Source organism: Kribbella sp. NPDC050281 (assembly GCF_040655855.1).
In the GTDB taxonomy this organism is placed as follows: Bacteria; Actinomycetota; Actinomycetes; order Propionibacteriales; family Kribbellaceae; genus Kribbella.
Genome location: NZ_JBFAKS010000017.1, coordinates 1 through 113,581, shown reverse-complemented (window position 1 = coordinate 113,581; position 113,581 = coordinate 1). Strand labels below are relative to the sequence as shown.

104 protein-coding genes, 2 tRNA genes and 1 riboswitch (1 of these 107 cut by a window edge) are annotated in these 113,581 nt (G+C 68.8%); of the genes, 34 read left to right on the top strand and 72 right to left on the bottom strand.

The window, feature by feature from the left end:
• The 3 genes in view from AB0I34_RS20200 to AB0I34_RS20190 are tightly spaced (at most 39 nt apart) and all read left to right on the top strand, a layout consistent with a single transcriptional unit that may run on beyond the window.
• Positions 1–576 carry the end of an MFS transporter gene (locus AB0I34_RS20200; RefSeq protein WP_360446984.1) on the top strand. 642 nt of this gene lie to the left of the window's left edge, so only the last 576 of its 1,218 coding nucleotides appear in the window; its start codon lies beyond the left edge, outside the window; its stop codon occupies positions 574–576.
• The gene (locus tag AB0I34_RS20195) at positions 536–1,309 is read left to right on the top strand and encodes a fructosamine kinase family protein (protein ID WP_360446982.1); all 774 of its coding nucleotides are present in this window, start codon (positions 536–538) and stop codon (positions 1,307–1,309) included. The genes AB0I34_RS20200 and AB0I34_RS20195 overlap by 41 nt, the downstream gene beginning before the upstream one ends.
• 39 nt (positions 1,310–1,348) lie before the next feature.
• Entirely contained in the window at positions 1,349–2,809 is a 1,461-nt protein-coding gene (locus AB0I34_RS20190) for a beta-N-acetylhexosaminidase (protein WP_360447070.1), read from the top strand.
• Between the two features lie 19 nt (positions 2,810–2,828).
• Here AB0I34_RS20190 and AB0I34_RS20185 read toward each other — a convergent pair whose 3' ends face one another.
• Entirely contained in the window at positions 2,829–3,104 is a 276-nt protein-coding gene (locus AB0I34_RS20185; protein WP_360446980.1) for a protealysin inhibitor emfourin, read from the bottom strand.
• 437 nt (positions 3,105–3,541) lie between these two features.
• Here AB0I34_RS20185 and AB0I34_RS20180 point away from each other — a divergent pair, with 437 nt between their 5' ends.
• Positions 3,542–3,745, top strand: coding sequence for a cold-shock protein (locus AB0I34_RS20180; protein ID WP_012921273.1), 204 nt, complete (start codon positions 3,542–3,544; stop codon positions 3,743–3,745).
• A gap of 80 nt (positions 3,746–3,825) precedes the next feature.
• On the opposite strand, the gene AB0I34_RS20175 is transcribed toward AB0I34_RS20180, so the two are convergent.
• The 8 genes from AB0I34_RS20175 to whiA form a co-directional block, all read right to left on the bottom strand.
• Entirely contained in the window at positions 3,826–4,680 is an 855-nt protein-coding gene (locus AB0I34_RS20175; RefSeq protein ID WP_360446978.1) for an LLM class flavin-dependent oxidoreductase, read from the bottom strand.
• Between the two features lie 66 nt (positions 4,681–4,746).
• Positions 4,747–5,727, bottom strand: coding sequence for an SMP-30/gluconolactonase/LRE family protein (locus AB0I34_RS20170; RefSeq protein WP_360446976.1), 981 nt, complete (start codon positions 5,725–5,727; stop codon positions 4,747–4,749).
• 102 nt (positions 5,728–5,829) lie between these two features.
• Positions 5,830–6,189, bottom strand: a complete 360-nt coding sequence (locus AB0I34_RS20165; protein WP_131356954.1) for an RNA polymerase-binding protein RbpA — start codon at positions 6,187–6,189, stop codon at positions 5,830–5,832.
• A gap of 16 nt (positions 6,190–6,205) precedes the next feature.
• Positions 6,206–6,439 (bottom strand): preprotein translocase subunit SecG, encoded by a 234-nt coding sequence (gene secG / locus AB0I34_RS20160; RefSeq protein ID WP_131356951.1) that lies wholly within the window; start codon positions 6,437–6,439, stop codon positions 6,206–6,208.
• The gene (gene tpiA / locus AB0I34_RS20155; protein WP_360446973.1) at positions 6,436–7,242 is read right to left on the bottom strand and encodes a triose-phosphate isomerase; all 807 of its coding nucleotides are present in this window, start codon (positions 7,240–7,242) and stop codon (positions 6,436–6,438) included. The genes secG and tpiA overlap by 4 nt, the downstream gene beginning before the upstream one ends.
• A 5-nt stretch (positions 7,243–7,247) precedes the next feature.
• The gene (locus tag AB0I34_RS20150) at positions 7,248–8,450 is read right to left on the bottom strand and encodes a phosphoglycerate kinase (protein ID WP_360446971.1); all 1,203 of its coding nucleotides are present in this window, start codon (positions 8,448–8,450) and stop codon (positions 7,248–7,250) included.
• An 87-nt stretch (positions 8,451–8,537) separates the two neighbouring features.
• Positions 8,538–9,545, bottom strand: a complete 1,008-nt coding sequence (gene gap, locus AB0I34_RS20145) for a type I glyceraldehyde-3-phosphate dehydrogenase (RefSeq protein ID WP_360446969.1) — start codon at positions 9,543–9,545, stop codon at positions 8,538–8,540.
• A 206-nt stretch (positions 9,546–9,751) separates the two neighbouring features.
• A complete protein-coding gene (gene whiA, locus AB0I34_RS20140; RefSeq protein ID WP_131515928.1) occupies positions 9,752–10,735 on the bottom strand; it encodes a DNA-binding protein WhiA in 984 nt (327 codons plus the stop codon).
• A gap of 134 nt (positions 10,736–10,869) precedes the next feature.
• On the opposite strand from whiA, the gene AB0I34_RS20135 reads away from it, so the two are divergent.
• Together AB0I34_RS20135 and AB0I34_RS20130 are read left to right on the top strand one after the other, a co-directional pair.
• Entirely contained in the window at positions 10,870–11,379 is a 510-nt protein-coding gene (locus AB0I34_RS20135; RefSeq protein WP_360446967.1) for a SigE family RNA polymerase sigma factor, read from the top strand.
• Positions 11,376–12,161, top strand: a complete 786-nt coding sequence (locus AB0I34_RS20130) for a hypothetical protein (RefSeq protein ID WP_360446965.1) — start codon at positions 11,376–11,378, stop codon at positions 12,159–12,161. Before AB0I34_RS20135 ends, AB0I34_RS20130 begins: the two co-directional genes overlap by 4 nt.
• Before the next feature lies 1 nt (position 12,162).
• On the opposite strand, the gene yvcK is transcribed toward AB0I34_RS20130, so the two are convergent.
• From yvcK to uvrC, 3 genes are read right to left on the bottom strand one after another with little or no spacing between them, the layout of a single operon-like run.
• Positions 12,163–13,131, bottom strand: a complete 969-nt coding sequence (gene yvcK / locus AB0I34_RS20125) for a uridine diphosphate-N-acetylglucosamine-binding protein YvcK (protein ID WP_360446963.1) — start codon at positions 13,129–13,131, stop codon at positions 12,163–12,165.
• A 56-nt stretch (positions 13,132–13,187) separates the two neighbouring features.
• A complete protein-coding gene (gene rapZ, locus AB0I34_RS20120; protein WP_131515931.1) occupies positions 13,188–14,054 on the bottom strand; it encodes an RNase adapter RapZ in 867 nt (288 codons plus the stop codon).
• On the bottom strand, positions 14,054–16,084 hold the full coding sequence (gene uvrC, locus AB0I34_RS20115; protein ID WP_360446961.1) for an excinuclease ABC subunit UvrC: 2,031 nt from the start codon (positions 16,082–16,084) through the stop codon (positions 14,054–14,056). The genes rapZ and uvrC overlap by 1 nt, the downstream gene beginning before the upstream one ends.
• Before the next feature lie 82 nt (positions 16,085–16,166).
• Here uvrC and AB0I34_RS20110 point away from each other — a divergent pair, with 82 nt between their 5' ends.
• The gene (locus AB0I34_RS20110) at positions 16,167–16,622 is read left to right on the top strand and encodes a DUF6194 family protein (protein WP_360446959.1); all 456 of its coding nucleotides are present in this window, start codon (positions 16,167–16,169) and stop codon (positions 16,620–16,622) included.
• 149 nt (positions 16,623–16,771) lie between these two features.
• Positions 16,772–17,992: a S8 family peptidase gene (locus AB0I34_RS20105; protein WP_360446957.1), complete on the top strand. Its 1,221-nt coding sequence runs from the start codon at positions 16,772–16,774 to the stop codon at positions 17,990–17,992.
• A 53-nt stretch (positions 17,993–18,045) separates the two neighbouring features.
• On the opposite strand, the gene AB0I34_RS20100 is transcribed toward AB0I34_RS20105, so the two are convergent.
• The 6 genes from AB0I34_RS20100 to eccCa all read right to left on the bottom strand — a co-directional run bounded on the left by AB0I34_RS20100 (position 18,046) and on the right by eccCa (position 26,913).
• A complete protein-coding gene (locus tag AB0I34_RS20100; protein ID WP_360446955.1) occupies positions 18,046–18,621 on the bottom strand; it encodes a Rieske (2Fe-2S) protein in 576 nt (191 codons plus the stop codon).
• A 164-nt stretch (positions 18,622–18,785) separates the two neighbouring features.
• Entirely contained in the window at positions 18,786–20,099 is a 1,314-nt protein-coding gene (locus AB0I34_RS20095) for a hypothetical protein (RefSeq protein WP_360446953.1), read from the bottom strand.
• A 12-nt stretch (positions 20,100–20,111) separates the two neighbouring features.
• Positions 20,112–21,434 carry an EsaB/YukD family protein gene (locus tag AB0I34_RS20090; protein WP_360446951.1) on the bottom strand — a complete coding sequence of 441 codons (1,323 nt, stop codon included), beginning with the start codon at positions 21,432–21,434 and terminating at the stop codon, positions 20,112–20,114.
• A gap of 28 nt (positions 21,435–21,462) precedes the next feature.
• Positions 21,463–22,512 (bottom strand): DUF6177 family protein, encoded by a 1,050-nt coding sequence (locus AB0I34_RS20085; protein ID WP_360446949.1) that lies wholly within the window; start codon positions 22,510–22,512, stop codon positions 21,463–21,465.
• Between the two features lies 1 nt (position 22,513).
• A complete protein-coding gene (locus AB0I34_RS20080; RefSeq protein ID WP_360446947.1) occupies positions 22,514–22,897 on the bottom strand; it encodes a hypothetical protein in 384 nt (127 codons plus the stop codon).
• Positions 22,894–26,913, bottom strand: a complete 4,020-nt coding sequence (gene eccCa / locus AB0I34_RS20075) for a type VII secretion protein EccCa (protein ID WP_360446945.1) — start codon at positions 26,911–26,913, stop codon at positions 22,894–22,896. The genes AB0I34_RS20080 and eccCa overlap by 4 nt, the downstream gene beginning before the upstream one ends.
• Positions 26,914–27,047: 134 nt before the next feature.
• Between eccCa and AB0I34_RS20070 the strand changes: the two genes are divergently transcribed.
• Positions 27,048–27,896, top strand: coding sequence for a hypothetical protein (locus AB0I34_RS20070; protein ID WP_360446943.1), 849 nt, complete (start codon positions 27,048–27,050; stop codon positions 27,894–27,896).
• A 6-nt stretch (positions 27,897–27,902) separates the two neighbouring features.
• On the opposite strand, the gene AB0I34_RS20065 is transcribed toward AB0I34_RS20070, so the two are convergent.
• The 8 genes from AB0I34_RS20065 to uvrA form a co-directional block, all read right to left on the bottom strand.
• A complete protein-coding gene (locus AB0I34_RS20065; RefSeq protein ID WP_131356895.1) occupies positions 27,903–28,184 on the bottom strand; it encodes a hypothetical protein in 282 nt (93 codons plus the stop codon).
• A 1-nt stretch (position 28,185) separates the two neighbouring features.
• Positions 28,186–28,710 carry a hypothetical protein gene (locus AB0I34_RS20060; RefSeq protein ID WP_360446941.1) on the bottom strand — a complete coding sequence of 175 codons (525 nt, stop codon included), beginning with the start codon at positions 28,708–28,710 and terminating at the stop codon, positions 28,186–28,188.
• Positions 28,707–35,477, bottom strand: coding sequence for a toxin glutamine deamidase domain-containing protein (locus AB0I34_RS20055; RefSeq protein ID WP_360446939.1), 6,771 nt, complete (start codon positions 35,475–35,477; stop codon positions 28,707–28,709). The genes AB0I34_RS20060 and AB0I34_RS20055 overlap by 4 nt, the downstream gene beginning before the upstream one ends.
• Before the next feature lie 79 nt (positions 35,478–35,556).
• Positions 35,557–35,838 (bottom strand): hypothetical protein, encoded by a 282-nt coding sequence (locus tag AB0I34_RS20050; protein ID WP_360446937.1) that lies wholly within the window; start codon positions 35,836–35,838, stop codon positions 35,557–35,559.
• Positions 35,835–36,203, bottom strand: a complete 369-nt coding sequence (locus AB0I34_RS20045; protein ID WP_360446935.1) for a DUF6507 family protein — start codon at positions 36,201–36,203, stop codon at positions 35,835–35,837. The genes AB0I34_RS20050 and AB0I34_RS20045 overlap by 4 nt, the downstream gene beginning before the upstream one ends.
• 104 nt (positions 36,204–36,307) lie before the next feature.
• Complete coding sequence (locus AB0I34_RS20040) at positions 36,308–36,610, bottom strand: hypothetical protein (RefSeq protein WP_131356880.1); 303 nt, start codon at positions 36,608–36,610, stop codon at positions 36,308–36,310.
• Between the two features lie 16 nt (positions 36,611–36,626).
• On the bottom strand, positions 36,627–36,965 hold the full coding sequence (locus AB0I34_RS20035; RefSeq protein WP_360446933.1) for a hypothetical protein: 339 nt from the start codon (positions 36,963–36,965) through the stop codon (positions 36,627–36,629).
• 211 nt (positions 36,966–37,176) lie between these two features.
• Positions 37,177–40,191 (bottom strand): excinuclease ABC subunit UvrA, encoded by a 3,015-nt coding sequence (gene uvrA, locus AB0I34_RS20030; RefSeq protein ID WP_360446931.1) that lies wholly within the window; start codon positions 40,189–40,191, stop codon positions 37,177–37,179.
• A gap of 249 nt (positions 40,192–40,440) precedes the next feature.
• On the opposite strand from uvrA, the gene AB0I34_RS20025 reads away from it, so the two are divergent.
• Positions 40,441–41,100 (top strand): MBL fold metallo-hydrolase, encoded by a 660-nt coding sequence (locus AB0I34_RS20025; RefSeq protein WP_360446929.1) that lies wholly within the window; start codon positions 40,441–40,443, stop codon positions 41,098–41,100.
• Between the two features lie 341 nt (positions 41,101–41,441).
• Positions 41,442–42,467 carry an FAD-binding oxidoreductase gene (locus AB0I34_RS20020; protein WP_360446927.1) on the top strand — a complete coding sequence of 342 codons (1,026 nt, stop codon included), beginning with the start codon at positions 41,442–41,444 and terminating at the stop codon, positions 42,465–42,467.
• A gap of 53 nt (positions 42,468–42,520) precedes the next feature.
• Here AB0I34_RS20020 and AB0I34_RS20015 read toward each other — a convergent pair whose 3' ends face one another.
• On the bottom strand, positions 42,521–43,156 hold the full coding sequence (locus AB0I34_RS20015) for a tetratricopeptide repeat protein (RefSeq protein WP_360446925.1): 636 nt from the start codon (positions 43,154–43,156) through the stop codon (positions 42,521–42,523).
• A gap of 22 nt (positions 43,157–43,178) precedes the next feature.
• Between AB0I34_RS20015 and AB0I34_RS20010 the strand changes: the two genes are divergently transcribed.
• Positions 43,179–43,724, top strand: a complete 546-nt coding sequence (locus tag AB0I34_RS20010; RefSeq protein WP_360446923.1) for a GNAT family N-acetyltransferase — start codon at positions 43,179–43,181, stop codon at positions 43,722–43,724.
• A gap of 77 nt (positions 43,725–43,801) precedes the next feature.
• On the opposite strand, the gene AB0I34_RS20005 is transcribed toward AB0I34_RS20010, so the two are convergent.
• Entirely contained in the window at positions 43,802–44,734 is a 933-nt protein-coding gene (locus tag AB0I34_RS20005; protein ID WP_360446921.1) for a trypsin-like peptidase domain-containing protein, read from the bottom strand.
• A gap of 118 nt (positions 44,735–44,852) precedes the next feature.
• Here AB0I34_RS20005 and AB0I34_RS20000 point away from each other — a divergent pair, with 118 nt between their 5' ends.
• Both AB0I34_RS20000 and AB0I34_RS19995 read left to right on the top strand, forming a co-directional pair.
• Positions 44,853–45,398, top strand: a complete 546-nt coding sequence (locus AB0I34_RS20000; RefSeq protein ID WP_360446919.1) for a helix-turn-helix domain-containing protein — start codon at positions 44,853–44,855, stop codon at positions 45,396–45,398.
• 82 nt (positions 45,399–45,480) lie between these two features.
• Positions 45,481–47,652, top strand: coding sequence for an MMPL family transporter (locus AB0I34_RS19995; RefSeq protein ID WP_360446917.1), 2,172 nt, complete (start codon positions 45,481–45,483; stop codon positions 47,650–47,652).
• A 35-nt stretch (positions 47,653–47,687) separates the two neighbouring features.
• Here AB0I34_RS19995 and AB0I34_RS19990 read toward each other — a convergent pair whose 3' ends face one another.
• The 8 genes from AB0I34_RS19990 to AB0I34_RS19955 form a co-directional block, all read right to left on the bottom strand.
• A complete protein-coding gene (locus tag AB0I34_RS19990; protein ID WP_360446915.1) occupies positions 47,688–48,038 on the bottom strand; it encodes a group I intron-associated PD-(D/E)XK endonuclease in 351 nt (116 codons plus the stop codon).
• Positions 48,039–48,516: 478 nt separating this feature from the next.
• A tRNA-Pro gene (locus AB0I34_RS19985) sits at positions 48,517–48,590 on the bottom strand.
• A 70-nt stretch (positions 48,591–48,660) separates the two neighbouring features.
• On the bottom strand, positions 48,661–50,040 hold the full coding sequence (der, locus tag AB0I34_RS19980) for a ribosome biogenesis GTPase Der (RefSeq protein WP_360446913.1): 1,380 nt from the start codon (positions 50,038–50,040) through the stop codon (positions 48,661–48,663).
• Positions 50,033–50,761, bottom strand: a complete 729-nt coding sequence (locus tag AB0I34_RS19975) for a lysophospholipid acyltransferase family protein (protein ID WP_360446911.1) — start codon at positions 50,759–50,761, stop codon at positions 50,033–50,035. The genes der and AB0I34_RS19975 overlap by 8 nt, the downstream gene beginning before the upstream one ends.
• Positions 50,758–51,438: a (d)CMP kinase gene (gene cmk, locus AB0I34_RS19970; RefSeq protein WP_360446909.1), complete on the bottom strand. Its 681-nt coding sequence runs from the start codon at positions 51,436–51,438 to the stop codon at positions 50,758–50,760. The genes AB0I34_RS19975 and cmk overlap by 4 nt, the downstream gene beginning before the upstream one ends.
• A 39-nt stretch (positions 51,439–51,477) precedes the next feature.
• On the bottom strand, positions 51,478–52,542 hold the full coding sequence (locus AB0I34_RS19965) for a prephenate dehydrogenase (RefSeq protein WP_360446907.1): 1,065 nt from the start codon (positions 52,540–52,542) through the stop codon (positions 51,478–51,480).
• A 3-nt stretch (positions 52,543–52,545) separates the two neighbouring features.
• Positions 52,546–52,914 (bottom strand): chorismate mutase, encoded by a 369-nt coding sequence (gene aroH / locus AB0I34_RS19960; protein WP_360446905.1) that lies wholly within the window; start codon positions 52,912–52,914, stop codon positions 52,546–52,548.
• 105 nt (positions 52,915–53,019) lie between these two features.
• Positions 53,020–53,925 (bottom strand): helix-turn-helix domain-containing protein, encoded by a 906-nt coding sequence (locus tag AB0I34_RS19955; RefSeq protein WP_360446903.1) that lies wholly within the window; start codon positions 53,923–53,925, stop codon positions 53,020–53,022.
• A 100-nt stretch (positions 53,926–54,025) separates the two neighbouring features.
• Here AB0I34_RS19955 and AB0I34_RS19950 point away from each other — a divergent pair, with 100 nt between their 5' ends.
• Positions 54,026–54,901 (top strand): phytanoyl-CoA dioxygenase family protein, encoded by an 876-nt coding sequence (locus tag AB0I34_RS19950; protein ID WP_360446901.1) that lies wholly within the window; start codon positions 54,026–54,028, stop codon positions 54,899–54,901.
• A gap of 22 nt (positions 54,902–54,923) precedes the next feature.
• Here AB0I34_RS19950 and AB0I34_RS19945 read toward each other — a convergent pair whose 3' ends face one another.
• From AB0I34_RS19945 to dop, 7 genes are all read right to left on the bottom strand, one after another.
• A complete protein-coding gene (locus AB0I34_RS19945; protein WP_360446899.1) occupies positions 54,924–55,766 on the bottom strand; it encodes a tetrahydrofolate dehydrogenase/cyclohydrolase catalytic domain-containing protein in 843 nt (280 codons plus the stop codon).
• Between the two features lie 30 nt (positions 55,767–55,796).
• Positions 55,797–55,885, bottom strand: a riboswitch (ZMP/ZTP riboswitch).
• On the bottom strand, positions 55,886–57,631 hold the full coding sequence (locus tag AB0I34_RS19940) for a beta-N-acetylglucosaminidase domain-containing protein (RefSeq protein ID WP_360446897.1): 1,746 nt from the start codon (positions 57,629–57,631) through the stop codon (positions 55,886–55,888).
• 7 nt (positions 57,632–57,638) lie between these two features.
• Entirely contained in the window at positions 57,639–58,253 is a 615-nt protein-coding gene (locus AB0I34_RS19935) for an NUDIX hydrolase (protein WP_360446895.1), read from the bottom strand.
• Positions 58,250–59,107: a proteasome subunit alpha gene (gene prcA, locus AB0I34_RS19930; protein ID WP_360446893.1), complete on the bottom strand. Its 858-nt coding sequence runs from the start codon at positions 59,105–59,107 to the stop codon at positions 58,250–58,252. The genes AB0I34_RS19935 and prcA overlap by 4 nt, the downstream gene beginning before the upstream one ends.
• 36 nt (positions 59,108–59,143) lie before the next feature.
• Positions 59,144–59,986 (bottom strand): proteasome subunit beta, encoded by an 843-nt coding sequence (gene prcB / locus AB0I34_RS19925; protein ID WP_360446891.1) that lies wholly within the window; start codon positions 59,984–59,986, stop codon positions 59,144–59,146.
• An 8-nt stretch (positions 59,987–59,994) separates the two neighbouring features.
• Positions 59,995–60,204: a ubiquitin-like protein Pup gene (locus tag AB0I34_RS19920; RefSeq protein ID WP_130448384.1), complete on the bottom strand. Its 210-nt coding sequence runs from the start codon at positions 60,202–60,204 to the stop codon at positions 59,995–59,997.
• Between the two features lie 76 nt (positions 60,205–60,280).
• Positions 60,281–61,801, bottom strand: coding sequence for a depupylase/deamidase Dop (gene dop, locus AB0I34_RS19915; protein WP_131515973.1), 1,521 nt, complete (start codon positions 61,799–61,801; stop codon positions 60,281–60,283).
• 82 nt (positions 61,802–61,883) lie between these two features.
• Between dop and AB0I34_RS19910 the strand changes: the two genes are divergently transcribed.
• Both AB0I34_RS19910 and AB0I34_RS19905 read left to right on the top strand, forming a co-directional pair.
• A complete protein-coding gene (locus AB0I34_RS19910; RefSeq protein WP_360447068.1) occupies positions 61,884–62,375 on the top strand; it encodes an NUDIX domain-containing protein in 492 nt (163 codons plus the stop codon).
• Positions 62,372–63,112 carry a phosphotransferase gene (locus AB0I34_RS19905; protein ID WP_360446889.1) on the top strand — a complete coding sequence of 247 codons (741 nt, stop codon included), beginning with the start codon at positions 62,372–62,374 and terminating at the stop codon, positions 63,110–63,112. The genes AB0I34_RS19910 and AB0I34_RS19905 overlap by 4 nt, the downstream gene beginning before the upstream one ends.
• A 7-nt stretch (positions 63,113–63,119) precedes the next feature.
• On the opposite strand, the gene AB0I34_RS19900 is transcribed toward AB0I34_RS19905, so the two are convergent.
• Together AB0I34_RS19900 and AB0I34_RS19895 are read right to left on the bottom strand one after the other, a co-directional pair.
• Positions 63,120–63,461, bottom strand: coding sequence for a hypothetical protein (locus tag AB0I34_RS19900; protein ID WP_360446887.1), 342 nt, complete (start codon positions 63,459–63,461; stop codon positions 63,120–63,122).
• On the bottom strand, positions 63,458–66,355 hold the full coding sequence (locus AB0I34_RS19895) for an AAA family ATPase (protein WP_360446885.1): 2,898 nt from the start codon (positions 66,353–66,355) through the stop codon (positions 63,458–63,460). Before AB0I34_RS19895 ends, AB0I34_RS19900 begins: the two co-directional genes overlap by 4 nt.
• 163 nt (positions 66,356–66,518) lie before the next feature.
• Between AB0I34_RS19895 and AB0I34_RS19890 the strand changes: the two genes are divergently transcribed.
• A complete protein-coding gene (locus AB0I34_RS19890) occupies positions 66,519–67,373 on the top strand; it encodes an alpha/beta hydrolase (RefSeq protein ID WP_360446883.1) in 855 nt (284 codons plus the stop codon).
• Positions 67,374–67,453: 80 nt separating this feature from the next.
• On the opposite strand, the gene arc is transcribed toward AB0I34_RS19890, so the two are convergent.
• From arc to AB0I34_RS19870, 4 genes are all read right to left on the bottom strand, one after another.
• Positions 67,454–69,199: a proteasome ATPase gene (arc, locus tag AB0I34_RS19885; RefSeq protein WP_360446881.1), complete on the bottom strand. Its 1,746-nt coding sequence runs from the start codon at positions 69,197–69,199 to the stop codon at positions 67,454–67,456.
• Positions 69,200–69,268: 69 nt separating this feature from the next.
• Positions 69,269–70,225, bottom strand: a complete 957-nt coding sequence (locus AB0I34_RS19880) for a tRNA (adenine-N1)-methyltransferase (protein ID WP_360446879.1) — start codon at positions 70,223–70,225, stop codon at positions 69,269–69,271.
• 439 nt (positions 70,226–70,664) lie between these two features.
• Entirely contained in the window at positions 70,665–71,819 is a 1,155-nt protein-coding gene (locus AB0I34_RS19875; RefSeq protein ID WP_360446877.1) for a site-2 protease family protein, read from the bottom strand.
• Positions 71,820–71,854: 35 nt separating this feature from the next.
• A complete protein-coding gene (locus AB0I34_RS19870) occupies positions 71,855–72,697 on the bottom strand; it encodes an intradiol ring-cleavage dioxygenase (protein WP_360446875.1) in 843 nt (280 codons plus the stop codon).
• A gap of 125 nt (positions 72,698–72,822) precedes the next feature.
• On the opposite strand from AB0I34_RS19870, the gene AB0I34_RS19865 reads away from it, so the two are divergent.
• The 3 genes from AB0I34_RS19865 (at position 72,823) to glpK (AB0I34_RS19855) (ending at position 76,124) form a co-directional block, all read left to right on the top strand.
• Complete coding sequence (locus tag AB0I34_RS19865) at positions 72,823–73,710, top strand: PD-(D/E)XK nuclease family protein (RefSeq protein WP_360446873.1); 888 nt, start codon at positions 72,823–72,825, stop codon at positions 73,708–73,710.
• A gap of 77 nt (positions 73,711–73,787) precedes the next feature.
• A complete protein-coding gene (locus tag AB0I34_RS19860; protein WP_360446871.1) occupies positions 73,788–74,546 on the top strand; it encodes an IclR family transcriptional regulator in 759 nt (252 codons plus the stop codon).
• A 60-nt stretch (positions 74,547–74,606) separates the two neighbouring features.
• On the top strand, positions 74,607–76,124 hold the full coding sequence (glpK, locus tag AB0I34_RS19855; RefSeq protein WP_360446869.1) for a glycerol kinase GlpK: 1,518 nt from the start codon (positions 74,607–74,609) through the stop codon (positions 76,122–76,124).
• A gap of 6 nt (positions 76,125–76,130) precedes the next feature.
• Here glpK (AB0I34_RS19855) and AB0I34_RS19850 read toward each other — a convergent pair whose 3' ends face one another.
• From AB0I34_RS19850 to AB0I34_RS19840, 3 genes are all read right to left on the bottom strand, one after another.
• Positions 76,131–77,792: a glycerol-3-phosphate dehydrogenase/oxidase gene (locus tag AB0I34_RS19850; RefSeq protein ID WP_360446867.1), complete on the bottom strand. Its 1,662-nt coding sequence runs from the start codon at positions 77,790–77,792 to the stop codon at positions 76,131–76,133.
• 99 nt (positions 77,793–77,891) lie between these two features.
• Entirely contained in the window at positions 77,892–79,409 is a 1,518-nt protein-coding gene (gene glpK / locus AB0I34_RS19845) for a glycerol kinase GlpK (RefSeq protein WP_360446865.1), read from the bottom strand.
• 39 nt (positions 79,410–79,448) lie between these two features.
• Positions 79,449–80,285, bottom strand: coding sequence for an MIP/aquaporin family protein (locus AB0I34_RS19840; protein ID WP_360446863.1), 837 nt, complete (start codon positions 80,283–80,285; stop codon positions 79,449–79,451).
• Between the two features lie 230 nt (positions 80,286–80,515).
• Here AB0I34_RS19840 and AB0I34_RS19835 point away from each other — a divergent pair, with 230 nt between their 5' ends.
• Complete coding sequence (locus tag AB0I34_RS19835; protein WP_360446861.1) at positions 80,516–82,918, top strand: tetratricopeptide repeat protein; 2,403 nt, start codon at positions 80,516–80,518, stop codon at positions 82,916–82,918.
• A 24-nt stretch (positions 82,919–82,942) separates the two neighbouring features.
• Here the strand turns inward: AB0I34_RS19835 and AB0I34_RS19830 are convergent, their stop codons facing one another.
• The 7 genes from AB0I34_RS19830 to AB0I34_RS19800 form a co-directional block, all read right to left on the bottom strand.
• Positions 82,943–83,962 carry a dipeptide ABC transporter ATP-binding protein gene (locus tag AB0I34_RS19830; RefSeq protein ID WP_360447066.1) on the bottom strand — a complete coding sequence of 340 codons (1,020 nt, stop codon included), beginning with the start codon at positions 83,960–83,962 and terminating at the stop codon, positions 82,943–82,945.
• Positions 83,963–84,030: 68 nt separating this feature from the next.
• Positions 84,031–85,059, bottom strand: a complete 1,029-nt coding sequence (locus AB0I34_RS19825; RefSeq protein WP_360447064.1) for an ABC transporter ATP-binding protein — start codon at positions 85,057–85,059, stop codon at positions 84,031–84,033.
• A 62-nt stretch (positions 85,060–85,121) separates the two neighbouring features.
• Positions 85,122–86,135, bottom strand: coding sequence for an ABC transporter permease (locus tag AB0I34_RS19820; RefSeq protein WP_360446859.1), 1,014 nt, complete (start codon positions 86,133–86,135; stop codon positions 85,122–85,124).
• A 102-nt stretch (positions 86,136–86,237) separates the two neighbouring features.
• Positions 86,238–88,010, bottom strand: coding sequence for an ABC transporter substrate-binding protein (locus AB0I34_RS19815; protein WP_360446857.1), 1,773 nt, complete (start codon positions 88,008–88,010; stop codon positions 86,238–86,240).
• A 66-nt stretch (positions 88,011–88,076) separates the two neighbouring features.
• Positions 88,077–89,069 carry an ABC transporter permease gene (locus AB0I34_RS19810; protein WP_360446855.1) on the bottom strand — a complete coding sequence of 331 codons (993 nt, stop codon included), beginning with the start codon at positions 89,067–89,069 and terminating at the stop codon, positions 88,077–88,079.
• 243 nt (positions 89,070–89,312) lie between these two features.
• The gene (locus AB0I34_RS19805) at positions 89,313–90,884 is read right to left on the bottom strand and encodes an ABC transporter substrate-binding protein (protein ID WP_360446853.1); all 1,572 of its coding nucleotides are present in this window, start codon (positions 90,882–90,884) and stop codon (positions 89,313–89,315) included.
• Between the two features lie 63 nt (positions 90,885–90,947).
• A complete protein-coding gene (locus AB0I34_RS19800) occupies positions 90,948–91,610 on the bottom strand; it encodes an HAD family phosphatase (RefSeq protein ID WP_360446851.1) in 663 nt (220 codons plus the stop codon).
• Positions 91,611–91,821: 211 nt separating this feature from the next.
• Here AB0I34_RS19800 and AB0I34_RS19795 point away from each other — a divergent pair, with 211 nt between their 5' ends.
• Positions 91,822–92,670: a PAC2 family protein gene (locus AB0I34_RS19795; protein ID WP_360446849.1), complete on the top strand. Its 849-nt coding sequence runs from the start codon at positions 91,822–91,824 to the stop codon at positions 92,668–92,670.
• Here AB0I34_RS19795 and AB0I34_RS19790 read toward each other — a convergent pair.
• A complete protein-coding gene (locus AB0I34_RS19790; RefSeq protein ID WP_360446847.1) occupies positions 92,667–93,029 on the bottom strand; it encodes a MerR family transcriptional regulator in 363 nt (120 codons plus the stop codon). The genes AB0I34_RS19795 and AB0I34_RS19790 overlap by 4 nt on opposite strands.
• Before the next feature lie 58 nt (positions 93,030–93,087).
• On the opposite strand from AB0I34_RS19790, the gene AB0I34_RS19785 reads away from it, so the two are divergent.
• Positions 93,088–93,933 carry a polysaccharide deacetylase family protein gene (locus AB0I34_RS19785; RefSeq protein ID WP_360446845.1) on the top strand — a complete coding sequence of 282 codons (846 nt, stop codon included), beginning with the start codon at positions 93,088–93,090 and terminating at the stop codon, positions 93,931–93,933.
• Positions 93,934–93,958: 25 nt separating this feature from the next.
• Here AB0I34_RS19785 and mshC read toward each other — a convergent pair whose 3' ends face one another.
• The gene (mshC, locus tag AB0I34_RS19780) at positions 93,959–95,179 is read right to left on the bottom strand and encodes a cysteine--1-D-myo-inosityl 2-amino-2-deoxy-alpha-D-glucopyranoside ligase (RefSeq protein WP_360446843.1); all 1,221 of its coding nucleotides are present in this window, start codon (positions 95,177–95,179) and stop codon (positions 93,959–93,961) included.
• 204 nt (positions 95,180–95,383) lie between these two features.
• Between mshC and AB0I34_RS19775 the strand changes: the two genes are divergently transcribed.
• Positions 95,384–95,872, top strand: coding sequence for a DUF1269 domain-containing protein (locus AB0I34_RS19775; protein WP_360446841.1), 489 nt, complete (start codon positions 95,384–95,386; stop codon positions 95,870–95,872).
• 8 nt (positions 95,873–95,880) lie between these two features.
• Here the strand turns inward: AB0I34_RS19775 and AB0I34_RS19770 are convergent, their stop codons facing one another.
• Genes AB0I34_RS19770 through AB0I34_RS19760 form a run of 3 tightly spaced genes read right to left on the bottom strand, consistent with a single transcriptional unit; the run spans position 95,881 to position 97,952 of the window.
• A complete protein-coding gene (locus tag AB0I34_RS19770; protein WP_360446839.1) occupies positions 95,881–96,672 on the bottom strand; it encodes an SCO1664 family protein in 792 nt (263 codons plus the stop codon).
• Entirely contained in the window at positions 96,669–97,244 is a 576-nt protein-coding gene (locus AB0I34_RS19765; protein WP_360446837.1) for a DUF3090 family protein, read from the bottom strand. The genes AB0I34_RS19770 and AB0I34_RS19765 overlap by 4 nt, the downstream gene beginning before the upstream one ends.
• Before the next feature lie 12 nt (positions 97,245–97,256).
• Complete coding sequence (locus AB0I34_RS19760; RefSeq protein ID WP_360446835.1) at positions 97,257–97,952, bottom strand: histidine phosphatase family protein; 696 nt, start codon at positions 97,950–97,952, stop codon at positions 97,257–97,259.
• A 49-nt stretch (positions 97,953–98,001) separates the two neighbouring features.
• Here AB0I34_RS19760 and AB0I34_RS19755 point away from each other — a divergent pair, with 49 nt between their 5' ends.
• Positions 98,002–98,973, top strand: coding sequence for a magnesium and cobalt transport protein CorA (locus AB0I34_RS19755; RefSeq protein WP_360446833.1), 972 nt, complete (start codon positions 98,002–98,004; stop codon positions 98,971–98,973).
• Here AB0I34_RS19755 and AB0I34_RS19750 read toward each other — a convergent pair.
• Together AB0I34_RS19750 and AB0I34_RS19745 are read right to left on the bottom strand one after the other, a co-directional pair.
• A complete protein-coding gene (locus AB0I34_RS19750) occupies positions 98,970–99,797 on the bottom strand; it encodes an undecaprenyl-diphosphate phosphatase (protein ID WP_360446831.1) in 828 nt (275 codons plus the stop codon). The genes AB0I34_RS19755 and AB0I34_RS19750 overlap by 4 nt on opposite strands.
• Positions 99,797–100,849 carry an LLM class F420-dependent oxidoreductase gene (locus AB0I34_RS19745; RefSeq protein ID WP_360446829.1) on the bottom strand — a complete coding sequence of 351 codons (1,053 nt, stop codon included), beginning with the start codon at positions 100,847–100,849 and terminating at the stop codon, positions 99,797–99,799. The genes AB0I34_RS19750 and AB0I34_RS19745 overlap by 1 nt, the downstream gene beginning before the upstream one ends.
• Positions 100,850–100,900: 51 nt before the next feature.
• Here AB0I34_RS19745 and AB0I34_RS19740 point away from each other — a divergent pair, with 51 nt between their 5' ends.
• From AB0I34_RS19740 to AB0I34_RS19720, 5 genes are all read left to right on the top strand, one after another.
• Positions 100,901–101,842: an aldo/keto reductase gene (locus tag AB0I34_RS19740; protein WP_360446827.1), complete on the top strand. Its 942-nt coding sequence runs from the start codon at positions 100,901–100,903 to the stop codon at positions 101,840–101,842.
• 31 nt (positions 101,843–101,873) lie between these two features.
• Complete coding sequence (locus AB0I34_RS19735; protein WP_131356698.1) at positions 101,874–102,059, top strand: DUF5703 family protein; 186 nt, start codon at positions 101,874–101,876, stop codon at positions 102,057–102,059.
• A gap of 196 nt (positions 102,060–102,255) precedes the next feature.
• Complete coding sequence (locus tag AB0I34_RS19730) at positions 102,256–102,726, top strand: MarR family transcriptional regulator (RefSeq protein WP_360446824.1); 471 nt, start codon at positions 102,256–102,258, stop codon at positions 102,724–102,726.
• Positions 102,723–103,550 carry an ATP-binding cassette domain-containing protein gene (locus AB0I34_RS19725; protein ID WP_360446822.1) on the top strand — a complete coding sequence of 276 codons (828 nt, stop codon included), beginning with the start codon at positions 102,723–102,725 and terminating at the stop codon, positions 103,548–103,550. Before AB0I34_RS19730 ends, AB0I34_RS19725 begins: the two co-directional genes overlap by 4 nt.
• Complete coding sequence (locus AB0I34_RS19720; protein ID WP_360446820.1) at positions 103,510–104,328, top strand: ABC transporter permease; 819 nt, start codon at positions 103,510–103,512, stop codon at positions 104,326–104,328. The genes AB0I34_RS19725 and AB0I34_RS19720 overlap by 41 nt, the downstream gene beginning before the upstream one ends.
• Before the next feature lie 3 nt (positions 104,329–104,331).
• Here AB0I34_RS19720 and AB0I34_RS19715 read toward each other — a convergent pair whose 3' ends face one another.
• Both AB0I34_RS19715 and AB0I34_RS19710 read right to left on the bottom strand, forming a co-directional pair.
• Positions 104,332–105,072, bottom strand: a complete 741-nt coding sequence (locus tag AB0I34_RS19715) for an N-acetyltransferase (RefSeq protein ID WP_360446818.1) — start codon at positions 105,070–105,072, stop codon at positions 104,332–104,334.
• Entirely contained in the window at positions 105,032–106,237 is a 1,206-nt protein-coding gene (locus tag AB0I34_RS19710) for an MFS transporter (RefSeq protein WP_360446816.1), read from the bottom strand. The genes AB0I34_RS19715 and AB0I34_RS19710 overlap by 41 nt, the downstream gene beginning before the upstream one ends.
• Before the next feature lie 73 nt (positions 106,238–106,310).
• On the opposite strand from AB0I34_RS19710, the gene AB0I34_RS19705 reads away from it, so the two are divergent.
• Entirely contained in the window at positions 106,311–107,171 is an 861-nt protein-coding gene (locus AB0I34_RS19705; RefSeq protein ID WP_360446814.1) for a LysR family transcriptional regulator, read from the top strand.
• Between the two features lie 42 nt (positions 107,172–107,213).
• The gene (locus AB0I34_RS19700; RefSeq protein WP_360446812.1) at positions 107,214–107,849 is read left to right on the top strand and encodes a lysoplasmalogenase family protein; all 636 of its coding nucleotides are present in this window, start codon (positions 107,214–107,216) and stop codon (positions 107,847–107,849) included.
• Here AB0I34_RS19700 and AB0I34_RS19695 read toward each other — a convergent pair.
• The 3 genes from AB0I34_RS19695 to AB0I34_RS19685 are packed head-to-tail and all read right to left on the bottom strand — an operon-like array spanning position 107,802 to position 110,469.
• A complete protein-coding gene (locus AB0I34_RS19695; protein WP_360446810.1) occupies positions 107,802–109,133 on the bottom strand; it encodes a M20/M25/M40 family metallo-hydrolase in 1,332 nt (443 codons plus the stop codon). The genes AB0I34_RS19700 and AB0I34_RS19695 overlap by 48 nt on opposite strands.
• A gap of 26 nt (positions 109,134–109,159) precedes the next feature.
• The gene (locus tag AB0I34_RS19690) at positions 109,160–109,648 is read right to left on the bottom strand and encodes a VOC family protein (protein WP_360446808.1); all 489 of its coding nucleotides are present in this window, start codon (positions 109,646–109,648) and stop codon (positions 109,160–109,162) included.
• An 11-nt stretch (positions 109,649–109,659) separates the two neighbouring features.
• On the bottom strand, positions 109,660–110,469 hold the full coding sequence (locus AB0I34_RS19685; RefSeq protein WP_360446806.1) for a maleylpyruvate isomerase family mycothiol-dependent enzyme: 810 nt from the start codon (positions 110,467–110,469) through the stop codon (positions 109,660–109,662).
• A 151-nt stretch (positions 110,470–110,620) separates the two neighbouring features.
• Between AB0I34_RS19685 and AB0I34_RS19680 the strand changes: the two genes are divergently transcribed.
• A tRNA-Leu gene (locus AB0I34_RS19680) sits at positions 110,621–110,706 on the top strand.
• Here the strand turns inward: AB0I34_RS19680 and AB0I34_RS19675 are convergent.
• On the bottom strand, positions 110,688–112,454 hold the full coding sequence (locus tag AB0I34_RS19675; protein ID WP_360446804.1) for a recombinase family protein: 1,767 nt from the start codon (positions 112,452–112,454) through the stop codon (positions 110,688–110,690). The genes AB0I34_RS19680 and AB0I34_RS19675 overlap by 19 nt on opposite strands.
• Positions 112,455–113,581: the final 1,127 nt, after the last annotated feature.

The following is a 113,581-nucleotide window of genomic DNA, read 5'->3' as shown; positions in this document are numbered from 1 at the left end:
ATCGGGGTGACCGGATTCCTGACGTTCAACACCTACGTCACGCCCTTCCTGCTGGACATCACCGGCCTGCCCCGGGATGCCCTTGGCCCGATGCTGCTCGCGAGTGGAGTGGGTGGCCTGGCCGGGACGCTGATCGTGGGCCGGATCCTCGACCGGTTTCCCTGGGGATCGGTGGTCGTCTCCTACGCCCTCCTCAGCGGTGCGCTCGCGGGCCTCTACGTCTTCGGCAGTCACCCGGTGGCCACAGTCGCCCTGATCGCTGTCACCGGCCTCGCCTTCATGGGGATGGCCGTCGCAGTGCAGAACCGCACACTGCAGGTCGCGCCTGGCAGCACCGACCTCGCCTCGGCCGGCACGAGCTCTGCGTTCAACGTGGGCATCGCTGCGGGTGCGTTCATCGGTGGTCGCCTGGTCGACGGTGTCGGAGTGCGCAGCGTGGCCCTGGTCGGCGCCCTGCTGGCCGCCGCAGCGGTTCTGACGCTGTTGGCCGAGCCGGTGCTGGCTCGGCGCCCGGTCCGGGTGGCAGAGTGCGAACATGACCGTCCTGAGCGACAGGTTTGTGAAGAGGCGGCATGACGCGCCCCACGGGTTCTTCGAGGTCGAGGCCGCCGGCCTGCACTGGCTCGCCGTACCGGGCGGCGTGCCGGTGGCCGAGCCGGTCGATGTCTCCAGCGACCACCTGAGCACGGTCCGGCTTGACCTCGTTCCGCCGACCGGAGCGGCCGCGGACGAGTTCGGCCGGCGGCTTGCGGTCACCCACGACGCCGGCGCGCGGCACTTCGGCGTACCGCCGGATGGGTGGGACGGCGACGGCTACATCGGCACGATCGGGTTGCCGCACGCGCTGGAGCCGCTGAAGTCGTGGGGTGAGTTCTTCGCCAACCTCCGGCTCCGGCCGTACCTGCGGTCGGCGTACGACCGCGGCACCATCGACGGGCATCAGTTGGGGGTGTTCGAGCTGGTGTGCAGGCGGCTGGCGGCCGGCAGATACGACGACCCGTCGGAGCCGCCGAGCCGGATCCACGGTGACCTCTGGTCGGGCAACGTCCTCTGGAGTGCGGACGGCGTACACCTGATCGACCCGGCCGCGCACGGCGGTCACCGCGAGACGGACCTGGCCATGCTCGGCCTCTTCGGCATGCCGCAGCTCGAGCGAGTCCTGCGCGCGTACGACGAGGTGCATCCGCTCGCGGAGGGCTGGCGTGACCGGATCGGACTGCACCGGCTGCACCCCTTGCTGACCCACGTGGTGATGTTCGGCGGGAGTTATGTCGCGCAGGCGATCGCCATGGCGCACCAATATGGATAAGACTCTTCCAAACAACCCACGCGATCACCGGAGCCCACCCTGATTCCGCAGCCTGTCACCCAGAACCCCCTGCCCGACCAGACCTTCACGCTGCAGTCCTCGGCGACTGTCGGCGTACTCAGCACCGACGAGGCGGCCACCTCGGTGGCTGACCAGCTCGTCGCTCAGCTCCGCCTGTCCACCGGCTTCGCCCTGCCCGTGGAGCCGGGCACCGGCACCATCACGCTCTCGACCGACGGACCGAGCTCGCTCGGCGCGGAGGGTTACGAGCTCCGCGTGGACAGCTCGGCGGTGACGCTCACCGCGGCCACGGCCGAGGGCCTCTTCCGCGCCGTGACCACGCTCCGCCAGCTGCTCCCGGCCACGGCGGATGCCGGCACTGAGCAGTCCGGCCCCTGGGAGATCGCCGGTACGACGATCGCCGACGCACCGCGCTACCCCTACCGCGGCGTCATGCTCGACGTGTCCCGGCACTTCCGCTCGGTCGCCGAGGTCAAGCGCTGCATCGACCTCGCCTCGCTCTACAAGCTCAACCGGCTCCACCTGCATCTGTCCGACGACCAGGGCTGGCGGATCCAGGTGGACTCCTGGCCGGAGCTGACCAAGCACGGAGCGAGCTCCGAGGTCGGTGGCGGACCAGGTGGCCACTACACCAAGGCCGACTTCGCCGAGATCGTCCTGTACGCCGCGGAGCGGTTCGTCACCGTCGTCCCGGAGATCGACACCCCGGGACACACCAACGCGGCGCTGACGTCGTACCCCGAGCTGAACGCCGACGGCGAGGCGACGGAGTACTTCACCGGCACCGAGGTCGGATTCAGCTCGCTCGCCGTGCACAAGGACGTCACCTACGACTTCCTGGACGATGTCTTCCGCGAGGTGGCCGAGCAGACGCGGGGCGACGTCATCCACCTCGGTGGGGACGAGGCGCACTCGACTCCGCACTCGGACTACCTCACGTTCGTGCCGAAGGCGGCCGAACTGGTCGTCAAGCACGGCAAGCGGGTTATGGGCTGGCACGAGATCGCCGATGCACCGCTGCCGGCCGGGAGCATCGTGCAGTACTGGGGTACCGACGACGACCGGTCGCGGGAGCTGACCCGCAACGCGGCGGCCAACGGCGCCGAGGTGGTGATGTCACCGGCCAACCGGGCGTACCTGGACATGAAGTACGACCAGGACACGCCGTACGGCCTCGACTGGGCCGGTCTGGTGAGTGTGGAGAAGGCCTATCGCTGGGACCCCGCGACGCTGATCCCGGACCTGCCGGAGAGCGCCGTGATCGGCGTGGAGGCGCCGCTGTGGTCGGAGACCTTCGACGACATGTCGAAGGTCGAGTACATGGCGTTCCCGCGACTGCCGGGCATCGCCGAGCTCGGGTGGTCGCCGGCGTCCGCGCTGGACTGGGAGTCGTACAGGGCACGGCTGGCCGGCCAGGCGGCGCGCTGGGACGTGCTGAACGTGAACTACTACCGCGCTCCTGAGGTCGACTGGAGCTAGGGCGTCGTCAGACACGCCCTTAGTGCCCCAGGACGCGGTCCAGCAGCCACGCGGTGGTCTGGTCCACGTCCTGTTCGGCGACGGTGAGGTGCGTGGCATCCGCTTCTGTGGTGTCACGCACCTCGAGCCGGTAGACGTACCGGTCCGGTTGCGGACGGCCGGTGCCGAGCTTGCCCTGGTCGAGCGCACGCACCGCGGCCTCCAGTTCGCCGGCGTCCGGTTCGGCGCTCGTGTCGAGTTCACCGTGTGCCATCAGGCCGGCGAAACCGCCACTGCGGGTCACTTTGACGATCAAGAGTGCCTCCTCGGGCACACCATTGCGTGCCGCGCAACGAATGTCCAGAGCCGCGCGACACGCCGGGAAACCCAGTCAGGTTCGCGCGACCATCACCCGGCGTACCGGCGAAATGTCCTTCGTTGCCATCGGTCAGAACCCGGCGCCGGCCGCGAATCAGCAGGTCGGCGCGGGATTCGGCGTACGCCGGGGCCTCGGAGAGGCTGGATCGGAGCGCACACACAGCGTCGCGGGTGGCGACTATTAGCGACACGTGTTCGTGGTCACCCCTTCCACGCGGCCCCAGATCGGCTACAGTTGTCGCGTTGCACTTTTGGACTCCCACTGACTTTCGCTGTGCTGCATGGCCGGTTCTGTCTTCTGGGGCCTTTCGGCGACACGTGGCTCATGAGGTGTGGGTCGCGGTTTGTTACAAGCCATCAAGGAGATAGACACAAATGGCTGTCGGTACTGTCAAGTGGTTCAACGCTGACAAGGGCTTCGGCTTCATCACCCCGGATGACGGTGGCGCGGACGTGTTCGCGCACTACTCGGCCATCCAGACCTCGGGCTTCCGCTCGCTGGACGAGAACCAGCGCGTCGAGTTCGAGATCACCCAGGGCCAGAAGGGCCTGCAGGCGGAGAACATCCGCCCGATCTGATCTCTGGATCACCCTTCTCGAAACTGAAATGAAAGGGCCGCACACCACCCGGTGTGCGGCTCTTTCGCCATCCCGGTGCCCTAGCGGTGGCGGGGAACGACCTCGGCGACAACCTGCTCCAGGACGTCCTCGCTGCCCGCGTAGACGCCTTCGGCGCGGGGCCAATGGGTGATGACGTCGGTGAAGCCCAGCTCCCCCGCACGGCCCACGACGTCCTCGAAGGCGGCCACGCTGGACAGTGAGTAGCGAGCCGAGTCCAAGGCCAGGTAGCGGTCGAACGACTTGCCCTGGAGTACGTCGTCCAGCCGGTGGCTGAGGTCGACGACGGACGCGAACCAGGTGTCGAAGTCCGGCGACTTCAGGCCCGTCGTCACCCAGCCGGTGCCGTACTTCGTGGCTAGCCGGAGCGACCGTGGTCCGTTCGCGGCCATGATGAACGGCACTCGCGGCTGCTGGACGCATCCCGGCAGCGTGCGGCCGTTGCGGGTCTCGAAGTACTCGCCGAGGTAGTCGACACCGTCGGTCGTCAGCAGCTTGTCCAGCAACTCGACGAACTCCGTCAACCGGTCCACCTTCTCCCGCGCGGTCAACTCCGGACCGCCCTGGATCGTCGCGTCGATGCCGCCGCCCGATCCGATGCCGCACAGGAAGCGCCCGCCGGACGCGTCGTCGAGGGCCAGGATGTCGCGGGTCAGCGCGAGTGGATGGCGGAAGTTCGGCGACGTCACGAACGTGCCCAGCCGAATCGTCGACGTCACCAGCGCCGCCGCGGTCAGCGTCGGCGTCGTGCCGTACCACGGCGAGTCCTGCAGGCCGCCCCAGGTCAGGTGGTCGTAGGCCCAGACATGGTCGAAGCCGAGCTCCTCCGCCCGCCGCCACCGCGGCGCCGCATCCTTCCACCGGTACTCCGGCAGGATCGTGATCCCGAATCGCATGCCCGCACCCTAGTACGCCGGCTGTTGCCCGAGTTTGCCAACGGCATCCAATGGCTGCGACTTCTGCTAGCGCGCCGGGGTCGGGAAGCTGGCCAGGGAGCTCGTGCCGATGCTGCCCAGCCAGACCTTCCCGTCCCGCTCGCGCACCCCGGTGGGCATGTGGAAGTCCGGGTGTTTGGCGCGGAGGTCGTGCACCAGCGTGCCGTTGTCGTCGTACGCCTGGATCTCGATGATGTCGGCGGCCTTCGGTTTGAGGGCTTCGGGCAACTGCCAGACGAGCTTGCGGAAGACGGGCTGCTTGGGCAGCAGCAGGTCGAGGAGCGCGTTGCGAGGCGAGCCGATCGCCACCCAGATCAGGCCGTCCGAGCCACGCGCGATGTTGTCCGGGAGCCCTGGGATCCCGGCCACCTGCACCGGATCGGCTTCGGGATCCGTGAGGTCGAGCTTGAACAGCCCGTACGTCGCGGTCTCGGCCCAGAAGAGCGTCCGGCGATCACCGCTGAGCGCCACGCCGTTGGGGAACGAACGGCCAGTGGCCAACTGGGTGACCTGACCGTCCGGGGTCAGCCGGTACACACTGCCCGTCGAGGAATGCTCGAGCAGGTCGGCCATCCACTCGTCGACGCCGAAGCGCGTGGACGAGTCGGTGAAGTAGATCGTGCCGTCCGGCATCACGTCCGCGTTGTTGCAGAATCGCATCGGGCGGCCGTCGATCTCGGCCAGCAGCGTCGCGATCCGGCCGTCCTTGTCCAGCGTCAGCAGACCGCGGTTCGCATCGCAGATCAGCACCTTGCCGTCCGGCAACCACTCGAGACCAAGTGGCCGCCCACCGGTGTCCGCCACCGTGGTGATCGTCTTCCCGTCCCCGCTGACCCGCAGAATCCGCCCGTCGAGCAGACCGGTCAGCACACTCCCGTCGTCATCGATCAGCGTGTCCTCCGGCCCCTTCCCCGGCATCGCCACCGTCTCCACAGCGACGTTCTTCGGGTGACGAGCCGCGGCAGCCGGCGGCGGAGTCCAACGCACCGGCGAGATCGAAGACTTCATGCCGCCGACCCTAACGCGTACGTCGCACTGCCTGTCAGTGGGTCAGCACGAAACGCGACAGCCCGGGCCGATCGGCGATCGGTCCGGGCTGGGCGTTGCAGATCAGAAGATGACCTCGCCGCGGGCGCGGCGGGCGCGGAGTTTCTCGAGGGCCTCTTCGAGGATCTCGGCGGCCTCCTGCTCGCTGCGCCGTTCCTTCACGTAGGCCAGGTGCGTCTTGTAGGGCTCGATCTTCGGCGGCGGGGGCGGGTTGTTCACGTCGGTGCTGGTCGGCAGACCGCACCGCGGACAATCCCACGCCTCCGGGATCGCTGCCTCGACGGCGAACACCGTCGCGGTCTCGTGCCCGTTCGCACAGAAGAACACGATGCGCTGCCGGGGCGCGGAGTCGCCGCGCTCCGCCTCACCCATCGGGCCCGCACCGACCCGGCTGCCACGAATCGCACTACCACCACCAGCCACGGGAACCTACTCCCCCTCAGCCGAGCTTGTAGAGCAGGCCGAGCGCCACGATGGCAGCGAACCAGACCAGACCGATGCCGATCGTGATCCGGTCCAGGTTCCGCTCCGCGACCGATGAGCCGCCCAGGCTGGACGACACACCGCCACCGAACAGGTCGGACAGACCGCCACCGCGGCCTTTGTGCAGCAGCACGAGCAGCGTGAGGATCAGGCTGCAGATGATCACGACGATCGAGAAAGCGAGAATCACGAGGAGTAGCCTAACTGAAGGTCCAGGTAACGGCAGATTCCGGCGAACTCGTCGACCTGCAGGCTGGCACCGCCCACCAGGCAACCGTCCACGTCCGGTTGGGCCATGATGCCACCTGCGCTGGCCATCTTCACCGATCCACCGTAAAGAATCCGTACCGAGTCGGCCACCGAGGGTGAGAACGTCTCCTCCAGCCGGCCCCGGATCCCCGCGATGACCTCCTGCGCGTCCTCCGGGGTGGCCACCTCGCCGGTGCCGATCGCCCAGACCGGCTCGTAGGCGATGACGAGCTTGCGAACGTCGTCCGCCTTCAGCCCGGCGAGCGCGCCGTCGATCTGGTTGACGCAGTGCTCGACGTGACCGTCGGCCTGCCGGACCTCGAGGCCCTCGCCGACACAGACGATCGGGATCAGTCCGGCCTCGAGCACCTTGGCTGCCTTGGCGTTCACCACCGCATCGGTCTCGTGGTGGTACTGCCTGCGCTCGGAGTGCCCGGCCAGCACATACGTGCAGCCGAGCTTGGACAGCATCGCCGCCGAGATCTCACCGGTGTAGGCGCCCGCGTCATGCAGCGACACGTCCTGGGCGCCGTACTTGATCTTCATCCGGTCACCGTCGACCAGCGTCTGCACACTGCGGATATCGGTGAACGGCGGCAGCACCGCGACCTCGACCCGCTCGAAGTCGTGCTTCTTGTCCTGCAGCGTCCACGACAGCTTCTGTAGCAGGTGCACGGCCTCAACATGGTTGAGGTTCATCTTCCAGTTGCCCGCCATGAGTGGCGTACGGGCAGCATCTGCCATCGTGCTCAGTCCTCTTCCAGTACTGCGAGACCCGGGAGCTCCTTGCCCTCCAGATATTCGAGCGACGCCCCACCACCGGTGGAGATGTGCCCGAACGCGTCGTCCGCGAAGCCTAGCTGGCGCACGGCCGCGGCGGAGTCACCGCCACCCACCACGCTCAGCCCGTCCACCTCGGTCAACGCCTGCGCGACGGCCTTCGTTCCGCCCGCGAACGCCTCCATCTCGAAGACGCCCATCGGACCGTTCCAGAACACCGTCCTCGCCCCGGCGATCTCGGCGGCGAACGCCTTGCCGGACTCGGGGCCGATGTCGAGGCCGAGCTGGTCGGCCGGGATCGCGTCCGCGGCCACGACAGTCGCCGGCGAATCGGCCTTGAACTCGGGCGCGACCACGATGTCGGTCGGCAGCACGATCTCGACGCCCTTGGCCTTCGCGGTCTCCAGGTAGCCCTTGACCGTGTCCAGCTGGTCGTCCTCGAGCAGGCTCTTGCCGACCTCGTGCCCCTGCGCCTTCAGGAAGGTGAAGACCATGCCGCCACCGATCAGCAGCTTGTCGGCCTTGGCCAGCAGGTTGTCGATCACCGCGAGCTTGTCCGACACCTTCGCGCCGCCGAGCACGACGACGTACGGGCGCTGCGGGCTCTCGGTCAGCTTCTTCAGTACGTCGACCTCCGCCAGCACCAGGCCGCCCGCGGCGTGCGGCAGCTGGCGTGCGACGTCGTACACACTGGCCTGCTTGCGGTGCACCACACCGAAGCCGTCGCTGACGAACACATCGGCCAGCGCGGCCAGCTCTTCGGCCAGCGCACCCCGCTGCGTCTCGTCCTTGCTCTCCTCGCGCGGGTCGTACCGCACGTTCTCGAGCAGCAGCACCTCGCCCTCGTCCAGCTCCTGGACGGCCTCCTGCGCGCTGTCACCGGTGACGTCGGCCGCGAAGTGCACGGTGATGCCCTCGGGCTGCAGCAGCTCGCCGAGCCGCTTGGCCACCGGGGCCAGGGTGAACTTCGGGTCCGGCGTGCCCTTCGGGCGGCCGAGGTGCGCGGTGACGATCACCTTGGCTCCGGCCTTGGCCAGCTGGACCAGCGTCGGCAGCGACGCGCGGATCCGGCCGTCGTCGCCGATCGTGTCGCCGTCGATCGGCACGTTCAGGTCGGAGCGGACCAGCACCCGCAGGCCGGCCACGTCGCCCAGTTCTTCAATCGTCTTCACTGTCAGCTTCCTTCGAAGAAACGGCTAACGTCCGGAGACCTGTGGCACGAAGCCACAGTTCTCCGGACGCAACGTGAACGGGACGCGTCAGAGCGAGGCGCCGACGTGGTTGACCAGGTCGACGAGGCGGTTCGAGTAGCCCCACTCGTTGTCGTACCAGCCGACGACCTTGACCTGGTTGCCGATCACCTTGGTCAGGCCCGCGTCGAAGATGCAGGACGCCGGGTCGGTGACGATGTCGGTGGAGACGATCTCGTCCTCGGTGTAGGTCAGGTAGCCCTTCAGGCTGCCCTCGGTGGCGGCGGCCTTGTAGGCCTCCTTGACCTCGTCGGCGGTGACCTCGCGGCCGACGGTGACGGTGAGGTCGGTGGCCGAGCCGGTCGGGACCGGGACGCGCAGCGCGTAGCCGTCCAGCTTGCCCTTGAGCTCCGGCAGCACCAGGCCGATCGCCTTCGCGGCGCCGGTGGAGGTCGGCACGATGTTCAGCGCGGCGGCGCGGGCGCGGCGCAGGTCCTTGTGCGGGCCGTCCTGCAGGTTCTGGTCCTGCGTGTACGCGTGGATCGTGGTCATCAGACCCTTCTCGATCGTGAACGCGTCGTGCAGGACCTTGGCCAGCGGGGCGATGCAGTTGGTGGTGCAGGACGCGTTCGAGATCACGGTGTGCTTCTCGGCGTCGTACAGGTCGTGGTTCACGCCCATCACCACGGTCAGGTCCTCGTTCTTCGCCGGGGCGGAGATGATGACCTTCTTGGCGCCGTTGTCGGCGTGCGTCTTGGCCTTGGTGGCATCGGTGAAGAAGCCGGTCGACTCGATCACGACGTCGGCGCCGACGTCGGCCCACTTCAGGTTCGAGGGGTCGCGCTCGGCGAACGCCTTGAAGCTGTGACCGGAGACGGTGATGTCGTCGTCGGTCGCGGAGACCTCACCAGGGAAGCGGCCCAGGATCGAGTCGTACTTCAGCAGGTGAGCGAGGGTCTGGTTGTCGGTCAGGTCGTTGACGGCGACGACCTCGATGTCGGCACCGGACGCCTGCGCGGCGCGGAAGAAGTTACGGCCGATCCGGCCGAAGCCGTTGATACCTACGCGTACGGTCACGGGACTGCGTCTCCTCAGAACTAGCTTTCGAGCACTGCCGCTTCACCCCGAACACTAGCCCAAGAGCCCACTCGGCCAACTGGTAGCGCCCACAGCAGACCACCGCCGCTCGCGACGGCCCGGCGGGCGGACCAGCGACACGCACAACGGCCCCGGAAACCTTCCGGGGCCGCCATGTGAATACCAGTTGACTGGCTGGTACTGGATCAGGCCGGGTCGAGCATCTCCGGCGTCAGGTTCGCCTCGGTGTTCGGGATGCCGAGGTCGGCGGCGCGCTTGTCCGCCATCGCCAGCAGGCGGCGGATGCGGCCGGCGACCGCGTCCTTGGTCAGGGCCGGCTCGTGCAGCTGGCCGAGCTCCTCCAGACTCGCCTGCTTGTGCTCGAGCCGCAGCTTGCCCGCCACCTGCAGATGGTCGGGTACGTCGTCGCCCAGGATCTCCAGCGCACGCTCGACACGTGCACCGGCCGCGACCGCGGCACGCGCGGAGCGGCGCAGGTTCGCGTCGTCGAAGTTGGCCAGCCGGTTCGCTGTCGCGCGGACCTCACGGCGCATCCGCCGCTCCTCCCACGCCAGCACGGACTCGTGCGCACCGAGGCGGGTCAGCAGTGCACCGATCGCGTCGCCGTCGCGGATCACCACGCGGTCGACGTTGCGTACTTCGCGGGCCTTCGAACCGATGCCGAGTCGCCGGGCAGCGCCGACCAACGCCAGCGCAGCCTCGGGACCGGGGCAGGTCACCTCGAGCGAGGACGACCGGCCGGGCTCGGTCAGCGAGCCGTGCGCGAGGAAGGCGCCACGCCACGCGGCCACCGCATCGCACGAGGCGCCTGACACGACTGCCGGCGGAAGGCCGCGGACGGGACGGCCGCGGTTGTCGACCAGCCCGGTCTGGCGGGCCAGCGCGTCGCCGTCGCGAACCACGCGGACGACGTACTTCGTCTGCTTCCGGATTCCGGATGGGGAGATCACGACGACGTCCGACGGGTGGCCGAAGATCTCGGCGATGTCCTTGCGCAGCCGGCGAGCGGCGGCGCCACTGTCCAGTTCGGCTTCGATGACGATCCGCCCGGACACCAGGTGCAGACCGCCCGCGAAGCGTAGGACGGAGGACACCTCGGCCTTGCGGCAACAGGGTTTCGTGACCTGAATACTGGTCAACTCGGACTTCACCTGTGCTGTCATCGCCATGAACGCCATCCTCCCACCGCTGTCAAAGACCCTCGGGGCTGCAACTCCAACGGCCACCCGGCCGATCTGTTACGGGCGGTGCAACCTTCCGAACAACTCGCCGCATTCCCTCATCGACACTGTGAGGAGGCTGGATGAGACGACGCGACGAGGACGAGTTCACCGAGTTCGCCGCGGTGACCATGCCCAGGCTGCGCCGGACGGCGTACCTGATGTGCGGCGACTGGCATCGCGCCGAGGACGCCGCCCAGGACGCACTCGTGAGTGTGTACCGGCGCTGGAACCGGATCGAGCGCGGGGACGGTCTGCTGGCGTACGCCCACCGCTGTGTGGTGAACGCCGTACTGACGCAGGCCCGCCGTCCCTGGCGCCGCGAACGCCTCGACGACATCACCGACGAGAGCGCCGCACCGATGCCGGATGCCGCCGGTGCCGTTGACGACCGTCTGCTCGTGGTGCTGGCACTCGCCGCACTGCCACCAAGTCAACGAGCCTGCGTCGTCCTGCGGCACTACGCGGACCTGAGCCTCGAACAGACCGCCGAAGTCCTCGGCGTCGGCATCGGCGGAGTGAAGAGCCAGACCTCTCGCGGCCTGGCCCGCCTTCGCGAACTACTCGACCAAACCGTGAGGAGCGCACCGTGAGCACCGACCTCGAACACCTGATGATCCAGGCCGCCGACGACACCGATCACCCACTGCAGACGTCCGTCGACGACCTCGTCCGCCGTGGCCGCCGGACGACGCGGATCACTCGGGCCGCGACCGCCGCCACCACGCTTGTCACCACCGCCGCGGTGGTCGCAGGCATCACCGCCTGGACCGGACACCGCCCCGACGGCGTCCAGCCGGCCGGCGTCCCGGGTGCCGGGCCGACGCTCCAGCCGGCAGCCAGCCAGCTCACCGACGCGCAGATCGTCAGTCGCTGCAGACCTCTCGACGACCAATGGCAGCTCGGCCACCACAAGGCCGGTGGCGGCACAGGATCGATCGCCGGCTGGAAGGTCGCCATCAGCCAGGCGGCCGGCAACTGGATCCGGGCGATCCTGGTGTCCCCCGACAAGAAGAAGTGGGCAATCTGCCAGCAGAACTCCAGCGCCGGCGCCCCCACCGACTACTACCTGCGCGAGGACCTCAAGTTCCAGCAGGCCTTCGTGAACTGGACCGACAACAACGGCACGGAAGGACCCGTGCCCAAGAACGTCGCCTCGGTCGAGATCCAGCTCGACGGCGTCACCAGCGAGGCGGCGGTGAAGAACGGCTTCATGCTCTGGTACGCCGATCTCACCCCCCTCAAGGTGCGGGACAAGCCGATCTGGGCGATCTACTACGACAAGAACGGCCGGGAGCTCGCGCGGTTCGACATGAACATCTACAACCCGTGGGAGGGGGAAAGCTCGCACCGCAAACCGGTCTACCCGCGGTGAGTCACTCGAAGAGTTCGCGGTAGATCTTGGCCAGTTTGCCTGGGTCGTGGTGGAGCTGGCGGTCCTCGGCGGCGATGTCGGCGATCACCAGGTCGGCGCCGAGCGCTTGCGCAGTACGGCGTAGCGACTCCGGGTCGGGGACATGTTGCTCGTCGGCGAGGACGACGTCGATGCGCAGATCCGGCGCATGAGCGGCCAGTACTTCGAGGTGCGTCTCCGGCGAGAATCCGTCGGTCTCGCCCTTCTGTTCACCGAGATTGAGGGTGAGCAACCGGCGAGCGCTCGTTTCCTGGAGGCCGCGGGACAGTTCGGGAACCAGCAAGTTCGGGATCACGGACGTGAACCACGAGCCCGGGCCGACCACGACCCAGTCGGCCTCCGCGATGGCCACCAGAGCCTCGGGACAGGCCGGCGGGTCGGCCGGGTCGAGTGTGACATCGACGACGTGACCCTCGGTCGTCGCCACCTCGGCCTGGCCGCGGATCTCGGCGATGGCCTCCGGATGCTCAGGATCCAGCCCGAGCACGCGCGCGGTGATGTCCAGCGGTACGGCGGACATCGGTAGGACGCGGCCTTGTGCGCCGAGTAGCCGGGCCACCCAGTCGAGTCCGTCGACTGCTTCGCCGAGCAACTCCCACAACGCGACGATCAGCAGGTTGCCGACCGCGTGATCGTGCAGCTCACCGTTGCTGCGGAACCTGTGCTGCAGTACGTCGGCCCACGTCCGGCCCCACTCGTCGTCGCGGCACAGCGCGGCCAGCGCCATCCGCAGATCACCAGGCGGCAGCACACCGAGCTCGCGACGCAACCGTCCGGACGAGCCACCGTTGTCGGCGACGGTGACGACGGCGGTCAGTTGGTCGGTGACATGACGGAGCGCGGACAGAGAGGCAGCCAAGCCATGCCCGCCACCCAGAGCGACGACCCGGGGGGCCGAGCGGGGGTCTGCGGGTCGCCCCCCAGCCGGCACGTCAGAGCGCCCCGGCCCGCGCTCTCCGCGGGCAGAGTCGTCCCAGACGCCCTGGCTCACTCCCGCCCCAGATCCCGGTGCACGACCAACGTCGGTGACCCTCTCTCGCGCAGCCTGCGGGCGATCTCCTCGGCCATCGCGACACTGCGGTGCTTACCCCCGGTGCATCCGATCGCAACGGTGACGAAGCGCTTGCCCTCGTTCAGGTAGCCGGTCCGCAGGGTGTCCAGCACGTCCACGTAGTTCTGCAGGAACTGCTGGGCCAGCGGATGGCCGAGGACGAAGTCTGACACAGGCTTGTCCTGCCCGGTCATCGGGCGCAGATCCGGCTGCCAGTACGGGTTCGGGATGAACCGCATGTCCGCCACCACGTCGGCGTCCACCGGGATGCCGTACTTGAATCCGAACGACACCACGGTCGCCCGCAGCTCGGCGTTCTCCTCGTCGCCGAAGGCGTTCACGATCTTCGCGGCGAGTTGGTGGATGTTCATGTTCGAGGTGTCGATGACCAGGTCCGCGCCGGCCCGGATGTCGCCGAGCAGTTCACGCTCGCGCTGGATACCGGTCAGCAGCCGGCCCTCGCCCTGCAGCGGGTGCGGCCGGCGGACGCTCTCCTGCCGGCGCACGATCACGTCGTCGGAGGCCTCGAGGAACAGCGTCAGCGGCCGGTACCCCTTCAGCCGCAGGTCGTGGATCGCCGAGCTCAGCTCGTCGAAGAACAGCCCGGTCCGTACGTCGACGACGATCGCGAGCCGCGGCGCCGCGCCGGTGCCGACGACCTGCTCGACGAGGGTGGTCAGGAACATCGGTGGCAGGTTGTCGACCACGAACCAGCCGAGGTCCTCCAGTACGTCCGCGACCGAGCTCCGTCCCGCGCCGGACATGCCGGACACGATGATGAGATTGCCGCCCGAGTCGTCCATCAGCTCTCAGTTCTCCCTGGGTCCCCGTCGGGCGCCCCGGCCGGCGCCGGGACGTCGTCGTCCAGTATCTCGCCTGTGGCGGTGTTCACCGACGGCGCCCGGCCGGTGTCGGCGTTCGTTGCCGCAGCGTTCACCGCGAGTACGACGGACTCCGCCGTACGACGACCGAACCCGGGCAGGTCGGCGACCTCGTCCACGGTCGCCTGGCGCAGCTTCTTCAACGACCCGAAATGCCGCAGCAGCGTCTTGCGCCGCACCTCGCCCAGGCCGGAGACCTCGTCGAGGACGCTCTCCACCATCGACTTCGACCGCCGGCTGCGGTGATGGGTGATGGCGAACCGGTGCGCCTCGTCGCGCAGTCGCTGCAGGAGATACAGCCCTTCGGACGTGCGGGAGAAGATGACCGGGTCCTCCTCGTCCGGGACCCAGACCTCCTCGAGCCGCTTGGCGAGGCCGACGACCGGGATGTCGCCGAGGCCCAGCTCGTCCATCGCCTGCCGCGCGGCCGCGACCTGCGGCGGACCGCCGTCGACCACGACCAGCCCGGGCGCGTAGGAGAACTTCCGTGCGCGACCGGTCTCCGGATCGATCAGGCCGGCAACCGGGTCGTCGTCCTCCTGCAACGTCGCCCGCTCGTCCAGCAGCCGCTTGAACCTCCGGGTCAGCACCTCGGCGATCGAGGCGACGTCGTTCTGCCCGTCGACGCCCTTGATGACGAACCGCCGGTACTCGCTCTTGCGGGGCAGGCCGTCCTCGAAGACGACCATCGAGGCGACCACCTCGGTGCCCTGCAGGTTCGAGACGTCGTAGCACTCCAGCCGCAGCGGCGCCTCCGGCAGATCCAGCGCGGCCTGGATCTCCTCCAGCGCCAGGTTGCGGGTGGTCAGATCGCTGGCCCGCTTGGTCTTGTGCATGGTCAGCGTCTGCAGCGCGTTCCGCCCGACCGTCTCCATCAGCGCCTTCTTGTCACCGCGCTGCGGGACGCGGATGAACACCTTCGAGCCGCGCAGCTCGGACAGCCACTCGGTCAGCGCCTCGGCGTCGTCCGGCTCGGTCGGGACCAGGATCTCGCGCGGGATCACGTCGCCCGAGTCACCGGCGTACGTCTGCTGGATGAACCGCGAGACCAGGTCGCCGGTGGTCGCCGTACCGTCGGCCTTGTCGGCGATCCAGCCGCGCTCACCGCGGATCCGGCCGCCGCGCACGTAGAAGATCTGCACCGCGACCTCAAGCGGGTCCTCGCTGAGGGCGATGACGTCGGTGTCGGTGCCGTCGCCGAGGACCACCGCGTTCTTGGCCAGCGCCTTCTCCAGCGCGGCCAGGTCGTCGCGGATCTTCGCGGCCCGCTCGTACTCCAGCTCGGCCGCCGCGGCCTTCATCTCCTTCTCCAGCCGGCGCACGTACGTCGCGGTCTGGCCGGAAAGGAAGGCGGCGAAGTCGTCGACGATCTTGCGGTGCTCCTCCTGGCTCACCTGACCGGTGCAGGGCGCGGCGCACTTGCCGATGTAGCCGAGCAGGCACGGACGGCCGATCTGGCGGTGCCGGTTGAAGACACCCTTGCTGCACGAGCGCATCGGGAACACCCGCAGCAGCAGGTCGACGGTCTCGCGGATCGCCCAGGCGTGGCTGTACGGACCGAAGTACCGGACGCCCTTCTTCTTCTGGCCCCGGCCGACCATCACCCGCGGGTAGTCCTCGTTGAGGGTGATGGCGAGCCACGGGTACGACTTGTCGTCGCGGTATTTCACGTTGAAACGCGGGTCGTACTCCTTGATCCAGGAGTATTCGAGCTGCAGCGACTCGACCTCGCTGCCGACCACCGTCCACTCGACCTTCGAGGCCGTCGTGACCATCGCCTGGGTGCGCGGGTGCAGGTTGATCAGGTCCTGGAAGTACGACGACAACCGGGCCCGCAGGTTCTTCGCCTTGCCGACGTAGATCACCCGTCCGGCGGCATCACTGAAGCGGTAGACACCGGGTGAGTCGGGGATCGACCCTGGAGCGGGACGGTACGAGGACGGATCAGCCACCCAACCACCCTAGTTCGGTTCGCCGACAAATCCGGAATTCCGCAAAAGTCTCTACTGCAGCTTCAATGACACACTTGAAGGCATGAACTTCGACGAACTGGATCGGCTGATCCGCGCGGACGACGGCCTGCGGGTACTCGAGGCCCAGGACGACCTGTTCTACCTGTACGACCCGGCCGCGGACCTGCCGCCGGAGCGGCAGCAACCCTTCGCCACGATCGTCACCGGCGACCACTACGAGAAGGTCTCCCGGCTGGACGAGCCCGGCGCGTGGCGACTCAACATCGGCCTGACCAAAGCGACGTACACCTCGCTGTTCGGACCCGTGCCGACCGAGCGGGATGCCGACTGGGTGCTCGACTCGGGCCACGACTACACCCAACGCGACAAGCTGATGCCGCATCCCTTCTACGCCTCGCAGTACTGGGTCTGCATCGTCTCCCCCACCGAACTCGACCCGTTGAAGCCGCTGCTCACCGAGGCCTACGAGTTCGCGGTCCGCAAGTACGACCGGCATCGGGCCCGGCAAACCAAGTGAACATTGCGGTCGTGTTGCGGGTTGTCCCATAAGGCCGGTTTGACCCCCGGTTGGGATGAGCGGGCTCTCTAGCGTGTGACTCAGGGTAGACAGGCAGGTCCTTTGCGTGAGGCAACAAGGCCTTGCGCTGACTCGAGGGAGTTCCGCCCATGTCCCTATCCGTACGCAGGCCACGTGCCGTTCTCGGCGCCGTGGCAGCCGCCGCGCTCGCCGCCACCGCGATCGTCGCCACCGCTGCCGGCAGTGATGCCGCACAGCAGGCCGACGTGACGATCCGCGGCGCCGGCACCGCAGACGCGATCCCAGGCAGCTACATCGTCGTACTCGCGGGCCAGCGCTCGCAGGCCCAGACCCGGGCCACCAACCAGAGCCTGGCGAGCAGCTACGACGTGAAGGTCCGCGACCAATACGACGCGTCGATCAAGGGCTTCTCGGCGAGCATGAGTGAGGAGCAGGCGAAGAAGCTGGCCGGCGACGAACGAGTCGCCTACGTCCAGCAGAACCAGAAGATCACGGTCAGCCAGGACGACCCGCCGTGGGGCCTGGACCGGGCCGACCAGCGCGATCTGCCGCTGGACAAGAAGTACGAGGCAGCCACCACCGCCGACAACGTGAACGTCTACGTGATCGACACCGGGATCTACGCCGAGCACAAGGACTTCGGCGGCCGCGCGTCGGTCGGTACCGACACCGTCGGCGACGGCCAGAACGGCGTCGACTGCATGGGTCACGGCAGCCACGTGGCCGGCACCATCGCCGGTACGACGTACGGTCTCGCCAAGGGCGCCAAGGTGTTCGGCGTCCGGGTGCTCGACTGCAGCGGCTCCGGTTCGACCGAGTCCGTGGTGGCCGGGATCGACTGGGTGACCAAGAACGCGAAGAAGCCCGCGGTGGCGAACATGAGCCTGGGCGGCGGCGCGGACGACGCGCTCGACGCGGCGGTGAAGGCGTCGGTCGACTCCGGCGTCACGTACGCCGTTGCCGCGGGCAACGAGGGTTCGGACGCGTGCGGCGGCTCGCCGGCCAAGGAGCCGTCCGCGATCACGGTCGGCGCGACCGACGACCAGGACCAGAAGGCGACGTTCTCGAACTGGGGCACGTGCGTCGACCTGTTCGCGCCTGGTGTCGACATCACGTCGGTCGGCATCACCGACCCGGACGCGACCGCCAAGATGAGCGGTACGTCGATGGCCACGCCGCACGTGGCCGGTGGGGTCGCGCTCTACCTGGCCGACCACCCGGACGCGACGCCGGCTGACGTCGCCACCGCCCTGGTCGGCGCCTCGACGCCGGACAAGGTGGGCGACCCGGGCACCGGTTCGCCGAACAAGCTCCTGTTCGTCGGCAAGGCCGACCCGGCACAGGGCTGACCAATGTGAAAGGCCCGGCCGCTCTCTGGGAGTGGCCGGGCCGTTCGCTGTTGTCAGGCGGACTGCACGATGTTGCTGCCCTCGACGGCGACGTTGACCGCCGGGAGCGGGCGCTGCGCCGGACCACTGGTCGGGCTGCCGTCGCTGATGCTGAAGTGGCTGCCGTGGAACGGGCAGACGATCTGTCCGCTCTCGATCGAGCCCACCGGGTTGCCCTGGTGGGTGCAGACCGCGGAGAAGCCCTTGAACTGGCCTGCGGCCGGCTGCGTCACGACCACCTTCGCGTCGGTGAAGATCTTGCCGCCACCGACCGGTACGTCGGACACCGGGCCGAGGACTGTGCCCCCGCTCGCACTGGACGGCGGCGCGGAGCTGGTCCCGCTGGTCGGTGCCGAACTGGTGCCCGTTGTCGGTGCTGAGCTGGTGCCGGTCGTCGGCGCGGAGCTGCTGGTGCCGCCTCCTGCCGTGTCGTTGCCACCACCACAGGCCGCGAGAATCGGGGCGCTGGCACCTACGAGTGCAGCCATCGCCGCACAGCGCAACACCGTCCTCCGGTCGCGCACGTCCTCGGGCGCAGGGGTCGCCTCGGTCGACTGCGGGGTGGGTGGTGCCATGGTGTCATCGCTCATGAATCTGGACCTCCAGGAGCTTGCTGGTCGAAGTAATTGAACGCTCTGCTTCTTTGCTGTCTACCCGACCCCTCCAAACGGGCGGATACCGAGTCAAACGACCAGCTGAGGCGAACGGTTCAACCGCTACGGGATTCAACCGCGATTTGAAAGTTTGCTGAGAATCAGCTGGCAGTGCGGGTGACCGTGTCGACCACCCGGGCGGCCAGGTCCAGCACAGCGCGCCGCGTCTCGGCCTGGAGCTCCTCGGTATGCATCGGCCAGGCCTGCGCGATGTGGACGTCGTACGGCAGCACGATCGGCTCCAGACCGCGTTGCCGGAAGGCCCCGACCAGCCAGTTGATCGAACCCGGGTGGACGTTCTCGACCATGGTGATGACGACGACGCCGCGGCTCAGCAGCACGTCCTGTCCGTCCGGCGTCAGCTGATCGAGCTGCGTCAGGCAGTAGTTCGCCACCTGCTGCGCGGACGGCACCACGAGAACCGCGCAGTGCCCTGAGGACGCCATCACGGTGGCGATCTCGCCAAACATGGTCCCCGGGCAGTCCACCACGGCCAGACCGACGTCCCGCGCGCCTTGGCCCTGCACCTCGGCGAGCGTCGTACGGACCGCGTCGGCGCTGGCGTCGCTTCGGACCAGACTGACGCCCTCGATCGGACCGGCGCCCAACGACAGCTCGAGCCGCCGCGACAACTCCGCACCGGCCGGGTCGACGTCCACCGCGACCACGCGGTCGCTGCGTTGCGCCGCAAGCATGGTGGCGAGCAACGCGGTGACTGTCGACGTACCGCCGTCGGTCACCGGACTCAGCACGCCGACGCGACGCATGATCGCGATCGGACGGCGGATGGTCGCGATGTGGTCGACGTCGCGCTGCATCCGTCCGGACGCGCCGATCAGGTACGCCGCCTCGGATGCGATCCGGCGGAAGTGCCGGAACACCGAGTCGCCCTCGTCCCCCTCCTGCTGCGGCTGCGGCGCTCCCCACCCGTCCTGCTGAGGTTGAGGCCGCGGCTGCGGCGGGTACTGCTGGTGCGGCGGCGCCTCCTGGTACGGCGGAGGAGGTGGCGGCGGCACGTACTGATACGGATCCGGTTGCGGGTACTGGCCCTGGCCGTACTGCTGCGGCGGGTACGGCTGTTGCGGGTACTGCTCCTGCGGGTACTGCTGTGGTGGGTACTGCTCCTGCGGATACGGCTGCTGTGGGTACTGCTGTGGTGGGTACTGCTCGTACGGCTGCTGTGGCGGGTAGTACTGCTGTGGCGGGTACGGCTGCTGGTCGTACGGCGGCGGCGCGTACGGCTCCTGGGGGTAGGGCTGGGGCGGGGACTGCTGTTGCGGTGGCGCCGGGGCAGGCGGTGCTTCCGGACCCGGTTCCGCGGGAGCCGGCGGGTTGTCGGTGCGGGCCTGTTCTTCGGCCGGTGGCTGCTCCGCCATCTGGCGCAGCATGTCACCCTGCCAGTTCGATTCAGTCATTCCATCCGGTCGTCAGAACGCGTGCAGCAGTTTGGAGTAGACGCCGAACACACCCAGCGCCAGGGGGACCGTCACGATGATCGCCCCGACCTCAAGATAGTCGAGCAGTTGCGTGAGCCGCGCGCGGACATGCTCCGCCGGTGCGAAACCGAGACCGAAGGCGCAGAACATCGCCACCAGCACCAGCAACCCGAGCGCGATGAACGCACCGCCCTGACCGTTCAGCGCCGCGATCAGCACGCACCCCGTCACGATCGTGAACGCGGCCGCGAACAGAACGGCCACCTCACTGACCAGCGGGTACAACCGCGACCGCGAAGCCAGCAGGAACGCCAGCACCAGCGCAAGTGCGACCGCCCACGCACCGCCCTGCCGCAGCAGCATGATCCCGGCGACCGCCGACGACACTGCGATCGGCACGGTCGCCAACGCGAGACCCAGGTGCGCCGCGTTCAGCGCACTCTGCACGTCGCCGCGCATGATCTCCTGGCCGGACGCGCGACGGTCGTCCAGGTTGGACAGTCCGGACAGCGCCAACGCCATCCGCGGCAGCAGTCCGAGCAGCAGTACGGCGAGCAGTGCTGCGAGCGCACCGACCCGCTCGGTGGCCAGTCCGGTGCCGACACCGATCATCCAGACCGCGACGAACAGGATCGACGTCGCGGAAGCGACCGCGCCACCACCGGCCACGCCCGCGGCGGCGTACAGCAACGGTCCGAAGGCAAGGCAGAGTGCGCCGAGCGTGATGACGAGCCCGAGATCCCATCCCGCGTCGAGCGCCCAGAAGCCCACCGACAGCGCCAGCAGCACCGTCGCGACTGTGACCAGCGGGATCGCGACCACCTTGCTGCCGCCGCGACCGAGGGCGATGCCGATGAAGGCACAGATCGCGGCCAGCACCACCAGGATCGCCGCGGTCAGCGCGTTCGGCGCGGCCACCAGCAGCGAGATCGCGCCGGCGATGATCGAGAACACCAGCCCGGCTCCGGCCAGGATCCGCCGGTGCGCGGGCTTGAACGTCGTACCGCGGCGCTTGAGGTCCTCGACCGCTTCCTCGGTGACGTCGTACACGGTCGGGGGCGGAGGCAGCTCACCCTCGGCCGCGAGCCGCAGCACCGTGCCGTCGATGATCTGCGCGGACGCGAGCGTGCCCTCCGGCGGAACCAACGCACCGGCCGCGGTGGTGAGGAAGCGCCGTTGAGGTGTCTGCTGCAGCGGCTCGTCCAGCATCCGCAGCAGGTCCGGCAGCAGTACGCCGAGCGGTTCGTCGGCGGGCAGCACCGCATCCAGCCGACGGCGCTGACCGATCACCGTCACCCGGCTGTACACGCTCATCCTTGTCTACTCCCGTCGTACTCGTTCGTCACTTCCGGCCGGCCAGAGCCTCGGCCGGGATGAGCTTCTTCATCAGCGCCGCGTACTTCTCCCAGTCGCGCGGATCCCGGCCGTTCCCGATCGGGTACCAGATCGCGGGCGCGTGCGCCGGGCCGATGGCCAGCGCCTTGCTGATCCCCTCGACCTTCACCATCTCCGCCACGCTGGAACCCTCGACCGCCTCGTGGCCGGCCGCGATCCCGATCGGGCTCGCCATCGCGACGAACCGCGGCTGGTAGGTCCCGTCGGCGGCGCCGTACGACCCCATCACCATCGCCGAGATCAGCTCGAAATTGTCGGCGATCTCGTCGATCCAGTCGCCGACCTTGTTCACGTCGGGAAAGTCCATCCCGGGCTGGGCGACCGCCAGCGTCACCGTCTCGTCCAGGCCGGACTGGGTCCGGCGAGCCTCCAAGGTGCCGACCGCGGGCCGGAACTCCGCGCCGGGCTGCCCCGCGAGGATCAACCAGGTCGGATCCGGCGCCCGGCCACGGCAGTACTCGGTCAGCGCCTCCGGGCTCCAGGGCTGGGTGACCGGCTCGGACGTCGACCAGCCGGCCGGTCCGGCGCCGGTGGTCGCGGTGAACAGCCGTTCGGCGACGCGGCCCAGCACCAGGCTCGCAACCGGCTTGTGCCGGACCCGCACGGTGAACTGCAACTGGCCGAACAAGTCCTCCTGGACGGCGAAGTCAGGATGCAGGTCCGACGTCTGCTCCCCTGGCTCGGCCGTCGACCGGGCCAGGAACTGCTCGCCGTTCCACTTCAGCCGGACCCCGTTCAGGCCGTCGAAGTACTCCCCGTCGTCGGCGGTGACGACCCACTTCGCGTTTAAGCCGCCGAACAGCGTCGAGCGGACCGGCCAGGTCAGCCGGGATGTCTTCGGCGTGATCAGCTGGACGTCACGCCCGGCCGCCTTGGCCGACGTCAGCGCGTCGCTGAGCCAGGCCGACATGCCGATCACCGGGCGGTCCTGCATGACGACGGCGACCTTGTCCGTGATCAGGTCGACGCCTGGGCTGAAGGTCAGGTCGTTCGGCATCTCAGTTCGTCCCTTCGGTCTCGGGTGCCCCGACGCCCGCGGACGTCCAGACCTTGCCGCCGAGCCGGTCGATCAGCGAGTTCGCGTACTTCTCCGCCACTTCGCGGCCACCCTTGGTCGCCGTCGCGCGGATCTCCACCCACCACGCCGGCGTCTGCACCGGACCGACGCCGGGACCGAGCATCCGCTCGACCTCACCCGGCACCTGGATCAGCAACGGCAGCTCGACCGACACCAGCGGCAGGTCGTCGGCGTCGCAGAGCTGGACGACGGCCCCGTCGCTGACCGCGCGGACACCGAGCTCCTCCCCCGCGGCCTGCAGGCCCGCCAGGATGTCGTCGCTCGACGGGCGCCCGTCCACGAGCGCCACCAGGTCGTAGGTCATGTCGTTCCTCCGCTGCTCTGGGCGCCGGCCGGCGCCGGGTCCGCCATCGCCGTCTGGACCAGCTCCGGCCCGTCGCCCCGTCGTACGAACAAACCGCGGCCGGGCGGGTAGTCGCCCGGGTAGGCCCCGGTGAAGAGCTGTCCCTCGCTGCGGTCGCCGGACAGGACCAGACCGGCCGCTCCGGACTCGAGCACCGCGGACATGAACGGCTCGTACATCTGCCGCGACGCACCGGAGGCGCGCCTGGTGACGATGAAGTGCAGCTTGATGTCGCGGCCCGACGCGACGTACGGCAGGAACGCGTCCATCGGCGACTGGCCGCCCGATGTCAGCAGGTCGTAGTCGTCGGCCAGCACGACGATCCGCGGGCCGCCCTGCCCTGCCTCGGGGATCGCGCCGGTGTCGTCGGGCATCCGCTTCGCCAGCTCCTCCGACACCCCGTTGGCGAGCCCGGCGGCGACGCGGCCCGTCGGCGCGTAGCCACCGACGTACGCCTCCGGGACGAACTCGCGCAGGCCGCGTCGCGGGTCCATCACCGCGAACACGAGCTGGTCCGAGGTATGCTGGTCGATCAGCTGCTGCACGACCAGCCGGACGATGTTGGTCTTGCCGGAACCGCTGTCGCCGAAGACGACCAGGTTGGTGTCCCGGCCGGCCAGGTCGAGATACACCGGTGCCAGCGCCCGCTCGTCCACACCGATCGGGACGACGGCCGGCTGCCGGACCTCGTCGGCCACCTGGTTGCGCGGCAGCTGCAGCGGCAGGATCCGGATCTGCGGTGCCCGCGGACCCTGCCAGGTGGACCGCGCCGCCACTGCCTGGGCCTCGAGTACGTCGGTCAGGTTCGTGTCGTCGGCCGCACCGTCGATCCGGGGCAGCGCGAACTGGGCGTACAGCTTGCTGCCCGGGATCAGCATCCGGCCCGGGCCTGCCTTGCGCAGCACGTCCTGCAGGCGCCGGTCGATATTGGAGTCCGATGGGTCGTTCAGCCGGAGCTCGAGCATCGTCCCGAACATCGACTGGTTCTGCATCCGGATGTCGTTCCACCGCATCATCGCTGTGACCACGTGCACGCCGTAGCTGCTGCCCCGCTGGAGGATGTCGGTGATCGGCTCGTCCAGTTCGTCGAACGTCGTCCGGATCGCGCCGAAGTTGTCGATCACGAGGACAACGTCCGCCGTCGGCAGCTCCGGGAGGCTGCCGGCCGCGTGGTCCGCGCGCAGCGCCTCCATCGTGTCGATGGCGTGGTTGCGGAACACCCGCTCGCGCTGGTCGATCATGCCGCGGATCTCTTCGACCGTCCGCCGGATCCGCTCCCGGTCGGTGCGCAGCGCGACACCGCCGACGTGCGGAAGCTCGGACAGCGCCTGCATACCGCCACCGGCGAGATCGAGCGCGTAGATCGCGACCTCTTGCGGGGTGTGGGTGTGCGCCAGCGAGGTCACCAGCGTCCGCAGCGCAGTCGTCTTGCCGGACTGCGGGCCGCCGACGATCGCGGCGTGACCACCGGCCCGGGTCAGGTCCAGCCGGAAGACCTCCTGGCGCTGGTTGGCCGGGTCGTCGACCACGCCCACCGGCGGGCACATCTGCGGCGACCGGACCGCCAGCTGCAGCCCACGGCCGTCGACGTAGTCCGCACGGCCGGCCAGACCGTCCAGCGTGCAGGCGGCCGGCAGCGGTGGCAGCCAGATCTTCAGCACCGGCTGAGTGGTACGGCGTACCTGGTCGACGAACACGTTCAGCGCCGTCGGACCGGTCGTCCGCTCGGTCGCCTTCTCCTCGACCGGCTTACGGGCCTCCAGCTCCGCCTCGGACTGCTGGTACGGCGTCAGCTCGTGCGGCCGGACGTACTCGCCCGGGTCCTCGACGACCTCGTCGGCCGGCGGGACGTACGGGCCGGAGATGTACGCCGCCCGGAACCGCTGGTAGACGCTCGTGTCGACCTTCAGGAACCCGAAGCCCGGCAGCGGCGGCAGGTGGAACGCGTCGGTGGTGTCCAGCACCGTCCGGCTCTCTTCCTCGGAGAACGTCCGCAGGCCGAGCCGGTACGACAGGTAGGTCTCGAGCCCGCGCAGCTTGCCGGACTCGATCCGCTGGCTGGACAGCAGCAGGTGCACACCGATCGACCGGCCGATCCGGCCGATCGAGAGGAACAGATCGATGAAGTCCGGCCGCTCGTTCAGCAACTCGCCGAACTCGTCGATGATCACGAACAGGTGCGGCAGCGCCGGCAGGTCCGGGTTCTGCTCGCGGTGCAGCCGGTAGTCGGTGATGTTGGCGATGTTGCCCGCGTCCTTCAGCACCTGCTGGCGGCGCAGCACCTCGCCTTCCAGGCTCTTGTACGCGCGCTCGATCAGACTGGCGTCGTCACGCAGGTTGGTGATGATGCCGGCCACGTGCGGCACACCGGCGAACGGCGCGAACGACGCACCACCCTTGAAGTCGACCAGAACCAGCGCGAGATCCTCCGGACTGTGCGTGGCCAGCAGAGCCAGCACCATGGTCCGCAGTACCTCAGACTTGCCCGAACCGGTCGCACCGATGCACAGGCCGTGCGGGCCCATACCGAGCTGGGCGGATTCCTTCAGGTCGACCAGGACGACGGCGCCGTTGTCGTCTACCCCCAGCGGGACTCGCAGGAACTGCCGATCGGACCGAGGCTTCCACAGCTGGCTGAAGTCCAGCTCGGCGACATCCCCGATGCCGATCAGGCCCATGAAGTCGACGTCGTCGAGCTGGGCGTCCTCCTCCAGGGACTCCGCCGACAGCCGCAGCGGCGCGAGCTCGCGGGCCACGCCCTCGGCCACCGCCGCGTCCAGGCGGTCGACCTGGCCGCTGGCGACCATCGGGTACTGCCCGCGCAGGTCCTCGATGCGGACGTCGTCGCCGTACACGGTGATGCGCATCGTCACCGAGCTCGGCTCCTGGACGCGGTCGGCGACCAGGTGCAGCACGGTGACACCGAGCTCGCCGGGGACGAGGGAGTCGTCGGCCTGCGGGCGGACCTCCGCCGCGACGTCGCCGTACGTGTCGTGCAGGACCAGGATCCGCTGGGTCAGCTTGCGGCGGTCCTCGAAGCTCACCGAGCCGCGGCGCGACTCGGTCGCCCACTGAACCCGCTCGGACAGGTCGTCCGAGAGCAGTTGCGACAGCTTCTGCGGCGTGTCGGCGATGCGGCGGAACGGCGTCGGGCCGTCCGCGCGCTCCGGGTCCTGGACATGCGGCAGCCAGCTCAGCCACTGCCAGTCCGGGAGCGCGGCCCGCGGGTACGCGGCCGCCAGGATCACGTCCTCCGGTGCGTGGAACACCGCCGTCTGCACGAGCAGTGACCGAGCCACCCGGACGACGCCCTCGCGGTCACCGACGATGCTGACATTGCCGACGTGGTCCAGCGGGACCGTCAGCGGCATGTCCGGCATCAGCGTGAACCGCCGGACCAGTGCGTTGGCCTCCGCCATCATGAACTGATCCGGAGGCTCCATCGCGGAACCGCCCTGGCCTACCGTCGCCGGGACCACCGGCACCCGGCCGCTACCGCAGCGCGGTTGCAGGAAGTCACTGTCGGTACGGCGCCGCTCCCACAGCCGGGACACGTCCACGACGCAGTCGAGCAGAGCGTCCGGTGGCGGGTTCAGCTCGAGCGCCTGGGCCCGGGCCTTCCGCTCCTCTTTCGAGAAGTCGTCCCGCATCCGCTCCAGATAGTCCAGGTAGCGGGTGCGCTGCTGCTTGCGGTCCTTGCCACCCTTGCCCCGGGACGCGATCATGCCGCCGATGGAACCGACCATGGTGAGCGCGAGCAGCCCGACACCGACCATGACCATCGGACCGGAGCGGCCCATCGTCATCATCGCGACCGAACCGATGCTGCCGACCATCGGCAGCAGCATCTGCATGGCGCCGCCGCCTCCACCGCCGCCGGCACCGCCAAGACTCGGTGCGACCTCGATCACTCGCTGCTGCTGCACCCCGGGGGCAGGTGTACGCCGCGCCGGGCGGTGCACGATCCGGCTTGCCACTAAGGTTTTCCTCCGCTGGACCAGCCCGCGGTTGCGCGGGGGACTTCGTACTTCTTACCGACGGACGTGCGAGACACTCTAGTGGTGGGTGAGGTCAAGGGATGACGGGCGCGAACGATTCCACCGTGGTGGAAATGATTTCGGAACTCGCACCGATCTGGTTACCGGGTTGCGTGGTGGACGCCGACGAGCGGACCGTGGAGGTCGGCTGGGGCCGGGGTGCACTGCAGATGTCCGCGGTGGTCGGCGTCGGCGAGATCGTCAATCGTTGCCTCCAGCTACCACAGCCGCGCTGGCCGGAGCAGATCGAGGCCTGGCTGCGGGCCGTCGTCGCGGAGGGTGAGCTCGCCACCGAGGAGCACCGGTACGGCGACGTCGGCGAACGTCAGCGTGCCCTGCTGGTGCAGCGCGGCTGGTCGGCCCGGACGGCAGGCCCGGTCGCCGACGCGTTGATCCCGTTCGGGGACCACTTCGAGGTCGTCGTCTTCGTCCGTACGGGCGACGAACTGCGCCGGCTGACCGTGGTCCGGCGCGCGATGCTCGGGCTCGCCGATCCCGGCGTACCGTCACCGGTCCAGTTGTCCCTGGCCGAGATCACCGACCTCGCGCCGCAGCAGCACGATGGCTTCACCGTTCTCGGCCGCGACGACGACCCGCTGGTCTCGATGGCGATCGTGGACCGGGAAAACTTGTTGCCACAGGCATCGATGGGAGCAGGTCTGTTGATCGGCGTACCCCGATTGAGCACGCTCGCGTACTGCCCCGCCGACGCCGGCCAGGCGCGCGCCGACGCGCTCGCCCGGTGGGTCGCCGAGAGCTACCAGGGCGCGCCGGACCGATGCTCGCCGGATCTCTTCTGGTTGCAGGGCGACCAGATGGTCCAGGTTCCCGTGACGCTCGCGACACCGCCGACCGCAGTACTCCCGGCTGCGGTCAAGCCACAGCCGCGGCGGACCTGGCTTCGGCACCTGTTCGGTCGCTGAAGCCGGCTACTTCTTCGACGGCGACGGACTGACCGGGCCGGAGGTCGTTGCCGTCGGCACCGGCTGCTGGTTCTTCTCGTTCTCCTTGGCCATCGAGGTCTTGAAGTACGAGACACCGGCACACCCGGCACAGGCGACCGCCCCGATCATCACGCTGGCGAACACCTTCCCGGTCTGCTCGGTCAGCGTGTTCCTGGCCCGTTCGGCCCCGAACAACCAGGCCTCCCGCAACCGCCGCCGCCGGACCGCGACCGACTCGATGACCTGCGTACCGTAGTTCCCAGACATCTCAGCCCTCCCGGTCCAACGCGTCCAACGACGCCGCGTCGATCGGTTGCGGCGCAAGCGAAGCCCGCTCTGCCACCGACAGGATCGGGAGCGTGCCGTAGCCCAGCTCGATCGCGCCGTTCGCCACCGTGTACGCACCGCCACGGCCGAACATCACCAGCAACGGCTCGTACGGATCGGAAAGCTCCGGGAACCGTTGCCGCGGAAGGTTCCCAAGCGCTGCCCACCGCACGATCACCGCGGCGTCCGTCGGACGGACCGGAAACTCGCCCGCGGTCGCCGCGTCGAGCGCGAGCCTGGCCTGCAGCGCCGGGTCGACAGCGACCGCCGGATCCACGGCGCCGGCCAGATCGCCGAACGGCCAGCTCTCGATCGCTCCGACGGCCAGCGCCCACTGCGCCGTCCGTCGCAGGAACTCGCTCGCCAGCCGTGCGCGGGAGCGGCGCCGCTGATAAGCGACGTCGTCGTCCCACTTCACGGCGAGGAGGCGGTCGACCATGCGCTCCGCGGCGGTCGTGTCGGTCACCATCCCATCCCCTCGATCGCAGCTCGGACGACCTCGTCCAGGTTCGACAGATCAGGCGCGATCCCACCGGGAGGAGGAGTCAGCCCGAGCGTTCTCCAGTGTTTCAGCAAGTCCGCCTCGTCCCAGCTCTGCAACGACCGGGGTGCCACCTGATGCGCACCCGCGTGCTCGCGACTGAAGTCGTAGTACTTGTCTGGTCCCCACAGCTTCGGTTCGGCGAAGTTGTACGGTACCCCGGCCTCGATCAGCTTGGCTTCCACGACCTCGTGGGCGATCAGTGACCGCAGCATGTTGACCTTGTCGCGGGACAACTGCTTCCCCGACGCCGCTTCCTTCCACAGGTCGGCGATGACCTCGTCCGCTCTGAAGTTGCCGTGCCGGACATCGCCGGGGCCGATCGCGACATCGTGGGTGTTCACGAAGAGGTTCCGCCTCGCTGTGTCCACCAGCGACGGATCGAGGTCTGCCGCCGCGGCGACGTTCGGAACGTCATCCGTCATGTTCCGGATGTCGCGGAACCCGGCCTCCGCCTTCGGGGTGTCGTTCTCGACGAACTCGTTGTGGTCCGGTTCGCGCACCGGGTACTCCGCGTTCCGCTGGGCCGCCGGCGAAGCACCCTCCGGCGCGGTCCCGTGCGTTGGCTGTTCCGGCCGCTCACCGTGCACCGGCTGCTCACCGTGCGCCGGGCGCTCACCGTGCGTCGGCTGCTCACCGTGGCCGGCGTGTGACGAGTGGTCCGGCTGCGGACCGGCCGGCGCGGATCCGTATCCGCTCTGCCGCGGCGGCTGGTCGTGGCGGGCGTACGGCCCGTGTTCCTGCGGCGAGTACCCCGGCCGCTGCTGCGGGTTGTGCGGCTGCCGCGGGTCATACGGCTGCCGCGGGTCGTGCGGCTGCCGCGGGTCATGCGGCTGCTGCGGGTTGTAGGGCTGCTGATGCGGTTGCTGCGGCGGCCCGTACGGCGACTCCGGCTGACGCGGAGGCCCATACGGATCATGCCCCGCGGGCCCAAACGGCTCCTGCCCCGGGTGATACGGCGGCTGCCCCGGTTGCTGCCCTGGGTGATACGGCGGCTGCCCTGGGTGGTGCGGGGGCTGGCCCGGCTGCTGCCCTGGGTGGTGCGGGGGCTGGCCCGGCTGCTGCGGATGCGGCTGCCCAGGCTGGTTCGGCGCATGCGGCTGCTGATGGCCCGGCCCGTACGGCGGCCGCTCATGAGGCGGCCCGTACGGCTGGTGCGGCTGCCCCGGCTGCTGATGCCCCGGGTATGGCTGATGCGGCTGCTGCCCCGGGTACCCCGGCTGCTCCGGCTCCCGACGCCCCGGACCGAATCCCGGCTCCCCCGGCTCCCGATGCCCCGGACCAAACCCCGGCTGCCCGGGTTGGCCCGGCTGGTTCGGCGCATGCGGCTGCTGATGCGGTGGCCCGTACGGCTGGTGCGGCTGCCCCGGCTGGTGCGGCTGCCCCGGCTGGCCCGGCTGCTGATGCCCCGGGTACGGCTGATGCGGCTGCTGCCCCGGGTACCCCGGCTCTCCCGGCTGCTGCGGCCCGTTCGGCTGCTGATGCCCCGGGTAGCCCGGCTGCTCCGGATGCCGATGCCCCGGACCAAACTCCGGCTGGCCCGGCTGGTTCGGCGCATGCGGCTGCTGATGCGGCGGCCCGTACGGCTGGTGCGGCTGCCCCGGCTGCTGATGGTCCGGGTACTGCTGATGCGGTTGCTGCCCAGGCTGATACCCCGGCTGCTGCGGCCCGTAGTCCGGCTCCGGATGGGGCGGACCGTAGTCAGGTTGCTGGTGCTGTCCAGGCCCAAACGACTCACCCGGCTGGTGCGACTGCCCAGGTCCGTACGACTCACCCGGCTGGTGCTGGCCCGGACCGAACGACTGCCCCGGCTGAGGCGGCCCATAGTCCGGCTGACCCGGACCGAACGACTGCCCCGACTGAGGCGGGCCGTAGTTCGGCTGGCCTGGGCCGTAGGGCTGCTGGTGCTGGCTCGGGGCGAACGGGTCGGCTGGCTGGTGCGGCTGGCCAGGGCCGAACGGTGCCGTCGGGTGCACAGGCTGCCCTGGAACGGACAGGTCTACCGGAGGCTGCGACGGGTGCTGCGGCGACGGGTAGCGGCTCTCCGCCTGCTGCCGCCAGTACGAACTCGTGTTGTCAGGCTCCACCACAACCCGCGGCGCTTCGCCGACAGGCGCGTCGGCCGGCCCGCCGTGGTCACGCACATGCACGTGCCACGTCTTGGTCTCCGGATCGAACTCCAGCTTCGTCGGGTAGAACGACGTGTGCGGCGGGTGGATGACCTCGTCCACACCGAGGTGCGGATCACGCAGGAACGACATGTCCTTGCCGTGGTGAGCATCGATGTGCATGACCACCCGAGCCGGCGCGTACCGCCCGCCGCTGAAGATCTCAGCGCCGGCCGGGTCCTTGTCCGAGTGCGTGAACGCCGGCTCCCGGACGGTGTTGCCCGGTGTGTACCGGTCCAGGAACGCCTGCAGTTCGCCGGGTGTGTCGAAGGTGATCCCTCGATGGATCTCCCCCACGTGGTCAGGCAGTCTGTTCATCGCCGACGTCGCCACGCGGACGAGCGGCATCCGCTCGACATTCGGGTCGCCTGCACGGAACGCTCGGTTGATGTCCTGATGGGGCATCCCGAGCATCTCTTCCATGGCATTGAGCTCGACGTCCGACAGCTCGTCGATCTGATCCCCGAGCTGTGCTCGCCCACGCCCCCGGTGCTCGGCCATCTTGGCCCGGTCGATCGACCGCAACGTGGCCCGGTACGCCGCCTCGTCCTGCGCCGAAGCCCGGAACCCTCGATCAGCCAACTCCGATCCCGCAAACGGTCCGCCGTCGTCCACCCGCCCAGCCCCGAACTGCTGAGCCCCACGCCCCTCCGGCGCATGCGTACCGGAAGTGTGCGTGTCCGGCGCACGCGTCTCTGCCGCATGCGTATCCGGCGTGCGCGCGTCGGCCCCCGGGGTACGCCCGGCTGGGGTGTGCGTTTCCGGGGTACGACCCTCCGGCGCACGCGTCTCCGGGGTACGACCCTCCGGCGCATGCGTGTCCGGCGTGTGCCCATCCGGCGTACGACCGTCGGCCCCCGGGGTACGACCGTCCGGCGCATGCGTCTCCGGCGTGTGGGCGTTCGGCGTACGACCGTCGGCCCCCGGGGTACGACCCTCCGGCGCGTGCGGGTCTGGCGTGTGGGCGTTCGGTGCCTGCGTGTCCGGGGCGTGGTGTGGCTGCTCCAGGGTGTGGGATTCCGGTTGATCCGTGCGACGGGGCGTCTCGGACTGCGGGGCGTCGGACCGCGAACTCGGCGTACCGGACTCTGGTGCGCGCCCCTCAGGGCGTGAGGTTGTTGGTGACGCCGGGTCCGGGGTGCGGGTTGGCGCGTCTGGTGGGTTGAGGCGGTCCGCGATCGACGGGGACGCGTTGGGTACGTCGGGAGCGCCCGAGACGGGACGTACGTCGCGCTGGAAGCGCAGCTGGGACGCCGGCGGGGTGTTCGGCGAGCGCGGGATGCCGTCCCAGCGTCCGCCTGGTTCACGGGTGGCGAACATGATGGAGTCGATGTCCACCGGCCGGCCGTTGGCGTCGTGGTACGGGTTCACCGGGTGCGGGGACGTGTGGCCCGGCGGGAACGAGTCCACCAGCCTGCCGCCCGGAGGCTGCGCGTCCAGGAACTTGACCCGGCCGCCCTCGTCGACGAAGGCGTTGAAGACGTGCCCGCCGGTACCGCCCTTCCAGGTCACGAAGATGTTCGCGTGCGTGCCCGGCGGCTTGCCGGTCAGCGCGTCGTACACCCGGCGGTACGCCGCGTTCGTGAAGTCCGCCGGGTTGTGCGGGCCCTGCGGCGCCGCCATCTTGTGCTCCGGCCGGAAGTCGTCCAGGTCCATCCACTCGAGGGTTCCCTCGGGATCCTCGCCGCTCTTGAACGCGTTCCCGGACGCCAGCCGCGGCTCACCGCCGTTCAGGATGTCGGCGACGTTCCGCGAGATGTCCGGGCAGTTCATCCGGTAGTGCGGGCTCAGGTCATGATCCGGATTGACCCGGCCCACCCAGTCCGGCACGTTGCTCACCGGCGGGTCGCCGACCGAATCGTTCAGCTCGCCCCAGCGCGGGTCCTCCCGCCGCGCCGGAATGTGCTGGTGCGGGTCGACCATCGAGCGCGGCTTTCCCGGCTCCGGACGCAGATAGTCCGGCTTCAACCGGTCGAGCTCGACCTGCCGGCGCAGCGGGTCGTCCCACTTCGGATCGTTCGCCGCGTCGTGCGGCCGATTCGGCGCACCCGGCGCGTTGGAGTGCGGCGCGTTCGGCGTCCCCGGGGCGTTGGAGTGCGGCGCGTTCGGTGTGCCGGGGGCGTTGGAGTGCGGCGCGTTCGGTGTGCCGGGGGCGTTGGAGTGCGGGGCGTTCGGTGTGCCGTGCGGTCCGCCGACGTGCCCTGGTACGCCGGGGTGCACCGGCATGACCGGCTGGACCACGGGGTCGGCGTTCCTCGCCGCAGGTGCCACGTCCGGCGCCCTCGCCGGCCCCGGCTCAGGCGTGCGCGGCGTCTCTGGCGTGTGCGTGCCCGGCGCCTCCGGGGTGTGCGCACCTGGGGTCTCCGGGGAGCGCGTGCCGGGCGTCTCCGGGGTGTGCGTGCCCGGCGTCGTCGACTCAGGTGTGCGACCCGGGGTGGTCGATTCCGGCGTATGCGGCGTCCCGCTTTCCGGTGTGCGCGTGCCGGGGGTCTCCGGGGTGTGCGTGCCGGGTGAGTCCGGCGTGTGGCTGGTCCCCGGCGTGTGCGAGCTCGGCGTAGACGGCTCGGGCGTCCGGCCCGGCGTAGACGGCTCGGGCGTGCGTGTGGTTCCCGGGGTCGTGGTGGAGTCCGGGGTACGCGTGGTGCTCGGCGACGTGGACTCCGGCGTGCGGGTGCCGCTGGGCGAGGTCGAGTCGGGCGCGCGGGTCGAACCAGGTGCCGAGGACTCCGGCCCGCGGGACGTGCCCGGCGTCGTCTGCCCGTCGGGAGTGCGCGTCGTGCCCGGCGTCGTCGACTCCGGCGCACGCGACGTGGACGGCGTACCGGACTCCGGCACACGGGACGAGCCCGGCGTCGTCGACTCCGGCGCACGCGACGTGGACGGAGTACTCGACTCCGGTGCGCGCGACGTGCTCGACGTACCGGACTCCGGTGCGCGGGAGGTGCCTGGCGTGGGCTGGGTGTCGGGGGCGTGAGTGGTTGGCGCCGACATTTGGGTTGTCGGGGAGTTGCCGCCGGTTGTGGTGGCGTCAGGGCCGGAGTGCGCGGCGGGCGACGTCGTACTCGGGTCGGCGTGAGACAGCGGAGCCGACGGGGCATCGCTGACCGGACTCTGCGGCGTGCCGCCGGTGTCGTGTACCGCAGGCGTGTCCACCGATGGACTGTCGACCGTCGGCGCATTCGCGTGGGCCGCCGGCGTGCTGACGTCCGGGGTGTCCGACGAACTGACGTCCGGAGTGTGCGTCGACGGTACGTCGATCTTCGGGACGCCCTGCAGCTTGAAGGTGTCGCCGACGATCGGGATCTTCGACAGGCCGCCGACCACGTCGCCGACCTTCGGGATCTTCGTCACCGCGCCGAGGATGCCGTCGTGCATGGCGATCCTGGTCCCCTGCGCGAACTCGGCCACCTTGGCGACCTTCGCCACCGCCATGCTCGCCGCGCCGAACTTGCCGGCCATCGCCGCGGTCTTGATCGCACCGGCACTACCACCGCTGGCCACGGTCGCGACCACGTTGGTGAGCGCCATGCCGAACGCCTTGCCCGGGTTCTTCGCCCACTCGTCCCAAGCGACGAAGCCCTTGACCATGCCCAGGCCCATCTGGGCGCCCTGCTCGCTGTACGACTTGACCGCGTCAGGCCGGGTGTCCAGGCCGGTGAGCTGATCGAAGCCCCACCAGGCGAGCTCGATGGGCGCCGTCGCAAGATGGGCGACCATCAGGCCCAGGCCCTTCCAGGCGTTGCCCGCATCCTCCCAGGTGGGCATGTCCCATCCGAGCTTGTCCTTCGCCCAGTCCCGGACGCCGGGGATGCTGGCGATCGCGGGCAGCACCGGGATCAGGGTCAGCAGACCCTCGAGCGTCTCACCGACCACGGTGGCGACGCCGACGACGAAGTTCACCGGGAACTCGAGGCAGTCCTGCCACAGCGGCTTGTCCCGCTCCTCGGACGTTCCCCACGCCTCCGGCGGCGGATCGCCGTCCTGCTCCTTCTGCTCCGGCGGCTTCTCGCCCTCGCGCACACCGGTCTTCGGGTCCCAGGGCTTACCGCCGTGCAGCTTGACGATCTCGTTGGCGGCGGAGAAGCAGAGGTTCGGAATCTCCTCCCGGACGATCCGGCGGACGTCCTCGACCATCCGGTTGTTGTCGTCGATCATGTCCTGATCGTTTTTCCACTCCGGGTTGCGGTTCTTCCGCCGATGCCACTCGTAGGCCTCTTCCCGGATGTCCTTCAGCGTGCCGAGCTTGCCCCGGACGTCGCCGGTCAGGTTGGTCAGATGCCGCGACATGGCCGCCAGACTCGGACCGAACTCGGTCAGGTTCGTCTGGATCTTCTTCGTCGAGTTGACCAGGACCTCACGCTCAGGCGCGTGGTACACCCCGTTCAGGCGCTGGAACGTGTTGTGGACGTTGTTGCCCAGGTCGGTGAACTTCTGCCCGAGGCCGCTCAGTCCTGGCACGTTCTGCTCGAGCGCCGTGACCACGGTCGAGATCTTCTCGATCGGGATGCCGTTCGGTTCGATCATGTCGGTTCAATTCCTCGGTCGCGCTGGGTCAACAGGATGCTGGTTCCGCGGGGTGCCTACCGGGTACGGCGACGTACGCTCAGGCGCGTGGCCGAGCCGCAGCCATCGCCTCTTCGAGCGACTGCTCGCTCGGGGCGAACGAGCTGACACCGTGCTCGGCCACCAGGAACACCTGGTTGGCGTAGCCCGGCGGCACGAAGACCAGGAACTCCTCGGCGGGTCGCGCCTGCCAGTCGGCCAGGTCCTCCGGCGTCGCGCCCAAGTCCGGCGACGGCGCCTGCGCGGTCAGCCATTCGGCCAGCCGGACCCGGCCAGCCTCGATCACCTCGGCCGGCACCTCGGCCGGCTGCTGCTCACTCATTGCGCCCTGTTCCCTGCGGTCGGCCGGGTCGAGCCGGGCGGCTTCGGGATCTCGCCCCGCCCCGCGGCCTGCTGCGCGTTCAGGACCATGTCGTGCTGGCCGTTCATGTAGGCCTTGACCGCGTTCGACGCGCCGGTCAGTGAGGAGCCGACCTGCTTGGCGGCGGCCTCGATCGTCGGCTGCCAGTGCTGGGCGTACTCCCCGATCGCGACCGCGACGACCGCGAAGGCGTCGTACTTCAACGGGGTGATCAGGTTGGTCAGCTTGTCGCCGTAGTCCTTCGACAGCTTGTTGAACGGCTCGGCCGCCGTCTGGGTGTCCGTGAGGACCTTGCTGGTGCCGGCGACATCGATGTCCCAGTCCACTCTTGCTCCTCCGAGGGGTCGGGGGCCAACTTGGGCTCACAAAACCGGCCCGGACGCAGCCAGTCGCTGGCCGGCGTCCGGGACCGTGCGGATCCGACGGTGCGTCAGCCGATACCGTCGACCGCGGCGGACGCCTTCTTCAGCGTCGCGGCGGCGGTGGCGTCGTTCGCCGACATGGTGTCCTGCAGCGACTTGATGATCGCCAGCGTCGACGCGGCCGCCTTGTCGAAGCGCGCCTCGACACCGCGGTACTTCTCGGTCACGTCGGTGGCCGAGGCGTCCCCGAGCGCGGCGGCGACGTTCTTCTTGTGCGCAGCGATCAGACCCTCGATCTGGCCGGAGAGGTTCTTGATGGTCGTCTGCACCTCGCCGGAGGCGGCAGTGTCGTAGCTGTTGCGGTTCGCCATCGTCAGTTCCTCTCTCTCAGCGCTTGCCGAACTTGGCGGCGTTGAAGTCCGCGCCGCCCTGGTTCTTCTTCGCGGTGTCGGCCATCTCCGTGTCACCGCCGCGGAAGGCGGTGTCCATCCCGGACTGGCCCTGGTTGATCGCCGCGAGGCCGGCATTCAGGTCGCCCGCAATGCTGTCGACGTTGGCCTTGAAGGCCATGAACGCCTGCTTGCCGGAGCCGTTCATCTTGCCTTCCAGCGGCTGCGCCGCGGCGACCAGTTGCTTCACCAAGCCGCCGAGGTCCTGCGTTCCGGTCGTGGTCTTCTTGGCCAGTTGGCCCAGGGTGTCCTGGCCCATGTCCCAGCGTCCGCTCACAGTCTCTCCTTCGCAGTGTCGTTGCGCCGCACCGTCAGGTTAGTGGTCGGACCGGGTCACTCGGCGAACCTCGTCGGCAGGCCGTCACTTTCGGCTCAGGTCGAGCAGAGCGATCGCGCAACGCCCGGAACTCGTTGCCTTAGCCAACTTGTTTCCGGGTACGCCGACGCCCCCAGCCCGATATGAGCTGAGGGTCCGCCGGCCGCAGGGACTAGCTCGCGACGCGCTTCCGCGCCGCGGTCTTCTTCACAGGCGTCGTCTTCTTCGCCGCGCTGGACTTCGCCGCCGCCGTCTTCTTGGCTGCCGTCTTCTTCGCGGCGACCGCCTTCTTGACCGGCACCTTCTTCACTGCGGCCGCCTGCTTCGCACTCGGCTTGGCCGCCCGACCGGCAAGGATCTCCTTCAGGAACTCCCCCGTGTACGACGCCGGGTTCTCCGAGACTTCCTCCGGCGTTCCTTCGGCGACCAGCGTCCCGCCGCGACGCCCACCATCGGGTCCGAGGTCGATGATCCAGTCCGCGGTCTTGATCACGTCGAGGTTGTGCTCGATGACCAGTACCGAGTTGCCCTTGTCCACCAGGCCGCCGAGGACGCCCAGCAGCTTGCGGATGTCCTCGAAGTGCAGACCCGTCGTCGGCTCGTCCAGCACGTACACGGTCCGGCCGGTGGAACGCCGCTGCAGTTCCGACGCCAGCTTGACCCGCTGCGCCTCACCACCGGACAGCGTCGGCGCCGGCTGCCCGAGCCGGACGTACCCGAGGCCGACCTCGACCAGAGTCTTCAGGTGCCGCGAGATCGCCGGGATCGCTGCGAAGAACTCCGACGCCTCCTCGATCGGCATGTCCAGTACGTCGGCGACCGTCTTGCTCTTGTAGTGCACCTCGAGCGTCTCGCGGTTGTACCGCGCACCGTGGCACACCTCGCACGGCACGTAGACGTCCGGGAGGAAGTTCATCTCGATCTTCAGCGTGCCGTCACCCGAGCACGCCTCGCACCGGCCGCCCTTGACGTTGAACGAGAACCGGCCCTGCTGGTATCCGCGGACCTTCGCCTCCGGGGTCTCCGCGAACAGCTTGCGGATGTGGTCCCACACCCCGGTGTACGTCGCCGGGTTGGATCGCGGCGTCCGGCCGATCGGCGACTGGTCAACGTGGATGACCTTGTCGACCAGCTCCATGCCGGAGATCTTCGTATGCCGGCCGGGCACCGCGCGGGCGCCGTAGATATGCCGCGCCAGCGACGTGTAGAGGATGTCGTTGACCAGCGTCGACTTGCCCGAGCCGGACACCCCGGTGACCGCGACGAAGACCCCGAGCGGGATCGTCACGTCGATGTCCTTGAGGTTGTTCTGCCGGGCGCCGTACACGGTCAGCTCGCGGCCCTCGGTCAGTGGCCGGCGGACCGCCGGCATCGGGATCTCCCGGCGGCCGGAGAGGTACGCACCGGTGATCGAGTCCGGGTGGTTGCGCAGGTCGTCGACCGTGCCGGAGACGACGACCTGGCCGCCGTGCTCGCCGGCGCCGGGGCCGATGTCGACCACCCAGTCGGCGTGGTCGATGGTGTCCTCGTCGTGCTCGACGACGATCAACGTGTTGCCCAGGTCCTTCAGGCGCAGGAGGGTGTCGATCAGCCGCCGGTTGTCCCGCTGGTGCAGACCGATCGACGGCTCGTCCAGCACGTACAGCACGCCGACCAGGCCGGAGCCGATCTGCGTCGCGAGCCGGATCCGCTGCGCCTCGCCGCCGGACAGCGAGCCGGCCGGGCGGTTCAGCGCCAGGTAGTCCAGACCGACGTCGAGCAGGAACCGCAGCCGCTCACCGATCTCCTTGACCACCCGCTCCGCGATCTGCTTCTCCCGCGGGCTCAGCTCCATGTCCACGAGGAACGCGTGCACCTCGTCGATCGACATGGCGCTGACCTCGGCGATGTTCTTGCCACCCATCGTCACGGCGAGCGAGATCGGCTTCAGCCGTGCGCCGTTGCAGGCCAGGCACGGCACCTCGCGCATGTACTCCTCGAAGCGCTCCCGCCCGGTGTCGCTGGACGCCTCGGCGTGCCGGCGCTCGACGTACGGGATCACGCCCTCGAAGGTCGTGTAGTACGACCGCTCGCGACCGTACCGATTCTTGTAGGAGACGTGGACCTGCTTGTCGTGCCCGGTCAGCAGCGACTTCTTCGCCTTCGCCGGCAGTTCGCCGAACGGCGTGGTGGTCTTGATCTTCAGGTCCTTCGCCAGCGCCGCGAGCAGCCTCTCGAAGTACTGCGAGACGTTCGCGCCGGACCACGGCTGGATCGCGCCCTCGTCCAGTGACTTCGACGGGTCCGGGACCAGCAGCTCCGGGTCGACCTCCATCCGGGTGCCCAGACCGGTGCACACCGGGCAGGCGCCGTACGGCGAGTTGAACGAGAACGACCGTGGCTCGAGCTCGTCGATCGCCAGGGGGTGATCGTTCGGGCAGGCGAGCTTCTCGGAGAAGCGGCGCTCGCGATGCGGGTCGTCCTCCGGCAGGTCGACGAAGTCCAGCACGAGCAGACCGCTGGCCAGGCCGAGCGCGGTCTCGACCGAGTCGGTCAGACGCTGCTTCGCCGAGCTCTTCACCGCAAGCCGGTCGACGACCACGTCGATGTCGTGCTTCTTCTGCTTGTCGAGCTTCGGCGGGTCGGTGAGCTGGATCGTCTCGCCGTCCACCCGGGCCCGCGACAACCCCTGACCGCTCAGCTGGCGGAACAGATCGAGGTACTCCCCCTTGCGGCCGCGGACGACCGGCGCGAGCACCTGGAACCGGGTGCCCTCCTCGAGCTCCAGCACGCGGTCGACGATCTGCTGCGGCGTCTGCCGCGCGATCGGCTCGCCACACTCCGGACAGTGCGGCCGGCCGGCGCGGGCGAACAGGAGACGGAGGTAGTCGTACACCTCGGTGATCGTGCCGACGGTCGACCGCGGGTTGCGCGACGTGGACTTCTGGTCGATCGAGACGGCCGGCGACAGCCCCTCGATGAAGTCGACGTCGGGCTTGTCCATCTGGCCGAGGAACTGCCGCGCGTACGCCGACAGTGACTCGACGTACCGCCGCTGGCCCTCGGCGAAGATCGTGTCGAAGGCGAGACTGGACTTACCGGACCCCGAGAGTCCGGTGAAGACGATCATGGAGTCCCGAGGCAGGTCGACCGAGACGTCCTTCAGGTTGTGCTCGCGTGCTCCGCGCACGATCAGACGGTCAGACACAAGCTCACTCTCAGCCGTTCTCGAGGGTTACCGGGGACATGCCCCGTCATGCTAACGAGGCCCACCGACAAAAACTTCCGGCGCTGTGGCGGAGGCGCCGGAAGGGCCGGGACACCGGTGCTGTCCCCCGGCCGCTTCGAAAGTATATTCGATCGTGACGGTGGGTTCGCGCAACCCGGGCCGGACATGACCGGAACGGCCCCGGGGTGCGAGGATCACCGGTATCACCGACATCCAGGGAGAGGGCGCATGCCGGAGTACCACGGAAACGTCAAGGTCGGCGGATCAGCGCAGACGCACGAGCTGGCCCAGTTGATGATCACCAAGGTCGCGGTCGGGCCGATGGACAACAACGCCTACCTGCTGCGTTGCCGGCAGACCGACGAACAGGTGCTGATCGACGCCGCCAACGAGGCCGGCACGCTGCTCAAGCTGATCGGCGACGGCGGCCTGGCCCGCATCGTCACCACCCACCGCCACCAGGACCACTGGCAGGCCCTCGCCGAGGTCGTCGCCCGGACCAGCGCGACCACGGTCGCCGGCCGGTACGACGCCGAAGGCATCGAGGTCCCCACCGACCAACTCGTCGACGAGGGCGACCACATCTCCGTCGGCAACTGCAGCCTGCGCGTCATCCACCTGGTCGGCCACACGCCGGGCTCCATCGCCCTCGTGTACGACGACCCGGACGGCCCACCCCACCTGTTCACCGGCGACTGCCTGTTCCCCGGCGGCGTCGGCAACACGCAGGGCGACGCGGAGCGCTTCACCTCGCTCATCAACGACGTCGAGACCAAACTCTTCGGCACCCTTCCCGACGAGACGTGGTTCTACCCGGGTCACGGCAACGACTCGACCCTGGGCGCGGAGAGGCCTTCGGTCCCCGAGTGGCGGGCGCGCGGTTGGTAGTCCGGAGCCGGACTGGCCCGCACTCGCGCGCTTGAAGGAGGAGCTGCGACGCTAGTTCCGGGACCAGGGTGTCGACCACGTGGAGTACGTCCCAGCCTTCAGCGCGCCGTTCGACGAGCCACGGTCGAGTCGGAGGAGACGGTGGATCGCGGCTACAACGGGAACTGGTTCTTCCGCCTCCGATGATCCGTAGGTCACTGAGAAACACGATGGCGTAGCGCCAGTCCCAGCCAGCTTGCGGAACAGTTCCTCTAGGCCGCTGTCGGTCAGCGGGCGTCGACCAAAAGGCCGCGCGTGTGGTCGGTGCGGACGCTAGGGTCGTGAGCGTGTTGAGCTCACCGGTGAGTAGGGACGTGGTGGTCGTCGGCGCCGGCATTGTCGGCGCATCGGTGGCCTATCACGCCGCCCGGGCGGGCGCCACCGTGACGTTGGTCGACGCCGGGCGGCCAGGTGGCGGCGTGACGGCGGACTCGTTCGCCTGGGTCACGCTCGCTGGGCCGAGCGGAGCGTCTGGCGTTCACAAGGGTCCGGCCGCCGGGCTGCGAGCCACCGCAACGGCGGAGTACCACCGACTCGGCGCCGAGTTGCCGGGACTCCCGGTGAGCTGGTCGGGCTCGCTGAGCTGGACCAGCGAGGGCAGTGCGCCGGACGCCGGGCCTGGGCAGACGATCGTGGACGCGGCCACCGTGGCGACGCTCGAGCCCACCGTTCGGCAGCCTCCGGAGTGGGCTGTCTGGGCGCCGGCCGACGGCGCTGTTGACTCGGTGGGCGTGACCGAGCGGCTGGTCGCGGGCGCTCGCGCCCATGGAGCTCGGGTACATCTGGACACGCCGGTTACCGCGGTCCGCCGGGATACGGCCGGCCGGATTGCCGGGGTTGAGACGGCAGCCGGACTCCTCTCCGGTGCGACGGTGGTACTGGCGGCCGGAGTTGCCACGGCCGCGCTGGCCGCACCGCTCGGCGTGCACGTGCCGGTCGAACCGTCGCCGTGCCCGCTGTTCCGGCTCCGTGCCCCAGCCGGTCTGGTCCGCGGCGTGGTCAACACCGAGGACTTCGATCTTCGGCAGGTCGCCGCGGACCGGCTGATCGCCGCCGCGGACTCGCCCGAACGGACCCTTGCCGCCGTCCGGTCCACTTTCCGTGGCGCTGGGAGCGTCGAGCTGCTCAGCACCCGACTCGGAGTGCGCCCGATGCCGGCCGACGGTGACCCGATCGTCGGCCCGGTCGCCGAGGTCCCCGGCCTCTACGTGGCAGTGATGCACTCAGCGGTGACGCTCGCCGCAGCCGTGGGCCGCCTGGTCGCGCGGGAGTTGGTCGACGGAACCGTCGAGTCGGCCCTGTCAGGTTGCCGCCCGGACCGCTTCTGACGGTTGTGCGTCCTGCCCGACGCCATCCGTGAACGAGATTCAGACGCGGGGCACTAGATGCCGGAACGGGCAGCCTCGATCTGCTCGCTAACCTTGGCGGCTCCGACTGACGCCGCCAGCTCCTGCGCTTCGTCGGCCAGGGCGCGGGCGTCGGCTGGGCGGTCCTGGGCGATGGCTACGTAGATGAGGCCGACGAGGTTGGCGGCGACGCCTGCAGTGAAGCCGAGGGTGCGACGGAGTGCTGTCGACTCCTCGAGGAGCGCACGGGCGCCGTCGAGATCGCCGGAGATGTGCGCCGCGATGCCGAGGTGCCGGAGGGCATAGGACAGCGTCAGGTCGTCTCCGGCCGCCCTCGCCAACTCCCGCGACGTCGTCAGCGGCTGAATCGAGGCCGCGATGTCGTCGCGCACGACCTGGTGGAAGCACCCGATCCAGAACTGCGCCTCTGCCTCGCCGCGGCGGTCACCAAGCGCCTTGCAGAGCTCGGCCGCCTGCTCGAACAGCGTGAGCTCCTGCGCGTCCTCGACGCGGTTGTCCAGGAACCGCGCATGCAACACCTTCCCGCGAGCGAGTGCGAGATCCGCCTGCACACCATCGAGCTCCCGCTCGGCCGCGGTCAGCTCCTCGAACTCTCCGTTGAAGATCGCTCGCTCGCACAACTCGGCGGCACACACCATTCGCTCGTCCACCGGTGGATTCTAGGCTGACGTAATGAGCGGGTTCGCGGACTACGAGCCGGAGACTGACCGCCGGACGTCAGGTGCCGAGGTAGAGACACGACCGGCGAAGGAGGCCGATCTCGATGCCTGCGCGCGGCTGATCGTGGCCCGCACGGGCGGGTCGGTCGACGGCCGCCGCCGACGGCTACTCGGCGATCTGCAGGATCCACGCCGGTTCTCCGCGGTCGCGTGCGTGAGTGAGGAGGTGGTCGGGTACGGCGGTGTGATCTGGCATGAAACCACCTCCGCCGATCCACCGACGACCGCACCGACCGGGTACTACCTGGTCGGCCTGATCGTGTCGTCAGCCTGGCGCCGGCACGGTATCGGCGAACTCCTGACAATCGAGCGCCTGCGGTGGACTGCAGAGCGCGCCGACACCATCCACTACTTCGCCAACCTCGCAAACGGCCCCACCCTGGACCTCCACGCCCGCCTCGGCTTCACGGAGCTGACCCGAGACTTCACCTTCCCCGGCAACCCCCTGAAACCCGGCACCGGCGTCCTACTCCGAGCCCCGCTCAAGAAGGAGCACTGAGCCGTCACTCAGTCGTGAACAAACGTCGGCCCCGAGCGGTTCCCCGAACCCGGATCCACGACTCCGCACTGGTGACGCTATCTGTCGGTTAGTTCGGTTGGGTGGGCTACTACGTCTACCAGGGCGTTGTTGCGGATGGCTGTGATCTCGGTACGTCGTCCGATGGCGTCGGCGAAGAGTTGGCGTTGGAGGGATTGGGCGTCACGGAGGGGTGCGCCGTCGACAGCCAGGACGAGGTCGCCTTGACGGAGGCCGGCTTGTGCGGCGGGGCTGCCGGTGATGACCTCGACGACGCGCAGCGCACTGCGTTGGTCGAAGCGTTCAGCCAACTGGGGCCGTAGGGGTGCGGGCGTCGTCACCAGCCCCAGGTACGCACGGCGTACCCGCCCGTCATGCAACAGCGAGTAGATGATCCGGCGAGTCGTCGGATTGACAGGGACCGCGAGACCGAGACCGATGCCGGCGACGGCCGTGTTGATGCCGATGACCCGTCCGTTGCCATCGGCAAGGGCTCCGCCGGAGTTGCCGGGGTTCAGCGCGGCGTCGGTCTGGATGACGTCCTCGATGATCCGTTGCGCCGACCCGCTGCGTACTGGCAGTGACCGCCCGAGTGCACTGACCACGCCGGCGGTGACGCTGCCGGCCAGGCCCAGTGGGTTGCCGACAGCAACCACGAGGTTCCCGACCTTCAGGCCGTCCGCGTCGCCGTACTCCGGCGGGTCCGGGATGTCGCGATCGGCGCGCAGTACGGCGAGGTCCGACAACCGGTCGACGCCGATCACCCGGGCTTCGGCCGAGGTCCCGTCGGCGAACTCGGCGGCCGCGTGCTCGCCCTCGCCGACGACGTGGGCGTTCGTGAGCAGGTGCCCGTCCTCGGTCAGCACCACCGCCGATCCGGACGAGTCGCCTCGCCGGCTCCGGATCCGCAGGCTCGCGACACGCGGGATCAAGTGTTCCGCCACTCCCGAGACCACCCGGGAATACGCGTCCAGTACGTCGTCTTCCGCCATCTCCGCCTCCTGATTACAGCATTACACCGCAATCAACCCAGTACACCAGACGTGAGCCGCAGCACAGATCTGACCGATCGGTTGAAAACTGGCCGATCGGTCAGGAAGGATGGCTTTCATGGCAGCCACCCCGGTCCGGGAGCGCACCCGGCATGAGATCGTCCGGCAGGCGATGCACCTGTTCCAGGACAGGGGCTACAACGCCACATCGCTGCAGGACATCGCCTCCGCCGCCGGTTGTTCGAAGGCGACGGTGCTGTACCACTTCAACGGCAAGCCCGCCGTCCTGGCCGCCGTGCTCGAGCCGGCCGCCGCGGATCTGGCCGGGCTGATGGACTCCGCCGCCGGGCTGTCGCAGGCCGAGGCCCAGGAGTTCGCGATCCAGCAGTTCACCGACCTCGCGGTCCGCTACCGCGGCGTGATCGACGTACTGCAGGACATCCTGCCGGTGATCGACGAGGTGCCCGAGATCGCCCAGTTGGTTGCTGACGGCATCAGGCTGACCGACCTGCTGGCCGGGAGCGACGATCCCCTCGAGCGGGATCTGGCCAAGTTCGCCATCAACGGCCTGCTCGGCGAGTGCCGCCATCCCGGTGAACGCACCGACGACGAACTTCGCAAGCTCTGTGACATCGCCCTCCGCAGAATCCTCAGATCCGCCTGACCTCGACTCCGATCGCCCCGGCCTCCGCCCCGAACGCCGCGCTCCTCTGCCCGCCCGTACCACCCGAACGGACGCCTACCCGATGGCCAATCTGCTGTACCGGCTCGGCCGGTTCTCCTACCAGCGCCGGCGGCTCGTCGCCGCCGTCTGGGCGGTCTTCCTCGTTGCGCTGGGGGTCGCTGCGCTGACCCTCGGCGGCAAGACCGCGAACACGTTCTCGATCCCCGGCACCGAGTCGCAGCGCGCACTCGACGCTCTCAAGCAGGAGTTGCCTGCGGCGAGCGGCGCGTCGGCCACGGTCGTGGTGAAGGCACCCGACGGCAAGACGCTCGCCGACCCGACCGTGAAGGCCGCCGTCGGCGCCACCGTCGCCAAGGTCGCGAGGGTGCCCGAGGTCATCGGCGCGATCGACCCGTTCACCAGCAAGGCGATCAGCCCAGACGGCACCACCGGCCTCATCAGCGTCCAGTTCAGCATGCCGGCCGATGAGCTCTCCAAGCAGACCACCGAGGCGTACGACGGCCTGAGCGGACTCAGCTCCGGCGACCTCGAGGTCGTCCCGGGCGGCCAGGTCGTCGGCGGCGTACCCGAGATCGGCGCGACCGAGGTGATCGGCGTGGTCGTCGCCGGAATCGTCCTGGTCGTCACGTTCGGTTCGCTGGTCGCGGCCGGGATGACCCTGCTGACGGCGCTGCTCGGGGTGCTGGCCGGGATGGCCGGCTTGTTCATCGTGACCGCGTTCACCGACGTGTCGTCGACGGCACCGATCCTGGCGCTGATGCTCGGGCTCGCCGTCGGCATCGACTACGCATTGTTCATCAGCTCACGGCACCGCAGCCAACTCGCCGAGGGGATGGACCCCGAGGAGTCCGTTGCCCGGGCGGCAGCGACCGCCGGATCGGCGGTGCTGTTCGCGGGTGCGACCGTCGTCATCGCGCTGGCCGGTCTGTCCGTGGTCGGCGTTCCGTTCCTCACGGCCATGGGATTCGCGGCTGCCGCGACAGTGCTGACCGCCGTACTGGTCGCGCTCACGCTGCTACCCGCGATGCTCGGGTTCGTCGGAAACCGGATCCTCCCCCGCAAGATCCGCAAGGCGCCGGCGACTGCGCCGGTCGAGGGTGCCGGCTTCCGCTGGGGGCGGCTGGTCACCCGGTTCCGCGTCCCGATCGTTGCCATCGGCATCATCGGATTGGGACTCCTGGCGATTCCGGCCAAGGACATGCGGCTCGCGCTGCCCGACGGCGCATCGGCCGCGGCCGGGTCGAACCAGCGGGTCGCGTACGACCTGACCGCTGAGGCCTTCGGAGCAGGCGCCAACGGTCCGCTCGTGGTCGTTGTGAAGAGCAACGACCCGGCACAGTCGGGCGCGCTGGTCCAGCAGGTACTCGCGAAGACGCAGGGCATGCACGACGTGGTCGCGGCGCAGCCCGGCCCAGCGAGTCAGGACGGATCGACACAGCTGCTGCAGATCATCCCACAGAGCGGACCGGCCACCGAGGCGACCGCGGACCTGGTGAAGGACCTGCGGTCTGCGGTCAAGCCGCTCGCCACCGGCGACGCGAGTATCTCGGTGACCGGCAACACGGCGGTCGGGGTCGACGTGTCGAACAAGCTGTCCGACGCATTGCCGACGTACCTGTTCGTGGTCATCGGGCTCTCGTTCCTGCTGTTGCTGCTGGCGTTCCGGTCGCTGCTGGTGCCGCTGAAAGCGACCCTCGGATTCGTGCTGACGATCGGGGCGACGTTCGGCATCACGGTCGCGGTGTTCCAGCAGGGCTGGGCGGCCGGCCTGGTCGGGGTGGACTCCCCCGGACCGCTGGTCAGCTTCCTGCCGATCATCATGATGGGCGTGCTGTTCGGGCTGGCGATGGACTACGAAGTCTTCATCGTGTCCCGGGTGCGGGAGGAGTTCGTGCACGGGCGGCACGCGACCGACGCGACGATCGAAGGCATCGGGCACGGGGCTCGGGTGGTGACCGCGGCTGCGCTCATCATGGCGTCGGTGTTCGCCGGGTTCATCCTGGTGCACGACCCGATCATCAAGGCGATCGGCTTCGGCCTGACGATCGGCGTACTGATCGACGCCTTCGTGGTCCGGATGACGCTGGTCCCGGCCGTCCTCAGCCTGCTCGGCGACCGCGCCTGGTGGTTCCCGAAGTGGCTCGACCGCATCACCCCGAAGGTCGACATCGAAGGCGAGTCCCTCCGCGTCGACGAGAACCCTGACCCCAAGAAACTCGCCGGCATCCACTGAACAAGCTGAGGGGCATCGGCGACCCACCGGTGCCCTCACCGCATCAGTCCCGAGACATCACCGACCTGGTACGGCGCGTAGCTCTCCGCGTGGATGCCGATGCGGCCGGCGAGGACCGAACTGGGGATGACATAGACGCGGCCGTCGCCCAGCACGATGAAGAAGAGATCAATCGTGTCGGGGTCGTACGGCATCTTGCTCGCGGATTTGTCGAGCACGTAGGGACGGCGCCCGATACCGACATGCCAGTAGCCCGTGCGGGTGCGCGATGAGCACGACTTCACCTGCACTCGCTGGACTCCGTTGCTCGTCGTCACCAGCAGGTCGTACTCCTGAGGCTCGATCGGCAGGGCAACCGCGCATCCGTGCAAGCTGAACCAGGCCATCGCCAATGCCGATGCCGCCGTTCGGAGTGCCTCCGGCCGGACCGGTTGTCTGAACGCATCCTCTGGCGACACCGACCGATCGAGCGCCTTCAGATGCGCGCAGTCCAGACCCAACCGGACAGCGTGCCCTTTGACCCGAACCCGATTCTCAGGGCGATCTGCGACCCCGAGAGCGGCGAGCACATCGGTCCAACAGCTCGAACCCGGCACTGCTTCACGCAACTGACCATCGGACCAGCTTCGTTGTCCGGTGAAATGCGACGTGTCGAGGTCGAGCCGGGCAGCGTGTCGTTTGACTGTTCGGATCACGCCTGCGGACTTGTCCTTCAATCCGAGCCGGCGTGCGACCGCCCGCCACGTCGGACAGTCCTCCACCGCCTGCCGCAGCTCGTCATCGGTCCACGTTCGCGTATCCCCAGAGGCGTTCATAGTGCCCAACGTAAAGAGGGGCACCGACAGGATCGGTGCCCCTTGAGGGTCGGGCTGACAGGATTTGAACCTGCGGTCTTCTGGCCCCCAGCCAGACGCGTTACCAAACTACGCCACAGCCCGGCGCTCACTCCTTGGAGCGAGCCGGAGTAAACCTTACCCCATCTGGTGGGGTGGTTCTTACCGGGTTGATTCAGCGCTTGGGCTTCTTCTGGCGGGCTCGGATCTGGACGTGGACGGGGCTGCCGACGAAGCCGAAGTCCTCGCGGAGGCGGCGCTCGATGAAGCGCTGGTACGACGGCTCGATCTGGCCGGAGGTGAAGATCGCGAACGTCGGCGGCATCGTCGTGGCCTGGGTGCCGAACAGGATCTTCGGCTGCTTGCCGGACCGGACCGGGTGCGGGTGCGCCGCCACCAGCCGGCCGAGGAAGGCGTTCAGCTGACCGGTCGGGACACGGGTCTGCCAGCCCTCCAGGGCTGCCTCGATGGCCGGGACGAGCTTCTCCATGTGCCGGCCGGTCAGTGCGCTGATGTTCACCCGCGGCGCCCAGCGGAACTGCACCAGGTCGCGGTCGATCTCGCGCTCCAGGTAGTAGCGCCGGTCCTCGTCGACCAGGTCCCACTTGTTGTACGCGATCACGAGGGCCTTGCCGGCCTCCTCGACCGCGTTCATGATCCGGATGTCCTGCTCCGACATCGTCTCCGAGGCGTCCACCACGACCACGACGACCTCGGCCCGCTCGATCGCCGCGTTGGTCCGCAGCGAGGCGTAGTACTCGTGGCCCTGGGCGTTCTTCACCTTGCGCCGGATCCCGGCGGTGTCGATGAACCGCCACTCCTTGCCCGCCAGCGTGATCAGCTCGTCCACCGGGTCGACCGTCGTACCGGCGATGTCGCTGACGACGACCCGGTCCTCCTTGGCCACCTTGTTCAGCAGCGAGGACTTGCCCACGTTCGGCTTGCCGACGATCGCGATCCGGCGCGGTCCGCCGGCCTCGGCGTCCCGCTCCGGCGGCGCCTCGGGCAGCGCCGCGAGGACGGCGTCGAGCATGTCGCCGGTGCCGCGGCCGTGCATACCCGAGACCGGGAACGGCTCGCCGATGCCGAGGCTCCACAGGTTCATCGCCTCGGACTCGATCCGCTGGTCGTCGACCTTGTTCGCGGCCAGCACGACCGGCTTGCCGGACTTGCGCAGTACCCGGACGACCGCTTCGTCGGCGTCGGTGATTCCGACCGTCGCGTCCACCACGAACAGGACCGCGTCGGCGGCGTTGATGGCCACCTCGGCCTGGGCGGCGACCAGCGCGGCCATCCCGACCGCGTCCGGGTCCCAGCCGCCGGTGTCGACGACGGTGAAGCCCCGGCCGGCCCAGTTCGCGTCGTACGAGACGCGGTCGCGGGTGACACCCGGGGTGTCCTCGACGACGGCCTCGCGGCGGCCGATGATGCGGTTCACCAGCGTGGACTTGCCCACGTTCGGCCGGCCGACGATCGCGAGCACCGGCAGCGGGCCGGTGTCTTCGCGCTCGTGCGTTGGCTCGGCGAAGTCGTAGCCGGTGGGCAGGTCACTCATCAGGGTCCTTCTTGTCTGGCTCGCCCGGAAGGGGGTGGCCGGTGGCTTCGACGGCCGCCTTCATATGGGCTCGCAGCACGTCGCCGATCTGGTCGGCAACCGCTCGTACGTCGGAGTGCCTCCGGGGAAATGGTACGCGGTCAACCGCGAACACCTCGCCATAGACGACATCGATGCGGCTCCCGGCCGGTGGGAAACCCTCCACATCGCCGTGCGGCAGCCGGGTCCCGAGCAGCGCAACCGGCAGGATCGGCGCCCCCGTCACCATGGCCAGATACGCCACTCCGCCCCGGATCCGGCCGAAGTCGCCGGCGCCACGGGTCCCCTCCGGGTAGATGTTCAGCACCCGGCCGTCCCGCAGTACCTGGATCGACTTCCGCACCGCGAGCGGGTCGTACGACGACCTGTCGACGGGGATCTGCCCGATCCGGCGCAGCAACCAGCCCTGCAGGCCACCGAACACCTCGATCTTGCCGAGCTGGTGCAGCATCCGGGGCGCGATCGCCCCGAGCAGCGGCGCGTCCAGCAGGCTGAGGTGGTTCGGAGTCATCAGCACCGGCCCCGTCGGCGGGAACCGGTCCTCGTGGTGGACGGTCAGCTTGTACTTGCGCCGGAAGTACGGCTTGGCAACCTTGCGCAGCGGCGACGCGAGCCGATACGGCAACGGGCGCAGGTCTGCGGTGCTGGGCAGCTCCAGGTGCCCGGTGACTTCGGCTGTCATGACTCCCGGCGCGCGGCCTCGGCCTCCTTCGCGAGCCGGCTGATCACGTCGATGACCTCCTCCAGAGACAGGTGCGTCGAGTCGATGGTGACCGCGCCGTCGGAGGCGACCTGGAACTCAGACACGGTCGCGTCGTCGGCGTCCCGGCGGACGATCTGGTCGCGGAGCTGCTCGGCTGTCACGGAACCGGCCGCCAGCTCGGCGCCGCGGCGCGCCATCCGGGCGTCCTGGTCGGCGGTGAGAAGCACCTTCAGCTCGGCGTCGGTCGCGACCACGGTGGCGATGTCCCGGCCCTCGACCACGATCCCGCCGGTTGGCTGGGCGGCGTCGATGACGGCGCGCTGCCGCCGGATCAGCTCCTTGCGGACGTTCAGGTTCGTGGCGATCTTGGAGACCGTCTCGCTGATCCGAGGCTCCCGGATCGCGGCCGTCACGTCGGCGCCGTCGGCGATGACGAACTGCCGCGTGGGGTCGGTGCTGATCTCCAGCCGCAGCTCCCGCGCCCGCTCGGCGACCGCCGCGGTGTCGTCGAGATCGAGACCGTGCTCCAGCGCCGACCACGTCACCGCGCGGTACGTCGCACCGGTGTCCAGAAAGCGCAACCCCAGCCGGCTGGCGACGCCGCGGGCGGTGCTCGACTTGCCGGACCCGCTCGGGCCGTCCACAGCGATGATCATGGCCCAGAGATTACCTGTGGCCGGGGACAACCTGGGCACCTACCGGTGTACGACCCAGCCTCGGTCGGTCAGTACGTCGACCAGCTGGTCGACCGAGGCGGGCTTGACCGCCAACTCGACCTCACCGACCGGGCGGCCGGGGCTGTGGTCGATCCGCAGGTCCTCGACGTTGGCACCGGACTCGGCCGCGTCGGCGAACAGCCGGGCCAGCTGTCCCGGCCGGTCCGGGATCGTGACCAGAACGGTGACGAGATCGATGTGCGGCGTACCGTGCTTGCCGGGTACGCGGACCGCACCGGACACGCCTTGGCCCAGAATCGAGGTCAGCTCCTCGCCCGCCTCTTCCTTGCCCAGAGCAACGAGCACGCGGTCGAGTTCGCCGCGGATCTGCTCGAGCAGACCGGTCAGCGCGGTCGAGTTCGCGGACACGATCTGGGTCCACAACTTCGGGTCGCCGGCCGCGATCCGGGTGACGTCACGGACACCTTGGCCTGACAGTTGCAGGTGTGAGCGCGGGGCGTCGGCCAGCGTCCCGGCAGCGAGCGCCGACATCAGATGCGGCAGGTGCGACACCCGGGCGACGGCGAGGTCGTGGTCCTCGACCGACAGCTCGACAGTCCGCGCGCCCGAGGCCTCGGCCAGCCGCCGAACCAGCTCGACCGCCTCCGGAGCGCTAGTCTCGTGCGGAGTGATCGCCCAGGTCGCGCCGTCGAACAGGTCGGCGCGTCCGGCCAACGGGCCGTTCCGCTCCGACCCTGCCATCGGGTGACTCCCGACGTACCGGCTGAGGTCGGTCGTGAGCTTGCGCGCGTCGGCCAGCGGCTTGGACTTCACGCTGGCCGCGTCGGTCACGATTGCGTCGGTCTGCTCGAGCTGCTCCGCGATCACCGCGCCGACATGGTCAGGCGGTACGGCGACGACCACGAGCTGTGGCTCGATCTGGACCAGCCGGGATCCGGCCCCGATCCGCTCGGCCATCAGCGCGCTGTCCGGGTTGGCGTCGACCAGCTCCACGACCACGCCGAGCCGGGCCAGCGCCAGGCCGATCGACGTACCGATCAGACCGGTACCAACGATCCGGACCGGACCCCGCAGCTCACTCATTGGTCACTGGGCGCCCGTCAGATCTGGGCGGAGCGCGACGGCGCCGTGCAGGTAGACATGCTGGATCTTCTCCCGCGACCGCGGGGTCTCGGTGTGCACCATCATCCGGACCACCCGCGGCAATGCGTGCGGCACCGCGATCTCCTGCATGCACATCAGCGGTACGTCGGTCAGGCCGATCTGCCGGCCCGCCACCGCCGGGAACTCCGAGTGAAGGTCCGGCGTGACGGTGAACAGGATGCTGATCAGATCCTCGTTCTCCAGATCGTTCGCCTCCAGGACCGCCCGCACCAGCTCGGCGGACCGCTCGAGCAGATGCTCGCGCTCGTCCACGTCGAGCTGGGTGGCACCCCGGATCGCCCGCACCGCCACGTGTCCGCCTCCTCGCTCAGGTCTTCCTGTCTGTCTCAACACTAGGCCAGAGCCGCCACAGAGTGGACAGCCGTCTCGGATTCCGCGCTCCGGCAGACCGTGGCGTCAGCCGCTCCGGGCCGCCTCCAGCAGCCGCCGAGCCACCGGAAGCAGTCCGGCCTCGCGGACCGGCGCAAGCGGATCGGACAGCTGCCTTCGACGCCGGAACGTGCCCGGCGGTTCGCCGTACGCGAGGGAGAAGCGGCGTGAGAAGTGGTACGGATTGCTGTAGCCGCCGTCGGACGCGATCTCCGCGATCGTCGCGTTGGTGCGCAGCAGAGCGGTCGCCGCGCGGGCCAGCCGGATCAGATCCAGCGCGTACGCCGGCCCGCAGTCGTACCGCTCCCGGAAGAGCCGGTGCAGGTGTCCGGCCGACAGATTCGCCGCGGCGGCCAACTCGGGGACGGAAATGATCCGCGGCCCACGCCTGGCCCACACGCTGGCAACGTGGTCGACCATGCGCCGAACGCCATCCGGCAGCTCGTCACGCGAAGGGCCGACCGGAGCACTGACGAAGACCTCCAGCATCGTCGCCACGAGCCGATCGCTATGTCCCGGAACCGACTCCGGCAGGCCGGTCAGGTCCAGCAGATAGGTGCACAGTTCGTCGAGCAGCCCCGGATCGGATCTCGATCGCACCGAGGGCCAACTCGACGGAGCGCCGAGTCCGCCGAAGTCCTCGATCTGGAAGTGCACGTAGGCGTGCCGGGACCAGTGATCACAGTCCCAGATATAGGAGTCCCGGTTGCCGCGCCGGGCCAACGCGACCGTTCCGGGGCGCAACTCCTCCTCCACCGTCGCCTGATGGACCCCGGCGTCGTCGTACAACTCGGTCCGCCAGAGCGCCGAACCGTGCAGGAGCCAGAGCAATTCGAAGTTCGGCAACCAGCGCGGACCGTACGTTGCCCCGGGCGCATAGTCCGCGACCTGGATCACGGAGTTCACGCTGATCACCGGTGGTCGCGATGTCACGAACAGATAGTAGAGCGCGCGCCGGCGACATTGGCCGTCCCGCCGTGCTCTGAGACGGTGAAGCCGGTCATCGCCGACCCCAGGCCGGATGGAGCGCCAGATGCAGCCTGTCACCGCCGTACGCAGGTTCACCGAGGTCACCGACGAGTTGATCGAGTCGTTCCGGCGCGACGGCTTCGTGGTCCTCGATCAGGCCCTTCCACCCGGCCAGGTCGCCGCGCTGCACACAGCGGCCGAGCACCTGTGCCGCGGTGACCTCGGAGCCGTCGAGGGCGGCCCGAGCACGGAGCCGGGCGAGGACGTCGTGCGCAAGTACCTGTGCATTCACCAGCCCCACAAGGTGTCCGACGTGGCGCTGGCCGCGTTGCGCGCACCGCGCGTGGTCACCGCACTGACCGCGCTGATCGGGCCGAACGTGAAGGCGATGCAGTCGATGCTGTTCATCAAGTCCGAGGGCAAGCCGGGCCAGGCCTGGCACCAGGACGAGTTCTTCATCCCGACCAGGGACCGCTCGCTCACCGCGGTGTGGATCGCGCTCGACGACGCCACCGTGGAGAACGGCTGCCTGTGGGTGCTGCCGGGCTCGCACCGGCGCGGTGTCATCTATCCCGATCGGGAGCAGGACGATCTCCGCTTCGACTGCACGGTGGAGTTGTTCGACTTCCCCTACACCGACGACGACGCAGTACCGGTCGAGGTGCCGGCGGGTTCGGCGGTGATCTTCAACGGCTACCTGCTGCACCGATCACTGCCGAACACCACGCGGCGCGGACTCCGCCGGGCCCTCGCCAGCCACTACATGAACGCGGAGTCGCTGCTCCCGTGGCACTCCGTGCCGGCCGGCGTCCATGTCGGCAAGCACGACTACCGCGACATCGTGATGGTGGCCGGGACCGACCCGTACGCCTACAAGGGCATCGACGACATCGCCCGCCCGCATTCCCGCGCCGACAAGGACGGCGGCTGCGATCGCTAGAGCACGTCTCTAGAGCCGTGCCCTAGCGGGTCTGTGCCTCGGCGGCGTCGACGGCCTGCTCCAGGAGCAGGGCGATCGTCATCGGACCGACCCCGCCGGGGACCGGTGTGATCAGGCTCGCGACCTCGGCCGCGGCGGCGAAGTCGACGTCCCCGACGTTGCCCTCGTTGTAGCCGGCGTCGACGACGACAGCGCCGGGCTTGAGCCAGTCGCCCTGGACGAAGTTCGCCCGGCCGACCGCGGCCACCACGATGTCCGCGGTCCGGACGATCGCGGGCAGGTCGGTGGTTCGGGAGTGCGTGTAGGTGACGGTCGCGTTCGATGCCAGCAGCAACATCCCGGCCGGCTTGCCGAGAATCGGGCTGCGGCCGATCACGACCGCGTGCGCCCCGGCGATCGGTACGTCGTACGCCTCGAGCAGGCGGATGATCCCGCCGGGCGTCGCGGACCGGAAGCCGGGTTCACCGAACGCCATCGCACCGAACGACCGCGTGGTCACACCGTCGACGTCCTTGGCCGGGTCGATCGCCTCGAACGCGGCCCGCTCATCGATCTTCGCAGGCACCGGGTGCTGCAGCAGGATCCCGTGCACCGCCGGGTCCTGGGACAGCCTGGTCAGCTCCGCGACCAGTTCCTCGGTCGTCGTCTCCGCGGGCAGTACCACGCTCAGCGACCCGATGCCCGCCTTCTTCGACCGGTTCTGCTTCATCCGCACGTACGTCGCGGACGCGGGGTCGTCACCGACCAGCACGGTGGCCAGGCACGGCTGGACCCCGGTCCGCTCCTGCAGTGCACGGGCCCGGTCGGCCGTCTTCGCCACGATCTCGGCGGCAAGGTCGGTACCGGTCATCAAAGTGGCAGTCATAGCGCGCGCTCCCTTGGGCGTCGACAACAGGTCAAGTGCCCAGGCGCGCGGCTCGGCCGGATCGTCGGCGGACCGTTCCCCGGTGGTCGTCCACCTCAGCGCCAGTCGCGGTCCACCGCTCAGGATACCCGGCCGCCCTCCGTCGCCTCGGTCAGGAAGGTCTCGATGACAGGGTCACCGAGCTGGGGATGGGTCTTGGAGTGTGGCAGGCGGGTGTCGCGGATCGTCTTGGCCTGGGTGACCAGGTGGTCGATCTGGTCCCGGGTCGTGGCGGCGTCCGAGCTGTTGCCTTCGGCCACTGCTTCGAGATGCCGGAGGGACTCGCGGAGTGCTTGCGCCCAGAGGAAGGTCGCATCGAGCCAGGCTCCGGCCTCGTCGGCGAACGACGGGTCGGACACCCCAGCGCGGATCCGGGCCGGAGCGTTCTCGATCGCCTCGAGGTACGGCTCGAGTTGCGCGATGGCCCCGGCCAGGTCGCCCGCCTTCCAGGTCTTCCAGAACGCGGCGGTCTGCGCGGCCAGGACCGGCGCGTTCACCAGGTGCAGCCGGCCGTCATAGGTGGCGAGGTCGGCGAAGACCTCCAGCGCCGCGATCGTCTCGGCGTCTCCCCCGGCCCGCTCGGCGAGCGCACGGTGCCACGAGGCCTGCTCGTCGTACGTCGCCGGGTTCCAGCCGAACTCGGCGAACGAGTAGAGCGCGATCTTGCTGGCCCCGGCCTGGTTCATCGGGTTCGAGATCACGCCGACGACCTGGTCGGCCAGGCCAGGCTCGCGACCGCTGTAGGCCGCGAGCAGGATCCGGGCGGCCGCGTAGTCGTTGACCGGGTAGTTGTCCCAGATCAGGATGTCGTGCCCGAACACGGTCTTCGCCTCGGCTGCTTGTGCGGTCGTGATCGTCTCCGGTACGACGCCGATGCCGGTCCAGTGCACGACCACGGCGCTGTCCATCAGCTCCCGTAGCGCCTGCTTGTACGGCGTCTCGTCGACGTTGTAGTACTCGGTCGGGACCATCTGCAGCGGGGCGAGGTCCGGCTTGGTCACGACCCACTCGCGCTGGATCCGGTTCAGCAACTCGCTCTGCGCCCGCCCGGCCCCACCCCCACCGGCGCCGTACTTCTCCTCGTCCTCGGTGCTGTGCCACTTCTCGTACTCGATGTCGTCCAGGGCCACGTTGAACGCGCGTGCCCCCAGCGCGTACAGGGCCTCGAACTTCGCGATCAGCGCCTGGAAGTCACTGTCGTCGGTGTAGCGGATCGACAGGCCGGGTGACAGCGCGAAGGTGAAGTCGACCTTGTTCCGCACCGCGCGCTCGACCAGCTCGCCGAGCTCGGCCAGCTTGTCGGCCGGGTACGGGTCGCGCCACTGCTCGCGGTGGTACGGGTCGTCCTTCGGCGCGTACTCGTAGGTGTTCATCCGGTGCGTGCCGAGGTAGTCCAGGTGGTCGAGCCGGTCCGCGTGCGACCACGGCGTACCGTAGAACCCTTCGATCGAGCCGCGGTACCGCATCGTCGGCCAGTCGCGGATCTCGACGCCGTCCACATGGTTGCCCTGGACAAGCTGTGCGAAGGTCTGCGCGGCGTAGAAGGTGCCGCGCTGATCAACACCGTCCAGGATGACCTGGTTGTCGCCGACGGCAACGACGTACCCCTCGGGCGGCAACCCGTCGGCCGCCGCGTTCGTGCCCCCGAGTCGCACAGTGACAGCAGACTCGCCGTCGGTGATCGTCTGTACGCCGGCCCGTGCCAGCGTCTCGCGGACGACGCGCTCGGCGTCCGCATCGGTCGTCGGGCCGTGCACCAGCCCGACGGTGTCACCGAGGTCGAAGCCGTCGTCGCGGTGGGTGGTCTGCTGAGGCTCAGGCGTCATTGCCCTACTACAGCAGTCCGGCGTGATCCAGCGCTAGATAGGCCGCGTCGACTCCGGTCATCGCACCTGGTGTGCGCAGCTCGGCACGGAACGCATCGACAGTCAGCTCGACCGGCACACAGTCCTCGGTCTCGTCCAGCGACTGTTTGCCGTCCGGCCGGCAGCCGCGCGCGATCGCAATGTACTTCCGGTACGTCGACGACGCCGAGGACCACTGCCAGCCGACCAGGTCGAGCGTCTCGCAGGTATACCCGGTCTCCTCCTCGAGCTCCCGGGCACCGGCCAGCGCCGGGTCCTCCCCCGGCTCGACCAGCCCACCGGGCAGGTTCGTCACGATCCGGTCGGGGCCGGCCCGGAACATCCGGATCGTCACGATCCGTCCCTCCGGCGTCAACGGCAGCACCGTGACTCCGGCGCTGATCCCAGCGTCGGACTTCGGGCCGAACACGTCCCACTCGACCTCACGCCCATCCGGCAGCCGGTACCGCCGCAACTTCACCGTCAGGAACCGGTGGAAGCCCAGCTCCTCACCCACCAGCTCCCAGGCCGTCGGGTCGCCGGGCCGAGACAGTTCAGCCGCCGCGGAGTCCGCGGCGGCTGAACGCCATTCCGGCTCGCTCACAGCGGCCGGTCGTCGTCCGGCTCCTCCGGTGGAGCAATGGGTACGTCGTCCGCCGGCGGGGCGTCGTCGGACGCGGAGGATGCTGTGCTGTCCTCCGCGGCCGGGGTGTCCTCGCTCGCCTTGCCGTCGGCCGCCGGCTTCGCGTCTTCGGCCGGGCGGGACTCGGACAGGATGCGCTCCAGCGTCTCCACGGAGATCCGCTTGAACTTCCGCACCTGGGTCCGGGTCCGGTCCAGAACCGCGACCTCGATCTGGTCCGACGTCAACTGCCGGACCTCGGTGCCGTCGTGGCCGAGCGCATCCACAGCCAGCCGGAGCGCCCCGGCCAGCGAGATGCCCTCCTGGAAGTGCTCGCCGACGTACTCTGCGACCTGCTCGGCCGGCCCGCCCATCACGGCGTACCCGCGGACGTCCGCGATCGAGCCGTCGTAGGTGAGCCGGTAGACCTGGTCCTCGGCGGTGCTGGCACCGACCTCGGCGACCAGGATCTCCACCTCGAGCGGCTTCTCACCGCCGGAGGAGAAGATCGCGCCCAGCGTCTGCGCGTAGGCGTTGGCGAGCGCCCGGCCGGTCACGTCGCGCCGGTCGTAGGAGTACCCGCGCATGTCGGCCAGCCGGACGCCGGCGATCCGCAGGTTCTCGAACTCGTTGTACCGGCCGACCGCGGCGAACGCCATCCGGTCGTAGATCTCGGCCACCTTGTGCAGCGCGGGCGAGCGGTTCTCCGCGACGAACAGGATGCCGTCGGCGTACTGCAGTGCGATCGCGCTGCGGCCCTTGGCGATGCCCTTGCGGGCGAAGTCGGCCCGGTCCCGCATCAGCTGTTCGGGCGAGACGTAGAACGGAACGCTCATCGAAGGTGTCGTCCTCTATCGGTCGATGGGGTCAGGTCAGGTGAGGGAGGCCGAGGCCGGGCCGTCGGGTCGCTGGTGCCGCTCGGCCCAGACGCGGTCGACGATCGCGGCCACCTCGTCCTCGGGCAGCCGTTTGTAGCCGTCCGCCGTGACCACGCCGACCACCGGGAAGATCCGCCGCAGCATGTCCGGGCCACCGGTCGCCGAGTCGTCGTCAGCGGCGTCGATCAGGGACTGGATCACCACCGTCACACAGTCGGTCGCGGACAGGTCCTCGCGGTACAGCTTCTTCAGCGCGCCGCGGGCGAACAGCGAGCCCGAGCCGACACTGTGGAAGTGGGTCTCCTCGTAGCGCCCGCCGGTCGGGTCGTAGGAGAAGATCCGGCCGCCCTTGATGTCCTCGTCGTAGCCCGCGAACAGCGGCACCACGGCCAGGCCCTGCATCGCCATCGCCAGGTTGCCCCGGATCAGCGCGCTCAGCCGGTTGGACTTGCCGTCCAGGCTGAGGGTCGCGCCCTCGAGCTTCTCGTAGTGCTCCAGCTCGACCTGGAACAGCCGGACCATCTCGATCCCGAAGCCGGCCGAGCCCGCGAACGCGACCGCGGAGTACTCGTCGGCGGGGAACACCTTCTCGATGTCACGCTGGGCGATGATGTTGCCCATCGTGGCCCGCCGGTCGCCGGCCATCACCACGCCACCGGGGAAGGTGGCCGCGACGATCGTCGTACCGTGCGGGACGTCGTGGGAGAAGTCGGCCGACCCCAGGCTGCGCCGTCCAGGCAACAGGTCGGGCGCGTGCCCGGCCAGGAAGTCCATGAACGACGAGCCACCTGGGATCAGGAAGGCTTCCGGCAACCGGCCGGAGGCATCAAAAGTCATCGAGCGGTTCACTCCCCACCCTTTTGCACGAATCCGCGGACGAACTCCTCGGCGTTCTCCTCGAGCACCTCGTCGATCTCGTCCAGGATCGAATCGACGTCCTCGTCGAGCCGTTCCTTGCGCTCCTGGACGTCCTCGGACGCCTCGACCTGCTCGACCTCTTCCTCGGTCGACGAACGCTTCGGCTGCTTGTGCTGCTGACCGCCGTCCTTCGCCATGGCCACACACCTCCTAGAACCGCCGCCTGCGGCGGCCGCCCAACCGACCCCCGCAGTGTTTCCTTATACGGCGACCCTACCCGGCGGCGCCCCCAGTAATGGTGCGAACCAGGTCACTCGCGGTGTCGCATTGGTCAAGAAGTGCCCCGACATGCGCCTTCGTGCCCCTCAGCGGGTCCAGTGTCGGGATCCGTTGCAGCGACTCCTTGCCGGGCAGATCGAAGATCACCGAGTCCCAGGAGGCGGCCGCGACCTGCGGCGCGTACTGCTGCATGCACCGGCCGCGGAAGTACGCCCGCGTGTCGGTCGGCGGGTGCGAGACCGCCATCCGGATCTCCTCGTCGGAGACGAGCCGCTGCATCCGGCCGGCCTTCACCAATTTGTAGTAAAGCCCCTTGTCCGGGCGCAGGTCGGCGTACTGCAGGTCGACCAGGTGCAGCTTCGGGTCGTCCCACTCCAGGCCGTCGCGGTCGCGGTAGGACTGGAGCAGCTTGTACTTCGCCACCCAGTCGAGCTGGTCGGCCAGCTTCATCGGATCGATGGCCAGCTGGTCCAGGATCTGCTCCCAGCGGTGCAGCACGTCCTTGGTCTGCCGGTCCGCGTCGTCGCCGTACTTGTCCTCGACGTACTTGCGGGCCTGCTCCAGGTACTCCGTCTGCAGCTGGACGGCGGTGAGCTTGCGGCCGTCCTTCAGCGTCATCAGGTGCGTGCAGGTGGGGTCGTGGCTGACCTCGTGCAGCGCGGTGACCGGGCGGTCCACACTCAGGTCGTCGGTCAGCCAGCCGTCCTCGATCATCGCCAGCACCAGCGATGCGGTGCCGACCTTCAGGTACGTCGAGATCTCGGACAGGTTCGCGTCGCCGATGATCACGTGCAGCCGGCGGTACCGGTCCGGATTCGCGTGCGGCTCGTCGCGGGTGTTGATGATCGGGCGCTTCAGCGTCGTCTCCAGGCCGACCTCGACCTCGAAATAGTCGGCCCGCTGGCTGATCTGGAAACCGTTCGCGGCGCCGTCCTGGCCGATCCCGACGCGGCCGGCGCCGGTCACCACCTGACGGCTCACGAAGAACGGCGTCAGATGCCGCACGATCGACGCGAACGGCGTGGACCGGCGCATCAGGTAGTTCTCGTGCGAGCCGTACGACGCGCCCTTGTTGTCGACGTTGTTCTTGTACAGGTTCAGCGGCGGGGCGCCGGGGATCTGCCGGGCCTGCCGCGCGCCCTCCATGATCACCAGCTCGCCGGCCTTGTCCCAGACCACCACGTCGCGCGGATTGGTCGTCTCAGGCGCCGAGTACTCCGGGTGGGCGTGGTCGACGTACAGCCTCGCGCCGTTGGTGAGGATCACGTTCGCCAGCCCGGTCTCCTCGTCGGTGAGCTGGCTGGAATCGGCCACCTCCCGGCTCAGGTCGAAGCCGCGCGCGTCCCGCAGCGGGTGCTCCTCGTCGAAGTCCCATCGGGTTTTGCGCGCGAGCGGCTGCGTCTGCGCGTAGCCGTTCACCACCTGGCTCGAGGTCAGCATCGGGTTCGCCCCGGGCTGGCCTGGTACCGAGATCCCGAACTCTGTCTCGGTTCCCATGATCCGCCGAACACTCATGCGAACGAGCCTACGCGGTGTCCGCGACGAAATCCGTTGCTGTGTCCACAGGGTTACGTGTGAGACTTCGCGGGTGGACGAAATGGTGGCCATTCTGGACGACGACAACGTGGTCATCGACGCGCGGCCACGGTCGGAGATGCGACGGGACAACCTCCGACACTCCGCGACCGGCGTACTCGTCCGGAATGCGGCCGGTGAGATCTACGTGCATCGCCGTACGCCGACCAAGGATCTCTACCCGAGCCGGTACGACTTCTCGGCCGGCGGCGTCATCGCGGCCGGCGAGGACCCGTACGACGCCGTCGTACGGGAGCTGGCCGAGGAGCTGGGGATCACCAGCGCCGAGCTGACCCGGCTGCCGGAGGACGACTTCGCCGACGACCACACCAGGTACCACGCGTACCTGTACACGTGCGTCTGGGACGGCCCGGTGAAGCACCAGCCGGAGGAGGTCGAGTGGGGAGCCTGGATGTCCCCCGCCGACCTCGTCGCGCGGCTGGACGACCCGGAGTGGTCGTTCATGCCCGACACCGCCGCTCTACTCGGTCCGCTGGTCCGGAGTCTGGTGTGACCATCATCGAGGGTTGGGACAGCCACGCCTGGATCGACGGTCCGTGGATCTACCGGTCGCCACGCCGCCCGGCAGTACGTCCGCGCCTGCTGGCCGAGGCCACTCTGATGCCCTGGCTCGCCCCACAGCTGCCGCTGCCCGTCCCGGTACCGGAGACGACGGACGACGGCGTACGGCACCTGCTGCTGCCTGGTACGCCCATCGAGGACGGCGGTACGGCGATCGGCCGCCAGATCGGGGAGTTCCTCCGGGCGCTGCATGCCGTGGACCCGGTGGAGGCGGAGGCACATGGGGTCCAAAGCGCGGCCGCAGCGGCTGCCGAGAAGGCAGGCTTCCTGGACGAGTGCCGGGCGCAGATCGTGCCGCTGCTGCCCGTCGAGTTGCGGCCGTCGGCCTTAGCGCTGCTCGATCGTGTGGACCGGGTCCGCAGCAGCCTGGTGCACTGCGATTTCGGTCCGGAACACATCCTGGTTACGGACGGGTGGATCACCGGCATCATCGACTGGACCGACGCCCAGATCGGTGATCCCGCACTCGATCTGTGCTGGGCCCTCAACGGCGCTCCAGACGCACTGGCGGACGGTGTGGCCGAGACCTACGAGATCACTCCGGAGCTTCGGGGGCGCGCCCGGGACTGGGCTCGTCTCTCGCCCTGGTTCGGCGTCCACCGCGGCCTGCTGCTGGATCTGCCTGACGACGTCGAGAACGGGCTCAGAGACATCGTCTCCGGGCTCTGAGGGCCCGTCAGCGCGAGTTGCGGCGGCCGATGGTGCGGGCGAAGTTGATGGCGACCAGGCCCGCCCAGCAGACGATCAGGCCAGGCATGCCGAGCATGTCGGCCGAGATGGCCGTGATCGGGATGGCGACGCTGACCGACACGATCGCCAGCGCCAAGCCGCCTGGGTCGGTCTCGCGGGACTTCGGGCCGACGACCACCCGGCCCTGATCCTGCTGGTGGCGCGCGGCGTCCCGGGCGTCGAGCCTCTCCAGGAAGCTGTCGATGATCTCAGCTTCGTACTCCGGCCCCAGCTCCTGCCGAGCAGCCACCGCTGCACGCAGGTCCTTGCGCATCTCGTCCGCCGTCATACCTCCCAAGTTAAGCCCGCCCGAGCCGCTGCCGAATCAGGGGAAACCCCGGCCGCACCCTTCAGCCTGTGCCCGGACATTCGATGGGCGATCGCAGCGGCCTCCATCCGGTTGGCCGCGCCGAGTTTCTGCAGGATGTGCGACACGTGGACGCCGACCGTCCGGACGCTGATCACCAGCGTCACGGCGATCTCGCGGTCGGTGCTGCCGCGGGACAGCAGCCTCAACACCTCGGCCTCGCGTGCTGTCAGGCCGAGAACCTCGTCAAGACCTCCGGTGGGCTCAGCCTCGGTCGGCGGGGTCGCGATCCGCAGGCGGGCCAGTTCGCCGAGCAGCTCGAGCTCTCGCTTCAACGGCTCCGCACCGATCCGGACCGCAACCTCGTACGCCGCGCGGGCCGGAATGCTCGCCTCGGCCCGCGACCCTCCAGCCGTGACCAAGGCCTCCGCTTGGCGCCACTGACAGTAGGCGGTGAGCGGTGCACGCTCCAGATGTGCCCAGCGGTCCGCGGCGTCGGCCCACAGCCCGGGACCGGCGACGCCTCCCGTGCGCTCGTACTCGGCCTCGGCCAACCCCAGCCAGGCGCTGCTGATCGGCGTCACCGGTGCGGCGTCCTCGGCAGCACGACGGGCGACCGCGATCAGTTGATCAGCGTGATCGAGCACCCTCCGCTCCGCGTCGGCATCGCGTCGGGTCCTGGCCACCGCGGCGAGGTCAGCCTGTGCCCGCAGCCCCTTTGCACAGAACCACACCCGAAGTTGTCCGGCCCCGACAGACCCCAGCGATTCCAAGGCCGCGTTCGTGTGATCCGCGGCGTCGGCCCACCGCCGCTCCCACAGCGCGAGTTCGGCCAGATAGACGTCGTAGATGCCCAGCCCACGGTCTGGGCGCAGCGTCTCGAGCGCGGCGTCGAGGTGCTCCCGAGCCGCGACGAACTCACCGCGGCCGACCTCGAGATCGGCTCGGAGCATCAGCAGCATGTATGGGAAGCTCGCCATCGTCGACCGCAGCGCGGCCATGCTCAGCGCATCGGCCTCCTCCCACTCGCCCAGGACCAATAGCGCCTCGATCAGATTCGAGACCAGTACGGCGCTGTTGATGCCGTACCGGTGGATCGCCTCCAGACCCTCGCGGCCGACCTGGACGGACTCCCGTAGCCGACCGAGCATCGTCAGGGCATCGGTCATATTGACGTACACCCGATCCTGCCCGATCCGATCGCCGATCTCCTCGGCCAGCCGCAGCGCCTCGCCGAGGTCCGACAGGCCCTCCTCCGTCCTGCCCAAATAGACGAGGTCGGCGCCACGCACGGTCAGCGCCCGAACCAGCGCCTTGCCGGCACCGGCGTGACGCGCGAGCGCCAACGCCTCCTCGGCCAGCCGTACAGATGCCGCGTGGCGCCAGGCGACCATCAGGCCGCCGGCGAGTGAGGCGACCACGTACGCCCGATCCGGCAACGGCTCGGCCGGTGCGAGCTCGACCGCGCGCTCGAGCGCCGCGAGTCCGGACAGGTCGCTGCCGATCTGGTGGAGGTACTCACCCAGGCGTACCTGCAGCAGCGCTGCCTGCCGCCGATCGCGGACTCCGGCCAGGTCGATCGCGCGCCGGGCGAGCTCGACCGCCCGGGGCGCCTCGCCGGTCTCGCTGGCGAGCTCGGCGGCCCACGAACAGATGCCGCCCAGATCGGACGCGGCGAGGTCGGCCGCGTTCGCCACCGCCGGCCAGAGCGAGATCGCTCTTTCCAGATGGGCACGCGCCTCCGCGAGACCGGCGACAGACACGGCCTCATGGGCGGCCGCGACCGACGCAGCCAGCGCCTCGGCCGCGCGCCCCGCGGCTGCCCAATGCGGTGCCAGCTCGGCCGGCACGGCCGCGCCAGAGCGCGCGAGCTCCTCGGCGAGGCGTTCGTGAATCTCCTCGCGCTCCCCCGGCAGCAGAGTCGCGTACGCCGCCTCGGCCAGCAACGCATGCCGGAACCGAAAGCTGCTCGTCGCCGGCTCGGCGACGAGCACGCCGTGCTCGACCGCCTGCCGCAGCGCTGCGCGAACGTCCTGCTCGGGCATCACGGCGACCGCTCGCAGCAGCGAGTATCCGACCTCCCGGCCTGCGGCCGAGGCAGTCCGGACGACCGCCCGGGCCCGCTGGTCGAGCCGGTCGACCCGCTGCAGCAAGAGCTCACGCAGGCCACGCGGCAGACCACCGTCGCCTGCGGCGGCGATCAGTTCCTGCGCGAAGAACGGGTTGCCCTCGGACCGGACCACGATCGCCTCAGCGATGGCAGCGGCCTGTGGCGGGACGGCGAACGCCGCGACAAGTGCGGCCAGGTCGTCGCGGTCGAGCGGTCCGAGGTCCACGAGCAGAGCCGATCCCGAACGCCGTACTCCGTTGGCGAGCCGGAGCATGCGTTCGGCCGACGATCGCTCGTCCGCCCGGTAGGTCCCGACCAGCAACACCGGCCGGTCGTCGAGGTACTGCGCGAGGTACACCACGAGATCGAGCGTGGAGGTGTCCGCCCAGTGCAGGTCTTCGAGGACGAGCAGCACCGGCGCGGACTCCGCCCGCTCCGTCAGCACGCCCAGGATGCGCTCGAAAATCCGGAACTGCTGGCCGTCTGCCCGAGGGAGGTCACCGACCGGACGCAGCGCCTGCGCGAACGGCTGGTACGGCAACTCGGTCCCGACCAGGTCGATCGAGCGCCCGAGCAGGACTTCGAAGCCGGCGTCCCGGGCGCGGGCGGCCAGCTCGGACGTCAGCCGGGTCTTACCGATGCCGGCCTCGCCCGCGATCAGGACGGTCCCTCCGCGGAAGGCCCGGGCAGCGTCGAGCGCGCCCTCGAGCGCTTCGAGTTCACGAGCGCGCCCGACGAACACATCGTCGCTCGGGCCGGCCTTCATCTCGTCAGTATCACGCCGTCGTCGTCGCCACGGAACGCGTTCCCAGGCATCAGTGCCGGGCGGATACGTAGGCGGCGGGCCAGGGATACGTAGCTCGTTCCCGATGCCGTCCTCGCACCCGCCCGGTGACGATCGAGTCGACCGAACGAACCAAGGAGGGGCCATGACTGCAGTGATCGAGCAGCCGACGATCCACACTGTGCGCGGCGGTGGTGGGCTGCGCCTGCACGTACGCGAATGGGGCCGGCCGGACGGGCCGCCGATCGTGTTCATCCACGGCTTGTCGCAGAGCCATCTGTGCTGGCACAAGCAGTATGAGAGCGCGCTGGCCGGACAGTTCCGGCTCGTCGCGTACGACCTGCGCGGCCACGGCATGTCAGACGCGCCAATGGAGCAGGAGCACTACACCGACGCCCGCCTGTGGGCCGACGACCTCGCCGCGGTCATCGAGCAGTTGCGCCTCGACCGGCCGGTCGTGGTGGGTTGGTCGTACGGCGCGTTCGTCATCTGCGACTACGTGCGAGCCTACGGCCAGGACCGGATCGGCGGGATCGACCTCGTCGGCGGCACCGTCCGGCTCGGTCCGGCGGCGTTCGGCACACTGATCGGCCCCGGCTTCCTGGACAACTTCCCCGACCTGATCGCCGACGACCTACCGACCAACATCCGTGGGGCCCGCGGTCTGATCAGGGCCTTCCCGGCCACGCCGTTCACGGCCGACGACACGGAGCTGCTGCTCGCGGCGAGTATGACCGTCCCGGCCCGGATCCGGGCCAACCTGGGCGCCCGCGAGATCGACGAGGACGACGTACTGCGAACCCTCACAGTGCCGCTGCTGGTCACCCACGGCCGGGCCGACACTGTGGTGCTCCCGGCGATGGCAGAACACGTGCTGGCGACCTGCCCGACTGCCGAGGCCGCCTGGTACGACGGAGTGGGCCACACCGTGCATCTTGAGCAGCCCGACCACTTCAACCGTGAGCTCGCCGACCTGACCCGCCGCGTCGCTGTGTCCTGAGCCTCGTTCCTGGTTCCTGCCACAGACGGACGACCGCCCCTGGACGGCGTGTCCAGGGGCGGTTGTCGTACGACGTTGTTCTACAGGTACTGACCTGTGTTCGTGGCCGTGTCGATGGAGCGGCCGGGCTCGGTGCCCTGCTTGCCGGAGATGAGCGTCCGGATGTAGACGATCCGCTCGCCCTTCTTGCCGGAGATGCGGGCCCAGTCGTCCGGGTTGGTCGTGTTCGGAAGGTCCTCGTTCTCCTTGAACTCGTCCACGCACGCCTGCAGCAGGTGCTGCACCCGCAGACCCTTCTGGTTCTCGTCCAGGAAGGCCTTGATCGCCATCTTCTTGGCCCGGTCCACGATGTTCTGGATCATCGCGCCCGAGTTGAAGTCCTTGAAGTACAGGACCTCCTTGTCACCGTTGGCGTAGGTGACCTCGAGGAACCGGTTCTCGTCGGCCTCGGTGTACATCCGCTCGACGGTGCGCTGGATCATCCCGTTCACGCACTCCGCCTTGTCGCCGCCGAACTCGCTCAGGTCGTCGGTGTGCAGCGGCAGGGTGGTGGTCAGGTACTTCGAGAAGATGTCCCGGGCCGCCTCGGCGTCCGGGCGCTCGATCTTGATCTTCACGTCCAGCCGGCCGGGTCGCAGGATGGCCGGGTCGATCATGTCCTCACGGTTCGAGGCACCGATGACCAGGACGTTCTCCAGGCCCTCGACACCGTCGATCTCGCTCAGCAACTGCGGGACGATGGTGTTCTCGACATCGGAGGAGACGCCACTTCCGCGGGTGCGGAACAGCGAGTCCATCTCGTCGAAGAACACGATCACCGGCATGCCCTCGGAAGCCTTCTCACGGGCCCGCTGGAAGACCAGCCGGATGTGCCGCTCGGTCTCGCCGACGTACTTGTTCAGCAGCTCCGGGCCCTTGATGTTGAGGAAGAAGGACTTCTGCCCGTCCACGCCGGTCCGCTCGGCCACCTTCTTCGCCAGCGAGTTGGCCACCGCCTTCGCGATCAGGGTCTTGCCACAGCCCGGCGGGCCGTACAGCAGGACGCCCTTCGGCGGCTTCAGCTCGTGCTCGAGGAACAGGTCCTTGTGCAGGTACGGCAGCTCGACCGCGTCCCGGATCTGCTCGATCTGACCGGACAGACCACCGATCTGCGTGTAGTCGATGTCCGGCACCTCTTCGAGGATCAGCTCCTCGACCTCGGACTTCGGGATCTTCTCGTAGACGTATCCGGAGCGTGGCTCCAGCAGCAGCGAGTCACCGGCCCGCAGCGCGATGTCGAGCAGCGGCGAGGCGAGCCGGACGACCCGTTCCTCGTCGGCCTGCGCGATCACCAGCGCCCGCTCGCCGTCGGCCAACAGCTCCTTGAGCATCACCACGTCGCCGACGACCTCGAAGTCGCAGGCCTCGACCACGTTCAGCGCCTCGTTCAGCATCAGCTCCTGGCCGAGCTTCAGCCCGTCCAGGTCGACCGAGGGGCTGGCCGCGACCCGGAGCTTGCGGCCCCCGGTGAACACGTCCAGCGTGTCGTCGTCATTGCGGCCGAGGAAGGTGCCGAAACCGGACGGCGGTTGGGCCAGCCGGTCGACCTCCTCCTTCAGGGCGATGATCTTCTCTCGCGCCTCCCGCAGCGTCTCTGCCAGCCGCTCGTTCTGAGCGGTGACACTCGCCAAGGAGGCCTGGGTTTCGGACAGCCTGCTCTCGAGCGACCGGCTGTCAGCCGGATGCTCCAGCAACCGACGCCGCAACGCTGCGACCTCGGCTTCCAGGTAACGGACCTGGTTACGCAGCTCTGCCGCGGTAGGACTCTCGTCTCCAGCCACGATCATCACCTCACCATGTGGGGCTCGACCTAATGGACCTTACCCAGAAAACGTCGCTGGGCAAGCTGAATCCCATCACGTGTCGGTTGCGGATGAATCTGTTGCTTTCGGCACGTCTTCCGATCTCTCGGCGCGACGCGGTCCGGCGTAGTCGTCGCCGTACGCACCCGGCGCCGGCCGGCGCTTCTTGCGCGGTGCCTGAACTCCGTGTGCCATCCGTCGTGCGGTGACCAGGAAAGCGGTGTGCCCCTGCATCCGGTGGCCCGGGCGCACGGCCAGACCCTCGACGTGCCAATCCCGCACCAGCGACTCCCAGGCGCGCGGCTCGGTGAACTCGCCATGTGCCCTCAGCGTCTCCACAACACGGCTCAGCTGCGTCGTGGTGGCCACATAGGCACAGAACACCCCACCGGGTGACAGGGCCTCAGCGGCGGCGTCAACGCACTCCCACGGGGCCAGCATGTCGAGGATGATCCGGTCCACATCCTGCTCGTTCAGCTTCTCGACGAGGTCGCCGACCTCGAGCCGCCAGGCTGGGTGCTCACCGCCGAAGAAGCCAGTCACGTTCTTGCGCGCGACCTCGGCGAAGTCCTCGCGCCGTTCGAACGAGATGACCTGGCCGTGGATGCCGACCGCGCGCAGCAGCGCCGTCGTCAGCGCGCCGGAGCCGGCGCCGGCCTCGACCACCTTCGCACCTGGGAAGATGTCGGCCATCGTGACGATCTGCGCGGTGTCCTTGGGGTAGATCACGGCCGCGCCGCGCGGCATCGACACCGAGTAGTCAGCCATCAACGGGCGCAGCGCGAGGTACTCCACGCCGCCCTTGGACTTGATCACCACGGCGTCCGGGCCGTCGATCAGGTCGTCGTGCGCGATCCCGCCCTTGGTGGTGTGGAAGATCTTCCCGCGCTCCAGGAAGACCGAGTGCCGGCGGCCCTTGGAGTCCTGCAGGGTGATCCACTCCCCCGCCTGCAAGGGGCCGTGATGGACCCCGGAGTACGCCTGGTCGGGAAAGTCGCGCAAGTCAGCCATAAGGCGCTCACCTTAACTTTCAGTCACCGCGATCCCCGAATCCCGCCCCTCCCCACCAACCTCTCATGGGTTGACCCACCAGACCCATCACGACGACGAGCAGCCTCTCGGTGGATGGCGGCTTTCGTCACCGCGGCCGGGTTCGTACGACGCCAGCCACGAAACAACCCGCCAGTCGACCACCTCCCACACGCAGCGCTCGAATCCCACGCAGGCATGCCGCCGGGCAAAGGGTCAGCCAGGCAGCTGGTGGGTTGGCCAACCGGGTGCCGTGGGCCAACCCGCCAGCTGATGGGCCAGCCCACCAGCCGAGGCGAGGCGGGGCGGGGCGGGCGCGGGGGCCTGGCGGAGGGTGGGCGGGCGCGGGGGGCTGGCGGAGGGTGGGCGGGCGCGGGGCAGGAGAGGCCGAGAGTGGCCGAGGGGGTTGGGAGGGGGTGGCTCAGCGGCCGCGGAAGGCTCGTTCGATGTCGCTGGTCGCGAGTACGCCGTACACCGAGCCGGCCGCGTCGAGGACGAGGTACTCCGACGCGGGGTGCTCGCGCAGCGTCTTGAGGATCTCCTCGCCGGTGTCGTTGATCCCGATGATGTGGCCCGCGCCGATGCGGGTCGAAACCTCGCTGACGGTGGTCCACGGGCGTTGGTTCGGCGCGACCGCGCTCACCGCGGTCTCCGACACGAGCGCGTGCGGCTTGCCCTCGCCGTCGATCACGACGACCGCCCCGGCCTGCGCGTCCGCGGCCAGCCGGACCGCCTCGGAGATCGGCGTACCGGAGTGGACGGCGATCGCGCGGCGGGCCATCGTGCGGACCTGGAGCGCGGGCAGTTTGCGGCGGAGCCGCGCCTGCATCAGCGACGCGGTCGACCCCATCCAGAGGAAGAACCCGACCGCGAGCGCGATCAGGAAGTCGATCATGGTCGGTGGGCGGTTCCAGACCTCTTCGAGGATCACCGGTGCCGCCAGCACCAGCATCGCGAGGATCCGGCCGGCCCACGCGGCCACGATCGTGCCGGTGTGCATGTTGCCGGTGACCTTCCAGACCACCGCGCGCAGCACCCAGCCGCCGTCCAGCGGTAGGCCCGGCAGCAGGTTGGTCACACCGACGATGAGGTTCGCGATGCCGAGTTCCCACAGGGCGACGTACCCGACGCCCTCGTCGAACGCGCGCGAGCCGAGGTACGCGAGCCCGCCGACGACCAGGGACGCGACCGGGCCGACCACCGAGACCGCGAATTCCTCGAGCGGTGACTTCCGCTCCCCCTCGATGTGCGTGCCGGCCGCGAAGAAGCCGAGGTTGATCTCCGAGACCCCGATGCCGAACCGCATCGCCATCAGGGCGTGCGCCAGCTCGTGGACCAGGATCGACAGCGTGAACGCGACGACGAACGCGAGCGCGGCCAGATAGCGCCAGCCGCCCAGGGAGGGGAACTGCTGCCCGATGATCGCGGCGAATCCGATCGCGAGCAGCATCGCCACCGGCAGCCAGGTGAATCGCATGGTGAGCCGGATGCCGCGGATACGACCAAGCACCCAGGTCCCGGGCGGCGGCGGGCCGGCCGGCTGGGCGGGATTCTGAGGATCACGCGATTCTGGCATCAACCCAACGCTACTTGCCCGCAGGTAACTCCGTGCTACACACCCACCTGTAGCGACGCGACATACCCCTTGCCCACGTCGCCGCTGACCGTGGCGAGCTGATGGACACCGCCGTCGTCGCCGAACACATTGTCGTTCTCGAGCGACGTCCTGGACATGTTCTCGGCGCTGCCGTCGTACCCGTCGGTGGCATAGACGGTGTCGCAGACGTCCTTCGGCAGGGCCAGTTGCGACGTACGGGTGATCTTGCCGGCCGCGGTGGCCTCGGACAGGCTCGCGTAGACCTCGAAGTGGATATGCGGCCAGCGGCCCATGTACGCCGCCGGAAAGATCGTCGTGAAGGTGACCTTGCCGGACGAGTCCGCCGCCTGGACACCTCGCAGGTAGTTCTCGTTGGTCACGCCCTCGGAGTAGAGGGAGTAGCGGCCCTCTGCGTCGCAGTGCCACAGGTAGACGGCCGCACCTTCCAGTGGGGTGTCCTTGTCGGCGTCCAGGATCGACAGCGTCACGGTCAGCGGTACGCCGCTGGCCACGCCCGACGCGGAGCCGAACGACTTGGTGAGATCGCTGCGGACGATGCCGGACTCGGTCAGCACGTTCGGCCCGTTGGAGCCGTCACCCGGATAGGGTCCGCCGGTCTCCTGCGGGATCTCGTCGACGTCGGCGCTGCTCGTCGTACTGGCCGAGGGCGTGCTGGAGGTCGTGGTCGTCGTCGAGCCGGACGTGGCCGAGTCGGTGGCGTCGTCCGGAGTACAGCCGGCCACCGCGGCCAGGCCGGCGCCGGCGAAGAGGCCGAGGAACCGCCGGCGGTGCAGGGTGCCGAGGTCGTACTCCAGGCCCAGATCGTGTTCACGGGGTGGTTTCGGTGGTGGCGTCATGAGTCGAGCGTGACAAAGGGAGCCGATGGTTTCCCGAAAGCCGGCTGGGAGTTCGCTGCGAACGGTTTTCCACAGGTCCGGGTGTGCGCCGACGAAGTGTCGGTGGACTCGCCTAGGGTGCTGGCATGAGTGTTGCAGCCGAAGTCGACGTGCACGGGCATCCACGCGGAGCCCTGTCGCCGTCGCGGGCCGCGGACTTCATGAGCTGCCCGCTGAAGTATCGCTTCCGCGTCATCGACCGGTTGCCGGAGAAGCCGTCCTCGGCCGCGGTCCGGGGCACGGTGGTGCACGGCGTGCTGGAGCGTTTGTTCGACCTGCCTCGCGGGCAGCGCACGCTGGAGCAGGCGGCCGGGCTGCTGGAGCCGCAGTGGCAGCACGTGCTCGAGGAGGAGCCGGAGGTCGCGGAGCTGTTCGCCGAGGACGCGAGCGGCGAGGAGCTGGCCAAGTGGCTGGCCGAGGCGCACCAGCTGCTCGGCAAGTACTTCACACTCGAGGACCCGAACGCGCTGGAGCCCGCCGAGCGCGAGCTGTACGTCGAGACCGAGCTCGAGTCCGGCCTGGTACTGCGGGGCTACGTGGACCGGCTCGATGTCGCGCCGACCGGCGAGATCCGGGTGGTCGACTACAAGACCGGCCGGTCGCCGTCGGAGTTCTTCGAGGCCAAGGCTCTGTTCCAGATGAAGTTCTACGCGCTGGTCCTGTGGCGGCTGCGGGGCGTCGTGCCGGCGATGCTGCAGCTCGTCTATCTCGGCAACGGAGAGATCGTCCGGTATGTGCCCGACGAGGCGGATCTGCGCGCCTGTGAGCGGAAGGTCTCGGCGTTGTGGACGGCGATCAGCCGGGCACTCGAGTCCGGCGACTGGCGGCCCAGCCCTGGTCCGCTCTGCGAGTGGTGCGACCACAAGGCGATCTGCCCGGCCTGGGGAGGCACCCCGCCTCCGCTCCCGACGCGTTCGGTTGAAGAAGTCGCCGCCGAGTCGGCGGGCGTGGACCTCGTCGATGTCGACGGGTGAACGCGATCGTTGCCTCGCGGTCCGCAAGGACGACTTGGCCTACAGCCACACGTCGGATTCCTAGATAGCCTGCCATTGTGCCGGGCACAGTGCAGTCCATCGAGCGGGCTGCCGCTGTGCTGCGACTGCTCGCGGCCGCACCGGACGGGCTCGGCGTCGCCGACCTCGGCAACGCGCTCGGCCTGGCCAAGCCGACCGTCCACGGGATACTCCGGACCTTGCAGCAGGTCGGGTTCGTCGAGCAGGACCACACCGGCGCGCACTACCACCTGAGCGACATCTTCGGTCGGCTCGGCGAGAGCTACCTGGACCCGAACGAGTTGCGCAGCCGCGCGATCAACTGGGCCGACTCGCTCGCCTCCCGCAGCGGTGAGGTCGTCCGGGTCGGCAGACTCGTCGACGGCAAGGTCGAGGTCGTCCATCACGTCTTCCGACCCGACGACAGCGACCAGGACCTCGACGTCGGTACGACGCTCCCGCCCCACGCCACCGCCCTCGGGAAGGCCGTGCTGGCGTTCGACACCAGCGGAGCCGCCCGACCGCGCCGGCTGGAGGCGTACACGACCCGGACGATCACTGATCCGAACCGCCTGGCCGAGGAGCTCGCCACCGTTCGTGCGCGCGGGTGGGCCAGTGAGTTCGAGGAACACACCGTCGAACTCGCCAGCATCGCGGCCCCGATCCGCGGGCTGGGCGGTCTGGTCGTCGGTGCGGTCGGTCTGGCCGGCCGGCTCGAACGCATCTGTGACAGCAAGCTCCGCCACCGCCCCGACCTGATCAGTATGGTCCGGGCCACCGCCGAAGCCATCGCGCGTGACCTCCGGGAGGACACTTGACGAGAAGGCGGCCGGTTCGACCTGAGCGATCCGGCCGGCGAGAGATCGGGGGGTGGCTCGATGGCTGAGCAATACGTGGCCGCGGTGGACCAGGGAACCAACTCGACGCGGTGCATCCTGTTCGACCGCCGCGGACGGTTGGTGTCGGTCGCACAGCGCGAGCACCGGCAACTGTTTCCGAGACCGGGCTGGGTGGAACACGACGCGGCCGAGATCTGGCGGAACGTGACCCGGGTGGTCCCGACCGCGGTCCGGCAGATCGGCGCCGAGCCGTCGCAGATCGTTGCCATCGGCATCGCCAATCAACGCGAGACCAGTCTGCTCTGGGACCGCTTGACCGGCTGGCCGATCGGCAATGCGGTGGTCTGGCAGGACACCAGGACCTCTCGGCTGGTGAGCGACCTGGCCGGCACCGAGGGCCCGGACCGGTTCGCCGACCTGTGTGGTCTGCCGCTGACGACGTACTTCTCGGCGCCGCGGCTGAAGTGGATGCTCGACCACACCCCTGGGCTGCGGCAGCGCGCCGAGCGGGGCGAGGTGTACTTCGGCACGATGGAGTCCTGGCTGATCTGGAACTTCACCGGCGGCGCGAACGGCGGGCTGCACGTCACCGACGTGACGAACGCGAGCCGCACGATGCTGATGAACATCGAGACCCTCGAGTGGGACGACAAGTTGCTCGAGGCTTTCGACGTACCGCGGGCTGTGCTGCCGGACATCCGCCCGTCGTCGGGGGTGTTCGCTACGGCGACCGACGTACTGCCCGGGGTGCGGATCGGGGCGGCGCTCGGGGATCAGCAGGCCGCGTTGTTCGGGCAGACCTGCTTCAGTCCCGGTGAGGCGAAGTGCACGTATGGCACGGGCTCGTTCCTGCTGCTGCACACCGGCCACGAGATCGTCCGGTCCACGCACGGGATGCTGACCACGGTCGCGTACCAGATCGGCGACGAGAAGGCGTCGTACGCGCTCGAAGGGTCGATGGCGGTCACCGGTTCGCTCGTGCAGTGGTTCCGCGACGGGCTCGGGCTGATCCACACCGCCGCCGAGATCGAGACGCTGGCCCGGACGGTCGAGGACAACGGCGGCGCGTACATCGTGCCGGCGTTCTCCGGGCTCTTCGCACCACACTGGCGGAGCGAGGCGCGCGGGGTGATCGCGGGCCTCACCGGCTACATCACCAAGGGACATCTGGCCCGCGCGGTGCTGGAGGCGACCGGTTTCCAGACCCTCGAGGTGGTCGACGCGATGAACGCCGACTCCGGCATCGCGCTGACCGCGTTGAAGGTCGACGGCGGCATGACCGCGAACAACCTGCTGATGCAGTTCCTCGCCGACCTGCTCGACGTCCCCGTGGTCCGCCCGATGGTGACCGAGACCGTCTCACTCGGAGCCGCGTACGCCGCCGGGCTCGCCGTCGGCTACTGGCCCGATCTGGAAGGGCTACGGAGCAACTGGCACCGCGCCGGTCAGTGGCTGCCGCACATGGATCCGGACCGCCGCGCCACCGAGTACGCCAACTGGAAGGCCGCAGTCCAGCGCACCTTCGGCTGGATCCGCCCCGAACAGGTCGCCGAGTAACCCGCCTCAGGCCGGGGACACGATGTCCGGGGCCTCCAGGCGGACCTTGTCGGCGGACTCGTCGTCGGGCTGGTCCTGGGAGGCACGTTCGGACTGGACGCGGCGGATGTAGAACGAGACCTCACGCTCGATCGTCGCCTCGTCCCAGCCGAGGATCGGGGCCACCAGCCGGGCGGCCGCCTCGGCTGCCCCGACCCCACGGTCCCAGGCCTCGATCGAGATCCGGGTCCGGCGAGCCAGGATATCGTCCAGGTGCCGTGCCCCTTCGGCCTTCGCGCCGTACACGATCTCGGCCTTCAGGTAGTCCTGCGTGCCCGGCAGTTGCTCACCCAGCGACGGATCCTCCTCGACGAGCTGCAGTACCTCGTCGACCAGGGCGCCGTACCGATTGAGTAGGTGCTCGATCCGGGCCACGTGCAGGCCGGAGCGTTGCGCGATCAGGTGCCGCTGGTTCCACAGCGCGTGGTAGCCGTCGGCACCGACCAGCGGCGTGGTCTTGGTGACCGACTTCGGCACCCGGCCGTCCAGCGCCGCGGCGGCCGCGTCGATCGCGTCCTTGGCCATCACCCGGTACGTCGTGTACTTGCCGCCGGCAACCACCACGAGACCCGGCGCCGCGTGCGCCACGACGTGTTCACGGGACAGCTTCGAGGTGCTTTCGGACTCACCCGCGAGCAGCGGCCGGAGTCCGGCGTACACGCCCTCGACGTCCTCCCGGGTCAGCGGCGTGGTGAGTACGGCGTTCACGTGGTCGAGCAGGTACTCGATGTCCTTGCTGGTCGCGGCCGGGTGGGCCTTGTCCAGGTTCCAGTCGGTGTCGGTGGTGCCGATCAGCCAGTGCCGGCCCCACGGGATGATGAACAGCACGGACTTCTCGGTCCGCAGGATCATCCCGGTGCTGGACTGGATCCGGTCCTTCGGGACGACCAGGTGGATCCCCTTCGAGGCCCGGACATGGTACTGGCCGCGCTCCCCCACCATCGCCTGCGTGTCGTCGGTCCAGACACCGGTCGCGTTCACGACCTGCTTCGCCCGGACCTCGAACTCGCGGCCGCTCTCCAGGTCCTTCGCCTGCACCCCGGTGACCCGCTCACCCTGGCGCAGGAACCCGGTGACCTTGACCCGGTTCGCGACATGAGCGCCGTACGACGCCGCCGTCCGGGCCAGCTCCATCGTGTGGCGGGCATCGTCGACCTGGGCGTCGTAGTACTGCAAGGCGCCGACCAGGGCCGACTTCTTCAGGCTCGGCACCAGCCGCATCGCGCCACGCCGGGTCAGGTGCCGGTGGAGCGGGAGCCCGGCGCCGTGCCCGGAGCTGACGGCCATGCCGTCGTACAGGGCGACACCGGCTCCGGCGTAGAACCGCTCCCACCAGCGGTGCTGGAGCGGGTACAGGAACGGCACCGGCTTCACCAGGTGCGGTGCCAGGCGTTGCAGGAGCAGGCCGCGCTCCTGCAACGCCTCGTGCACCAATCGGAAGTCGAGCATCTCCAGGTAGCGCAGGCCACCGTGCATCAACTTGCTGGACCGGCTGGAGGTGCCGCTCGCGTAGTCGCGCGCCTCCAGCAGTCCGGTGGTCAGGCCCCGGGTGGCGGCATCGAGCGCCGACCCCGTGCCGACCACCCCGCCACCGATCACCAGGACGTCCAGTTCCCGTCCGTCGGCCATCGCATCGATGGCGTCGGCCCTCGCTTGCGGTGACAGAGCGACTACGCCCACTGTGCTGTTCCTTCCGATTCCGTTGCGTTGCCTACCGAGCGGGCAGGGTCAGTCGACGTCGACCCAGTCCAGCGTCCGCTGGACCGCCTTCTGCCAGCCGGCGTACCCCTTGGTCCGCTGCTCGTCCGTCCACTGCGGCTCCCACCGCTTGTCCTCGTTCCAGTTCTGGACCAGCTCGTCGGTGTTCTTCCAGAAGCCGACCGCCAGGCCGGCCGCGTACGCCGCACCGAGCGCGGTGGTCTCCGCGACGACCGGCTTGCTCACCGGGACGCCGAGGATGTCGGCCTGCATCTGCATGGCCAGCTCGTTCGCCGTCACACCGCCGTCGACCTTGAGCACGTCGAGCGTCACGCCCGAGTCCTTCTCCATCGCGTCGGCGACGTCCTTGCTCTGGTAGCAGATCGCTTCCAGTGTTGCGCGGGCAAGGTGGGCGTTGGTGTTGAACCGGGACAGACCGACGATGGCGCCGCGGGCGTCGGACCGCCAGTACGGCGCGAACAGTCCGGAGAACGCCGGCACGAAGTACACGCCGCCGTTGTCCTCGACCTGCCGGGCCAGCGTCTCGGTCTCACTCGCACCGGAGATGATGCCGAGCTGGTCGCGCAGCCACTGGACCGCGGACCCGGTCACCGCGATCGATCCCTCGAGCGCGTAGACCGGCGCCGCGTCGCCGAACTTGTAGCACATCGTGCTGAGCAGACCGGCCTTCGACCGGACCAGCTCGGTGCCGGTGTTCAGCAACATGAAGTTGCCGGTGCCGTAGGTGTTCTTGGCCTCGCCCGGGTTGAAGCAGACCTGGCCGACGGTCGCCGCCTGCTGGTCGCCGAGGTCGCCGGTCAGTGCCACCACGCCGCCGACCGGACCGTTCGCGAGGGTCTCGCCGTACGTGTTCGGATCCGACGACGGCCGGATCTCCGGCAGCATCTGCCGCGGGATGTTGAAGAACGAGATCAGCTCGTCGTCCCAGTCGAGCGTCTCGAGGTTCATCAGCATGGTCCGGCTGGCGTTGGTGACGTCGGTGATGTGTACGCCGCCGTCCGTCCCGCCGGTCAGGTTCCACAGCAGCCAGGTGTCGGTGTTGCCGAAGACGGCCTCACCGGCCTCGGCCGCCTCGCGCACCCCGTCGACGTTCTCCAGGATCCACTGCACCTTGCCGGCCGAGAAGTACGTCGCCGGCGGCAGGCCGGCCTTCTGCCGGATCACGTCGCCCTTGCCCTCGCGCTCCAGCGCGGAGGCGATCCGGTCGGTCCGGGTGTCCTGCCAGACGATCGCGTTGTAGTAGGGGCGCCCGGTCTTGCGGTTCCAGACCACCGCCGTCTCGCGCTGGTTGGTGATGCCGAGTGCGGCGAGGTCGCTTGCCTGCAACCCCTTCGCGTTCATCGCGGTCCGGATCACCGAGTTGGTCCGCTCCCAGATCTCGACCGGGTTGTGCTCGACCCAGCCGGCCTGCGGCAGGATCTGCTCGTGCTCCAGCTGGTGGATGCCCACCTCGTTGCCGGAGTGGTCGAAGATCATGAAACGGGTGCTCGTGGTGCCCTGGTCGACGGCACCGACGAAGTCAGCCATGGAAAGTCCTCTCCTCACACTGCTCAGTGGTACGGCGCGTCACGCCGTGGTCTCCTCGTCGGGCACCCGGCCCGGCTCCTCGTCCGCGTCGCTCACCGGCAGGTTCCGGCCGACCAGCAGGTCGTAGAGGAACGCGCCGATCAGCGCGCCGATGATCGGTCCCACGATCGGGACCCAGAAATAGGGATCCCCGAACTGGTCCTTGAACGCTCCCCCGTACCCGGTCAGGTAGGACGCCAACCGCGGACCGAAGTCACGGGCCGGGTTGATCGCGTAGCCCGCCAGCGTGCCCCAGGCCATGCCGATGCCGACGACCAGAAGACCGATCATGAACGGGCCGAGGTTCGCCATCGGCGCGGTGTTGCGGAGGTCGACGATGGCCAGGATGACCAGCATCAGGATCGCCGTACCGATGATCTGGTCCAGGAATCCACCCCACATGCCGACACCGAGCTCCGTGCTGCCGTTGCCCGGCAGGGTCGAGAACACGCCCTGACTCTTGATGGTCAGGCCGGGGTCGAACTTCTCCAGGACCTTGTCGTAGTTCCAGCGGACCACCAGCGCCGCCGCGAACGCACCAAGGAACTGTGCGCCGATGTACGGCAGCACTTTCCGCCAGGCGAACCCGCGGAACGCCGCGAGGGCGATCGTGACCGCGGGGTTGATGTGGGCACCGCTGATCCGGGCCGACACGTACACGCCCATGGTCACGCCGATACCCCACGCCCACGAGATCGAGTCGTGATCCCCGATACCGCCAGCCACCACTTGGGCCACCACACCCACGCCGAACAGGATCAGGATGAATGTCCCCGCGAACTCCGCCGAGCATTCAGCCAGAAGGGTTCTTGCTTTGACTGTTTCCGTCGTAGCCATGCCGAACCTCCCCTCCACGCCGTGACGACCACGGCTGGCTGGAATGTAGAAGCGTTAGCGGGGCGGCACAACGCCGGTCGTTCGACATTGTCGAACGCCGCAACCCCACCACCCGACTGCGACACTCAGTGATCGCGCGTACGCACAAACTGGGCGAGCGAGCACCCAAACGGGGCCGTCCGGCGCGCTGAGCGGTGGCCTGCCAGAATCTGGGCGACGAAAGGGGCAGGGTGGAGGACACGTTCGCGGCGCGGCTGCGGGACGCACGCCGGGCCAGGGATCTGACTCAGGAGAGCCTGGCGGAGCTGGCGGGTCTCAGCGCGCAGGCCATCGGTCTGCTGGAACGTGGCGTCCGCCGGTTCCCGCACCCGATCACGATCGACAAGCTGGACAAGGCGCTCCAGCTCAGCCCGGAGGAGCTCGCGGCCTTCAAGCGGCTGGCCTCACGCGGCGCTGCCGGCCCGACAGCCACCCAATCCAAGCTCGCAGGTCCGGCCTGGGTGGTGGCTCGCCAGTTGCCGTCCGCGAACGCGGGGTTCGCCGGCCGCACCCAGCAGGTCGACCAGCTGACCGATCTCCTCAGCGGAACTCCGGCACAGCCCGGCTCACCCATCGTCGCCACGATCCGCGGCATGGCAGGCGTCGGAAAGACCGCACTGGCGATCCACGCCGCCCACGCGAGCGCTGACCAGTACCCCGACGGCACCCTGCTGGTGAACCTGCGCGGCTTCGGCGCCGGTACGCCGGTCAGTCCACTGCACGCGATCGGTCAGCTCCTGCGCGGAACCGGCGTACCGCCCGATGCCGTTCCGGGCAGTCTCGTCGAGGCCGTCGCGGCCCTTCGGAGCAGGTTGGCCGACCGCCGCGTGCTCCTGGTCCTCGACAACGCGCAGGACGTCGGTCAGGTCGCCGACCTCATCCCGGCCGCGAGCGGGTCCGCCGTACTCATCACCAGTCGCGCCACGCTGACGGCACTGCCGGCGAGCCTGCACCTGCAGCTCGAACCGATGCCGGTGGATGAGTCACTCCGTCTACTCGAGACCATCGCCGGAGCAGACCGGCTCGCCTCGGCCGCGGCTCGCGTCGCGGAGTTGTGTGGGCACCTCCCCCTCGCGCTCTCGGTGGCCGGCGCGTGGCTTGTCCGGCATCCGTCCGCTTCCGGCACCGAGTTGGCGCAGCGACTGGCCGACGAGTCCCGCCGGCTCGACCTCCTTGGCGTCGACGATCTCGATGTCCGGGCGAGCCTCTCGCTGTCGATCGAGCAGCTGACCCGCAGCTCCGACCCACTCGACCACAGCGCCGCACAAGCCCTTACGTTGCTCAGCCTCAGCGACGCCGACGACTTCACCGCGGAGACGGCAGCGGCCCTCATCGACACGCGGCCGGCCGACGCCGACCGCTGGCTGGAACGCCTGACCGACCTGCACCTGCTCGAGTCCCGGGCGCCCGGTCGCTACCAGTTCCACGACCTCGTCCGCGCCTTCGGCCGCGAGCTCGCCGCACGGCTCCCCGAGGACGAGCAGGCCGCCGCGCTCGACCGCAGCCTCGCGTTCTACGTCGCCGTCGCCTGGCTGGCGACCAGCATCGGCGATCCGAACGCCGCCCGGATGGCCTGGCCCGGCCGTCCACCGGCGCCGGCCTCTCCGGCGTTCGATCGCTCGGAGCAGGCGCTGGCCTGGATCGACGACGAGCTCCGCAACTGCCTCGCTCTGATCGACCAGGTCCGCGACCTCGGTGGCCGCGACGAACTCGCGGCCGGCCTCATCGTCGGCCTCTACAACTACTTCGCGATGCGCGGCAGCATGTCCGACTGGCTGCCGGCGATCGACCGGGTCGCCGCCGGACAGCTCGACCGCTGGACCCTGGCCCAGCTCCACGCCGACGCTGCCATCGCCCTGGCAGAGCTGGCACGGTACGACGAGTCGGCGGAGCGCTTCGGTCTGGCCCGCGACCTCTTCGAGTCGATCGGCAATCTCCGCGGGGTGTCACTCGCCACGAACAACAAGGCGCGGCTGCTGATCCGGATGCATCGCTACCGCGAGGCCTTGCCACTCGTCGAGCACGCCCTGGCCGTCAACCAGCAGCTGGACAACAAACGGGGGCTGGCGGCAACCAACCTCACGCTGACCGAGGTCTACACCGAGCTCGGCGACTGGACCGCGGCCGAGGCTGCCAGCACCGCCGCGATGCAGTTGTTCGAGGCGGTCGGCGACAAGGGTGGCGCCGCCAACGGCAGGATCGACCGGGCCTGGGCGCGGGCGAAGTCGGGCCGGCCCGAGTCCGCCGTACCCGAGATCGTCCAGGCGATGGCCGAGCTCGAAGCGCTCGGCCACCGCAAGAACGTCAGCGACGCGCACTACGTCCTCGGCCTGGTCCATGCCCAGCTCGGCGACTTCGAGTCGGCGATCGAGCAGACCGAACACGCCCTCGAGATCGCTCTGGACGTGGGTGACCTCCGACGCGAGGCGCAGACCCGGCTCGAGCTCGGCCGGGTGCTGAACGACATCGGTGAGCACGACGACGCCGTACCGAACCTGGAGTTCGCACTCGGCTTCTATCGCGAGCACGACAGCGCGCTGGCCGAGCAGACCGGGGACCTGCTCGCCGCGGCCAGGAAAGCACTCAGCGCCTGACGCCGACCGTCAGGCGCTGAGCAGTCAACTCGCGTCAGTGACCGGAGGCTCGACCTGCTTGGCGGGCTGGTTCTCCGGGAAGTGGCAGGCGGTCTGGTGACCGGGAGCCAGCTGCAGCAGCGGCGGCTCCTCCGTCTTGCAGATGTCCTGGGCCTTCCAGCACCGGGTGTGGAAGCGGCACGCGGGCGGCGGGTTGATCGGGCTCGGTACGTCGCCTTGCAGGCGGATGCGCTCCTGCTTGGCCTTCCGCTTGGTGTCCGGCACCGGGACCGCCGAGAGCAACGCGACCGTGTACGGGTGCATCGGCTTCTCGTACAGGCTGACCCGGTCGGCGATCTCGACGATCTTGCCCAGGTACATCACCGCGACCCGGTCCGACACGTGCCGTACGACGGACAGGTCGTGGGCGATCATCACGTACGTCAGGTCGAACTCGTTCTGCAGGTCCTCCAGCAGGTTCACGACCTGGGCCTGGATCGACACGTCCAGCGCGGAGACCGGCTCGTCGGCGACGATCAGCTTCGGACGCAACGCCAGGGTGCGGGCGATACCGATGCGCTGCCGCTGACCGCCGGAGAACTCGTGCGGGTAGCGGTTGTAGTGCTCCGGGCTCAGACCGACCAGTTCGAGCAGCTCCTGCACCGCCTTCTTCACGCCATGCTCGGTCTTGACGTTCTGCAACTTGTACGGCGCACCGACGATCTTGCCAACCGTGTGCCGCGGGTTCAGCGAGCCGTACGGGTCCTGGAAGATCATCTGGATGTCGCGCCGCAGCGGCCGCATCCGGCCCTCGCCGAGGTGGCTGATGTCGCGGCCCTCGAACAGGATCCGGCCGGACGTCGGCTCCAGCAGGCGGGTCAGCAGCCGGCCGGTGGTGGTCTTACCGCAGCCGGACTCCCCCACCAGCGAGAACGTCTCTCCGCGGTTGACGTTGAAGGTCAGCCCGTCGACCGCCTGCACGGCGCCGGTCTGGCGCTGCAGCACGCCCTTGCGGATCGGGAAGTGCTTCACCAGGCTGTCGACCGAGAGGAGCTCCTCGCCCATTGCCGGTTCGATCACGCCCGGGACGGCGTCGGATTCGGTGTCAGCAGTCGTCACAGTCGTCGTCCCGTTCACAGCTTCGGCTTGATGTCGGTCTCCCACGCCTGCTGGCGGTTCTTCGGGGAGAGATGGCAGGCAACCATGTGGCCGTCGCCGACGTCGAGCAGCTCGGGCCGGTCGGTCTCGCTGGCGCCGCCGTTGAGGTGGGCGTAGTTGCAGCGCGGGTTGAACGCGCAGCCCGCCGGCACGTGGATCAGGCTGGGCGGCGTGCCCTTGATCGGGATCAGCCGCTCACTGCGCTCCCGGTCGATCCGCGGCATCGAGCCGAGCAGACCCCACGTGTACGGGTGCTGCGGCCGGTCGAAGATGTCCTCCGCGGTGCTGTACTCGACCGCGCGGCCGGCGTACATCACCTGGATGTCGTCGGCCAGCTCGGCGACCACGCCGAGGTCGTGGGTGATGATGATGACCGCGGAGTTGAACTCGCGCTGCAGGTCCCGGATCAGGTCCAGGATCTGCGCCTGGACGGTGACGTCGAGGGCCGTGGTCGGCTCGTCCGCGATCAGCAGGTCCGGGTCGCAGGACAGCGCCATCGCGATCATCGCGCGCTGCCGCATGCCACCGGAGAACTGGTGCGGATAGGCGTCCACCCGCCGGTCCGGCTGCGGGATGCCGACCCGGTCGAGCATCTCGATCGCATGCTTGCGCGCGACGGACTTGCTCACCTCGTTGTGCACCCGGTACGCCTCGATGATCTGCTGCCCGACGGTGTAGAACGGGTGCATCGCCGACAGCGGGTCCTGGAAGATCATCGCCATCCGCTTGCCGCGCAGCAGCCGGACCTCCTCGCGGGTCGACGAGACCAGATCCTGGCCGTCGAGGAAGATCTCGCCGCTGATCTTGGCCACCCCCGGCGGGTGCAGGCCCATGATCGACAGGCTGGTCACGCTCTTGCCGGAGCCGGACTCCCCCACGATGCCGAGCGTCTTGCCCCGCTCGAGCTTGAACGAGATCCCGTCCACCGACTTCACCAGACCGTCGTCGGTCGGGAAGTGCACCTTGAGATCGCGGACGTCGAGGAACGCCTCGCCGCGGGGAATCCGCTGGACGGTGTCCTGCGGCGGAGTCTGGTCCTGGGGCTCGGTCACGTCTTGGGGCTCGGTCACGAGATCCGCACTCTCGGGTCGACGACGGCGTACAGGAGATCGACGATCAGGTTCGCCAGCACGATGAAGAAGGCGGCGACCAGAGTCACGCCGAGCACCTTGGGCAGGTCGTTCGCCCGCAGCGCGATCACGGCGTACTGACCGATCCCGGGCAGCGAGAACGTCGTCTCGGTGAGGATCGCGCCGCCCATCAGCAGACCCAGGTCGAGACCGAAGATGGTCAGGATCGGGGTCAGCGCCGAGCGCAGGCCATGCCTCATCACCACCGTGCGTTCGGTCAGCCCCTTGGCCCGGGCGGTGCGGACGTAGTCCTCGTTCATCGTCTCGAGCATGCCGGCCCGGGTGAGGCGTGCGTACGCCGCGGCGTAGAGGAAGGCCAGCGTGACCCAGGGAAGGATCAGGTCGTAGGCCCACCAGATCGGATTGGTTTCGTCCATCGGATTGGTGCCGCCCTGGGCGGTCCAGCCGAGGCCGTAACTGAAGATCGACAACGCCAGCAGACCGGTGAAGAAGATCGGCAGCGAGACACCCGCCAGCGCCACCGACATGAGTGATCGGTCCAGGGCGGACCCGCGTCTGAGTGCCGAGATGACGCCGGTACCGACACCGGTGACCAGCCAGATGAACGCGGCACCGCCCGCCAGCGAGGCGGTCACCGGTATTCGCGCGACCAGGTCCGGCCAGACCGGTTGCGAGGTCAGGAACGAGTAGCCGAAGCACGGCGCCGGGCAGTGCTCGATCCCCGCGCCGTAGTCGTAGTCCGATCCGGCGACCAGGCCCTTCACGAAGCGCCCGTACTGCACATAGAGAGGGTCGGTGAAGCCGAGTCGCACCGCCGTGTCGTGGATCTGTGCCTCACCCGCGCTCTTGCCGACATAGCGCGAGGCCAGGTCGTCGGCGGTCGCACCGCCGAGCCTGGGTACCAGGAAGAAGATCCCGAACGTGACGGCCGTGACGATGAAGAGCAGGATCACTGCTCCGATCAACCGGCGGACCAGATATGCGAACACCGTGCTCGGCGTGGTGGCCGGTGATCATCGCTGATCACCGGCCACCGTCAGCCTTCACCTACCTCTGCTGGCGAAATGATGGTTGGTCAGGGCAACCGACGACTACTTCAGACCGATCGCGGCGTAGTCGTACATGTTCTGACCGTCGTTGGAGAACACGTTGGCCAGGGTGTCCGGGCGGTACAGCAGGCCCTTGGCCCAGATGCCCGGCAGCGCCGCGGCCTGCTCCATGACCTTCTTGTCGACGTCGACCCAGATCTTGTTGCGCTCAGCCTCGTCAGTGGTGCTCAGCGCCTTGTCGATCAGCTGGTCGACCTCGGGGATCTTGATCCCGAGGTTGGAGTTACCACCGGTCGGCTTGATCACGCGGCTGTCGACGATCTGGCTCAGGAAGCCGAAACCGTCGCTCCAGTCCGCGCCCCAGCTGTAGACGATCAGGCCGAGCTTGTTGTTCTTCGCGAAGTCCGGCTTGCCCGCGTACAGCTTGGTGTAGTCACCCGTCGGATACGGCTTGGTGCTCAGGTTGATGCCGGCCCGCTTCAGCGACTGCTGCAGCGTCTCGGCGACCGCCTTCTCCTTGGGCCGGTCGGACCGGTAGGTGATGTTGGTCGCGAAACCGTTCGGCTGACCGCACTGCTTCAGCTCTTCCTTGGCCTTGTCGACGTTGCCGTTCTTGTCCGTCTCGAAGCCGTAGTCGTCGAACTTCTCCGCACCGGTCACCAGCGGCGGCATCAGGTTCGTCGCGATGTCACCACCGATCGGACCACCGTACGCACGCTGGTAGCCCTCGTGGTCGGCGGCGTACAGGACCGCCTTGCGGCAGTGCACGTTGTCCAGCGGCGGGACGTCAGGGTTCAGCACGGTGAAGTTGAGTCGCGGCGCCGGCACGTTGTCGGTGTGCGCCTTCAGCTTCGGATCGGCCAGCACCTTCGCCTGGGTCTCGGCCTGAACACCGGTACCGGCGATGTCGACGTCGAGGTCACCGGCGATCAGCCGGTTGTCGATGTCGGTGCCGTTCACGTTGAACGCGACGGTGATCTTGTCCGGCAGCGCCTTACGCCCGGAGTCCGGGTCGGTCGAGGCGTCGTACTGATCGTTGCGGATCAGCGCCATACCCTTGTTCGCGTCGTAGCTCTCGAACTTGTACGGGCCGGTCGAGACCGGGTGTTCCTTGTACTTCGCGCCGGTGTCCTTGGCCTGCGGCACCGGAGCCGTCGACGGGAGCTGGGCGAAGTAGTCGAAGCTGGCGAACGGCTTCTTCAGATGGAACACGATGGTCTGGTCGTCCGGCGTCTCGATCGCCTTGGCCACACCGGCCAGCGACTTGTCCTTGTAGACGCTGTAGTTCGCCGGGACGTCCAGCAGGAAGTCGTTGAAGTACGTCGGGCCGCTCGGCAGCGTCGCCTTGTCCAGCGAGCGCGCGACCCCGTACTTCACGTCCTTCGAGGTGACCTCGGTGCCGTCCTCGAACTTCACGCCCTTGCGGATCTTGTAGGTCCAGGTCTTGGCGTCGTCGCTCGGCACACCGGGACCCTCGGCGAGGTCCGGGACCGGCTTGGCGCCCTCGGCGCCCGGAGCGGCCTTGAACGTCATCAGCGGCCGGACGTAGTTCCGGACCAGGTTCCAGGACAGGCCGTAGTAGGTGTCACCGGGGTCTGTGGAGTCCCACAGCTCGGTGATCGCCATCCGCAGGGTGCCGCCCTTCTTGTCGCTCGGGCTGAACACCTTGTTGACAGCCGCGTTGGCCTCCGCGGTAGCGGCGCCTTCGCTGCTGGTCCCTCCTCCGGGCGTCGCCTTGGGTCCCCCGCAAGCCACCAGGCTCAAGGCGACGGCCGCACTGACGGCGGTTGCCGTCCTGATGCGATTCCATCTCATCTGTTGTTGCACCCCTTTTTTCGTGAGAGCTGTGACATCCGTGGGCTCCCTGGTTGGAGAGAAGTCCTATCGCGACCGCGGGTCCAGCGCGTCGCGCAATCCGTCGCCGAACAGGTTGAAGGCCAGCACCGTCAGGAAGATCGCCAGGCCGGGCGGGACCATGTACATCGGGTCGACCTGGTACCAGTTCGCGGCGATCGACAGCATGTCGCCCCAGCTGGCCGTCGGCGGGCGGATCCCGACACCCAGGTACGACAGGCCGGCCTCGAAGAGCACGTTGGTCGGGATCAGCAGCGTCGCGTACACCAGGATCGGGGCGATCAGGTTCGGCAGCAGCTCGGTGAACAGGATGTACGGACGCCGGGCACCGAGGCTCCGGGCGGCGTCGACGAACTCCCGCTCCCGCAGCGACAGTGTCTGCCCGCGGATGATCCGGCCGATGTAGGGCCAGCTGAAGAAGCCGATGATGAAGACGACCAGCGCCACCCGCAGCGCGTCACCCTGGATGCCGAGCAGCTTGTCCGGGAGGGCACCGACGAGCGCGAGTGCGAACAGCAACAGGGGGAAGGCGAGGAAGATGTCCATCACCCGGCTGATCAGCGAGTCGATCCAGCCGCCGAAGTACCCTGAGACGACGCCCAGCGTGACGCCGATCACGACCGACACCATGGTGGCCAGGAACGCGATCAGCAGGGAGATCCGGGCGCCGTACACGATCCGGGCGAAGATGTCGCGGCCGTTCACCGGCTCGATGCCGAGCGGGTGGTCCGCGCTGATCCCGCCCCACTTGCCGATCGGGGTCTGCAGTGACGGGTCGACCAGGTCCTGGTGGAAGTCGTTCGGCGTGACGCCGAGGAGCTTGCACAACAGCGGGGCGAAGATCGCGACCAGGACCAGGAAGACCACGAAGGCGCCGCCGGCGAGCGCGACCTTGTCGCGCTTCAGCCGAATCCAGGAGATCTGCCACAGAGAGCGACCCTCGATCTTGCCGGCGCCCTTGAGGATGGCCTCAGGCTGCGCTGCCGATGCTCCCGGCTCGACCTCGAGTGGCGTGCTCACGCGATGGGTTCCCCTGCCTCGATGTTCGATGGAACCGGGACGAATCCGGTATGGCTGCCGCCTTAACCTGCCGCCATTACAGGCTGGAGTCAAACTCGGAAAGTGCTGCGTTGCCCGATCGTGACCGTCAGGAAATCGTCCCGTATCGTGGACATTCCGCAGTAAACCACGGCGCCGTACCCACGGTCGCCGGAGCCTCGCGAACCGTTACTGTCATGGCATCTTTGTGTCACGCGGCGGTGATTACTTGCGGAGACCGGACAGGTACAGGAACGACAGCGAATTGAGCGCCGCGGGCACATTCTCGATGTCCTTGCCGGCCGCCACCGTGAACCGGCCCTGCCACGCCGGGACCGCCGGAACCTCCTGGGCCAGCACTCCCTGTAGCTGACCGATCAGGTCGTCGCGTTCCAGCCCGTTCTGCTCCGTCGTCTCCTGCTGCAGCAGCTTGGCCGCCGCCGAGGACCGGTAGCCGTTCTGGAACACGCCCCCGCTCCGGACGAACGGCGCGAGGTAGTCGTCGGCATCCGGGTACTCCGGGATCCAGCTCCCGTAGTAGAGGTCGTACGCACCCGCGCGGGCCAGCGTCTGGTACTCCGGCCAGTCGGCGTTCCGCAAGGTCACCCGGAACAGCCCGGACGCGTCGAGCTGGCGCTTCAACTCGAGCACCTCCGCCTTCGCGGTCGTGCCGTACTGCAGCGGTGTCCACCCCATTGTCAGCGGCACCGGTACGGCGATGCCGGCCTCCTTGAGGATCGCGGCCGCGGCGGTTTTGTTCGGCTGCTTGTACTCCGCCTTGAACGCGTCCACCTGCCCGCCGAACCCGGGCGGCACCAGTGAGTACAGCGGCGCGACGTGGTCGCCGTACACCTTCTTCACCAGCGTCTGCCGGTCGAGCAGCTGCGCGAAGGCACGGCGTACGGCGAGCTTGCGCGACGTCAGCGACTTCATCTGGAACGAGTAGAACTGGATCGCCGCGGAGTCGGACTCGACCAACTGGACCCGGTCCGACGTCCGCAGCTTGTCCAGCAGGCTCGGCCCGAACCCGTTGAACGCCAGGTCGGTCTTCCCGGTCGTCACCGCCTGATAGAGCGCGGTCGAGTCCTTCACGAACGTGATCTCGGCGCCGTCGTTCTGCGGCCCGCGCGGACCGCGGTACCCGTCGAAGCGGGCCAGCATGATCCGCTCTCCCGGCCGGTACGCCGTCAGCTGGTACGGGCCGCTGCCCATCGCCTTGGTGTCGAGCAGCTTGTTCGCCGGGTAGTACTCCTCGTCCACGATCGACCCGGCCGTCGTGGTCAGCAGGTACGGCAGCCGCGCATCCGGGGCCTTCAGGTGGAACACCGCGGTGAGGTCGTCCGGCGTACTGACCGAGGTCAGCGACGAGAACAGCGGGGCCGGGCCGTTCGGGGTCTTCAGCTTCAGCATCCGCTCGAAGCTGAACTTCACGTCCGACGAGGTCAGTTCGTGCCCGTTCGGGAACTTCAGCCCTTCCTTCAGGCTGCAGGTGTACGTCGTCGGCGAGTCGAACTGGCAGTCGGCGGCGTCCGGAACCGGGGTCGGCTTGCCCGGCATGATCGTGAGCAGCGTCTGATACAGGTTCGCCTGGACGGTCCGCGAGCCCACGCCGTACGGACCGGCCGGGTCGAGCGACGTGACCTGGTCGGTGGTCGCGAGCCGGAGCACCATCGCCTTCGGCGTCGGCTCACCCGGATGCGGCGCGTTGTCGTCCGGCTCACCACACGCCGCCAATGACACGCTCAGCACACCCACCGCGGCCATCACCGCACCCCGGCGCCACCACTCGGTCAACATCTCACCCTTCCCCAGCCCGCTACCCGAACAACGCCCCCGAGGGCACCAAGTGACGGTAACCCGTCAACGGAGCAGGTCGCGCAGGGCCTCCGGTGTAAGCGGCTCGAGCGAACGCACCACCAGCCGTCGCGGCGCGTCCGGAATCGTCACCCACTGCGGCACGGCGACCACGTACGCGCCGGCCGCCGTACCGGACTCGGTGCCCGTGTTCGAGTCCTCGATCACCACGCACCGGGCCGGGTCCACGCCCAGCTTGCGGGCCGCGGTCAGGTACGGCTCCGGGTGCGGCTTGCCGTGCGTCACCTCGTCACCGGCCACGATCACGTCGAACGGGTCGGGCGGCAGATGGCCGAGCACCGCGTCGATCATCACCCGGTACGACGCCGAGACCAGCGCGCACGGGATGTCCTCCTTGCGCAGTGCCCGGAGCAGCTCGACCGCGCCCGGCTGGAAGCTGACCTCCGCGCGGAGCTCGTCCACCACCCGGCCGAACATCTGCTCGGCCAGCTCGTCGGCGGTGATCACACCGGCCGGGACCCGCGCCATCCAGACCTCGACCGCGTCCCGCAGGTCACTGCCGATGAGGGTCAGGCAGTCCTGCTCGGTCCAGGTCACCCCGAGCTCGGCGAGGAACCGGATCTGCACCTCGGCCCAGGTCTTCTCGGAGTCGACCAAGGTCCCGTCCATGTCCCAGAGCACCGCTTGGAGGGATTGTTCCGGGTGCAAGTGCAGCTCCTTCGTCAGGCCTGGCGCGATCGGTTCGCGGAACCATTTTCCTTGGTCCACCCCGACCGGCCGCCGCCGGGTCCGGCCCACGGACGGCGACACGTTCCGCTGGGCGTGAAACCCGGCACGCCCGTCGGCGCGACCACGTAGGCTGGCAGTCCGGATTCCGGCGACCCCGCCGGATGGCACACAGACGACAGGGGGCCTGCGAGTGGTTGACCTCGCGAACCTGAGGGACCCGGTCGTGATCGCCGCGTTCGAGGGCTGGAACGACGCGGCCGAGGCGGCCACCGGCGCGGTCGACCACCTGATCGACGAGTGGGACGCGGAGCTCGTCACCGCGATCGACCCCGAGGACTACTACGACTTCCAGGTGAACCGCCCGATGGTCGGCTTCGACGAGGACGGCGGGCGGCAGCTGACCTGGCCGACCACCCGGGTGTACGTCGCCCGGCCCGAGGACACCGACCGGGACGTGCTGCTGATCCGCGGCATCGAGCCGAACATGCGCTGGCGTGGCTTCTGCCAGGAGCTGCTCGAGGTCGTCGACGAGTCGAACGCCCAGCTCGTGGTGGTGCTCGGCGCACTGCTCGCGGACTCCCCGCACACCCGGCCGATCCCGGTCTCGGCGACCTCGTCCGACCCCGAGCTGTCTGCTTCGTGGAGCCTCGAGCCGTCGACGTACGAGGGCCCGACCGGGATCACCGGCGTCTTCGCCGACCTCTGCAGCACGCTCGGCGCGCCGTCGGTGTCGATCTGGTCCGCGATCCCCCACTACATCGCCAGTACGCCGTGCCCGAAGGCGTCTCTCGCGCTGCTGACCAAGATCGAGGCGCTGCTGGACCTGCAGATTCCGGAAGGCGATCTGCCCGAGCTGGCCCGCGCCTGGCAACGCGGCGCCGACGAGCTCAGCGAGGAAGACCCGGAGGTCGCGGAGTACGTGCACTCGCTCGAGGAGCAGCGCGACACCGCGGACCTGCCCGAGGCCACCGGCGACGCGATCGCCGCCGAGTTCGAGCGCTACCTACGACGGCGGAACAAGAACCACCCGAGCGATTAGAGCTCCTGGGCGGCCGTGGTGATGACGTCGTCCAGGACCGCGCGGGACGTGGCCAGGTCGGCGATCATGCGGTCGATGCGGTCGCGTTCGGCGGTCAGATCGGTGACGAGTTGCGGGGTGGCGCGCTCGTTCGGGCCGCCGTCCGGGTCGCGCATGCACGGGAGCAGCTCAGCGATCTTCTTGCTGTGCAGGCCGGCCGCGAACAGCTCCTGGATCAGGATCACCCGGTCGACGGCGCGATCGGCGTACTCGCGCTGTCCGCCGGGACTCCGATCCGACACCAGCAGGCCCTGCTGCTCGTAGTACCGCAGCGACCGCTCGCTCACCCCGGTCCGCCGGGCCAGCTCACCGATCCGCATCGCCGATCCTTCCGCGGGACTTGAACTTGACACTGATGTCAGATTCTACCGTGCAGGTATGACACTCGAACTCTTCGACTACAGCCCCATCACCGAACGCCCCAAGCTCACCTGGCCGGACGGCAAGAAGGTCGCCTTCTACATCGGCCTGAACGTCGAGCACTTCCTCGTCGACCGGCCGTCCACCAGCATCTGGCCGCTCGACGTGGTCCCGGACCCGCTCAACTACGGCTGGCGCGACTACGGCGCCCGGGTCGGCATCTGGCGCGTCATCGACATCTTGGACAAGCACGGCCTCCGGGCCAGCACGCTGCTCAACTCGATGGTTGCCGAGCACAACCCGCAGATCGTCACGGCCGGGGTCGAGCGCGACTGGGCGTGGCTCGCCCACGGCAGCACGAACTCGATCCTGCACACGGACCTGGAGCCGGACGAGGAGCGCAAGGTCCTGACCGAGATCGTCGAGACGATCGAGAACGCCACCGGGACCCGGCCGAAGGGCTGGATGGGCCCCGCTCTCACCCAGACGTTCAAGACGCCCGAACTACTCGCCGAACTCGGCCTGCAGTACGTGCTCGACTGGACCAACGACGACCAGCCCTACCGGCTGAACGTCCCCGGCATGATCAGCGTCCCGTACACCCTCGGACTGAACGACCTCGGCCTGTTCCTTCGCGGTACGTCCGGCCCCGAGTTCCTCCAGATGGTCAAGGACCAGTACGACGTACTCCGGGCCGACTCCGAGCACACCGGCCGGGTGATGGCGCTCGCGCTGCACCCGTTCGTGATCGGTCAGCCGTTCCTGGCGAAGTACCTCGACCTTGCGCTCGAGTACATTGCCTCGCAGAGCGACGTCTGGCTGACCACGAGTGACGAGATCGCGGCGCACTATGTGAAAGCCTGATCACGGGCCGGTGACGGGCTGACCGCTACAGCTTGACGCCGAGCAGCGCGTCGATCGCCAGGGCCACCAGAGCGGGGGCCTCGGGGTCGTCGCCGTTGGTCTCGGCCCACGTGTCGATCGCCGACAGCGCCGCGACGCTGTCCAGGTCGTTCGTCAGCGCAGCCCGTACGGCGTCGACCGCGGCCGCCCCGTCGGGACCCGAACCCCGGCTGACCGCGCCGCGCCAGACGTCCAACCGCTCCTGCGCGTCGAGCAGCACCGACTCGGTCCAGAACCACTCGGTGCGGTAGTGGTGCGCGAGCAGCGCCAGCCGGATCGCCATCGGGTCCGACCCGGCCTGCCGCTCCTTCGAGACCAGCACCAGGTTGCCCTTGGACTTCGACATCTTCTCGCCGTCCAGGCCGACCATCGCCTGATGCACGTACGCGCGGGCGAACGGGTGCTCGCCGGTCGCGACCTGCGCGCCGCTGGCCGACATCTCGTGGTGCGGGAAGATCAGGTCGGTCCCGCCGCCCTGGACGTCGAACGACATTCCGAGGTACTCCAGTGCGATCGCCGAGCACTCGACGTGCCAGCCGGGCCGGCCGCGGCCGACGGGCGAATCCCAGGCCGGCTCCCCCGGGCGCTCGTGACGCCACAGCAGGCTGTCCAGCGGGTCCCGCTTGCCCTCACGCTCCGGGTCGCCGCCGCGCTCGGCGAACAGCTCCGTCATCGTCTGGCGGTCGTACCCGGACACGCCGCCGAACGCCGCGTCCGCCTTCACCGCGAAGTACAGGTCACCGTCGACCGAGTAGACCGCGCCGGCCCGGCGCAGCTCGTCGACCGCGTTCGCCACCAGGTCGACCGACTCGACCACGCCGATGTAGTGCTGCGGCGGGATCACCCGCAACGAGGTCATGTCGTCGCGGAACAGCTGGATCTCGCGGTGCGCCAGGTCGGTCCAGTCGACCCCGGTCTCGGCCGCCCGCTCGAGCAGCGGGTCGTCGACGTCGGTGATGTTCTGCGTGTAGCGGACGTCGTACCCGGCGTCGCGCCACATCCGGTTGATCAGGTCGAACGTCACGTACGTCGCCGCATGGCCCATATGCGTGGCGTCGTACGGCGTGATGCCGCACACATACATCCGGGCGATGCCGCCGTCGGCCGGAGGTACCTCGACCAGTCCGCCCGAGGCGGTGTCGTGGAGCCGCAGCCGCCGGGCCGGACCCGGGACGACCGGGATGTCTGGAGTTGTCCACGCCTGCATGTCCTGGAGCTTATGCCAGCCCCTATTTCAGTGCCGCGACACGGTTCCACTCTCCGGTCGCCTCCGACCCGAAGATTCATCCGGGCCGGGTGACGTTGCCCGGTCGTTCGGCGCACACGATGGGGTTGCGACGGCGACGCTCGCCGCGCGTTCCGGGCGCGCGTTCAGTTCGATCGACGGCAAATCGATGGCAAGGAGTGCACCATGACCGCCTTTACGGTGTGGAAGTTCGATGGTCCGGACGGCGCCGGGCACGCCGAATCCGTTCTCAAGGGCTGCGAGCGGGACGGACTGGTGAAGATCCTCGATCACGCGATCATCTCGTGGCCGAAGGACGATTCGCATCCGACCACCAAGCAAGGGCACGAAGACACGTGGCGCGGGACCGGCTGGGGGGCTTTGTGGGGCGTCCTGCTCGGTGCCCTCTTCTTCGTGCCGCTGATCGGTGGCGTCGCCGGGGCCGCGATCGGCGCGATCAGCAAGTCGACCCAGGATGCCGGCATCACCAAGGAGCAGCTGCAGAAGATCCGCACCGAGGTGACGCCGGGAACCTCGGCCCTCTTCGCGGTGACCGAGCAGGGCGATCTCGACCGGGTGGGCGAACGGTTCCACGGCATGCACAGCAAGCTCATCGACACGAACCTCACCGATGCCGAGCGTCAGGTGCTGCTGGAGACCTTCGGCGGCCGCTGACGCCCGTACTAGAACGCCGGCCAGGGGATGGCCGGCCAGTCCTCGCTGGGGTACGGGTAGATCCCGGTCTTCAGGAGCGACGCACACCGCTCGCGGGTCGCGGTCAGCTCCACCGCCGTGATCAGCTCGCACAACTGCGTCCCGAGCCCGCCGGCGAGCCGGTCGGCCAGCTTCCGTACGTCGTCCAGCAGGTCGGCCGGGATCGGGTCACCGGCCCAGCCCCACAACACGGTCCGCAGCTTGTCGTCGGCGTTGAAGGTGACTCCGTGGTCGACCCCGAACACGCGGCCGTCCCCCGGGTTCAGCACATGGCCGCCCTTGCGGTCGGCATTGTTGACCACGGCATCGAACACCGCCATCCGCTGCAGCGCCAGGTTGTCCGCGTGCACCAGCGTCACCGGGTTGTGCCGGCCGTCGAGCGCGTCGAAGACGCCGACCCACCCCTTCGGCACCCGGCCCTGCGGAACGATGTCGACCAGCTCGGTCTCCCCCGCCGGCAGCTCGACCTCGTCGATCCACAGCTGCACCATGCCCTCGCCGAGCGGACCGTCCCGCAGCAGCGTCGGCGGCACGACCGACCAGCCCAGCGCCTCGGACACGACGTACGCCGCGTACTCGCGCTGGGCCAGCGTGCCGTCGGGGAAGTCCCACAGCGGCCGCTCGCCCTGGACCGGCTTGTAGACGACCGTCGCCGTCCGGTCCTCGAGACTCACCGAGCCCTGGAACGTCCCGTTCGACGCGGCCACCAGGCGGCCGTGCAGGGACAGCTCCCCGTGGGTGAGCAGGTCCTGGTCGATCATTCCGGCAGGTGCCTGCGGTAGCCGTTGGCGCGCGGGCAGATATGCCCCTCCGGGTCGATCGGCCGGCCGCAGAACGGGCAGCTCGGCCGCCCGGACGCGACCAGCGCGACGGCCCGCCGGGCGAACGCCCGGGCCTGTTCCTCGCTGATCCGGACGATGAACACCTCGGCGTCCTCGGAGTCCATCGCGGCCTGGACCGGGTCGGTCTCCTCCAACTCGGCCTGCTCGCCGGGCACGACCGAGAACACCTCGATCACCACGCGCTCGGCGTCGGCCTCCCAGGCCAGCGTCATGGTGCCGGCCCGGAACTCCTCCTCGATCGGCTGCTCCAGCGGGTCGGTGTCGTCCGCTCCGGCCGGTGTGACCGGATCCCGGTCGAACCGCCGGGCCACCTCGTCCAGCATCACGTCCAGCCGCTCCGCGAGCGCCATCACCTGCTCCTTCTCGCAGGCCACCGACGTCAGCCGGGCACCGGCCCGGGCCTGCAGGAAGAAAGTCCTGGCACCGGGTTCCCCCACGGTGCCGGCGACGAACCGATCCGGATCGTCGTACGAATGAACAACGCGCGCCATACCTAGACCCTATTACCGTCCGCCGACCACTGCGTCTGAGGATTGCTTCTTGGTCCTGCCCTTGGCGGGTGGCTTCGGGATCAGGGACTCCAGTTCGCTGCCGGAGTCGTTGAGCCGGACCAGGAAGGGGCGGGTCGTGGTGTAGGTGATGATCGTCGCCGACGCCGTGTCGACCACGATTCGCTGGAACGTGTCCAGGTGCTGGCCGAGTGCGTCCGCAACGATCGCCTTGATCACGTCGCCGTGCGACACCGCCACCCACAGAGCGCCGGGGCCATGGCTCTTCGCCAGCGCGGCGTCGTGCGCCCGAACCGCGTCCACCGCGCGCTGCTGCATCGCCCGCATCGACTCGCCACCCGGGAACGTCACCGCGGACGGGTGCTGCTGCACGACCGCCCACAGCGGGTCCTTCGCCAGCGTGGCGATCTTCTTCCCGGTCCAGTCGCCGTACCCGCACTCGGTCAGCCGCCGGTCCGTTGCCGGACGCAACCCTTCGTGGAGCTTCGCGATCGCGGCCGCGGTCTGCTTGCACCGCTCCAGCGGCGAGGTGACGATCGCGGCCAGCGGCAGCCCGGCCAGTCGCTGTGCGACCGCCTCCGCCTGGCGCACGCCGGTCTCGTCCAGCTTCACTCCGGGAGTGCGGCCGGCCAGCGTGCCGGAGGTGTTCGCGGCGCTGCGGCCGTGGCGGACCAGAATCACCGTGGGCATGACCTGCACGTTATCCGGTGCGCGCAAGTCACGGTGTCATGATGGGGCCGTGATCGTGGACTGCGGGGTGTACGCCGACGGCGAACGGCAGGACCTGCCCAAGGACCCCGAGACCGTTGCCCAGGCCATCGACGACCACGGCGAGTGCTTCGGCTGGGTCGGTCTGCACGAGCCGTCGGACGCCGAGATGCGCCGCGTCCAGCGGCTGTTCGACCTGCACGAACTCGCCGTCGAGGACGCACTCAAGGCCCACCAGCGACCCAAGGTCGAGCGGTTCGGCGACGCGATCGTCGTCGTACTCCGCACCCTCTGGTACGTCGACGACGGCGACGCCGTCGAGACCGGCCAGCTCAGCGTCTTCATCGGCCCGCGGTACGTCGTCACCGTTCGGCACGGCGAAGGCGGTGAGCTGGCAACGACCCGCCAGGATCTCGAGGAACGCGCCTCGATGCTCGGCCACGGCCCGGCCGCGGTGCTGTGGGCGATCTGCGACTCGGTGGTCGACGGCTACGAGACGGTCGCCGAGTCGGTCGAGGTCGACGTCGACGAGATCGAGTCGTCGGTCTTCTCCGCGGACCGGACCAGTGACGCGGAGCGGATCTACCGGCTCAAGCGCGAGGTGCTCGAGATGCGCCGCGCGGTCCTGCCGCTGCGCGAGCCGATGGAGCAGTTCGCGCACGGCGTCCCCGGGATCAACCCGAAGGCGGCACCGTTCTTCCGCGACGTCGCCGACCATGTCAACCGAGTGGCCGACCAGACGGAATCCATCGACACGCTGCTCAGTTCGGCGCTCGGCGCCCACCTGGCTCGCGTCTCGGTGCAGCAGAACGACGATATGCGACGGATCTCGGCTTGGGTCGCCATCGCCGCGGTGCCGACCATGCTGGCCGGCATCTACGGGATGAACTTCGACTACATGCCCGAGCTCACCTGGCACTACGGGTACTACGGCATCCTGCTCCTGATGGCCACCGTCTGCTTCACCCTGTACCGCTTCTTCCGCAAGGTCGGCTGGCTCTAGGTTGCTGTGATCGTGCTGGTGGCCAGCAGGATCACGAGGACGATGCCGAGCAGCAACCGGTAGAACGCGAAGACCTCGATCGTGTGCTTGGCGACGAACCGCAGGAGCCACGCGACCGATGCGTACGCGACCACGAAGCTCACGACGGTCCCGACGATCAGCGGCACCGCGCCGACGTCGCCGTTCAGGGCGTCCTTGAGCTCGTAGACGCCGGCGCCGACCAGCGCCGGGATGCCGAGCAGGAACGAGATCCGGGTGGCCGCGACGCGTTCGAGACCGCAGAACAACCCGGCCGAGATCGTCGCACCCGAGCGGGAGATGCCAGGGATCAGTGCCAGGCACTGGACCACACCCATCACGATCGCGTCGACCAGCGTGATCCGGGTCAGCGGCCGGGACTTGCTGCCCACCCGCTCGGCCGCCACCATCACGACCGACCAGCCGATCAGGGCCGCGGCCACCCACCACAGGCTGCGGAGCGGGCCCGAAATGATGTCGCGGGCAAGGAACCCGACGATGACGATCGGCGTCGAGCCGACGATCACGTACCAGCCCATCCGGTGATCGAACTCGCCGCGGTGCTCGGGCTTGACCAGACCGCGCACCCAGGCGATCGCGATCCGCTGGATGTCCTTCCAGAAGAACAGCACGACCGCCGCGATCGCACCGATCTGGATCACCGCGGTGAAGCCCGTGATCGACGGGTCGTCGATCTGCAGGCCGAGCATCTTCGCCACGATGGTCAGATGGCCGGTGCTGGAGACCGGCAGGAATTCGGTCAGGCCCTCGACGATGCCGAGGATGATGGAGTCCCAGATCGTCATCAGTTGCCGACTCCGGCGAGTTCGAGCGCCTCGGCGACCGTGCGCAGGTCGGCGATCCGCTGGTCCACGGTGGACGCGAACGGCGTGATCGCGACGGTCGTCGCGCCGGCCTCGGCGTACGCGGTCAGCTTCTCGGCCATCCGCTCCTTGCTGCCGAGCAGCGAGATCGAGTCGATGAACCCGTGCGGTACGGCGGCCATCGCCTCGCGGTGCTTCCTGTCCAGGTACAGGTCCTGGATCTCCTTGGCCTCCTCGGCGTACCCCATCCGGATCGCAAGGGCGTTGTAGAAGTTCTTCTCCCGGCTGCCCATGCCGCCGATGTACAAGGCGGCGTACCCACGGATCGGGTCGGCCGCGGCGTGCAGGTCGTCGCCGGTCATCACCGGCACGGACGCGACGACGTCGAAGTCGTCGAGTCCTTGCTGACGGATCTCGCGACCCGACTTGATGTGCTTCAACTGCTCTCCCAGGTAGGCGGGGTCGTTGAGGATACCGAGCCAGCCGTCGGCGATCTCACCGGCCAGCTCGAGGTTCTTCGGGCCGACGGCGGCCAGGTAGACGGGTACATGGTCGCGGATCGGGTGCACGGTCAGCTTCAGCGCCTTGCCGGGGCCGTCGGGCAGCGGCAGCGTGAAGTACTTGCCTTCGAAGGCCACGGTCTCGCGGCGGAGGGCGGAGTTCACGATGGCAACGTACTCACGCGTCCTGAGCAACGGCTGAGCGAACCGGACGCCGTGCCAGCCCTCGGACACCTGTGGGCCGGACACTCCGAGGCCGAGCCGGAACCGGCCGTTCGAGAGCCGGTCCAGGGTGGCCGCTGTCATCGCGGTCATCGCCGGCGTCCGGGCCGGGATCTGGAAGACCGCCGCGCCGACGTCGATGGTGGAGGTCTGGGCGGCGATCCAGGTCAGCAGCGTGGCGGCGTCCGAGCCGTACGCCTCCGCGGCCCAGGTGACCGAGAAGCCGAGTCGCTCGGCTTCCTGGACCAGCCTCAGATGATCCAGATGATCGGTGCCACCGAAGACGAAGCCGATGTTGAGTCCGAGTCGCATGACAGGCGAGCCTAACGAGCCGTTGTCGGTCCTCCGCAATAGGCTCGGCACATGCAGCAGCGCTATCTCGGTCACAGTGGCCTGGCGGTGAGCCGGCTCGGCCTGGGCACCATGTCCTGGGGCCGCGACACCGATGAGCACGAGGCGCGCGAGCAGCTGGCCGCGTTCGTGGCCGCCGGTGGCACGCTGATCGACACTGCTGCGGCGTACGGCGACGGCGACAGCGAGCGACTGATCGGCTCGCTGCTGGGAGACGTGGTGGAGCGGGACGACCTGGTCATCGCGACCAAGGCCGGGTTCAGCGTCCGCCGGGGTGAGCGGATCACCGACACGTCCCGGGGCGCCCTGCTGCGCGACCTGGAGGGCTCGCTGCGGCGGCTGAACGTCGACCACATCGACCTGTGGCAGCTGCACACCTGGTCCGACGACGTACCGCTGGAGGAGACGCTGTCGGCGCTCGACCACGCGGTGAACTCGGGCAAGGTGCGGTATGTCGGCGTCTCGAACTACGCCGGCTGGAAGTCGGCCAGGGCGGTGACCTGGCAGCAGGCGTGGCCAGGGCGCGCGGTCCCGGTGTCCAACCAGGTGGAGTACTCGTTGCTCGCTCGGGATGCCGAGGCGGACGCGATCCGGGCGGCCGGCGGGTTGGGCATCGGCGTACTCGCGTGGTCGCCCCTTGGGCGCGGTGTGTTGACTGGAAAGTACCGCACGGGCATCCCGGCGGACTCCCGGGCGGCGTCTCAGCATCTGTCCAGATTCGTCGACCCCTACCTCGACGGCCGCGGTTCGGGCATCGTGGAAGCGGTCGCGCGAGCCGCCGACGGGCTCGGCTGGACCCCGCTCGAGGTGGCACTCACCTGGGTGCGGGACCGGCCGGGGGTGTCGGCGGCGATCGTCGGGGCCCGGACGGCGATGCAACTGAAGTCCGTGCTCGGTGTGGAGGAACTCACTCTTCCGCCGGCCATCGTGGCGGCGCTGGAGGATGTGTCGTGAGGTAGATGTCGTTGGGCAGGTGGAGGTGCGGATGGCCGAATACGAACTGCAGCAGTTCGAGTTGTCCAGGACGGAGTCGCGCGGCGCGGTGCGCCGGTTGCTGACCGAGCACGCCGAGTACGGCGGCTGGGAACTGGCCCGACTTCGTCGCTATCCGGACGGCACTCGCCGAGTCTGGCTCCGCCGCCGCATCATCCGCGTGATGCGGACCCTCTGAGCAACGCGGTCACCAGCTCGCGGCGCCGACCTTGTCGTACGCCGGCCGCACCTGTTCCTGCACGGCGTGTGGTGACAGGCACAACCCGCTCGACGATCTGCCGCGTGGAATACCCCCGCAACAACACCTCCGTCACCCGATGGGATTCGTGGTTCGTGTCGCGGAAATATCTCTGCGACAGAGGTATTGTGGACGCGTGAACACCACCGACGTCCTCGCGGAGGAGTTGCTGGCCGCGATCGGGCTGGTCCGCCGGCACCTGCGCCGATCGGCCGGGAGACCCTCGCCGCTGTCGGCACTGACCAGTTCACAGGCCGAGCTGGTGCGGACGGTGCGCCGCAACCCCGGGATCTCGGTCGCCGAGGCCGCCGCCGAGCTGGGGCTGGTCGCGAACACGGTGTCGACCCTGGTCGGACAGCTCACCGAGCGTGGGCTGCTGCGGCGGGCACCGGACGAGTCCGACCGCCGCGTCGCCCGGCTCACGTTGACCGAGCCGGCCCGCGAGCAGGTCGAGGCCTGGCGCGACCGCCGTACCGCGCTCGTCACTCAAGCCCTCGACGGCCTCGAGCGGGACGAACGTGAGGCACTGCGGGCGGCACTACCGGTCCTCGGCGTACTGGCGGAGCGACTGCATCCCTCGATCGAGCAGAGCAAGGAGCGCGTATGAGTGCGGAAGAGGCGATCGAGCCGGTGCCGGCCGTGCGGATCGACGGGTTGAGTCACCGGTTCGGCGACCATCTCGCCGTCGAGGACCTGGACCTGACCGTGTCGCCGGGCGAGTGCTTCGGTCTGCTCGGTCCGAACGGTGCCGGCAAGACGACCACGCTCCGGGTGCTCAACACCCTCTACCCGCCGCAGTCCGGCACGGTCCGGGTCTTCGGGCTGGACGTGCGGTCCCAGGCGATGGCCGTACGACGGATGCTCGGCTACGTCCCGCAGCAGCTGTCGATCGAGGGAGCGTTGACCGGCCGGGAGAACGTGGCCTGGTTCGCGCGCCTGTTCGACGTACCGCGCCGGGAACGGGCCGGTCGGGTCGCCGAGGTGCTGGAGATCGTTGACCTGACCGACGCCGCTGACCGGCTGGCCTCGACGTACTCCGGCGGAATGGTGCGCCGTCTGGAGCTGGCGCAGGCGCTGGTCAACCGGCCGGCCCTGCTGGTGCTGGACGAGCCGACGGTCGGTCTCGACCCGGTCGCGCGGGATTCCGTCTGGGCGCGCGTTCAGGACATGCAGGAGAAGTACGGGATGACCGTGCTGCTGACCACGCACTACATGGAGGAGGCCGACATCCTGTGTGACCGGGTCGCCCTGATGCACCTCGGCCGGCTGCGCGCTGTCGGGAGTCCGGCCGATCTCAAGACCGAGCTGGGACCCGACGCCAGCCTCGAAGACGTCTTCCGTCACCACACCGGCGAGAGCCTCGCCGCCGGCGAGAAGGGAGGTCTGCGCGATGTCCGTGGCACCCGCCGCACCGCCCAGCGCATGGGCTGAGACCCGGCTCCGGGCGACGACCCGGTTGTTCTCCCGGATCGCCACGTTCTGCCTGGTCGAGTTGCAGAAGCTGAAGCACGACCGGACCGAGCTGATCACCCGGGCGATCCAGCCGATCCTGTGGCTGGTCATCTTCGGCCAGACCTTCAGCCGGATCCGCGCGATCCCGACCGGAGACGTGCCGTACCTGGACTATCTCGCGCCGGGCATCATCGCGCAGTCCGCCTTGTTCGTCGCGATCTTCTACGGCATCCAGATCATCTGGGAACGCGACGCCGGCATCCTCACCAAGCTCCTCGTCACGCCCAGCCCGCGGTCCGCGCTGGTGGCGGGGAAGGCGTTCGCGGCCGGCGTACGAACGATCTCCCAGGCGATCGTCGTCATCATCGTCGCCGCTCTGCTCGGCGTCAGTATGACCTGGAATCCGCTGAAGCTGCTGGCGGTTCTCGTGGTGGTTGTCCTCGGTGCGGCGTTCTTCTCGTGCCTGTCGATGACCATCGCGGGCCTGGTACTGCGGCGCGATCGGCTGATGGGGATCGGGCAGGCGATCACGATGCCGCTGTTCTTCGCTTCCAGCGCGCTGTACCCGATCGCGATCATGCCCGGCTGGCTGCAGGTCCTCAGCCATGCCAATCCGCTCACGTACGAGGTCAGTGCGCTGCGCGGGTTGCTGATCGGGCAGCCCACCAACTATTGGCTGGACTTCGGCGTACTCATCGTGGCTGCTCTCGCCGGCATCTGCGCGGCTTCCTCACTGCTGCATCGGCTTGCTCGCTGAGGCTCAGAGGTCGTGGCGGATCCAGACGTTGGGCTCGACGTACACCGCGTGATCGTGCTCGACGTCGACATGCACCGGCACGAGCGCCTTCGGCACGATGACGTCCCCGGTGGTGTCGAACGGCAGGCCGGTCCACTCGCGCCACTCGGCCAGGCTGCCTGCGATGACCATCGACCGTGGCGCGACCTGCACGATCGTCCCACCGGCCTTCACATGCACGCGCAGCCATGGATCCATCGGGAGACCGTCCTCCCTGACCTGCTTGATGTACTCCGTCATCGGTAGCTGGGCGTCGGCCTTCCCATTCGGACGGACCGGTGCGAACAGGGCGGTGTGGCCCTTGGCCTTCACCGCGGCGCGCATGGCCTGGAGCATCTCGTGCGACAGACCGCGGCCGAGGTGCGTGGGCCGGATCAGGATCTCCAGGGCGCTCGACACGTTCGGCTCGCGCCCGTTGCGCAGGTCCGTGAAGCCCCAGTGCAGGACCCGGTCCCAGCCACCGGTCGGCAGTTCGGTGCGGTGCTCGTCCGGGAACACGAACGGGATGCTCCGGCCGTGCGCGATCAGTTCACCGTCCTCGGTGGCGACGACGCACTGGTCCGGGAAGTGGCGCGGCACCTGACCCATGAAGGCGTTGCCGATCGGGTCGTTGTGCATGAACGCCGGCCACGCGTCGGCGAACTCGTACATCCGCTCGAGGTAGTCAGGCCGCGCGGCGAGGGTGGTGATCACGATCTCCGACATGCTCGGCAGTCTGACAGCGAACCAGGACGGCTGTCGCGACAATTGCCGTCAGCAGTCCGGCACCGACGAGCGTGCTCTCGGCTCCGGCGACCGCGATGATCGGCCCGCCGATCAGCAGGCCGGCAGAGCTCCCCGCGTTCACCACGACCGTCTGGCCGGACAACAGCGTTCTGCGCTCGGCGCCCGTCGACGACCGGGTGATGAGGATCGAGATCGCCGCGATCCCCAGTACGACGGCGACACCCGCCAGCGCCCCGAGCACCGCGATCACCGGTGGGGTGCTCCACAGGCCCATACCGATCCAGCACCCGCCCATCCAGATCCACGCGAAGGCCGCGAGCCGCACCGGCGGGATACGACGTACGACGGCGAGCGAGATTGCGGTGCCGATGACGGAGCCGACGCCGTACCCGGTCATCCCGGCGGCCAGATAGAGGCCCGGCCGGTCCCTCTCGGCACCGATGACCGACAGGCCGAGGGTGAACGCGAACCACGTCACGCAGCCGGTTCCGCGGGTGATCCATCCGTAGAGCACGTCGCGGCGACCTGTGAGGCTGGCGCGGATCGAGGGTGGCTCGCTGGTCGCGGGGGTGCGCTCGGCTTTCACCGTGCAGGCCAGGAGTCCTGACCCGAGCACCGCCACCGCTTCGGTCCACAGGAGGCCGTTGGTCACGCCGGCGGACACCGCGAATGCTGCGATCGCCGGGCCGATGGTCATACCGATCCTGCGGAGGCCGTCCTGCCAGGTGAGGAGTACGACGGCTCTGTCCTTGGCCCAGCGGTCTCCGGTGTCGGCAAGGAGCGCCGACCGGCCCGGCCCGGCGAGCGCCTCACCGCAACCGAGCAGCAGGCCGCTGACGATCAGGATCCCGGGGGTGAGCAGGTCGAGAGCCGCAACTGCGGGCACCATTGCCAAGGCGACGGCCTGAACAATCGCGATGACCGCCAGCCGGGTGCCGGAGTCGACCCATTGGCGGGCTCTGCGGGCCCACCATGGCGAGAGCAGCACTGGTACGCCGGCGGCACCGCCGACCAGGCCGGTCGCGGCGACCGAGCCGGTCTCGTGCAGGATGACCAGCGGCAACGCGACCTGCGTGAACCGGAGCGCGAGGTCCGCCACTCCCCCGCCGGCCAGTAACGCCAGCGCCTCGGTCCGCGCTCTCATGTCCTTGATTCTTTGACGTATCAGCTGCCCTCGGTAGGTGTCCGATGCTTGGTGTTTGCCATAGGCTGAACCTATGGCCTCATTGCCATCGGTCGAGGATCTCCAGCTGGTGCAGACGATCGTGCGCACCGGCGCGGTCGGCACCGCCGCGCGTGAACTGCGCATCTCCCAACCGTCCGCGTCCCAGCGACTGGCCCGGCTGGAACGCATGTGCGGTACCAAACTGTTCGAGCGCGACACCCGCGGCGCCCGGCCGACCTCGGCCGGCGCCGAGCTCAGCCGCCGGGCCGACCACATCCTCGGCCACCTCGAGGAGGTGTACGACGCCACCCGAGCGGCCGCGACCGGTCAGCGGCTGGTGGTCGGAACCTTCGCCAGCATCGCGGCCATCCTGTTCCCGATCCTGGACGCCGACCTGCCGGACCTGGACATCGAGCAGCAGGTCGACCACGGCCATTTCCTGGTCGAACGTGTTGCCGAGGGCACCATGGACGCTGCCTTCATCGCGATCGCCGACCAGATGACGCTCCCCCGCGGCGCCGTCGCCCGCCGCGTCGGCCGCGACGAACTCGTCCTGTTCGTCCCACCCGGCGCCCGCCCGCCGGGCCGGGGAAAGCATCCGCTGAAGGACCGCCAGATCGCGTACTCCACCTACGACCGGGGCGCTGAGGACATCCACGCCCGTCTGGTCGCGCTCGGCGCGCTCCCCCGCCGCGGCGTCACCCTCAACACCACCGTCGCGATGGCTCGCCGCCGCTCCCAACTCGCCCTCGTCCCCCGCAGCGCCTTGGCCACCGAGCTCCGCCCCGGCGAACACCTCACTGCCGCACCCTTCCGCTACCGCCTCACACTCTCGCTGGTCACGACCCCAACCCCGCCCAAGCCCCTCGTCCGTCACCTCCGCCATCTCCGAGCCACGTTGAACTTGTCGTGAACTCCGGCCGCGAAAGGCTTGGAGTGCGGCAGACTCGGGGGCATGAACCTGGGGCGGTTGGCGCGCGGGCGACGGCTGTTGACGGCGTTCTGGGGTACGACGGTCGTGCAGGTGGCGGCCGTTGCCTTCGACGTCAAGATCCTCAAGCAGGCGAGCAAGGCGTCACTGATGCCGCTGCTGTGGTCGTGGTCCCGGAGTCAGGACGCTCCCCCGCTGCTGCAGGCGGCGCTGCTGGCGTCCGCGGCCGGGGACCTGCTGCTCGAGACCGACCTCCAGCTGGCCGGCATGGCCGCGTTCGCCGCGGCCCACGCCTGCTACCTGGCGGTCTTCCTCGCCAATCCCGGACAACGGTCCGTGCGCGTCGTCGCGGCGTACGCAGCCCTCTGGGCCGCTGTCGTCGCCGTGCTCGCCCCGAGTCTGGGCAACCAGCGCGTCCCGGTCGCGGCGTACGCCTTGTTGCTCACAGCAACCGCCATCGCGTCCCGCTGGCACAACCCACGCAGCGGCCTGGGCGGCGCGTTCTTCCTGATCTCGGACGCGCTGATCGCTCTCCGGCTGGCCGGGCGCGACTTCCCCGGCCGCGGCGCGCTGTGCATGTCGACGTACGCCGTCGGCCAGTACCTCTTGACCTCAGGCCTCGTCGAGAAAGCGGTCCAGCACCCTAGAGCCGAACTCTAGAGACGAGGTCGGAACCCGCTCGTCGATGCCGTGGAACATGCCCATGAAGTCCAGCTCCGGCGGCAGCTGCAGCGGCACGAACCCGAAGCAGCGCACGCCCAGGCGGCTCCACGACTTCGCGTCGGTACCGCCCGACATCAGCAGCGGGGCGAACCGGCTCTGCGGGTCCTCGGCCGTGACGCACGCCTTCATCGCCTCGACCAGACCGCCGCTGAACTCCGTCTCCAGGGCGATGTCCGTGACCACAGTCTCGCGCTGCACCTTGTCGCCGATCAGCTCGTCGAGCGTCGCGTAGAACTCGTCCTCGTAGCCCGGCAGGAAACGCCCGTCGATGTGTGCCTCGGCGTCGCCCGGGATCACGTTCACCTTGTAGCCCGCGTTCAGCATCGTCGGGTTCGTGGTGTTGCGGATGGTCGCGCCGAACATCCGGCTGAACGTGCCGAGCTTCGCCAGCGTCGAGGTCATGTCGTCGGGGTCGAGCTCGATCCCGAGCACGTCCTCGAGCGTCTTCAGGAACTCCCGCACGGTCGGCGTCACCCGCAGCGGCCACTCGTGGTTGCCGATCCGGGTGACGGCCTCGACCAGGTTGGTGACCGCGTTGTCGTTGTTCACCATCGACCCGTGACCCGCCGTACCACGGGCCTTGAGCCGCATCCAGTTCATGCCCTTCTCGGCGGTCTCGATCAGGTACAGCCGCAGGTCGTCCTTCACCGTGACCGAGAAGCCACCGACCTCGCCGATGGCCTCGGTGCAGTCCGCGATCGTGTCCGGGTGGTTGTTGATCAGCCACTGCGCGCCGTACACGCCGCCGGCCTCCTCGTCGGCGGTGAAGACCAGCCGGACCGGACGCCGCGGCTTCACGCCGGCCCGCTGCCGGGCCCGGACCACGGACAGCACCATCGCGTCGAAGTCCTTCATGTCGACCGCGCCGCGGCCCCAGACGCAGCCGTCGAAGATCTCACCGGCGAACGGGTCGACCTTCCAGTCCTTCGGATCGGCCGGTACGACGTCCAGGTGGCCGTGCACGAGCAGCGGATCGGCCGACTGGTCCTCACCCTCCCAGTGCGCCACCACCGTGGCCCGGCCCGGCTCCGCCTCGTAGATCGTGGACTCGATCCCGACCTCGTCCAGCTTGGCCGCGACGTACTCGGCCGCGACCCGCTCGCCGTTGCTCTTGCCGTTGCCGTAGTTCGTGGTGTCGATGCGGATCAGCTCACTGCAGAGCTCCACCACCTCGGCGTCAGGGGTGTACGACGGACGGTCGCTGGGGGTCGGAGAAGTCATGGGCCCATCCTCTCCCACGCCTCCGGTCAGAGCACTTTGAGGCCGTACATCTCCCCCAGCGGGTCCGCGATCAGCTCGATCCGCGCGCCGTCGGGGTCGCGGAAGTAGATCGACGTACCGCTCTCCTCCAGGTACTCCACGCCCGCCGTGTCCAGGTTGTGCTTGAGCCGCTCCCACTTGCCCGGCTCGACCGAGATCGCCAGGTGGTGCAGACCGCCGAGGACTTCGGCGTACGGGCCGAGGTCGAGGCCGGGGAAGTCGAAGAACGCGAGCAGGTTCCCGTTCCCGATGTCGAAGAAGAAGTGGTTCGAGCCCTCATAGTCCCGGTTCCCGACGATCTCCGTGAGCGGGAACTCCAGCACTCCCTGGTAGAACCGGATGGTGCGCTCGACGTCGGCGCAGAGGATCGCGACGTGGTGCAGCCCCCGGGCCGAACTCGTTCCACCCTCCTTCAGGTACGCCGTCCTGATCCGGTCGCGCTCGGCCTCGATCGCGGGCAGGTCGATATCGGTCATACGGGTCCCCCTCAGATCCGGAAGAACAGGTTGAGATAGCGGTCGGCGACCGCACGATCGCCCCGGATCGTACCGGCGTTGCTCCGGCCGAACGCGGTCAGCACGAAGCTGCCTGGGTCGAACTCGATCACGGTGGTCAGGCCGTCGACGTTCCCGGGCTCGTAGTCCATGCCATCCGGGCCGACCTTCACGCGCGTGTCGCCGGCGTTCGGGCCGCTGGTGATCCGGATGCCGAGCTCGCACGGATCCTTGGCGCCGGTGGTGTACTTCCACAGCACGAACATGAACGGCACCAGCAGATCCGCGGCGTCACCCGAGAGCCCGTGCGCCCGGCCGGTCCCCTGCCGGATGTCCCAGGAGTGGACGCCGTAGTCCATCAACTGAAACGCGGGGAAGAAGAACGACGGCAGCGGCCCCATGTAGAAGTGCGGCACGTTGAACCCGCCCCACTCCTCCGGCCCGAGCGCGTCGAAGATCTCCATCATCTTGTCGAAGTCCACGTGCAACCGCTCGACCAACTCGGCCCGCGGCACCGACCGCAGCGCCAGCGCCTGCTTGTCCACCCGCTCAGCCATCCCCGGCAGCCCGTACGCCGCCGGCATCTCCTCGTGCGCCCGGGCGGCATCGAACGCCACGAAGTACGCCTCAGTGGTGTCCGCTATATGCGCCACCACGTCCCGCACCTGCCAGTGACCGGCCCCGGTCGGCGCCTCCCAGACGTCGTCGCTGTCCACCATCTCGAAGAACCGCCCGGCCTCCGCCCGCACCACCCCGAGCAACGTCTCCTTGCCCTCGAACACCATCCCGTTCCAGCCGCTCACGCCCGTACACCTCCCACCCACGACCCGCTCCTTGAATTTCAAACTACGCCTCCCCCAACCCCCTCCAACACCCCCACCAGCCTCGATGTGAATTCCACCCGTGGTCTTTGCTACTGTTCTCCGGTCAGCACCGACCCCGGTGCGACCACTCGTCCGGGTGGCGGAATAGGCAGACGCGCTAGCTTGAGGTGCTAGTGCCCTTCACAGGGCGTGGGGGTTCAAGTCCCCCCTCGGACACGGTACTTATCCACACGGTCGGCCAGCGGATCGATCTCAATGTCAACGGTCTGTTCGGCGTGGTGGTACGTCAAAGCCAATCTGAGCGAGGCGTAGAGCGATCCCAGTTGTTCCGGATCCGCCCGATCGAGTGCTGTTGCAACATCGCCGAGCTGGTCGATGTAGGACTCAAGCTCCTCGTGGCTGATCCCATGTTCGCCCGAGGCCGCCGAAAGCATCGCCTCCGCAGATCGCTTCTCCGAAGCTGCCGCGTTGTACTGCTCGCGCAACTCGTCCGGATCCCAGCCTGCATCGAGCGCTCGCCGCAGTCTCTCCATTGCCGCCTCCGCCGCTGCTACTCGTTCTCGCAGCTGCTGCACGCGCTCCAACTGTCGGTCGGCCGAGTCATCGGCTTCCAGGAGCGTCGTCACAGTCTGATGACGATGAACCGGATCGAACAGCGACCCGATCCAGCGATTCACCGCCGGGGTGATCAGATCCTCGCGAAGGTAGATCTGCAGCGGATGAGCGAGCGCAGTCCCTGTGCCCGGCACGAGGGTACGGGCGTTGCAGCGGTAGTAGATCGTGTCTTCACGCCTCGCTGCGCCTTCCATCTTCCGACGGCAGATCCCGCACTTGATGCGGCTACGAAACATGTAGACGCGCTTCTTCGATACTCTTCGACGCTCGACACCCGACCAGCGGGATCGTCCGCCTGATCTCCGCTTCCGCCTCTCGAGTTCGGCGGCGGTGAAGGTCTCAACCGGCACGATGGCCGGATGCGGCGACCGCACAATCTTGGCCTGCGGCGATCGACGGAATCTCACCACGTAGCCAGCAGCCACGTCGTCGGGATCCAGTAGCTCGTCGACCTTCTGCCAGCGGCCGTAAATCGCATACCCCGTGTACCGCGGATTCTCGAGCACGGCTGCCACCGTGGAGTGCTGCCATCCGTCCATCAACCGGTGACGATTCTGCCGAGGAGCGTGAGCCGACGGGCACGGTACACCTTCCCGGTTGAGCAGCTCGGCGATCGCCTTCCTGCCCCATCCATCCAGATACAGATCGAAGATCCGCTGGACGACCGCGGCGGCGAACTCGTCGATCACCAGCACGCGCAAACGATGACCCTCCTGCGCCTTGCGCGGATGAGGATGCGGTCCACCATCGACGACCTGATACCCATACGGCGGCCGACCGCCCTGGTAGCGGCCATCGATCAGAACTTGGGCAGCCATCGCTGCGCGAACCCGCTTTTGCACATGCTGCCGCTCGGATTTCGACAACCCACCCGTGATCGTCATCGCCATGTCGTGCACCGTGTTCTCCGGGTCAAACCGGCCACCCAGACTCGGTATCCACAGGGACACGCCATACCGATCGAACTTCGGCCACGTCAGACTGAACTGATTGCTGAACCAGCAACGAGTAGCCTCCCCAACCACAAGGCCATCCCACCCACGAGCGGGATCCTTCAACGCTCGCAGCACCCGGCTCGCCTCATCCCGCCGCTCCCACGGCAACGACCGCGACTGCCCGATGTCGAAGAACTCCTCGACGATCACCCCGCCCAGCGGCTCCACGAACCGCGTGGCCTCCCCCACCTGCCACGCCTTCGACGTCCTCGGATCCTGGTTGTCCTCTGTCGAGCACCGCCCATAGAACGCAAGCCGCCCGATCCCCTCGCCACCCACCGGTTTGTCGGCCAACGCCTCCATACCCAGCAGCTCATCCAGGGTCGCCCACTCATCACGTCCGTCGTCGCTCAAGACGCCTGCTCCTCTGACTTGGAGGCGCCGTCCGTCTCGCACCTCTTCTGCGCCAGTCCTACAACAATCCGCCGGAGCACACGAGCAGCCTGTGGATAAAGCACCGGCGGCCTCTTCGGCACCTGCACACTCGCGTACGCCTCACGCCGACCATCCGGCTCTACACTCGCGTCTTCTACCCGCGACTCCTCCATGCCGACTCAACGCACGAGCTACGCACAGTAACCAACATTTCGCAACACCCCTCACCCCTACCCGCGCCTGACCTCAAACCATCGCGAGAAGCACCCGCCCCGTCCGAGATCGACTCCAGATCGGTCCCGCAGATGGTGTAGATCTGTTCCGCGCCCACTTGATCTTGTGAGCACCCGCTCCCAATCCTGCCCTGACCTGCGACATTGCCTCTCGACACTTGCCGGTGATTGCCACCGCTTGCCGACGTCCCACGGAACTGTGACGGAACAGCGATGTCCCTCTTGTCAGGCGCTCTTTCGTTCCCAACATGCGTTGAACAGCTGCCCAGTCGAGGACAGTACGGAGGTTCGTGACATCGCCCGGCGAGTCAGCTTGGCCTCCTTCGCCGCTGCTCGAACTCCTGCCGGCCGAGCGGCCCATCGCTGCCCTGGCGCCCATGCCGAGCGCGCCGCCCAGCGTGGCGACGGCGCCGCCGCTGCCACCGTCCAAGGCGGCGACCGCCGGGGTGGTGAACCGCATCAGCGCCAACACTGCGAGCAGGCACATCACCCACCCGGTGCCGATCTTGATCAGTTGGTCGCCCGACGCCGGCGCGAGTGCCCTGGAACCGCAGTGGCAGAGCCTTTGCGGGTCAGCTGGAATGCCGTCGCGTACACGATCGCGGCGACGGGTCTGTAGAGGATGAACGCGACCATCCAGGCCACCGACTTAGGACCATTGTCGGCCGGTCTCGGTGTTGGTCGCCGCGGCCGCCAACGGCAGCACACCACCCGCTGAGACTTGAAGGCGCGGCGGTACGCCGGCTTCTCGTGGACGGTCTCCGCGCGGGCGTTGACCATCCGAGTTAACTGCACCAAGTCTCTATCCTCTGGCGGGTCGCCCGGTTACGAGGAGGTCTTGGTCCGTTGGACGAGCTTCGGGAGGAGTTGCTG

What these genes read in the sequence shown, in the direction of transcription:
- AB0I34_RS20195 (WP_360446982.1), top strand. Translation starts at nt 536, where the DNA reads ATGACCGTCCTGAGCGACAGGTTTGTGAAGAGGCGGCATGACGCGCCC.
- AB0I34_RS20180 (WP_012921273.1), top strand. Translation starts at nt 3,542, where the DNA reads ATGGCTGTCGGTACTGTCAAGTGGTTCAACGCTGACAAGGGCTTCGGC.
- AB0I34_RS20175 (WP_360446978.1), bottom strand. Translation starts at nt 4,680, where the DNA reads ATGCGATTCGGGATCACGATCCTGCCGGAGTACCGGTGGAAGGATGCG.
- AB0I34_RS20170 (WP_360446976.1), bottom strand. Translation starts at nt 5,727, where the DNA reads ATGAAGTCTTCGATCTCGCCGGTGCGTTGGACTCCGCCGCCGGCTGCC.
- tpiA (WP_360446973.1), bottom strand. Translation starts at nt 7,242, where the DNA reads ATGGCAGATGCTGCCCGTACGCCACTCATGGCGGGCAACTGGAAGATG.
- whiA (WP_131515928.1), bottom strand. Translation starts at nt 10,735, where the DNA reads ATGGCGATGACAGCACAGGTGAAGTCCGAGTTGACCAGTATTCAGGTC.
- AB0I34_RS20135 (WP_360446967.1), top strand. Translation starts at nt 10,870, where the DNA reads ATGAGACGACGCGACGAGGACGAGTTCACCGAGTTCGCCGCGGTGACC.
- rapZ (WP_131515931.1), bottom strand. Translation starts at nt 14,054, where the DNA reads ATGGACGACTCGGGCGGCAATCTCATCATCGTGTCCGGCATGTCCGGC.
- AB0I34_RS20110 (WP_360446959.1), top strand. Translation starts at nt 16,167, where the DNA reads ATGAACTTCGACGAACTGGATCGGCTGATCCGCGCGGACGACGGCCTG.
- AB0I34_RS20105 (WP_360446957.1), top strand. Translation starts at nt 16,772, where the DNA reads ATGTCCCTATCCGTACGCAGGCCACGTGCCGTTCTCGGCGCCGTGGCA.
- AB0I34_RS20100 (WP_360446955.1), bottom strand. Translation starts at nt 18,621, where the DNA reads ATGAGCGATGACACCATGGCACCACCCACCCCGCAGTCGACCGAGGCG.
- AB0I34_RS20095 (WP_360446953.1), bottom strand. Translation starts at nt 20,099, where the DNA reads ATGACTGAATCGAACTGGCAGGGTGACATGCTGCGCCAGATGGCGGAG.
- AB0I34_RS20090 (WP_360446951.1), bottom strand. Translation starts at nt 21,434, where the DNA reads ATGAGCGTGTACAGCCGGGTGACGGTGATCGGTCAGCGCCGTCGGCTG.
- AB0I34_RS20085 (WP_360446949.1), bottom strand. Translation starts at nt 22,512, where the DNA reads ATGCCGAACGACCTGACCTTCAGCCCAGGCGTCGACCTGATCACGGAC.
- AB0I34_RS20080 (WP_360446947.1), bottom strand. Translation starts at nt 22,897, where the DNA reads ATGACCTACGACCTGGTGGCGCTCGTGGACGGGCGCCCGTCGAGCGAC.
- AB0I34_RS20070 (WP_360446943.1), top strand. Translation starts at nt 27,048, where the DNA reads ATGATTTCGGAACTCGCACCGATCTGGTTACCGGGTTGCGTGGTGGAC.
- AB0I34_RS20065 (WP_131356895.1), bottom strand. Translation starts at nt 28,184, where the DNA reads ATGTCTGGGAACTACGGTACGCAGGTCATCGAGTCGGTCGCGGTCCGG.
- AB0I34_RS20055 (WP_360446939.1), bottom strand. Translation starts at nt 35,477, where the DNA reads ATGATCGAACCGAACGGCATCCCGATCGAGAAGATCTCGACCGTGGTC.
- AB0I34_RS20050 (WP_360446937.1), bottom strand. Translation starts at nt 35,838, where the DNA reads ATGAGTGAGCAGCAGCCGGCCGAGGTGCCGGCCGAGGTGATCGAGGCT.
- AB0I34_RS20040 (WP_131356880.1), bottom strand. Translation starts at nt 36,610, where the DNA reads ATGGCGAACCGCAACAGCTACGACACTGCCGCCTCCGGCGAGGTGCAG.
- AB0I34_RS20025 (WP_360446929.1), top strand. Translation starts at nt 40,441, where the DNA reads ATGCCGGAGTACCACGGAAACGTCAAGGTCGGCGGATCAGCGCAGACG.
- AB0I34_RS20010 (WP_360446923.1), top strand. Translation starts at nt 43,179, where the DNA reads ATGAGCGGGTTCGCGGACTACGAGCCGGAGACTGACCGCCGGACGTCA.
- AB0I34_RS20005 (WP_360446921.1), bottom strand. Translation starts at nt 44,734, where the DNA reads ATGGCGGAAGACGACGTACTGGACGCGTATTCCCGGGTGGTCTCGGGA.
- AB0I34_RS20000 (WP_360446919.1), top strand. Translation starts at nt 44,853, where the DNA reads ATGGCAGCCACCCCGGTCCGGGAGCGCACCCGGCATGAGATCGTCCGG.
- AB0I34_RS19995 (WP_360446917.1), top strand. Translation starts at nt 45,481, where the DNA reads ATGGCCAATCTGCTGTACCGGCTCGGCCGGTTCTCCTACCAGCGCCGG.
- AB0I34_RS19990 (WP_360446915.1), bottom strand. Translation starts at nt 48,038, where the DNA reads ATGGCCTGGTTCAGCTTGCACGGATGCGCGGTTGCCCTGCCGATCGAG.
- der (WP_360446913.1), bottom strand. Translation starts at nt 50,040, where the DNA reads ATGAGTGACCTGCCCACCGGCTACGACTTCGCCGAGCCAACGCACGAG.
- AB0I34_RS19975 (WP_360446911.1), bottom strand. Translation starts at nt 50,761, where the DNA reads ATGACAGCCGAAGTCACCGGGCACCTGGAGCTGCCCAGCACCGCAGAC.
- cmk (WP_360446909.1), bottom strand. Translation starts at nt 51,438, where the DNA reads ATGATCATCGCTGTGGACGGCCCGAGCGGGTCCGGCAAGTCGAGCACC.
- AB0I34_RS19965 (WP_360446907.1), bottom strand. Translation starts at nt 52,542, where the DNA reads ATGAGTGAGCTGCGGGGTCCGGTCCGGATCGTTGGTACCGGTCTGATC.
- AB0I34_RS19950 (WP_360446901.1), top strand. Translation starts at nt 54,026, where the DNA reads ATGCAGCCTGTCACCGCCGTACGCAGGTTCACCGAGGTCACCGACGAG.
- AB0I34_RS19945 (WP_360446899.1), bottom strand. Translation starts at nt 55,766, where the DNA reads ATGACTGCCACTTTGATGACCGGTACCGACCTTGCCGCCGAGATCGTG.
- AB0I34_RS19940 (WP_360446897.1), bottom strand. Translation starts at nt 57,631, where the DNA reads ATGACGCCTGAGCCTCAGCAGACCACCCACCGCGACGACGGCTTCGAC.
- prcA (WP_360446893.1), bottom strand. Translation starts at nt 59,107, where the DNA reads ATGAGCGTTCCGTTCTACGTCTCGCCCGAACAGCTGATGCGGGACCGG.
- prcB (WP_360446891.1), bottom strand. Translation starts at nt 59,986, where the DNA reads ATGACTTTTGATGCCTCCGGCCGGTTGCCGGAAGCCTTCCTGATCCCA.
- AB0I34_RS19920 (WP_130448384.1), bottom strand. Translation starts at nt 60,204, where the DNA reads ATGGCGAAGGACGGCGGTCAGCAGCACAAGCAGCCGAAGCGTTCGTCG.
- dop (WP_131515973.1), bottom strand. Translation starts at nt 61,801, where the DNA reads ATGAGTGTTCGGCGGATCATGGGAACCGAGACAGAGTTCGGGATCTCG.
- AB0I34_RS19910 (WP_360447068.1), top strand. Translation starts at nt 61,884, where the DNA reads ATGGTGGCCATTCTGGACGACGACAACGTGGTCATCGACGCGCGGCCA.
- AB0I34_RS19900 (WP_360446887.1), bottom strand. Translation starts at nt 63,461, where the DNA reads ATGACGGCGGACGAGATGCGCAAGGACCTGCGTGCAGCGGTGGCTGCT.
- AB0I34_RS19895 (WP_360446885.1), bottom strand. Translation starts at nt 66,355, where the DNA reads ATGAAGGCCGGCCCGAGCGACGATGTGTTCGTCGGGCGCGCTCGTGAA.
- AB0I34_RS19890 (WP_360446883.1), top strand. Translation starts at nt 66,519, where the DNA reads ATGACTGCAGTGATCGAGCAGCCGACGATCCACACTGTGCGCGGCGGT.
- arc (WP_360446881.1), bottom strand. Translation starts at nt 69,199, where the DNA reads ATGATCGTGGCTGGAGACGAGAGTCCTACCGCGGCAGAGCTGCGTAAC.
- AB0I34_RS19880 (WP_360446879.1), bottom strand. Translation starts at nt 70,225, where the DNA reads ATGGCTGACTTGCGCGACTTTCCCGACCAGGCGTACTCCGGGGTCCAT.
- AB0I34_RS19875 (WP_360446877.1), bottom strand. Translation starts at nt 71,819, where the DNA reads ATGCCAGAATCGCGTGATCCTCAGAATCCCGCCCAGCCGGCCGGCCCG.
- AB0I34_RS19870 (WP_360446875.1), bottom strand. Translation starts at nt 72,697, where the DNA reads ATGACGCCACCACCGAAACCACCCCGTGAACACGATCTGGGCCTGGAG.
- AB0I34_RS19865 (WP_360446873.1), top strand. Translation starts at nt 72,823, where the DNA reads ATGAGTGTTGCAGCCGAAGTCGACGTGCACGGGCATCCACGCGGAGCC.
- glpK (WP_360446869.1), top strand. Translation starts at nt 74,607, where the DNA reads ATGGCTGAGCAATACGTGGCCGCGGTGGACCAGGGAACCAACTCGACG.
- AB0I34_RS19850 (WP_360446867.1), bottom strand. Translation starts at nt 77,792, where the DNA reads ATGGCCGACGGACGGGAACTGGACGTCCTGGTGATCGGTGGCGGGGTG.
- glpK (WP_360446865.1), bottom strand. Translation starts at nt 79,409, where the DNA reads ATGGCTGACTTCGTCGGTGCCGTCGACCAGGGCACCACGAGCACCCGT.
- AB0I34_RS19840 (WP_360446863.1), bottom strand. Translation starts at nt 80,285, where the DNA reads ATGGCTACGACGGAAACAGTCAAAGCAAGAACCCTTCTGGCTGAATGC.
- AB0I34_RS19830 (WP_360447066.1), bottom strand. Translation starts at nt 83,962, where the DNA reads ATGGGCGAGGAGCTCCTCTCGGTCGACAGCCTGGTGAAGCACTTCCCG.
- AB0I34_RS19815 (WP_360446857.1), bottom strand. Translation starts at nt 88,010, where the DNA reads ATGAGATGGAATCGCATCAGGACGGCAACCGCCGTCAGTGCGGCCGTC.
- AB0I34_RS19805 (WP_360446853.1), bottom strand. Translation starts at nt 90,884, where the DNA reads ATGTTGACCGAGTGGTGGCGCCGGGGTGCGGTGATGGCCGCGGTGGGT.
- AB0I34_RS19790 (WP_360446847.1), bottom strand. Translation starts at nt 93,029, where the DNA reads ATGCGGATCGGTGAGCTGGCCCGGCGGACCGGGGTGAGCGAGCGGTCG.
- AB0I34_RS19785 (WP_360446845.1), top strand. Translation starts at nt 93,088, where the DNA reads ATGACACTCGAACTCTTCGACTACAGCCCCATCACCGAACGCCCCAAG.
- mshC (WP_360446843.1), bottom strand. Translation starts at nt 95,179, where the DNA reads ATGCAGGCGTGGACAACTCCAGACATCCCGGTCGTCCCGGGTCCGGCC.
- AB0I34_RS19775 (WP_360446841.1), top strand. Translation starts at nt 95,384, where the DNA reads ATGACCGCCTTTACGGTGTGGAAGTTCGATGGTCCGGACGGCGCCGGG.
- AB0I34_RS19770 (WP_360446839.1), bottom strand. Translation starts at nt 96,672, where the DNA reads ATGATCGACCAGGACCTGCTCACCCACGGGGAGCTGTCCCTGCACGGC.
- AB0I34_RS19765 (WP_360446837.1), bottom strand. Translation starts at nt 97,244, where the DNA reads ATGGCGCGCGTTGTTCATTCGTACGACGATCCGGATCGGTTCGTCGCC.
- AB0I34_RS19760 (WP_360446835.1), bottom strand. Translation starts at nt 97,952, where the DNA reads ATGCCCACGGTGATTCTGGTCCGCCACGGCCGCAGCGCCGCGAACACC.
- AB0I34_RS19750 (WP_360446831.1), bottom strand. Translation starts at nt 99,797, where the DNA reads ATGACGATCTGGGACTCCATCATCCTCGGCATCGTCGAGGGCCTGACC.
- AB0I34_RS19745 (WP_360446829.1), bottom strand. Translation starts at nt 100,849, where the DNA reads ATGCGACTCGGACTCAACATCGGCTTCGTCTTCGGTGGCACCGATCAT.
- AB0I34_RS19740 (WP_360446827.1), top strand. Translation starts at nt 100,901, where the DNA reads ATGCAGCAGCGCTATCTCGGTCACAGTGGCCTGGCGGTGAGCCGGCTC.
- AB0I34_RS19735 (WP_131356698.1), top strand. Translation starts at nt 101,874, where the DNA reads ATGGCCGAATACGAACTGCAGCAGTTCGAGTTGTCCAGGACGGAGTCG.
- AB0I34_RS19725 (WP_360446822.1), top strand. Translation starts at nt 102,723, where the DNA reads ATGAGTGCGGAAGAGGCGATCGAGCCGGTGCCGGCCGTGCGGATCGAC.
- AB0I34_RS19720 (WP_360446820.1), top strand. Translation starts at nt 103,510, where the DNA reads ATGTCCGTGGCACCCGCCGCACCGCCCAGCGCATGGGCTGAGACCCGG.
- AB0I34_RS19715 (WP_360446818.1), bottom strand. Translation starts at nt 105,072, where the DNA reads ATGTCGGAGATCGTGATCACCACCCTCGCCGCGCGGCCTGACTACCTC.
- AB0I34_RS19710 (WP_360446816.1), bottom strand. Translation starts at nt 106,237, where the DNA reads ATGAGAGCGCGGACCGAGGCGCTGGCGTTACTGGCCGGCGGGGGAGTG.
- AB0I34_RS19705 (WP_360446814.1), top strand. Translation starts at nt 106,311, where the DNA reads ATGGCCTCATTGCCATCGGTCGAGGATCTCCAGCTGGTGCAGACGATC.
- AB0I34_RS19700 (WP_360446812.1), top strand. Translation starts at nt 107,214, where the DNA reads ATGAACCTGGGGCGGTTGGCGCGCGGGCGACGGCTGTTGACGGCGTTC.
- AB0I34_RS19695 (WP_360446810.1), bottom strand. Translation starts at nt 109,133, where the DNA reads ATGACTTCTCCGACCCCCAGCGACCGTCCGTCGTACACCCCTGACGCC.
- AB0I34_RS19690 (WP_360446808.1), bottom strand. Translation starts at nt 109,648, where the DNA reads ATGACCGATATCGACCTGCCCGCGATCGAGGCCGAGCGCGACCGGATC.